Source organism: Streptomyces sp. RKAG337 (assembly GCF_023701715.1).
Classification (GTDB): domain Bacteria; phylum Actinomycetota; class Actinomycetes; order Streptomycetales; family Streptomycetaceae; genus Actinacidiphila.
The window spans coordinates 4,298,183-4,411,305 of record NZ_JAJOZA010000001.1; the positions used below are offsets into that span (position 1 = coordinate 4,298,183).

103 protein-coding genes, 3 tRNA genes and 5 pseudogenes (2 of these 111 running past the window's edge) are annotated in these 113,123 nt (G+C 71.4%); 63 read left to right on the plus strand and 48 right to left on the minus strand.

Annotated features, from left to right (window positions below):
- Together LNW73_RS19170 and LNW73_RS19175 are read left to right on the plus strand one after the other, a co-directional pair.
- Window positions 1–482, plus strand: the 3' portion of a protein-coding gene (locus LNW73_RS19170) for a PRC-barrel domain-containing protein (RefSeq protein ID WP_250990744.1). Its footprint begins 124 nt before the window's first position; the window shows 482 of its 606 coding nt (coding positions 125–606); the start codon falls outside the window, past its left edge; the stop codon is at window positions 480–482.
- On the plus strand, window positions 482–916 hold the full coding sequence (locus LNW73_RS19175) for a PRC-barrel domain-containing protein (protein WP_250990745.1): 435 nt from the start codon (window positions 482–484) through the stop codon (window positions 914–916). Before LNW73_RS19170 ends, LNW73_RS19175 begins: the two co-directional genes overlap by 1 nt.
- An 86-nt stretch (window positions 917–1,002) precedes the next feature.
- Here LNW73_RS19175 and LNW73_RS19180 read toward each other — a convergent pair.
- Window positions 1,003–1,075: transfer RNA gene (locus tag LNW73_RS19180), tRNA-Arg, on the minus strand.
- Between the two features lie 75 nt (window positions 1,076–1,150).
- On the minus strand, window positions 1,151–1,636 hold the full coding sequence (locus LNW73_RS19185; RefSeq protein ID WP_250990746.1) for a MarR family winged helix-turn-helix transcriptional regulator: 486 nt from the start codon (window positions 1,634–1,636) through the stop codon (window positions 1,151–1,153).
- A 106-nt stretch (window positions 1,637–1,742) separates the two neighbouring features.
- On the opposite strand from LNW73_RS19185, the gene LNW73_RS19190 reads away from it, so the two are divergent.
- Window positions 1,743–2,159, plus strand: a complete 417-nt coding sequence (locus LNW73_RS19190) for an organic hydroperoxide resistance protein (RefSeq protein WP_285391341.1) — start codon at window positions 1,743–1,745, stop codon at window positions 2,157–2,159.
- A 74-nt stretch (window positions 2,160–2,233) separates the two neighbouring features.
- On the opposite strand, the gene LNW73_RS19195 is transcribed toward LNW73_RS19190, so the two are convergent.
- Window positions 2,234–2,716, minus strand: coding sequence for a MarR family winged helix-turn-helix transcriptional regulator (locus LNW73_RS19195; RefSeq protein WP_250976307.1), 483 nt, complete (start codon window positions 2,714–2,716; stop codon window positions 2,234–2,236).
- A 215-nt stretch (window positions 2,717–2,931) separates the two neighbouring features.
- On the opposite strand from LNW73_RS19195, the gene LNW73_RS19200 reads away from it, so the two are divergent.
- Both LNW73_RS19200 and LNW73_RS19205 read left to right on the plus strand, forming a co-directional pair.
- Complete coding sequence (locus LNW73_RS19200) at window positions 2,932–3,576, plus strand: TetR family transcriptional regulator (RefSeq protein WP_164294368.1); 645 nt, start codon at window positions 2,932–2,934, stop codon at window positions 3,574–3,576.
- 57 nt (window positions 3,577–3,633) lie between these two features.
- Complete coding sequence (locus tag LNW73_RS19205; RefSeq protein WP_250976305.1) at window positions 3,634–5,160, plus strand: MFS transporter; 1,527 nt, start codon at window positions 3,634–3,636, stop codon at window positions 5,158–5,160.
- 159 nt (window positions 5,161–5,319) lie between these two features.
- Here LNW73_RS19205 and LNW73_RS19210 read toward each other — a convergent pair whose 3' ends face one another.
- Window positions 5,320–5,946, minus strand: a complete 627-nt coding sequence (locus LNW73_RS19210; protein ID WP_250990748.1) for a hypothetical protein — start codon at window positions 5,944–5,946, stop codon at window positions 5,320–5,322.
- A 229-nt stretch (window positions 5,947–6,175) separates the two neighbouring features.
- Window positions 6,176–7,291 (minus strand): annotated as a pseudogene (locus tag LNW73_RS19215) (questin oxidase family protein); the annotation flags it as partial.
- A 568-nt stretch (window positions 7,292–7,859) separates the two neighbouring features.
- On the opposite strand from LNW73_RS19215, the gene LNW73_RS19220 reads away from it, so the two are divergent.
- The 5 genes from LNW73_RS19220 (at window position 7,860) to LNW73_RS19240 (ending at window position 13,845) form a co-directional block, all read left to right on the plus strand.
- Complete coding sequence (locus LNW73_RS19220; RefSeq protein WP_138354754.1) at window positions 7,860–8,855, plus strand: sigma-70 family RNA polymerase sigma factor; 996 nt, start codon at window positions 7,860–7,862, stop codon at window positions 8,853–8,855.
- 274 nt (window positions 8,856–9,129) lie between these two features.
- Window positions 9,130–9,891, plus strand: coding sequence for a DeoR/GlpR family DNA-binding transcription regulator (locus LNW73_RS19225; RefSeq protein WP_250992969.1), 762 nt, complete (start codon window positions 9,130–9,132; stop codon window positions 9,889–9,891).
- The gene (pfkB, locus tag LNW73_RS19230) at window positions 9,888–10,832 is read left to right on the plus strand and encodes a 1-phosphofructokinase (protein WP_250990749.1); all 945 of its coding nucleotides are present in this window, start codon (window positions 9,888–9,890) and stop codon (window positions 10,830–10,832) included. Before LNW73_RS19225 ends, pfkB begins: the two co-directional genes overlap by 4 nt.
- 160 nt (window positions 10,833–10,992) lie before the next feature.
- Window positions 10,993–13,041 carry a PTS fructose transporter subunit IIABC gene (locus tag LNW73_RS19235; RefSeq protein ID WP_250990750.1) on the plus strand — a complete coding sequence of 683 codons (2,049 nt, stop codon included), beginning with the start codon at window positions 10,993–10,995 and terminating at the stop codon, window positions 13,039–13,041.
- 36 nt (window positions 13,042–13,077) lie between these two features.
- On the plus strand, window positions 13,078–13,845 hold the full coding sequence (locus LNW73_RS19240; protein WP_250990751.1) for a VIT1/CCC1 transporter family protein: 768 nt from the start codon (window positions 13,078–13,080) through the stop codon (window positions 13,843–13,845).
- Between the two features lie 38 nt (window positions 13,846–13,883).
- On the opposite strand, the gene LNW73_RS19245 is transcribed toward LNW73_RS19240, so the two are convergent.
- Entirely contained in the window at window positions 13,884–14,636 is a 753-nt protein-coding gene (locus LNW73_RS19245; protein ID WP_250990752.1) for a VC0807 family protein, read from the minus strand.
- A 138-nt stretch (window positions 14,637–14,774) separates the two neighbouring features.
- Window positions 14,775–15,950, minus strand: coding sequence for a low temperature requirement protein A (locus tag LNW73_RS19250; RefSeq protein WP_250990753.1), 1,176 nt, complete (start codon window positions 15,948–15,950; stop codon window positions 14,775–14,777).
- Between the two features lie 109 nt (window positions 15,951–16,059).
- On the opposite strand from LNW73_RS19250, the gene LNW73_RS19255 reads away from it, so the two are divergent.
- Complete coding sequence (locus LNW73_RS19255; protein WP_250990754.1) at window positions 16,060–16,515, plus strand: group III truncated hemoglobin; 456 nt, start codon at window positions 16,060–16,062, stop codon at window positions 16,513–16,515.
- 21 nt (window positions 16,516–16,536) lie between these two features.
- Here LNW73_RS19255 and LNW73_RS19260 read toward each other — a convergent pair whose 3' ends face one another.
- Window positions 16,537–17,694, minus strand: coding sequence for a PLP-dependent cysteine synthase family protein (locus tag LNW73_RS19260; RefSeq protein WP_250990755.1), 1,158 nt, complete (start codon window positions 17,692–17,694; stop codon window positions 16,537–16,539).
- A 327-nt stretch (window positions 17,695–18,021) separates the two neighbouring features.
- On the opposite strand from LNW73_RS19260, the gene LNW73_RS19265 reads away from it, so the two are divergent.
- Entirely contained in the window at window positions 18,022–18,378 is a 357-nt protein-coding gene (locus tag LNW73_RS19265; RefSeq protein ID WP_250990756.1) for a hypothetical protein, read from the plus strand.
- Window positions 18,379–18,456: 78 nt separating this feature from the next.
- Complete coding sequence (locus LNW73_RS19270) at window positions 18,457–18,669, plus strand: hypothetical protein (protein WP_250976297.1); 213 nt, start codon at window positions 18,457–18,459, stop codon at window positions 18,667–18,669.
- A gap of 10 nt (window positions 18,670–18,679) precedes the next feature.
- Here LNW73_RS19270 and mscL read toward each other — a convergent pair whose 3' ends face one another.
- The 6 genes from mscL to LNW73_RS19300 all read right to left on the minus strand — a co-directional run bounded on the left by mscL (window position 18,680) and on the right by LNW73_RS19300 (window position 24,427).
- Window positions 18,680–19,135, minus strand: coding sequence for a large conductance mechanosensitive channel protein MscL (gene mscL / locus LNW73_RS19275; protein ID WP_138354745.1), 456 nt, complete (start codon window positions 19,133–19,135; stop codon window positions 18,680–18,682).
- 102 nt (window positions 19,136–19,237) lie between these two features.
- The gene (locus LNW73_RS19280) at window positions 19,238–19,765 is read right to left on the minus strand and encodes a hypothetical protein (protein ID WP_250990757.1); all 528 of its coding nucleotides are present in this window, start codon (window positions 19,763–19,765) and stop codon (window positions 19,238–19,240) included.
- A gap of 256 nt (window positions 19,766–20,021) precedes the next feature.
- On the minus strand, window positions 20,022–20,870 hold the full coding sequence (locus tag LNW73_RS19285) for an S-methyl-5'-thioadenosine phosphorylase (RefSeq protein ID WP_250990758.1): 849 nt from the start codon (window positions 20,868–20,870) through the stop codon (window positions 20,022–20,024).
- Window positions 20,871–20,997: 127 nt separating this feature from the next.
- The gene (locus tag LNW73_RS19290) at window positions 20,998–21,312 is read right to left on the minus strand and encodes an FmdB family zinc ribbon protein (RefSeq protein ID WP_138354742.1); all 315 of its coding nucleotides are present in this window, start codon (window positions 21,310–21,312) and stop codon (window positions 20,998–21,000) included.
- 66 nt (window positions 21,313–21,378) lie between these two features.
- Entirely contained in the window at window positions 21,379–22,707 is a 1,329-nt protein-coding gene (locus LNW73_RS19295; RefSeq protein WP_285391349.1) for an MFS transporter, read from the minus strand.
- A gap of 262 nt (window positions 22,708–22,969) precedes the next feature.
- The gene (locus LNW73_RS19300) at window positions 22,970–24,427 is read right to left on the minus strand and encodes a potassium/proton antiporter (protein ID WP_250990760.1); all 1,458 of its coding nucleotides are present in this window, start codon (window positions 24,425–24,427) and stop codon (window positions 22,970–22,972) included.
- A 215-nt stretch (window positions 24,428–24,642) separates the two neighbouring features.
- On the opposite strand from LNW73_RS19300, the gene LNW73_RS19305 reads away from it, so the two are divergent.
- Window positions 24,643–27,336, plus strand: coding sequence for a penicillin acylase family protein (locus LNW73_RS19305; protein WP_250990761.1), 2,694 nt, complete (start codon window positions 24,643–24,645; stop codon window positions 27,334–27,336).
- Between the two features lie 27 nt (window positions 27,337–27,363).
- Here LNW73_RS19305 and LNW73_RS19310 read toward each other — a convergent pair.
- Window positions 27,364–27,936: pseudogene (locus tag LNW73_RS19310) on the minus strand (5-formyltetrahydrofolate cyclo-ligase); the annotation flags it as partial.
- A gap of 81 nt (window positions 27,937–28,017) precedes the next feature.
- Here LNW73_RS19310 and galU point away from each other — a divergent pair.
- The 7 genes and pseudogenes from galU (at window position 28,018) to LNW73_RS19345 (ending at window position 33,250) form a co-directional block, all read left to right on the plus strand.
- Window positions 28,018–28,926: a UTP--glucose-1-phosphate uridylyltransferase GalU gene (galU, locus tag LNW73_RS19315; protein WP_250976289.1), complete on the plus strand. Its 909-nt coding sequence runs from the start codon at window positions 28,018–28,020 to the stop codon at window positions 28,924–28,926.
- A gap of 5 nt (window positions 28,927–28,931) precedes the next feature.
- Window positions 28,932–30,215, plus strand: a complete 1,284-nt coding sequence (gene glp, locus LNW73_RS19320) for a molybdotransferase-like divisome protein Glp (RefSeq protein WP_250990762.1) — start codon at window positions 28,932–28,934, stop codon at window positions 30,213–30,215.
- 124 nt (window positions 30,216–30,339) lie between these two features.
- Window positions 30,340–30,822 carry a cyclic pyranopterin monophosphate synthase MoaC gene (gene moaC, locus LNW73_RS19325; RefSeq protein ID WP_250990763.1) on the plus strand — a complete coding sequence of 161 codons (483 nt, stop codon included), beginning with the start codon at window positions 30,340–30,342 and terminating at the stop codon, window positions 30,820–30,822.
- Complete coding sequence (locus tag LNW73_RS19330; protein WP_250976287.1) at window positions 30,819–31,325, plus strand: MogA/MoaB family molybdenum cofactor biosynthesis protein; 507 nt, start codon at window positions 30,819–30,821, stop codon at window positions 31,323–31,325. Before moaC ends, LNW73_RS19330 begins: the two co-directional genes overlap by 4 nt.
- On the plus strand, window positions 31,322–31,942 hold the full coding sequence (locus tag LNW73_RS19335; protein WP_250980197.1) for a GNAT family N-acetyltransferase: 621 nt from the start codon (window positions 31,322–31,324) through the stop codon (window positions 31,940–31,942). The genes LNW73_RS19330 and LNW73_RS19335 overlap by 4 nt, the downstream gene beginning before the upstream one ends.
- 413 nt (window positions 31,943–32,355) lie before the next feature.
- Window positions 32,356–33,105 (plus strand): annotated as a pseudogene (gene sepX, locus LNW73_RS19340) (divisome protein SepX/GlpR); the annotation flags it as partial.
- Window positions 33,106–33,176: 71 nt separating this feature from the next.
- Window positions 33,177–33,250: transfer RNA gene (locus tag LNW73_RS19345), tRNA-Ala, on the plus strand.
- A gap of 93 nt (window positions 33,251–33,343) precedes the next feature.
- On the opposite strand, the gene LNW73_RS19350 is transcribed toward LNW73_RS19345, so the two are convergent.
- Window positions 33,344–33,502, minus strand: a complete 159-nt coding sequence (locus LNW73_RS19350; RefSeq protein WP_250990764.1) for a hypothetical protein — start codon at window positions 33,500–33,502, stop codon at window positions 33,344–33,346.
- A 74-nt stretch (window positions 33,503–33,576) separates the two neighbouring features.
- Window positions 33,577–34,611 carry a LacI family DNA-binding transcriptional regulator gene (locus LNW73_RS19355; RefSeq protein WP_250976284.1) on the minus strand — a complete coding sequence of 345 codons (1,035 nt, stop codon included), beginning with the start codon at window positions 34,609–34,611 and terminating at the stop codon, window positions 33,577–33,579.
- A gap of 180 nt (window positions 34,612–34,791) precedes the next feature.
- Here LNW73_RS19355 and LNW73_RS19360 point away from each other — a divergent pair, with 180 nt between their 5' ends.
- The 3 genes from LNW73_RS19360 to LNW73_RS19370 all read left to right on the plus strand — a co-directional run bounded on the left by LNW73_RS19360 (window position 34,792) and on the right by LNW73_RS19370 (window position 38,659).
- Window positions 34,792–35,487 carry an alpha/beta fold hydrolase gene (locus LNW73_RS19360; RefSeq protein WP_250990765.1) on the plus strand — a complete coding sequence of 232 codons (696 nt, stop codon included), beginning with the start codon at window positions 34,792–34,794 and terminating at the stop codon, window positions 35,485–35,487.
- Between the two features lie 186 nt (window positions 35,488–35,673).
- Window positions 35,674–36,270, plus strand: coding sequence for a TetR/AcrR family transcriptional regulator (locus LNW73_RS19365; protein WP_250976282.1), 597 nt, complete (start codon window positions 35,674–35,676; stop codon window positions 36,268–36,270).
- Between the two features lie 133 nt (window positions 36,271–36,403).
- Window positions 36,404–38,659, plus strand: coding sequence for an MMPL family transporter (locus tag LNW73_RS19370; RefSeq protein WP_250990766.1), 2,256 nt, complete (start codon window positions 36,404–36,406; stop codon window positions 38,657–38,659).
- Window positions 38,660–38,851: 192 nt separating this feature from the next.
- Here LNW73_RS19370 and LNW73_RS19375 read toward each other — a convergent pair whose 3' ends face one another.
- Window positions 38,852–39,352 carry a methylated-DNA--[protein]-cysteine S-methyltransferase gene (locus tag LNW73_RS19375; RefSeq protein WP_250976280.1) on the minus strand — a complete coding sequence of 167 codons (501 nt, stop codon included), beginning with the start codon at window positions 39,350–39,352 and terminating at the stop codon, window positions 38,852–38,854.
- On the minus strand, window positions 39,352–40,833 hold the full coding sequence (locus tag LNW73_RS19380) for a DNA-3-methyladenine glycosylase 2 family protein (protein ID WP_250990767.1): 1,482 nt from the start codon (window positions 40,831–40,833) through the stop codon (window positions 39,352–39,354). The genes LNW73_RS19375 and LNW73_RS19380 overlap by 1 nt, the downstream gene beginning before the upstream one ends.
- Before the next feature lie 140 nt (window positions 40,834–40,973).
- Here LNW73_RS19380 and LNW73_RS19385 point away from each other — a divergent pair, with 140 nt between their 5' ends.
- The gene (locus LNW73_RS19385) at window positions 40,974–41,810 is read left to right on the plus strand and encodes an isocitrate lyase/PEP mutase family protein (protein WP_250990768.1); all 837 of its coding nucleotides are present in this window, start codon (window positions 40,974–40,976) and stop codon (window positions 41,808–41,810) included.
- Between the two features lie 41 nt (window positions 41,811–41,851).
- Here the strand turns inward: LNW73_RS19385 and LNW73_RS19390 are convergent, their stop codons facing one another.
- The 4 genes from LNW73_RS19390 to LNW73_RS19405 form a co-directional block, all read right to left on the minus strand.
- A complete protein-coding gene (locus LNW73_RS19390) occupies window positions 41,852–42,289 on the minus strand; it encodes a (4Fe-4S)-binding protein (RefSeq protein WP_250976277.1) in 438 nt (145 codons plus the stop codon).
- Window positions 42,286–42,552, minus strand: a complete 267-nt coding sequence (locus LNW73_RS19395; RefSeq protein WP_250976276.1) for a DUF2630 family protein — start codon at window positions 42,550–42,552, stop codon at window positions 42,286–42,288. Before LNW73_RS19395 ends, LNW73_RS19390 begins: the two co-directional genes overlap by 4 nt.
- Before the next feature lie 117 nt (window positions 42,553–42,669).
- A complete protein-coding gene (locus tag LNW73_RS19400) occupies window positions 42,670–44,718 on the minus strand; it encodes an MDR family MFS transporter (protein WP_285391354.1) in 2,049 nt (682 codons plus the stop codon).
- Window positions 44,719–44,813: 95 nt separating this feature from the next.
- Window positions 44,814–45,596 (minus strand): MerR family transcriptional regulator, encoded by a 783-nt coding sequence (locus tag LNW73_RS19405; protein WP_250992971.1) that lies wholly within the window; start codon window positions 45,594–45,596, stop codon window positions 44,814–44,816.
- A gap of 253 nt (window positions 45,597–45,849) precedes the next feature.
- Here LNW73_RS19405 and LNW73_RS19410 point away from each other — a divergent pair, with 253 nt between their 5' ends.
- The 4 genes from LNW73_RS19410 (at window position 45,850) to LNW73_RS19425 (ending at window position 49,506) form a co-directional block, all read left to right on the plus strand.
- The gene (locus tag LNW73_RS19410; RefSeq protein ID WP_250990769.1) at window positions 45,850–47,358 is read left to right on the plus strand and encodes a flavin-containing monooxygenase; all 1,509 of its coding nucleotides are present in this window, start codon (window positions 45,850–45,852) and stop codon (window positions 47,356–47,358) included.
- Window positions 47,355–48,317, plus strand: coding sequence for an alpha/beta fold hydrolase (locus LNW73_RS19415; RefSeq protein ID WP_250990770.1), 963 nt, complete (start codon window positions 47,355–47,357; stop codon window positions 48,315–48,317). The genes LNW73_RS19410 and LNW73_RS19415 overlap by 4 nt, the downstream gene beginning before the upstream one ends.
- On the plus strand, window positions 48,314–49,210 hold the full coding sequence (locus LNW73_RS19420) for an SDR family oxidoreductase (RefSeq protein WP_250990771.1): 897 nt from the start codon (window positions 48,314–48,316) through the stop codon (window positions 49,208–49,210). Before LNW73_RS19415 ends, LNW73_RS19420 begins: the two co-directional genes overlap by 4 nt.
- Window positions 49,211–49,314: 104 nt before the next feature.
- Window positions 49,315–49,506, plus strand: coding sequence for a hypothetical protein (locus tag LNW73_RS19425; RefSeq protein WP_250976272.1), 192 nt, complete (start codon window positions 49,315–49,317; stop codon window positions 49,504–49,506).
- 89 nt (window positions 49,507–49,595) lie between these two features.
- Here LNW73_RS19425 and LNW73_RS19430 read toward each other — a convergent pair whose 3' ends face one another.
- A complete protein-coding gene (locus LNW73_RS19430; RefSeq protein WP_250990772.1) occupies window positions 49,596–53,051 on the minus strand; it encodes a S41 family peptidase in 3,456 nt (1,151 codons plus the stop codon).
- 136 nt (window positions 53,052–53,187) lie between these two features.
- On the opposite strand from LNW73_RS19430, the gene LNW73_RS19435 reads away from it, so the two are divergent.
- From LNW73_RS19435 to LNW73_RS19460, 6 genes and pseudogenes are all read left to right on the plus strand, one after another.
- Window positions 53,188–54,288 (plus strand): energy-coupling factor ABC transporter permease, encoded by a 1,101-nt coding sequence (locus tag LNW73_RS19435; RefSeq protein WP_250976270.1) that lies wholly within the window; start codon window positions 53,188–53,190, stop codon window positions 54,286–54,288.
- Between the two features lie 2 nt (window positions 54,289–54,290).
- Entirely contained in the window at window positions 54,291–55,055 is a 765-nt protein-coding gene (cbiQ, locus tag LNW73_RS19440) for a cobalt ECF transporter T component CbiQ (protein WP_250976269.1), read from the plus strand.
- Entirely contained in the window at window positions 55,052–55,846 is a 795-nt protein-coding gene (locus LNW73_RS19445) for an energy-coupling factor ABC transporter ATP-binding protein (RefSeq protein ID WP_250976268.1), read from the plus strand. Before cbiQ ends, LNW73_RS19445 begins: the two co-directional genes overlap by 4 nt.
- Window positions 55,847–55,889: 43 nt before the next feature.
- Entirely contained in the window at window positions 55,890–57,545 is a 1,656-nt protein-coding gene (locus LNW73_RS19450) for an FAD-binding dehydrogenase (RefSeq protein WP_250990773.1), read from the plus strand.
- A gap of 217 nt (window positions 57,546–57,762) precedes the next feature.
- Window positions 57,763–59,562, plus strand: a complete 1,800-nt coding sequence (locus LNW73_RS19455) for a glycoside hydrolase family 6 protein (RefSeq protein ID WP_250990774.1) — start codon at window positions 57,763–57,765, stop codon at window positions 59,560–59,562.
- A gap of 200 nt (window positions 59,563–59,762) precedes the next feature.
- A pseudogene (locus LNW73_RS19460) lies at window positions 59,763–61,006 on the plus strand (serine hydrolase domain-containing protein).
- A 27-nt stretch (window positions 61,007–61,033) separates the two neighbouring features.
- Here the strand turns inward: LNW73_RS19460 and LNW73_RS19465 are convergent.
- The 4 genes from LNW73_RS19465 to LNW73_RS19480 form a co-directional block, all read right to left on the minus strand.
- Window positions 61,034–62,653 carry a penicillin-binding transpeptidase domain-containing protein gene (locus LNW73_RS19465; protein ID WP_250990775.1) on the minus strand — a complete coding sequence of 540 codons (1,620 nt, stop codon included), beginning with the start codon at window positions 62,651–62,653 and terminating at the stop codon, window positions 61,034–61,036.
- A 265-nt stretch (window positions 62,654–62,918) separates the two neighbouring features.
- Window positions 62,919–63,884: a nucleotidyl transferase AbiEii/AbiGii toxin family protein gene (locus LNW73_RS19470; RefSeq protein ID WP_250990776.1), complete on the minus strand. Its 966-nt coding sequence runs from the start codon at window positions 63,882–63,884 to the stop codon at window positions 62,919–62,921.
- A gap of 5 nt (window positions 63,885–63,889) precedes the next feature.
- On the minus strand, window positions 63,890–65,371 hold the full coding sequence (locus LNW73_RS19475) for a type IV toxin-antitoxin system AbiEi family antitoxin domain-containing protein (RefSeq protein WP_250990777.1): 1,482 nt from the start codon (window positions 65,369–65,371) through the stop codon (window positions 63,890–63,892).
- A gap of 276 nt (window positions 65,372–65,647) precedes the next feature.
- Window positions 65,648–67,456, minus strand: coding sequence for a dolichyl-phosphate-mannose--protein mannosyltransferase (locus tag LNW73_RS19480; RefSeq protein ID WP_285370434.1), 1,809 nt, complete (start codon window positions 67,454–67,456; stop codon window positions 65,648–65,650).
- 219 nt (window positions 67,457–67,675) lie between these two features.
- Between LNW73_RS19480 and rsmI the strand changes: the two genes are divergently transcribed.
- Window positions 67,676–68,578, plus strand: coding sequence for a 16S rRNA (cytidine(1402)-2'-O)-methyltransferase (gene rsmI, locus LNW73_RS19485; RefSeq protein ID WP_250990778.1), 903 nt, complete (start codon window positions 67,676–67,678; stop codon window positions 68,576–68,578).
- Window positions 68,579–68,604: 26 nt separating this feature from the next.
- Here the strand turns inward: rsmI and LNW73_RS19490 are convergent, their stop codons facing one another.
- Window positions 68,605–69,369 (minus strand): glucose 1-dehydrogenase, encoded by a 765-nt coding sequence (locus LNW73_RS19490; RefSeq protein ID WP_250990779.1) that lies wholly within the window; start codon window positions 69,367–69,369, stop codon window positions 68,605–68,607.
- Between the two features lie 2 nt (window positions 69,370–69,371).
- Window positions 69,372–70,166, minus strand: coding sequence for a TetR family transcriptional regulator (locus tag LNW73_RS19495; protein WP_250990780.1), 795 nt, complete (start codon window positions 70,164–70,166; stop codon window positions 69,372–69,374).
- Between the two features lie 215 nt (window positions 70,167–70,381).
- Between LNW73_RS19495 and LNW73_RS19500 the strand changes: the two genes are divergently transcribed.
- The 8 genes from LNW73_RS19500 (at window position 70,382) to LNW73_RS19535 (ending at window position 77,202) form a co-directional block, all read left to right on the plus strand.
- Window positions 70,382–70,732, plus strand: a complete 351-nt coding sequence (locus tag LNW73_RS19500) for a hypothetical protein (RefSeq protein ID WP_250976258.1) — start codon at window positions 70,382–70,384, stop codon at window positions 70,730–70,732.
- Between the two features lie 182 nt (window positions 70,733–70,914).
- Window positions 70,915–71,793, plus strand: a complete 879-nt coding sequence (locus LNW73_RS19505) for a TatD family hydrolase (protein ID WP_250976257.1) — start codon at window positions 70,915–70,917, stop codon at window positions 71,791–71,793.
- A gap of 174 nt (window positions 71,794–71,967) precedes the next feature.
- Complete coding sequence (locus LNW73_RS19510) at window positions 71,968–73,431, plus strand: ubiquitin-like domain-containing protein (RefSeq protein WP_250990781.1); 1,464 nt, start codon at window positions 71,968–71,970, stop codon at window positions 73,429–73,431.
- A gap of 95 nt (window positions 73,432–73,526) precedes the next feature.
- Window positions 73,527–74,414: a 16S rRNA (adenine(1518)-N(6)/adenine(1519)-N(6))-dimethyltransferase RsmA gene (gene rsmA, locus LNW73_RS19515; RefSeq protein WP_250990782.1), complete on the plus strand. Its 888-nt coding sequence runs from the start codon at window positions 73,527–73,529 to the stop codon at window positions 74,412–74,414.
- Entirely contained in the window at window positions 74,411–75,343 is a 933-nt protein-coding gene (locus tag LNW73_RS19520) for a 4-(cytidine 5'-diphospho)-2-C-methyl-D-erythritol kinase (RefSeq protein ID WP_250990783.1), read from the plus strand. Before rsmA ends, LNW73_RS19520 begins: the two co-directional genes overlap by 4 nt.
- 108 nt (window positions 75,344–75,451) lie before the next feature.
- Entirely contained in the window at window positions 75,452–76,030 is a 579-nt protein-coding gene (locus LNW73_RS19525) for an RNA polymerase sigma factor (RefSeq protein ID WP_250976253.1), read from the plus strand.
- Window positions 76,027–76,656 (plus strand): hypothetical protein, encoded by a 630-nt coding sequence (locus tag LNW73_RS19530; protein ID WP_250976252.1) that lies wholly within the window; start codon window positions 76,027–76,029, stop codon window positions 76,654–76,656. The genes LNW73_RS19525 and LNW73_RS19530 overlap by 4 nt, the downstream gene beginning before the upstream one ends.
- A 138-nt stretch (window positions 76,657–76,794) precedes the next feature.
- Entirely contained in the window at window positions 76,795–77,202 is a 408-nt protein-coding gene (locus LNW73_RS19535) for an STAS domain-containing protein (RefSeq protein WP_250990784.1), read from the plus strand.
- A 7-nt stretch (window positions 77,203–77,209) separates the two neighbouring features.
- Here the strand turns inward: LNW73_RS19535 and LNW73_RS19540 are convergent, their stop codons facing one another.
- The 3 genes from LNW73_RS19540 to LNW73_RS19550 are packed head-to-tail and all read right to left on the minus strand — an operon-like array spanning window position 77,210 to window position 78,257.
- Window positions 77,210–77,530, minus strand: coding sequence for a hypothetical protein (locus LNW73_RS19540; RefSeq protein WP_250990785.1), 321 nt, complete (start codon window positions 77,528–77,530; stop codon window positions 77,210–77,212).
- A 53-nt stretch (window positions 77,531–77,583) separates the two neighbouring features.
- On the minus strand, window positions 77,584–77,799 hold the full coding sequence (locus tag LNW73_RS19545; RefSeq protein ID WP_250990786.1) for a hypothetical protein: 216 nt from the start codon (window positions 77,797–77,799) through the stop codon (window positions 77,584–77,586).
- Window positions 77,799–78,257: an ATP-binding protein gene (locus LNW73_RS19550; RefSeq protein WP_250990787.1), complete on the minus strand. Its 459-nt coding sequence runs from the start codon at window positions 78,255–78,257 to the stop codon at window positions 77,799–77,801. The genes LNW73_RS19545 and LNW73_RS19550 overlap by 1 nt, the downstream gene beginning before the upstream one ends.
- 143 nt (window positions 78,258–78,400) lie before the next feature.
- Between LNW73_RS19550 and LNW73_RS19555 the strand changes: the two genes are divergently transcribed.
- Entirely contained in the window at window positions 78,401–79,252 is an 852-nt protein-coding gene (locus LNW73_RS19555; protein WP_250990788.1) for a helix-turn-helix domain-containing protein, read from the plus strand.
- Between the two features lie 21 nt (window positions 79,253–79,273).
- Window positions 79,274–79,486 (plus strand): DUF397 domain-containing protein, encoded by a 213-nt coding sequence (locus LNW73_RS19560; RefSeq protein WP_285393069.1) that lies wholly within the window; start codon window positions 79,274–79,276, stop codon window positions 79,484–79,486.
- Here LNW73_RS19560 and LNW73_RS19565 read toward each other — a convergent pair whose 3' ends face one another.
- The 4 genes and pseudogenes from LNW73_RS19565 to LNW73_RS19580 form a co-directional block, all read right to left on the minus strand.
- Entirely contained in the window at window positions 79,487–79,786 is a 300-nt protein-coding gene (locus LNW73_RS19565; protein WP_250990790.1) for a hypothetical protein, read from the minus strand.
- Between the two features lie 289 nt (window positions 79,787–80,075).
- Window positions 80,076–80,318: pseudogene (locus tag LNW73_RS36700) on the minus strand (methyltransferase domain-containing protein); the annotation flags it as partial.
- Between the two features lie 134 nt (window positions 80,319–80,452).
- On the minus strand, window positions 80,453–80,911 hold the full coding sequence (locus tag LNW73_RS19575) for a DUF6879 family protein (protein WP_308407690.1): 459 nt from the start codon (window positions 80,909–80,911) through the stop codon (window positions 80,453–80,455).
- 42 nt (window positions 80,912–80,953) lie between these two features.
- A complete protein-coding gene (locus LNW73_RS19580) occupies window positions 80,954–81,181 on the minus strand; it encodes a hypothetical protein (RefSeq protein WP_250976246.1) in 228 nt (75 codons plus the stop codon).
- A gap of 283 nt (window positions 81,182–81,464) precedes the next feature.
- Here LNW73_RS19580 and LNW73_RS19585 point away from each other — a divergent pair, with 283 nt between their 5' ends.
- The 7 genes from LNW73_RS19585 (at window position 81,465) to LNW73_RS19615 (ending at window position 90,886) form a co-directional block, all read left to right on the plus strand.
- Window positions 81,465–83,270: an ABC-F family ATP-binding cassette domain-containing protein gene (locus LNW73_RS19585; protein ID WP_250990791.1), complete on the plus strand. Its 1,806-nt coding sequence runs from the start codon at window positions 81,465–81,467 to the stop codon at window positions 83,268–83,270.
- A gap of 181 nt (window positions 83,271–83,451) precedes the next feature.
- Window positions 83,452–85,251, plus strand: a complete 1,800-nt coding sequence (locus LNW73_RS19590) for a hypothetical protein (protein WP_250990792.1) — start codon at window positions 83,452–83,454, stop codon at window positions 85,249–85,251.
- Window positions 85,252–85,577: 326 nt separating this feature from the next.
- Complete coding sequence (locus tag LNW73_RS19595) at window positions 85,578–86,273, plus strand: response regulator transcription factor (protein ID WP_250990793.1); 696 nt, start codon at window positions 85,578–85,580, stop codon at window positions 86,271–86,273.
- A gap of 201 nt (window positions 86,274–86,474) precedes the next feature.
- Window positions 86,475–87,518, plus strand: coding sequence for a galactose-1-phosphate uridylyltransferase (gene galT / locus LNW73_RS19600; protein ID WP_250990794.1), 1,044 nt, complete (start codon window positions 86,475–86,477; stop codon window positions 87,516–87,518).
- A gap of 8 nt (window positions 87,519–87,526) precedes the next feature.
- Window positions 87,527–88,513: a UDP-glucose 4-epimerase GalE gene (galE, locus tag LNW73_RS19605; RefSeq protein ID WP_164294450.1), complete on the plus strand. Its 987-nt coding sequence runs from the start codon at window positions 87,527–87,529 to the stop codon at window positions 88,511–88,513.
- The gene (galK, locus tag LNW73_RS19610) at window positions 88,510–89,652 is read left to right on the plus strand and encodes a galactokinase (RefSeq protein WP_250990795.1); all 1,143 of its coding nucleotides are present in this window, start codon (window positions 88,510–88,512) and stop codon (window positions 89,650–89,652) included. Before galE ends, galK begins: the two co-directional genes overlap by 4 nt.
- A 388-nt stretch (window positions 89,653–90,040) precedes the next feature.
- On the plus strand, window positions 90,041–90,886 hold the full coding sequence (locus tag LNW73_RS19615; protein ID WP_250976241.1) for a LuxR C-terminal-related transcriptional regulator: 846 nt from the start codon (window positions 90,041–90,043) through the stop codon (window positions 90,884–90,886).
- Here the strand turns inward: LNW73_RS19615 and LNW73_RS19620 are convergent.
- A complete protein-coding gene (locus LNW73_RS19620; protein WP_138354687.1) occupies window positions 90,845–91,342 on the minus strand; it encodes a MarR family winged helix-turn-helix transcriptional regulator in 498 nt (165 codons plus the stop codon). The two genes, LNW73_RS19615 and LNW73_RS19620, sit on opposite strands and share 42 nt — an antisense overlap.
- Before the next feature lie 112 nt (window positions 91,343–91,454).
- On the opposite strand from LNW73_RS19620, the gene LNW73_RS19625 reads away from it, so the two are divergent.
- Together LNW73_RS19625 and LNW73_RS19630 are read left to right on the plus strand one after the other, a co-directional pair.
- Window positions 91,455–92,279 (plus strand): trans-aconitate 2-methyltransferase, encoded by an 825-nt coding sequence (locus LNW73_RS19625; RefSeq protein ID WP_250990796.1) that lies wholly within the window; start codon window positions 91,455–91,457, stop codon window positions 92,277–92,279.
- Window positions 92,276–92,641 carry a VOC family protein gene (locus LNW73_RS19630; protein ID WP_250990797.1) on the plus strand — a complete coding sequence of 122 codons (366 nt, stop codon included), beginning with the start codon at window positions 92,276–92,278 and terminating at the stop codon, window positions 92,639–92,641. Before LNW73_RS19625 ends, LNW73_RS19630 begins: the two co-directional genes overlap by 4 nt.
- A 24-nt stretch (window positions 92,642–92,665) precedes the next feature.
- On the opposite strand, the gene LNW73_RS19635 is transcribed toward LNW73_RS19630, so the two are convergent.
- The 6 genes from LNW73_RS19635 to LNW73_RS19660 form a co-directional block, all read right to left on the minus strand.
- A complete protein-coding gene (locus LNW73_RS19635; protein ID WP_250990798.1) occupies window positions 92,666–93,160 on the minus strand; it encodes a hypothetical protein in 495 nt (164 codons plus the stop codon).
- Between the two features lie 62 nt (window positions 93,161–93,222).
- Window positions 93,223–93,822 carry an aminoacyl-tRNA hydrolase gene (gene pth, locus LNW73_RS19640; RefSeq protein ID WP_374118135.1) on the minus strand — a complete coding sequence of 200 codons (600 nt, stop codon included), beginning with the start codon at window positions 93,820–93,822 and terminating at the stop codon, window positions 93,223–93,225.
- An 85-nt stretch (window positions 93,823–93,907) separates the two neighbouring features.
- Window positions 93,908–94,501: a 50S ribosomal protein L25/general stress protein Ctc gene (locus tag LNW73_RS19645; RefSeq protein ID WP_250976236.1), complete on the minus strand. Its 594-nt coding sequence runs from the start codon at window positions 94,499–94,501 to the stop codon at window positions 93,908–93,910.
- A gap of 201 nt (window positions 94,502–94,702) precedes the next feature.
- Window positions 94,703–95,683: a ribose-phosphate diphosphokinase gene (locus LNW73_RS19650; RefSeq protein WP_250976235.1), complete on the minus strand. Its 981-nt coding sequence runs from the start codon at window positions 95,681–95,683 to the stop codon at window positions 94,703–94,705.
- Window positions 95,684–95,851: 168 nt separating this feature from the next.
- Entirely contained in the window at window positions 95,852–97,294 is a 1,443-nt protein-coding gene (glmU, locus tag LNW73_RS19655) for a bifunctional UDP-N-acetylglucosamine diphosphorylase/glucosamine-1-phosphate N-acetyltransferase GlmU (protein WP_250990800.1), read from the minus strand.
- 110 nt (window positions 97,295–97,404) lie between these two features.
- Window positions 97,405–97,476, minus strand: a tRNA-Gln gene (locus LNW73_RS19660).
- Window positions 97,477–97,676: 200 nt separating this feature from the next.
- Between LNW73_RS19660 and LNW73_RS19665 the strand changes: the two genes are divergently transcribed.
- Window positions 97,677–98,660 carry an acyl-CoA desaturase gene (locus LNW73_RS19665; RefSeq protein ID WP_250976233.1) on the plus strand — a complete coding sequence of 328 codons (984 nt, stop codon included), beginning with the start codon at window positions 97,677–97,679 and terminating at the stop codon, window positions 98,658–98,660.
- 88 nt (window positions 98,661–98,748) lie between these two features.
- Window positions 98,749–99,354 carry a TetR/AcrR family transcriptional regulator gene (locus LNW73_RS19670; RefSeq protein ID WP_138354766.1) on the plus strand — a complete coding sequence of 202 codons (606 nt, stop codon included), beginning with the start codon at window positions 98,749–98,751 and terminating at the stop codon, window positions 99,352–99,354.
- Window positions 99,355–99,408: 54 nt separating this feature from the next.
- Here the strand turns inward: LNW73_RS19670 and ppc are convergent, their stop codons facing one another.
- On the minus strand, window positions 99,409–102,138 hold the full coding sequence (gene ppc / locus LNW73_RS19675) for a phosphoenolpyruvate carboxylase (RefSeq protein ID WP_250990801.1): 2,730 nt from the start codon (window positions 102,136–102,138) through the stop codon (window positions 99,409–99,411).
- Window positions 102,139–102,364: 226 nt separating this feature from the next.
- Here ppc and LNW73_RS19680 point away from each other — a divergent pair, with 226 nt between their 5' ends.
- Window positions 102,365–103,765: a histidine kinase gene (locus LNW73_RS19680; RefSeq protein ID WP_250990802.1), complete on the plus strand. Its 1,401-nt coding sequence runs from the start codon at window positions 102,365–102,367 to the stop codon at window positions 103,763–103,765.
- A gap of 91 nt (window positions 103,766–103,856) precedes the next feature.
- Here LNW73_RS19680 and LNW73_RS19685 read toward each other — a convergent pair whose 3' ends face one another.
- Complete coding sequence (locus LNW73_RS19685) at window positions 103,857–104,348, minus strand: SUKH-3 domain-containing protein (RefSeq protein ID WP_250980193.1); 492 nt, start codon at window positions 104,346–104,348, stop codon at window positions 103,857–103,859.
- A 59-nt stretch (window positions 104,349–104,407) separates the two neighbouring features.
- A complete protein-coding gene (locus LNW73_RS19690) occupies window positions 104,408–104,908 on the minus strand; it encodes a YwqJ-related putative deaminase (RefSeq protein WP_250990803.1) in 501 nt (166 codons plus the stop codon).
- A gap of 253 nt (window positions 104,909–105,161) precedes the next feature.
- Here LNW73_RS19690 and LNW73_RS19695 point away from each other — a divergent pair, with 253 nt between their 5' ends.
- From LNW73_RS19695 to LNW73_RS19710, 4 genes are all read left to right on the plus strand, one after another.
- Entirely contained in the window at window positions 105,162–105,959 is a 798-nt protein-coding gene (locus tag LNW73_RS19695) for a sensor domain-containing protein (RefSeq protein ID WP_250990804.1), read from the plus strand.
- Window positions 105,960–106,038: 79 nt separating this feature from the next.
- Window positions 106,039–107,064: an SMI1/KNR4 family protein gene (locus tag LNW73_RS19700; RefSeq protein ID WP_250976228.1), complete on the plus strand. Its 1,026-nt coding sequence runs from the start codon at window positions 106,039–106,041 to the stop codon at window positions 107,062–107,064.
- A gap of 8 nt (window positions 107,065–107,072) precedes the next feature.
- On the plus strand, window positions 107,073–109,664 hold the full coding sequence (locus LNW73_RS19705) for an SUKH-4 family immunity protein (RefSeq protein WP_250990805.1): 2,592 nt from the start codon (window positions 107,073–107,075) through the stop codon (window positions 109,662–109,664).
- A gap of 185 nt (window positions 109,665–109,849) precedes the next feature.
- Window positions 109,850–110,770 carry a cellulose-binding protein gene (locus LNW73_RS19710; protein WP_250990806.1) on the plus strand — a complete coding sequence of 307 codons (921 nt, stop codon included), beginning with the start codon at window positions 109,850–109,852 and terminating at the stop codon, window positions 110,768–110,770.
- 27 nt (window positions 110,771–110,797) lie between these two features.
- On the opposite strand, the gene LNW73_RS19715 is transcribed toward LNW73_RS19710, so the two are convergent.
- The gene (locus tag LNW73_RS19715; protein WP_374118137.1) at window positions 110,798–112,339 is read right to left on the minus strand and encodes an MFS transporter; all 1,542 of its coding nucleotides are present in this window, start codon (window positions 112,337–112,339) and stop codon (window positions 110,798–110,800) included.
- Between the two features lie 363 nt (window positions 112,340–112,702).
- Between LNW73_RS19715 and LNW73_RS19720 the strand changes: the two genes are divergently transcribed.
- Window positions 112,703–113,123, plus strand: the 5' portion of a protein-coding gene (locus LNW73_RS19720) for an ABC transporter ATP-binding protein (RefSeq protein ID WP_138356083.1). 371 nt of this gene lie beyond the right edge of the window; only the first 421 of its 792 coding nucleotides appear in the window; it begins with the start codon at window positions 112,703–112,705; its stop codon lies off the right edge, out of view.

Sequence of the window (113,123 nt, forward strand, 5' to 3'; positions counted from 1 at the left end):
ACGGCACGGCCGGCCGGATCGCCGGCTTCACCCTGAGCGGCCGCGGCCTGCTCTCCGGACCGCTGCGGCACAGCCTGCCGTGGCCGGGGGTGCACGGGCTCGGCCACGACGCAGTGATGATCAAGGACGAGAGCGTCTTCGAGAGCAAGGCCGACGTCCTGGAACGCGGCTCCGCCGGCGGCGGCGACGTGCTCGGCTCGCGGGTGCTGACCGACGGCGGCACCGACCTGGGCAGGATCTCCGACGTCGTCGTCGAGGTCGTCGAGGGCACCACGGCCCACGTCGTGGGCTATGAGATCGCCTCCTCGGACGCCCTCGACCGGCAGGGCCGCAAGGTGTTCATCCCGCTCTCCGAGACCACCGCGGTCTCCGGCGAGGCACTGGTCATCCCGGCGGCCGCGGCCGAGTTCGTCGCCGACGACCTTCCCGGGTTCGCTGCGGCGGTCCAGGCGTACCGCGCCCGCCGCGGGACGGAGGTCTGATGCTCTTCTCGGAAACGGCCGGCCGCCAGGTGGTCAGCGCCACCGAGGCCCGCACGGTCGGCATCGTCGACGGTTTCGTCGTCGACCCGGCGACGGCCTCCGTCGTGGCCCTGCGGCTGAAGAAGACCGACGGCTCCGGCGACACCCTCGTCTGGGAGCACATCCACGCCATCGGACCCGACGCCGTGATCGTCCGCTCCGGCGCCACCCTCGGCACCCCCTCGGGCGAGCTGGCCCCCCTCGCCGACAAACACCGCTCCCTACCGGGCAAACGCGTCCTCGACGAACGCGGCGAGGCACTCGGCACCGTCTCCGACGTCGACTTCGACGCCGACTCCGGCGCCCTCCTCACCATCCGCACGACCACCGGCGACCACCCCGGCAACCGCGTCCTGGGCCTGGGCTCCTACGCCCTCATCCTCCGCGAACCCTGACGGACGAGCCGCCGAACCGGTCCGGCTCCGCCGCCTACGCGAAAGGCCCTCCCGTCAGTGCTGACGGGAGGGCCTTTCGGATGGCGTGCCCCAGGCAGGATTCGAACCTGCGACACCAGCTTTAGGAGAGCTGTGCTCTATCCCCTGAGCTACTGGGGCGGGGTGAGGACAGGTTAGCGGATTCGGGGTGCCCGGCGCTGGCGGGTCCCGTGGTCGCGGTGTCGGGCGGCCGGGTTACTCGGGGGTGGGGTCGGCCGTCGGGTCCGGGGTGGCCGCGTCGAGGGTGGCGGTCAGGTGGTGGAGGCGGGTGCGCAGGTCGGTCAGGTCGGTGAGGGTGAGGCCGGTGGCCGTCGCGATCTGTTCCGGGACCCGCTGGGCGCGCTCGCGCAGGGCGTCGCCCGCGGTGGTGAGGCGGACGGTGACCGAGCGCTCGTCGAGGGCGCTGCGCTCGCGCTGGACGAGGCCGGCGGTCTCCAGGCGCTTCAGGAGCGGGGAGAGCGTGCCGGAGTCGAGGCGCAGATGCTCGCCGATCTTCTTGACGGGGAGCTCGCCGTGTTCCCACAGGACCAGCATCACCAGGTACTGGGGGTAGGTCAGGGCGAGGTCGCGCAGCGCCGTCCGGTAGAGGCTGCCGAACGCTCTGGACGCCGCGTGCAGCGCGAAGCAGATCTGGTTGTCCAGTCGCAGGTATTCCGCGGGTGCCGTTTCGGTCGTCCTCATGTAACAAGCGTACCCTTTAGTTGTGCACAATTCAGTTGTGTGCTCTAGTAGTGCCGAGGGCGGCCCGGGGCAACCGGGCCGTGAAGTGTGGAGAGGGATGGTTCCGATGAGTGCGCTGTACACCGCTGTGGCCACGGCCAATGGACGCGACGGCCGGGCCGTGAGCTCGGACGGGCAGCTGGACCTGCAGCTGGCCATGCCGCCGGCGCTGGGCGGGAACGGCAAGGGCACCAACCCCGAGCAGCTCTTCGCGGCGGGCTACGCGGCGTGCTTCTCCAGTGCGCTCGGGCTGGTGGGGCGTGAGGCGAAGGTCGACACCAAGGACGTCTCGGTGACCGCCGAGGTCGGCATAGGCGCCGATGCAGCGAACGGCGGCTTCGAGCTCGCCGTCACGCTGCGCGTGGAGCTGCCCGCGGCGCTCGAGGGCGAGATCGGCCGGAAGCTCGTCGAGCAGGCGCACGGTGTGTGCCCGTACTCGAAGGCGACCCGCGGGAACATCACCGTCGAGATCGTCGTCGAGTAGTCAGCTGGTCGCGTGACCGAGCGGCTCCCATGGAGCCGCTCCTGGATTCCCCGAAGGCGCCGATCGGCCCTGGCTCACCGCAGCCAGGGCAGGTCGGCGCCTTCTGGTTGCAGGCCCTCGGCGATGATGCGGGAGATCTCGCCGAGCTGCTGGACCTGCTCCGGGGTGAGCCGGTCGAAGATCGCCGAGCGGACGGCCGTGACGTGTCCCGGCGCGGTCCGCACCAGAACCTCGTACCCTTCGTCGGTGAGCACGGCCATCTGACCGCGGCGGTCGGAGGGGCAGTCCTCGCGGGCGATCCAGCCGTTCTTCTCCAGCCGGGTGACGGCGTGCGAGAGCCGGGAGCGGGTGATCTTCGTCTGCTGCGCCAGTTCGGTCATCCGCATCCGGCGGGTGGGGGCGTCGGAGAGCGTGGTCAGCAGCGCGTAGTACATGTGCGGCATGCCGGCGTCGCGCTGCAGCTGCCGGTCGAGGTGGTCCTCCAGGAGCGTCGTGGCGTGCACGTACGCGCGCCAGGAGGCCTGCTCTTCTTCGGTCAGCCATTTCATGCTGTCCATCCTACGTCCACTTCTTGAAGATTCAATGAAAGGGTTCCACCGGGCTTGCGACCGGCCGTTCCGTGCCTGGTCGCGGACGTTGATCCGGAATGTGCCGCAGGTCACACGAGGGACCCGAAATATCCGGGGACCATCTCCCCGTTTAGTCTGGTGTCAGAGCGAAGCGGGGAGTGATTCCCCGCTTCAGATCCCACTTTCGCCAGAAGGAGTGTCCGGTGGTCGGCAGCGCCGTGAAATCGCGATCCCCCCGGTTGCGGGCAGATGCCTCGCGCAACCGGGAGCGGATCGTCGCCGCCGCGCGCGAAGCCTTCGTCGAGCACGGGGCCGAGGTCCCGCTGGACGAGGTCGCGCGTCGCGCCGGAGTCGGCAACGCCACGCTCTACCGGCACTTCGCGGACCGGGCCGAACTCGTCCGGGAGGTGGTCCTGTCGGTGATGGCGCGGATCACCGAGCGGACCGAGGCGGCGGTCGCCCAGGAGCCCGACGCCTTCGAGGCGCTGCGGCGCTTCGTCTTCGAATCGGCGGAGGACCGGGTCGGCGCCCTGTGTCCGATGCTCTCCGAGGCCTTCGACGGGAACGATCCGGCGATCTTCGCGGCTCGCGACCGGCTGAATCGCTCGATCGAGGACATAATGGACAGAGCGCGAACCTCTGGCCAACTCCGCACCGACATCGCCGTCGGTGACCTGATGGTCGCGATCACGCAGCTCACGCGACCGCTGCCCGGTAAGGCGTGCATGGACATGGACCGGTTCGTGCACCGTCACCTGCAGATCTTCCTCGATGGGCTGCGCGCCCCGGCACGATCGGCGCTACCGGGCGCCGCCGTGACGTTGGAGGACCTGCAGCAGCAGCGCTGACGAATTCCCACAAACGTCCCCATTTCCTGCCCCTCCGCACCCTTAGTGAGTACAGCTATGCCTGCTATGCCCGACAAGACACTGCAGCCGGATCCCCGGCGCTGGAAAGCACTCATATTCATCGCGATCGCTCAGCTGATGGTCGTGCTCGACGCGACCATCGTGAACATCGCCCTTCCCTCCGCCCAGACGGACCTCGGCATCTCCGACGCCAACAAGCAGTGGGTCATCACGGCCTACAGCCTCGCCTTCGGCGGACTGCTGCTCTTCGGTGGCCGGATCTCCGACCTGTTCGGCCGTAAGAACGCCTTCATCGTCGGTCTGCTCGGCTTCGCCGCCGCCTCCGCGATCGGTGGCGCGGCCGTCAACACCGGCATGCTGCTCGGCGCCCGCGCCCTGCAGGGTGCGTTCGGCGCACTGCTCGCGCCGGCCGCCCTGTCGCTGCTCGCGGTGCTGTTCACCGACGCCAAGGAACGTGCCAAGGCGTTCGGCGTCTACGGTGCCATCGCCGGTGCCGGTGCCGCTGTCGGCCTGATCCTCGGCGGTATCCTCACCGAGTTCCTGAACTGGCGCTGGACGCTCTTCGTCAACATCGCCTTCGCGGTCATCGCCGCCATCGGCGCCTACCTGGTGGTGCACGAGCCGGCCGGTTCGCGTAACCCGAACCGCCTCGACATCCCCGGCGTGATCCTTTCCACCCTGGGTCTGGTCTCCCTGGTCTACGGCTTCACGGTCGCGGCCGAGGACGGCTGGAGCTCCACCAAGACGATCTCCCTGCTGATCGCGTCCGTCGTGCTGCTCGCGGCGTTCGTGTTCTACGAGAGCCGGGCCAAGGCGCCACTGCTCCCGCTGCGCGTCATCTCCGACCGCAACCGTGGCGGCGTCTACCTGTCGCTCGGTATCGCGATCATCGGCATGTTCGGTCTGTTCCTGTTCCTGACGTTCTACCTGCAGAACATCCTGGGCTACTCGGCGATGAAGTCCGGGTTCGCGTTCCTGCCCATGGTCGCGGGCATGATCGTCGGCTCCACGCAGATCGGCGCCCGGCTCATGCTCCGTGTGCCGCCGCGCCTGCTGATGGCACCGGGCTTCCTGGTCGCCTCGGTCGGCATGCTGATCCTCACCCAGATCAAGCCCGAAGCGAACTACGTGGGCATCGTTCTGCCCGGCCTGGTCCTGATGGGTCTCGGCATGGGTTCCGCCTTCATGCCGGCCATGAGCCTGGCGACGCACGGCGTCCAGCCGCGCGACTCCGGAATCGCTTCCGCGATGGTCAACACCTCGCAGCAGGTCGGTGGCTCCATCGGCACCGCGCTGCTGAACACCATCGCGGCCAGCGCCACCACCACATGGATCGCGGCCAACGCGGCGACCGCCGGCAAGGTCGGCAAGGTGGAGTTCGGTCACCAGGCGGCCGTGCACGGCTTCTCCGTCGCGATCTGGTGGGCCTTCGGCGCGCTGGTGCTCGCGGCCCTCATCGCCGCGACGTTCATCAACACGGGCGTCCCCGGCAGCGAGGTCTCGGACCAGAGCCTCGAGGACGAGATGGCCGAGGGCCTGCCGATCCCGGTCATCGTTCACTGATCAGGATCCACGCGCTGTAGTAAGTCAGTAGTACGCAGCAAGTCAGTAAGCCAGTACGCAGTAAGTTCAGTACGCGGAACCAGGAAGGGCCCCGTCTCCGGAATCCGGAGGCGGGGCCCTTCCTGTGTCGGCCGTTCAGTTCGTTCGGTTCAGGTCAGTTCAGACGCCCGCGGGGAAGGCGTAGCTCGACGGCACCTCCGTGCCGGGCTTGCCGTAGACGATGGCGATCTCCGCGTGCGCGGTGAGCTTGATGGCGGCCGGATCGCCGCTCTGCTCCTTGCCGTTGACGTAGACGTGCAGCTCCTTGCCGCCGCCCGTCTTCAGGGGGCCGAGCCGGTCCTTGGTGAGCTGCACGTTCCACTCGGTCATGAACTGGCCGAGGGTGAAGTCCGCCTGCACCGGCGACTCGATGTGGACGATTCCGGTGGTGTCGTGCGTGTGCAGCGGGCTGATCTTCTGCTGCTCCAGGTCGATGCCGATGTCGGCGGGCACCACCAGAGACCGGCCGTTGACCAGGACGTCCACGTGGCTGTGGATGTGCAGCACCTGGCCCTCGGCGCCCAGCATCGGCAGTCCCGCCACCTTGGCGCGGGCGGAGGCGTCGGTGGGCGCGGGCCAGGGGGCGCCGCCGGTGGCGGGAACCGGAGCGGGAGCGGAGGCGCTGGTGGTGGCCGGGGCGGAGGCCGGAGAGGTGGGCTTCGTGCCGCCGCCCCCGGAACCGCAGGCGGCCAGGGTGACGGTGCCGGCCAGGACGGCCGATCCGATCAGGAGGCGGCGTACGAGCATGGTGGGTGGCTTCCGTTCAGCTGATCGGGCGCGAGCGCTTGGCGCCGTCGAGCGTAGACGAAGGAGGGGGCGCCCGGAGCGGACTCCGGACACCCCCGCCACGCCCCCGCTCCACGCCCGCGCTCCAGGTCCGGACACCGGTTCCGACACCCCCGCCATGCCCGCGCCCAGGCCCGGACACCGGTTCCGAGACCGGTTCCGACGTCCCTGCCGAACCCGCGCAGAGGGCGGGCTCGATCAGCTCGGTCGCTCGGACGGCCGCCACCAGGGCGTCCGTACTGCCGGTGGCCGCGGCCACGTCGACCGCGGTGTCGGCGAACTTCACCGTGTGCTCGTCACCGTGCCGGGCCGCCCGCGCGAAGAGCTCCTCGGAGGCCTCGGCCACGGATCCGGCCGGCGGTTTCGGCAGCTCGGCGGCGGGAGTGGGCGCGGTCGGCGAGTAGAGCGCGGTCACGGCCGCGCTCGCAGCCCACGCCGCGCCCAGACTCGGTACCCACAGCTCGGACGGCAGCGCGGGGAGGGTGCGCAGCACGGCGTTGGGCGCCGTCGCCGAGTGCACCAGCATGACCGGGCTCTGGTGGCCGTAGGCCGCGTAGCGGTACGTGGCCGCCCTGACCAGCTCGGCGAGCAGGTCCCGGGCCTCGTCCGGGGTGGCGGGCGCGCGGAGCGACGCGCTGGCCGCCGTCCAGCCCGGGGTGCCGGCCAGCAGGGCGATGCCGTCCCGGTACCCCGAGCCCTGGCCGGCTATCGGTGGGACGCCGTCCAGGGCCTCGGCCGGGCCGGCCGTGCCGGACAGCGGCGCGAGGCCGGGCGTCGGGAGGCTGCGGGCCGCCCAGTAGCCGAGCCCGTGGGCGAGTTCGGCGAGCCGGGGGCCGTCGGTCGCGATCGGGACCGGGCGCCCGGCCTTCCCCTCCACGCCGTCCGCCTCATCGGCGAGCAGGGTGCGGACGGCGTGGCCGACGCGGATCACCGGGTGGGTGGCGCCGGCGGCGATCCCGGGGAGCAGCCGCGGCCACCACTGCGCCAGCACGTCACGCCACGGGCGCTCGCCGGTCTCGCGGACGAAGTACTCCGTCCAGTCGGCGGTCCTGCGCGGATCGCCGAGCGCCTCCTGCCAGCCGCCGGCGGTGATCGGCACGGTGGGGCGCGGCGGATCCTCCAGTTTGGAGCGGTAGTAGTCCAGCCAGTGGTGGACGTCGGCGGCGTGGCCGCCCCGGACCAGGGCCTCGACGGCCATCGGGCCGTGGTTCGTCAGCCAGCCGTGGAATTCCGGGCCGGTGGAGTGCAGCCGCTGGAGGGCCTCGTCGAGTACGCCGGTCGTGTCGGTGGTGCGCCTGGGTTCCATGGGGCCGACCGTAGGCCGGGGGTGTGGTGGGGCGTAACGGGCTGGGGACCTAGGTCCCGGGGACGAGGGACGAGGGACGAGGGCCGTTCGGGGCTTCTTCGCCTGTTTGGGCAACCAATAAGCGGTACGGGCCGTCTTGTGGGTAGGAGAGCAGCCACGGGCGACGAAGCCCGGGGCGCGGGACCCGACAGCGGACAGCGACCGCGGACAGTGACAGCGGACGGTGACCGTGGATTCCGGTGCCGGATGCCGGTGACGGTGTCGGAGGCCGGTCACCTGTCACCGGCCGCGGATGTGAGCGGCGTCTCACGGGCACAGCGGCCGTGGAGGTCCCTGAGGGCCTCGGGTCGCCCCGCGACCGGCCCTGACCTGGGCTTCCCGGCCACCCGTACCGCTTCGCCTCCCCGTGTGGCGGCACAGGGTACTGCAAGATCGCGAAAATCAGTGATCGACATGGGAATTGTGTCCGGATTCCAGTCGTTATCCAGATCAGAGCGGGCAGCCGAAAGGCAGCATCAAGAGTCCTGCTCCAACCGACACCCGACCGAACCTTCGCAAGGGAGCACGCATGGCAACCCGTGCCGTCGCCCGTCGTTCCGCAGGCGGGAGCAGCAGCGTCCGCGCCGTTGGCGGGGAAGCCGCAGACCGCGACCTCGTCGGTATGTACCTCGACGAGATCGCACGTACTCCGCTGCTCGACGCTGCGCAGGAAGTCGAACTGTCCCGTGAGATCGAGGCCGGCGTCTACGCCGAGCGCATACTCTCCGGTGACTCCCAGCTCGTCGAAGGTGCCGGGGCCGGTGCCGATCGCGAGGAGCTGGAGGCGCTGGTCGCCATCGGCGACCGTGCCAAGGACGTCTTCATCCGCTCCAATCTGCGCCTCGTCGTAGCGGTCGCCCGCCGCTACCCGCGCAGCGGTCTCCCGCTGCTCGACCTCATCCAGGAGGGGAACGCGGGCCTGGTGCGCGCCGTCGAGAAGTTCGACTACGCCAAGGGCTTCAAGTTCTCCACGTACGCGACCTGGTGGATCCGCCAGGCCATCACGCGCTCCATCGCCGACCAGTCCCGCACCATCCGGCTCCCCGTCCACCTGGTGGAGGAGCTGGGCCGGATCCGGCGTGTGCAGCGGGAGTTCAACCGTGAGCACGGGCGCGACCCGGAGCACGAGGAGATCGCCGCCGAGCTGGACTCGACGCCGTCCCGCGTGCATGACGTGCTCGACTGGGCCCGTGACCCGGTCAGCCTGAACATGTCCGTGGACGCGGACGGCGAGACCGAGTTCGGGGATCTCGTGGAGGACGGCGCCGCCGCCTCTCCCGAGCAGTCCGTCCTCGTCATGCTGCGCCGCGAGGAGCTCGAAGAGCTCATCGGCCGACTCGACGAACGCACGGCTTCGATCATCCGGTCCCGGTACGGTATTGAGGACGGCCGCGAGCGGACGCTGACGGAGGTCGGCAAGCAGCACGGCCTGACGCGTGAGCGCATCCGGCAGATCGAGAAGCACGCCCTGGCAGACCTCAAGCGCATGGCCCGCGACACGGGCCTGGAGTACGAGGCCGCCTGACCCGCGGCGGGGTCCGTCCCCGCCGCCCCTGGACCCGAACCTCGGCGCAACCCCCCCCGCGCCGGGGTTCGGCCATGCCCGGACCCGGTCAGGTGCGGGATCCATCGGCCCTCTCCTGGCCATGACGTCCCCGTGTGTGGACGCCCCGTGGATGGATGCCCCGTGCATGTCCGAATAGATCTGCTGCATGCCTGTTTGTGTTTACTTTCTGTCGAACCGTGGGTACGGTGACGGCACAGCAACACACTCGGGCATGAGGCGGAGGCAAAACCACATGTACGCCCCGGAGCGGCAGCAAGAGATCCTGCGGCGGGCCCGCGAGCTCGGAAGCGTCGACGTGCCCTCGCTGGCCGAGGAGTTCGACGTCACGCCGGAGACGATCCGCCGCGACCTCAAGGCGCTCGACCGGGCCGGACTGATCCAGCGCGTGCACGGTGGGGCCATACCGGCCGGGCGCCTCGACTTCGAGCCCGACCTCGCCGAGCGCGAGGCGACGGCCGCCGACGAGAAGGACCGGATCGCCCGCGCCGCGCTGGCCGAACTGCCCGCCGAGGGCAGCGTCGTCATCGACGCGGGCAGCACCGCGGCCCGGCTCGCCGCCGTCCTTCCGCTCGACTCGCGGCTCACCGTCGTGACGCACGCCCTGCCCATCGCCGCACGCCTGTCGGAGTACCCGGAGCTCACCCTCCACCTCGTCGGCGGCCGGCTCCGGCACCGCACCCGCGCCGCGGTGGACGCGTGGGCGCTGCGCGCCTACAGCGAGATCCACGCCGACGTGCTCTTCCTCGCCGCGAACGGCTTCTCCGCCGACGGCGGCCTCACCACCCCCGACCTCGCCGAAGCCGCCGTGAAGCGGGCGATGATCGCCGCCGCGCGGCGCGTCGTGCTGCTCGCCGACTCCTCGAAGTACGGACAACGGAACTTCGCACGCTTCGGAGACCTCTCCCATGTCGACCTGCTCATCACCGACCAGGGACTCAGCCCCGAAGCAGCCCGCGCGATCGAGAGCGCGGGCACGGAAGTAGTACGCGCATGATCGTGACCGTCACGCCGAATCCGAGCCTGGACCGTACGTACGAGATCCCCGTGCTCGAACGCGGAGCCGTGCTGCGGGCCACCGCCGACCGGGTCGACCCCGGCGGCAAGGGCGTCAACGTGTCGCGCGCGGTGGCCGCCGCCGGGCGGCGCACCGTCGCCGTGCTGCCGATCGGCGGTCCCGAAGGTGCGCTGCTCGGCCGGCTGCTGGAGGAGCAGGGCATCGAGGTCGCGGGAGTCGGCATCGCCGGCTCGACCCGGGTCAACGTCTCGGTCGCCGAGCCGGACGGCACCCTGACCAAGCTCAACGCGGCCGGGCCCACGCTCACCACCGCCGAGTCCGAGGCACTGCTGGACGCGGTCGGCACCCGGTCCGCCGACGCCCGCTGGATCGCCTGCTGCGGCAGCCTCCCGCGCGGGCTGCCGCCCGAGTGGTACGCCGAACTCGTCGCCCGCGCGCACCGGGCCGGCGTCCGCGTCGCGCTCGACACCTCGGGCCCCTCGCTGCTCGCCGCGCTCGCGATGCGCCCCGACGTCGTCAAGCCCAACGCCGAGGAACTGGCCGCCGCCGTCGGCCGATCGCTCACGACGGTCGGGGACGTGGTGAAGGCGGCGGGAGAACTGCGCGCCCTGGGCGCGCGGGCGGTGCTCGCCAGCCTCGGCGCGGACGGCCAGCTGCTCGTCGACGACTCCGGCACGTACTTCGGGCAGGCGCGGGTCGCGGTGGTACGCAGCAACGTCGGGGCCGGGGACGCCTCGTTGGCGGGGTTCCTCGCCGCGGGCGGCGACGGGGAGGCGGCCCTCGCCTCGGCCGTCGCCCACGGGGCGGCCGCGGTGCAACTGCCGGGCAGCGTCATGCCGGCCCCGGCGGATCTCGACCCGTCGGCGGTCACCGTGACCGCGGACGTCCCCCTCTCCCGCCTGCTGCGGGAACCGGCATGAGGGGCGCGTGCGTGACGGGCGCCTGCATCACGGACGCCTGCATGACGGGCGTCCGTATGGCGGGCGCCGGGCAGCCGACCGGCCCGGTGGCCGCAGCACCCCGATCCACCCACAGTCCGTTCCGCCCGCCGGGCGGGGACGCGAGCAATGGAGCCGCGCGATGAGTGCCATGATCACCGCGGAGCTGGTCGATCTCGACCTGGCCGCCGACAGCAAGGAAGCGGCGGCACGTTCGCTCGCCGAGCGGATGGTGGCCGCCGGACGCGTCACCGATCTGGAGGGTTTCCTCGCGGATGTGGCCGCGCGCGAGGCCCAGATGCCGACCGGTCTCGACGGCGGCATCGGGATCCCGCACTGCCGCAGCGCGCATGTCGCCGAGCCGACCCTCGCGTTCGGCCGCAGCGCCACCGGTATCGACTTCGGCGCCCCGGACGGGCCCGCCGACCTCGTCTTCCTCATCGCGGCACCGGCCGGTGCCGACACCGACCACCTGACGATCCTGTCGGCCCTCGCCCGCCGCCTCATGGACCCGGAGTTCACCGCGGCCCTGCGCACGGCCGACGACCCGGCGACGTCCGCTGCCCTGATCGCGGGCGAGCCGGTGGCGGAGCCCGCGACCGTGGAACCGGAGCCGGAGCCGGAGCCTGCGACCGCGACCGTGGAGCCGGAGGTCATAGCACCGGCCGACCCGGCCGTACCCGAACCGGAGACCGCAGCCGAAGGTGTTCCGCAGGAGCGGACGTTCCGCGTCGTGGCGGTGACGTCGTGCCCGACGGGCATCGCGCACACGTACATGGCGGCGGAGTCCCTGGAGAACGCCGCCCGGGCCGCCGGTGTGGAGATCACCGTGGAGACCCAGGGCTCGGCCGGCTTCGAGAAGCTGCCGAAGGCGGCGATCGAGGCCGCGGACGCGGTGATCCTCGCCCATGACGTGGAGGTCCGCGACAAGGAGCGCTTCGCGGGGAAGCCGACGGTGGACGTCGGCGTGAAGGCGGGCATCAGCCGCGCGCCGGAGCTCATCGCCGAGGCGCGCGGCAAGGCGGAACGCGGCGAGGTGACGGCCGCGGCCCACCCGGCGGACCGGGCGACCGCCGACGAGTCCGGCGAAGGCTTCGGCACGCGGCTGCGCAAGTGGCTGATGACCGGGGTCAGTTACATGGTGCCGTTCGTCGCCGCCGGCGGGCTGCTGATCGCGCTCGCCTTCGCGATCGGCGGGTACGAGATCAACGCCGCGCCCTCCGTCACGGAGCACTTCATCTGGAGCGAGGGCGCGAGCTGGGCGGCGCTGCTCTTCCAGATCGGCGACACCGCGTTCACGTTCCTCGTACCGATCCTGGCCGGATACATCGCGTTCGGGATGGTGGACCGGCCGGGGCTGGTCCCCGGCATCGTCGGCGGTGCCATCGCACTGACGATCAACGCCGGCTTCCTCGGCGGCCTGGTGGCCGGTCTGCTCGCGGGCACCGTCGTCATGGCGATCCAGCGGATCGCGATCCCACCGGTGCTGCGCGGCATCATGCCGGTGGTGGTGATCCCGCTGATCTCCTCGGCGGTGGTGGGCTTCCTGATGTTCCTGGTGGTCGGCAAGCCGATCACCTGGCTGCAGAAGCAGCTCACCGACTGGCTGAACGGCCTGACGGGCTCGAACGCGATCATCCTCGGCGTCGTCCTCGGCCTGATGATGTGCTTCGACATGGGCGGTCCGCTGAACAAGGTCGCGTACGCCTTCGCCGTCGGCGGTCTCGCCGACCCGAACGACGGCAGCCTGAAGGTCATGGCGTGCGTGATGGCGGCGGGCATGGTGCCCCCGCTGGGCCTGGCGCTGGCGACGACCGTCCGGGGGCGGCTCTTCACCCGTACGGAACGCGAGAACGGCAAGGCGGCCTGGGTGCTGGGCGCTTCGTTCATCACCGAGGGCGCGATCCCGTTCGCCGCGGCCGACCCGCTGCGGGTCATCCCGTCGGCGATGGTCGGCGGCGCGGTCACCGGCGCCCTGTCGATGGCCTTCGGCTGCACCCTGCGCGCCCCGCACGGCGGCATCTTCGTGGTGCCGCTGATCGGCAACCCGTGGCTGTACCTGGTCGCCGTCGCGGCGGGCACGGTCGTCACCGCGGCCCTCGTCGTCCTGCTGAAGGGGCTGCGCAGGCCCGCCGCGCCCGAGGCGGCACTGCCGGTGCCGGACGACGCCAGGACACCGGTCGCGGCCTGACCGTCCTCGGGCGGTCAGGAATGAGACCCTCGCGGCATGAGCGACGGCGGACAGAGCGGTGGGCGGGACAGCGGTGGACAGAACGGCAACGGTGAACCGTCGGAGCACGGTGAACCGCACCACGAGGGCGGGCTCGCGAGCCGGCTGAACTGGCTGCGGGCAGGGGTGCTGGGCGCCAACGACGGAGTCGTGTCGACGGCCGGGATCGTCGTCGGCGTGGCCGGGGCCACCGACTCCCGTTCCGCGATCCTGACCGCCGGGCTGGCCGGACTGCTGGCCGGATCCCTGTCGATGGCGGCGGGGGAGTACGTCTCGGTCAGCACCCAGCGCGACTCCGAGCAGGCCGCCCTGGCCATGGAGCGCGAGGAGCTGGCCACCGAGCCGAAGGCGGAACTCGCCGAGCTCACCGGTCTGCTGGAGGACCGCGGACTGACCCGGGACCTCGCCCGCGAGGTCGCCGAGCAGCTCACCGAACGCGACGCGCTCGGCGCGCACGCCCGGGTCGAGCTCGGTATCAACCCCGACGAACTGACCAACCCGTGGCACGCGGCCGCCGCGAGCTTCGCCGCGTTCACCGCCGGGGCGCTGCTGCCGCTGCTGGCGATCGTGCTGCTGCCCCCGCCGCTGCGGCTGTCCGTCACGGTGGTGGCGGTGCTGATCGCGCTCGCGCTGTGCGGCTGGGAGAGCGCACGGCTGGGCAGTGCGCCGACCCGCCCCGCCGTCCTGCGGAACATGGCGGGCGGGGCGGCGGCGATGGCCGTCACGTACGCGGCCGGATCACTGCTCGGCGCCACGGGCCTCTGATGCGATTCTCTGATGCGAGGAGACCCGTGGCGGGGCCGTCAGGCTTCGGCCGGAGCTGCCGGAGCTGCCGGACCAACGGGGCCGGCCGGAGCCGCCGGGGCGTCGGCCGGCGCCGCTGCGGCCTCCGCTGCTTCCGCGGCCACCCGCCGGGCCTCGCCCTTCCTGCCGGTGCGGATCGTGTAGAAGACCAGCCCGGCGGTGAACACGAACGGCAGCACGCTGGAGACGCCCACCATCGTGTCGGTGGAGAGCACGTACGTCAGAGCGATGCGGATGCCGGACTCCACGAGGAAGGTGACGCCCCACACCACCGTGAGCATGCGCTGGGTGGCGCGGAAGCCCGCGTACTTGTCCCACAGGCCGTTCCAGGCCGTGACGCCCGCGTCCGTCCCGTCGGTCGCGAACTTGCGGCCGAAGTAGAAGATCAGCGGCCGCTTCGCGAACAGGCTGAACAGAAAGGCCAGTCCGAGCAGTCCGGTCAGCGCCGAGTCCTTGATGAACACCATCTTGGTGCTGTTGTAGGCCAGCGCGCTGACCGCGCTCAGCAGCAGCGTTCCGAGGATCATGATGCTGAACTCGTCCAGGCGGCGGTGGATCGCGAAGTACAGCATCATCTCCACCACCGGCCAGGCGGAGATGATCAGCAGTGCGGGGACCTGCGCGACACCGTGGTCCGTCAGCATCCCGTAGGTGACCCACGGCAGGATGATGCTGAACAGCACCGTCGGGCCCCAGCTCAGCAGCATCGCTCTGCCGCGGCCCGGCCCGCCCGCCGTCTCTGTCTTGATCATTTCCGGCTCCCCCTTGACGTGACACCGCGGCGCCGTGGCGCCCCGCCGCCGTAACGCCGTCATGCCTGGTCAGGCTGGTCGTCGGGGCAGATCGTACGGTCGCGGGGATGCGGTGGGAAGGACTTTGCCCATCCTTGATCAGACCTGAGGGGAGACGCCGCGCCGCGCCAGCACGACCCCGACCGTGACGGTCAGCGCCGACACCACCCCGGCCAGCAGCACCGCCGATTCCCCGCCGAACGTGCACGCCAGGACCAGCAACGAGGCGACCGGCAGGACGAGTTGCTGTGCGATACCCCTCTTGTAGTGCCGGGAGTGCAGCAGCCAGACGGTGAAGAACAGGACGGCGGTCGGCACGGTCACCGCGGCGGAGGCGGCCCGCACCGAGATCTCCGCCTTCCCGACGCTCTGCTCCACGGCCACTTCCAGGCCGGCGCCGATCGCCGCGGCGGAGACGAACACGATGTAGTGGCCGTAACCCCAGGGGATCGCCTCGCGGTTGGAGACCAGGTGCTCCTCGATGGGCACGGCGAAGTAGATCCACCAGGCCGCGAAGACGATCAGCAGCCCGCCGCCCGCGATGGGCAGCAGCTCGGCCACCGCCTCGTGCTCGTCGAGCGCGGACTGCACGGCGACGGTCGCCGCCGCGATCGATTCGCCGAGCACGATGATGGTGAACAGGCCGTACCGCTCCGCGATGTGCTGCGGGTGCCAGGACGTCTGGTGGCGGCGCTCGGCGAACAGCGGCACGGACAGCTCGACGACGATCAGGCCGAGGAACGCCCACACCTTCGCCCCGTCGGGCAGGAAGAGCAGCCCGATCCACCCGAACTGGCAGACGGTGACGCCGAACGCGTAACGGAGCGCGCAGCTGCGAGCGTCGCCGGTCTCGCCGTGCGCGGCCCGCAGCCACTGCGAGGCCAGCGCCAGCCGCATCACCGAATAGCCGATCACCGTGATCGTCCAGTCGTTGTCGTCGAAGGCGCGCGGCACGCCCGCGGCGAAGATGAGGACGCCGGTGATCTGCACCAGCGTGGTGATCCGGTACAGCACATCGTCCGTGTCGTAGGCGGAGGCGAACCAGGAGAAGTTCATCCAGGCCCACCAGATGCCGAAGAACACCAGCAGATAGCCGACGACCCCGTTGCCGGGATGGCCCGCGGCCAGCGCGTGCACCAGCCGGGCGCCCGCCTGGGCGACGGCGACCACGAAGCAGAGGTCGAAGAAGAGCTCGAGCGGGGTCGAGGCCCGGTGCGTCTCGTCACGGCTGCGGGCGGTCATACGGCGGAACGCGGCGCCGGCGGGGTTGCTCATGGAGGCCACCTTGCGCCAGAACCCGCGCGAGGAACACCATGGCACGCTGCCGTATCCGGGTCTTTCGGCCCTGGCGGCCGGTCCGCCCCACACGGACCCTGGAAGGACCATGGTCACTGCCAAGCCCGACATCGCCGACCGCGCCGACCTCGGCACCCTGCTGCGCCGCTTCTACGAGGCGGCGCTCGCCGACCGGCTGATCGGCCCGTACTTCACCGAGATCGCGGGCCTGGACCTCGAGGACCACCTCCCCAGGATCACCGACTTCTGGGAACGCGCCCTGCTCCGGACGGCCGAGTACGGCGGCAACGCCTTCGCCCCGCACGCGGCCCTGCACGACTCCCGGCCGATGACCGCCGAGCACTTCGGCCGCTGGGTCCAGCTGTGGCGTGCCTCCGTCGACGGGCTGTACGCGGGCCCCAACGCGGATCACGCCAAGGCGCAGGGCGAACGGATAGCGCTGTCGATGCTGCGCCGGCTGGCGGGAGCCGACGCCTCGACCGACGGGTCCGGCGGCCCCGGCTTCGTACCGCTCGCCGCCGTGCGACTCCGCACGGAGGCCTGACGGCGCCGGGTCCCCTGAGCGTCACACGGCAGCGGGCTCGCCGAAGGGCACGGCTCCGCTGACGGGCGTGGCGGTGCCGGGCACGGCCGTGCTGAGTTCGCCCGTCGTGAGGAAGTGCTCGATGCGCGCGGTGAACGGGGCGATGTCGATGCCCTGCGCGGCCAGCCACTCGTCCGAGTAGTACTTCTCCAGATACCGCTCGCCCGGGTCGCACAACAGGCCCACCACGCTGCCCTGTTCACCGGCCGCCCGCATGTCGGAGATGATCCGGAAGGCGGCCCACAGACCGGTGCCGGTGGAGGCGCCGGCCTTACGTCCCAGCAGTCGTTCCAGCACCCGGATACTGGCGACGGACGCGGCGTCCGGCACCCGCATCATGCGGTCGATCGCCCCGGGGACGAAGCTCGGCTCCACGCGCTGGCGCCCGATGCCCTCGATGCGGGAGCCGCGGTCGGTGACGACGTCCGGGTCGTCCGACTGCCAGCTGGGGAAGAACGCGGAGTTCTCCGGGTCGGCGACACAGACCCCGGTGTCCTGCTGGGTGTAGTGCACGAAGCGGGCGATGGTGGCGGACGTTCCGCCGGTGCCCGCGGTCGCGACGATCCAGGCCGGGACGGGGTGCCGCTCCAGCGCCAGCTGCCGGAAGATCGAGTCGGCGATGTTGTTGTTGCCGCGCCAGTCGGTGGCGCGCTCGGCGTACGTGAACTGGTCCATGTAGTGGCCGCCCGATTCGGCCGCGAGCCGCACCGCCACCTCGTAGACCTCGCAGGGGTCGTCGACGAGATGACACCGGCCGCCGTGGAACTCGATCAGGTCGATCTTGGAGCGCACGGTGCTCTTCGCCATGACGGCGATGAACGGCACTCCGATCAGCTTCGCGAAGTACGCCTCGGAGACCGCCGTCGAGCCGCTGGACGCCTCGATGACCGGCTTCCCGGGGCGGATCCAGCCGTTGCACAGCCCGTACAGGAACAGCGAGCGGGCCAGCCGGTGCTTGAGCGAGCCGGTCGGGTGCGTCGACTCGTCCTTCAGATACAGGTCGATGCCCCACTCGGCCGGCAGCGGCACCGACAGCAGATGGGTGTCGGCGGACCGGTTGGCGTCGGCCTGCACCTTGCCGACGGCGTCCTTGAGCCAGTTCCGGTACACCGGGTCGCGCCGGTCGATGTCGAGTTCCATGGCCCCAGGTATAGCCGCAGGGGTGTCCCAAACCGGCGCTTGGGGTTTCTCCCCGCTGACCCTTGGGGGGCCGTTGGACCGCCGCGGCCGGTGACCTTCGCGGAACGGTCGGGTGGCCAACGACCCCTGATTCGATCGTGCCGCGGGAGCAGCCTGCAACTGTCGCCTTCCACCCGGATACGTGCGAACACCGTCCGAGGTCCCAGGGAATCGCCATGAGCTCCGTTCTTCAGGACCGCCCCAGAAGCGCCGCGCCCCGGTCGCCGGCCGGCTCGGCTGCCCAGGCGCCAGGGCCAAGGGCGCCACCACTGAGGGAGGCCGACGCGTATGACGGACACCCCGCCGCCCTACCACCCCGGCAGCGACCAGCCGCGGCTGAACCGGCCGGTGCGCGAGCGCTACCCCCAGATCCGCCCGACCAGCGGCTACGGCGACCCCCGGGTGCGCCACACCGGTCCCGGCCCCGGCGCCGGCACCGACCAGGACCCGGAACGCTCCGCCAAGCTCTCCGCCCGGCTGGCGCTGGCGATCACGGTCGTCATCGGCCAGCTGTGGGCGCTGTCCGTCGCCGTCGACGAATGGATGCAGGGCGACACGTCCATCGCCTGGTGGTGCGCCGGCTTCCTCGGGGTGTCCTTCCTGGTGGTGCTCGCCATCTGGCTGCTGGACCCGAAGGACCGATGACGCGGTCCCGCGCGGGGCGGCCCGGTGCCCGTGCGGACGCGGAGCCGTCCCGCAGGCCCGCGGCCGTACCCTGGAGGCATGAGCACCGCTCCCGAACCCGAGTCCGACCCCCGGCCCGCAGCACGGCCCGGGAAGCCGCGCCGCGACCCCGCCGCCGCGCTGGTCTTCGACGACCCGCTCAGCCGGCAGTCGTCCGACGACACGGACGGGGGCTGGGGCGAGCGCCCGTCCGGCGGCGGGAGCGACGACCTCGCCCGCTTCCTCGACGAGAAGCCCCCGCACCACATCTGATCCCGGTGGCTCAGCTGCGCTGGGACACCATGACGTCGCGGATCTCGCGCAGCAGCGCCACCTCGGCGGCCTCCGCCTCCGCGTGCACCACGGCCTCCTGCCGGGCCCGCGCCGCCTTCTTCGCCAGGTAGCGGGACATCGGCAGCACCATCAGGAAATAGACCACGGCGGCGGTGATGACGAAGGTGAGGACCGCGCTGAGCACCGAGCCCCACAGGATCGGAATCCCGCTCACCGCGTCGCCCGCGTCGTTCACCACGCACGGGCCCTTGAGGCACGACCGGTAGTGCTCCAGATCCTTGGTGCCGAACGCACCGACCAGGGGATTGATGACGCCCTTGACCACGGAACTCACGACACTCGTGAACGCGGCACCGATGACGACGGCGACGGCCAGGTCGATCACATTCCCGCGCATCAGGAATTCCTTGAAGCCGCCCAGGACCCCGGTCTTCTCGTCGCTCATTGCATTCTCTCTTTCCCCGCGCACAGGTGATGGCACAGCAAGTCCCGCAACCTAAGGCATCACGGGAGTTAGGTGTCCAATCCGTACACACGAAAGAGTGAGTCAACACAGCGTCACCGCCAGGGGAGTTGACGCCGCCGCGCCGATGATCACGGCAGCCGTCCGGCGCGGCACCGCCAGCACGATCAGCGCGCCCTCACCGGTCCGGCCGGCCGCCTCGCCGCCGTCCGCCGGCACGGACACCACCGGCGCCGCCACGGCCACCACCCGGTCGGCGGCCAGCACGTCCACCCGGTCGCCGGGCCGCAGCAGCCGCACCGCCGCCGCGTCCGCGATCCGCACCGGCGCCCGCACCGTGTCCGGGGCGTCGCGCACGTCCTGAGCCGCCGTCGCATCGCGACCGGACGCCATGGCCCGCGCACCCCGGGCGTCCTGTGCGGCAGCCGCCGCCGGGGGTACCCGTGGTTCACCGCGCGGTGGTTGGGAGTCCGCGCGCGGGGCGGAGGCCGCCAGCGCGGCGGCGGCCATCGCCAGCCCCGCGGCCACGGCCCGCCGCCTGCGGTGCACCGGCGTCCACAGCCGGATCCGCCCGCGCCCGCCGCCGGCCCGGATCGGCTGGAAGGACGGCACGACGCAGCGCGGGAGCGCGTAGGACGGGGGAGCGGGGCTGGGAGAAGGGGAGGGAGAAGGAACGGGAGAAGGAGCGGGACTGGGAAATGCGGGCACGGCGACCACCGCCTCGTAAGGATCTCTGCGACTGAGATTCCTACGATCCCGCACTCCGCCGACGGCCCCCTCGGGCCTGTGGATTACTCACCGGTTGTGGAAAACTCCGTCACCCGCGCGAGTGAAAACACCGAACCCGCGGACCCGCGAGCCCACCCCCCTACGGCAGCGTGATCCCCGGGTCCTGCCCGCCCCACGGGTCCACGCACAGGCAGTCCCGCTCCGCGATCGGCGGCAGCCCGCCGACCACGTCGAACAGCACGGTCCGCATCCGGCCGACGTTCGCCGCGAAGACCTCCAGGACCTCCTCGTGGGAGACCCCCTCGCCCGTCTCGGCGCCCGCGTCCAGGTCCGTCACCAGCGTCAGGGACGTGTAGCAGAGCCCGAGTTCCCGCGCGAGGATCGCCTCGGGGTGCCCCGTCATGCCGACCACCGACCAGCCCTGCGCCGCATGCCACCGGGACTCGGCCCGGGTCGAGAACCGGGGCCCCTCGACGACGACGAGGGTCCCGCCGTCCACCGCCTCCCAGCCGCCCGCCCGCGCGGTGTCCACCGCGACCCGGCGGCCCACCGGGCAGTACGGGTCGGCCAGCGAGACGTGCACGACGTTCGGCTGCCCGCCGTCCGGCAGCACCTCACCGTCGAAGTACGTCTGGACGCGCGACTTCGTGCGGTCCACGAGCTGGTCGGGGACCAGCAGGGTGCCGGGGCCGAACTCCGCGCGCAGGCCGCCCACCGCGCACGGACCGAGCACCTGGCGCGCGCCGACCGAGCGCAGCGCCCACAGGTTGGCCCTGTAGTTGATTTTGTGCGGCGGCAAGTGGTGCTTGCGGCCGTGCCGCGGGAGGAACGCCACCCGCCGGCCGGCGACCTCGCCGAGGAAGAGCGAGTCGCTCGGTGGACCGTAGGGGGTCTCGACCGTGATCTCGGTCACATCCTCGAGGAACGAGTAGAAACCGGACCCGCCAATGACGCCGATATCGGCTCGCGCACCGCTCATCTCCACCATGCGGATCACCCTAACGGCGGCCGGATACGACGAGGACCCCGCCGACTGGATCGGCGGGGTCCGTCATCGACGCGTAAGCCTTGCGACCGCCTTGCGACTCGCTCGCGGGCTCACACGTGCACAGCGATCAGGCTGCGGAAGACCCGCTGGAAGAGCTGCTCGAACCGGATGAGGAGCTGCCGGACGATGCCGAGGACGGCGCGGACGTCGTCGAAGGCTTCGCATCCGAGCTGCTCTTGGCCGCGGGGGTGCTCGCCGAGGACGAGCCACGGCTGTCGGTCCGGTAGAAACCGGAACCCTTGAACACGACCCCGACCGCCGAGAAGATCTTGCGCAGGCGTCCGCTGCAGGTCGGGCAAACGGTCAGAGCGTCATCGCTGAACTTCTGCACCGCCTCGAGGCCCTCGCCGCACTCGGTGCACTGGTACTGGTACGTCGGCACTTGATCCTCCTGGCACTCTCACTCGATGAGTGCTAACGACATTCAATAGTGCAGCATTCCGCCGCGTCAGTCCACCGTGACCGGCACGCGGTGACTCATCCCACGTGTCGAAGCCTGGACGATCCGTCCCTCGGAGCGTGGTTTGAGCCGCTTGCGCAGCGCCACGAGGGTGGCCAGTGCCAGCGCCGTACCGGCCAGCGGCACCACGAAGGCGGCGCTCGCGCTGACCCGGTCGGCCAGCTGGCCCGCGGCCGTGACCGCGATGGCCTGGCCGAGCGCGACCGAGCCGGTCAGCCAGGTGAAGGCCTCGGTGCGGGAGGAGGCCGGCACCAGGGACTCGACCAGGGTGTAGCCGGTGATCAGGGCGGGAGCGATGCACAGCCCGATGAGCAGGCCGAGCGCGCCGAGCAGCGGCACCGAGTGCACGGCCCACAGCGCGGAACAGGCCAGCGCCAGCGCCGCGTACGCGATCAGCAGCCGGCCCTGCGGGCTGCGGCGCCAGGCGATGGCACCGCAGACGACTCCGGCCAGCATGTTGCCCGCCGCGAAGGTGCCGTACAGCAGTCCCGCGATGCCCTGGCGGCCGATCTCCTCGGTGAAGGACGTCAGGCCGACCTGCATGCCGCCGAAGACCGCGCCGATGCCGAGGAAGGCCACGGCCAGCGCCCTGACGCCCGGGATGGTCAGCGCCGAGATGTGCTTCGCACGGACGCCGTCGACGGTCCTGCTGGGTGCCGGGGCGGTGCTGCGCTGGGCGGCGAAGAACAGTCCGCCGACCAGGGTGAGGGTGGCCTCGGCGATCAGGCCGGCCGCCGGGTGCACTCCCGTGCACAGCGCGGTGGCCAGCACCGGGCCGATGACGAAGGTGAACTCGTCCGTCACGGACTCGAAGGCCGCGGCGGTCGACATCAGGGGCGAGCCGTCCAGCTTGGCCGCCCAGCGGGCCCGGACCATCGGTCCGATCTGCGGCACCGAGGCGCCGGCCGGCACGGCGGCCGCGAACAGCGCCCACATGGGGGCGTTCGACAGGGCCAGCGCGGTCAGCAGGACGACGGAGGCCGTGTGCACGAGGACACCCGGCAGCAGGACGGCGCTCTGCCCGAAACGGTCGGCGAGCTTGCCGTTCTGCGGGGCGAAGACCGCCATGGAGACACCGGTCACCGCGGCGACGGCGCCGGCCGTGCCGTACGAGCCGGTGGTGTTCTGGACGAGCAGCACGATGCCGATGGTGAGCATCGCGAAGGGCTGCCGGGCCGCGAACCCGGGCAGCAGGAACGTCCAGGCGCGGGGTGTGCGCAGGAGTTGTCCGTAACCGGGCCGCTTGGTGGCGGCGCTGTCCGGCTGGTTCACCGTGGATGCCACGGCTTGGTCCTTTGTGCTGTCTGGTAGCGGCATCCGTCACGGATGGCGCCGAGAGCTGTCCGCTCGCGCAAGACACGTGACGACTGTGGTCGTCCCGTCGCGCCAGCTCTGCGTCAGACAGAGGTCTGTGTACTCGACACGTACGTGGTCAAGACGTACCGGCCCAGCTTAGCGGCACTCAGTGCCATTCGCTCCGAGTGCCACCCGATTCCCCCTGAGACCTCGCTCACCCCGGCCCCCTCGCTCACCCCGGCCCCCTCGCTCACCCCGGCCCTCGCTCACCCCGGCCCCCTCGCTACCCCTCACCCAGCCAGTTCGCGAGCTTGCCGCCCTTCCCGATCGCGCGCAGCCGCCGCTCCGCCGCGTCCCGCACCGGGTCGGTGGCGACGACCAGCAGTTCGTCGCCGCGCCGCAGCACCGTGTTCGGCAGCGGTACGAAGCTGGCCCCGTCCCGTACGACGAGGGTGACGGCCGCCCCGGCAGGCAGCCGCAGCTCGCTGACCTCGACGCCGTGCATCCGGGACTCCTCGGGGATGGACACCGAGAGCAGATGGCCGCGCAGCCGTTCCAGCGGCGCCGACTCGATGCCGAGATCGGCCGCCCCGTCGCGGACGCCGAGGCGCAGCCGCCGGGCCAGCCACGGCAGTGTCGGGCCCTGCACCAGGGTGTAGACGATCACCAGGATGAAGACGATGTTGAATATCCGGCGGCTGTTGGGCACACCCGCGACCATCGGGATGGTGGCCAGCACGATGGGCACGGCGCCGCGCAGCCCGGCCCAGGACATCAACGCCTGCTCCCGCCAGGGGATGCGGAACGGCGCCAGGCTCGTGGTGACCGACAGCGGTCTGGCCACCGCGGTCAGGATCAGGCCGATGACCAGTGCGGGCAGGATGTCGTCGCCGAGTTCGTGCGGGGTGACGAGCAGTCCGAGCAGGACGAAGAGGCCGATCTGCGCGATCCAGCCGAGCCCTTCGGCGAAGCCCCGGGTGGCCGGCCGGTGCGGCAGTTTCGCGTTGCCCAGTATCAGGGAGGCGATGTAGACGGCGAGGAATCCGGAACCGTGCGCCGTCGCGCCGGCGGCGTAGGCGAAGACCGCGATGGCCATCACCGCGATCGGGTAGAGGCCGGAGGCGGGCAGGGCGATGTGCCGCAGCGCGTAGGCGCCGAGCCAGCCGACCGCCAGTCCGATCGCGGCGCCGATCGCCAGCTCCATGGCGATCTCCGCGACGAGCACGTACCAGTGGTCGACGGGGCCCGCCGTGGAGAAGGCGACCACGAGGATGACGACCGGGGCGTCGTTGAAGCCGGATTCCGCTTCGAGCACTCCGGTGATTCGTTTCGGCAGCGGCACGTTGCGCAGTACCGAGAAGACCGCCGCCGCGTCCGTGGACGAGACCACCGCTCCGATGATGAGCGCCTGCCGCCAGTCCAGCCCCACCAGATAGTGGGCCGCGCCCGCCGTGATGAAGACGCTCAGCATGAGGCCGAACGTCGAGAGCACCGCGGCGGCGGGCACCACCGGTTTGATCTCCTGCCACTTCGTGCCGAGTCCACCTTCGGCAAGAATCACCACAAGTGCCGCATATCCCAGGACCTGGGTCAGTTGGACGTCGTCGAAGGTAAAGCCGAACGGGCCGTCCTGGCCGATCGCGACGCCGATGCCGAGGTAGATGAGCAGAGTGGGCAAGCCGCTGCGCGACGCCAGTCGCACGGCGACCACCGCGATGAGCAGCACGAGGGCGCCGATCAACAGGAGTTCATTGAGACGGTGGACAGTCAGGGCGCGGTCCTTCCTCGAAGGCCAGGGAGAAGTTCATTGCCTTGCCTAACATTTTACCGGTACTTGAACTTCCGCGGTCAACGATGACTCCGCGTAGGGGTGCCCCGAGCGCTGCGCCTATGGTTGCTCCAGCACCAATCCAGCACCAAGAGCACCCGGTCCACCCTGCCCCTCGAAGGACAGAGATGCCCGCCAAGAAGAAGTCCCGCCGCCTTCGCCTCTTTGTGATCGCGTTCGTGGTCCTGCTGGTGGGGGGCATCGGATACGGGTCGTACTGGAGCGTCAGCACCGTGCGCGCCTCGTTCCCCGAGACCACCGGATCGCTGAAACTCAAAGGCCTGACCTCGCCGGTCGACGTGGAGCGTGACGGCAACGGCATCCCGCAGATCTACGCGGACACCTCCGAGGACCTGTTCCGGGCCCAGGGCTTCGTCCAGGCGCAGGACCGGTTCTACGAGATGGACGTCCGACGCCACCTCACCTCGGGCCGGCTGTCGGAGATGTTCGGCTCGGGGCAGGTCGAGACCGACGCGTTCCTGCGCACTCTCGGCTGGCGCGACATCGCGCAGAAGGAGTACGACACCAAGCTCGACGCGACCACCAAGAAGTACCTGCAGGCCTATTCGGACGGCGTCAACGCCTATCTGAAGGACCACAGCGGTGCGAGCCTGTCCGTCGAGTACGCGGCCCTGTCGTTCTCCAACGACTACAAGCCCGAGCAGTGGACCCCGGTCGACTCCGTCGCCTGGCTCAAGGCCATGGCGTGGGACCTGCGCGGCAACATGCAGGAGGAGATCGACCGGGCGCTGATGACGAGCCGGCTCGACAGCAGCCAGATCGAGCAGCTCTACCCGGGCTACCCGTACCAGCGGCACCAGCCGATCGTCGACGGCGGCAAGCTCGACCCGATCACCAAGAAGTACACGCCGGCCGGCGCCGGGGGCACCCCGATCGCCGCCAGCGCCCTGAACAGCCAGCTCTCCGAGATCATCGACCAGATGCCCAACCTGCTCGGCCCGTCCGGCAACGGCATCGGCTCCAACTCCTGGGTCGTCTCCGGCACGTACACGACCACCGGCAAGCCGATGCTGGCCAACGACCCGCACCTGGCACCGCAGATGCCGTCCCTCTGGTACCAGATGGGGCTGCACTGCCGCAGCGTCGGCACGGCCTGCCCGTTCGACGTGGCCGGCTACACGTTCTCCGGAATGCCCGGTGTCGTCATCGGCCACAACCAGAACATCGCCTGGGGGATGACCAACCTCGGCGCCGATGTGACCGACCTCTACCTGGAGAAGGTCACCGCGGGCAGCTACCTCTACGACGGCAGGCAGGTGCCGTTCGCCACGCACAAGGAGACCATCAAGGTCGCGGGCGGCGGCGACCGCGAGATCGTCGTGCGCAGCACCAACAACGGTCCGGTGATCTCCGACCGCGCCGACGAACTGCTCAGGGTCGGTGAGACCGCACCCGTCCAGGACGCCGCCCCGGACCGCAGCGGCGGTTACGCGGTCGCCCTGCGGTGGACGGCGCTGGACCTCGGCAAGAGCATGGACGCGGTCTTCGAGATCAACAGGGCGCAGGACTTCACCCAGTTCCGCGCCGCGGCGGCCGACTTCGCCGTCCCGTCGCAGAACCTGATCTATGCCGACAAACAGGGCAACATCGGCTACCAGGCGCCCGGCCAGATCCCGGTCCGCACCAAGGGCGACGGCCGCTACCCGGCGCCCGGCTGGGACTCGCGCTACCGCTGGAGCGACTACATCCCGTTCAAGTCCATGCCGTGGGAGTACAACCCCAAGCGCGGCTACATCGTCACCGCCAACCAGGCCGTGATCGACGAGGACAAGTACGGCCCGATGCTGACCAAGGACTGGGGCTACGGCGCCCGCAGCCAGCGCATCAACGACCTCATCGCGTCCAAGATCAAGGACGGCGGCAAGGTCTCCATGGACGACATGCAGTCCATGCAGTCCGACAGCAGCAGCGAGATCGCGAAGCTGCTGGTGCCGTATCTGCTCAAGGTCGACGTCAAGGACTCCTACGTCCGCGACGCCCAGCAGCTGCTGGAGGGCTGGGACTTCAACCAGGACGCCGACTCCGCGGCGGCCGCCTACTTCAACGCCGTCTGGCGCAACACCCTCAAGCTCGCCTTCGGCAACAAGCTGCCCAAGGAGCTGCGCCCCGAGGACCAGTGCCTGCGCGTCCCGGCCGTCGACCAGTCGGGGCCGGTCGACGATCTCAACGGCAAGAGCGAGACCGTCAACGAGTGCGGTGAGCGCGCCGCCGACCAGGCGCAGCCGGACGGCGGCGACCGCTGGTTCGAGGTGGTCCGCAAGATCCTTCCGGACGAGACGAACGCCTGGTGGACGATGTCGCCGACCGCGTTCTTCGACAAGACCTCCGCGCCGTCCGCGCACACCACGCGCGACCAGCTGCTCCGGCAGGCGATGCAGGACGCGCGGTACGAGCTGACCGCCAAGCTCGGCAAGGACATCGACACCTGGAGCTGGGGCCGGCTGCACAAGCTGGAGCTCAAGAACCAGACCCTGGGCACCGGCGGCCCCGCGGTGGTGAGGTGGCTGCTCAACCGCGGCCCGTGGCAGCTCGGCGGCGGCGAGGCGGCCGTCAACGCGACCGGCTGGAACGCGGCCGGCGGCTACGACGTCGTCTGGGTGCCGTCGATGCGCATGATCGTCAACCTCGACGACTTCGACAAGTCCCGCTGGATCAACCTCACCGGCGCCTCGGGGCACGCGTACAACGCGCACTACTCCGACCAGACGGCGCTGTGGGCGAAGGGCGAACTCCTGCCGTGGGTCTTCTCCAGACCCAAGGTGGACGGCGCGACGGACGACAAGATGGCGCTGACGCCGTAACCCCCTTTCAGGGGGTGAAGCGGTGGATCCCCCGGGGGTCACCGCGAGGTGCACGGGGTGGTCGTGCGGTTCCCTCGGGACCCGCGCGACCACCTCGTTCGCGTACAGCAGCACCATCAGGGACGGCCGCTCGCCCGCCCGCTCCAGCCGCGCCAGCACGCGGTCGTACGAGCCACCGCCGCGGCCCAGCCGCAGCCCGCGCCCGTCCACCGCGAGCCCCGGCAGCAGCACCACCCGGGCCCGCGTCACCGCGTCGGGTCCCAGGCGCGGGCCGGTCGGCTCGAACAGCCCCCGGTCCGTGCGCTCCAGCGCCCCCGATCCCTCGTACTCCGCCCAGTCCAGGTCGTTATCGGCCATCAGTACGGGAAGCAGTACGCGGGTGCCGGCGGCGCGCAGCGCGTCGATCAGGTCGCGGGTGCCGGGCTCCGTGCCCATCGACACATAGCCGGCGACGGTGCCCGCCGCCCGGACCTCGGGCAGGTCAGCCACCTGGTCGGCCAGCGAGCGGGCCGCCGTCGTACGCTCCTGCGGCGTCAGTCCGCGCCGCACGCGCAGCAACTCGGTGCGCAGCGCCGCCTTGGTGCCGTGGTCGTCGCTCATACCCCGCACTACCGCCGCCTATCAGCCGTTATCAACCGGATCTTCATCTTCACCTCACGCGCAGCGGTTATGGTGCACGGCATGACTCAAGCACGTACTCGGATCACCAAGGCCGTCATCCCGGCGGCGGGACTCGGCACCCGGTTTCTGCCGGCGACCAAGGCCACGCCCAAGGAGATGCTGCCGGTCGTCGACAAGCCGGCGATCCAGTACGTGGTGGAGGAGGCGCGGGCGGCGAACCTCAGCGATGTGCTGATGATCACAGGGCGGAACAAGCGCGCCCTGGAGGACCACTTCGACCGGAACTACGAGCTCGAAGAGGCGCTGACCCGCAAGGGCGACGAGTCGCGGCTGGCGCGGGTGCGGGAGTCCAGCGACCTGGCGACGATGCACTACGTGCGGCAGGGGGACCCGAAGGGTCTGGGGCACGCGGTGCTGTGCGCGGAGCCGCACGTGGGCGACCAGCCCTTCGCGGTACTGCTGGGCGATGACCTGATCGACCCGCGCGACCCGCTGCTGTCGCGCATGATCGACATCCAGGAGCGGTTCGGCGGCAGCGTCATCGCGCTGATGGAGGTCGACCCGGCCCAGATCCACCTCTACGGCTGCGCGGCGGTCGCGCCCACCGCCGAGGACGACGTGGTGCGGGTGACGGACCTGGTCGAGAAGCCCGCCGCCGGCGAGGCACCGTCCTCGTACGCGATCATCGGCCGGTACGTGCTGGACCCGGCGGTGTTCGACGCGATCAAGAAGACGCCGCCCGGCCGCGGCGGCGAGATCCAGCTCACCGACGCGCTGCGGGAGATGTCCCACCGCGACGACGACGGCGGCCCGGTCCACGGCGTGGTCTTCACCGGCCGCCGCTACGACACCGGCGACCGCGCCGACTATCTGCGCGCCATTGTCAGACTCGCGTGCGAACGTGAAGACCTGGGCCCGGACTTCCGGACCTGGCTCCGCTCGTACGTGACCGAGGAGATGCAAGATTGAGCACCGTGGCTGACCGAATCTGGTCTGTCTCCGAGCACCTCGACAACATCCTCGGGCAGTTGTCCCCGCTGGAATCGATCGAGCTGCAACTCCTCGACGCCCAGGGCTGCGTCCTCGTCGAGGACGTCACCGTCCCCGTCGCACTGCCGCCCTTCGACAACAGCTCGATGGACGGCTACGCGGTCCGCACCGCGGACACGGACGGGGCCACCGACGCGCACCCGGCGGTCCTCACCGTCATCGGCGATGTCGCGGCGGGCAGCGACCACCTGCCGACCGTCGGCCCCGGCCAGGCCGCCCGCATCATGACCGGCGCCCCGCTGCCGCCCGGCGCGGAGGCCGTCGTCCCCGTGGAGTGGACCGACGCCGGCACCGGCGGCGGACCGGCCACCACCATGCGGTCGCACAGCTCCGACCCGGCCGGCTCCGGCGGCGAGGTCCGGGTGCACCGTCCCGTCGAGGCGCGCCAGTACGTCCGGGCCCGCGGCAGCGACGTCGCGGCGGGGGAGCTGGCGCTCGCCGCCGGCACGATCCTCGGCCCGCCGCAGATCGGTCTGCTCGCCGCCATCGGCCGCGGCAGCGTCCGGGTGCGCCCGCGGCCCCGCGTCGTGGTGCTGTCGACCGGCAGCGAGCTCGTACAGCCCGGCGAGGAGCTCAGCCCCGGCCGGATCCATGACTCCAACAGCTTCGCGCTGACCGCCGCCGCGCGGGACGCGGGCGCCATCGCGTACCGGGTGGGCGCCGTCGCCGATGACGTCGAGACACTGCGTGCCACCATCGAGGACCAGCTCATCCGGGCCGACATCATCGTCACCAGTGGTGGGGTGAGCGTCGGCGCGTACGACGTCGTCAAGGAGGCGCTCGCCTCGATCGAGGACGACGAGAGCCGTGTCGACTTCCGCAAGCTCGCCATGCAGCCCGGCAAGCCCCAGGGCTTCGGCCGGATCGGCCCCGACCGCATCCCGCTGCTGGCCCTGCCCGGCAACCCGGTCAGCGCGTATGTCTCCTTCGAGCTCTTCGTACGCCCCGCGATCCGCACGCTGATGGGTGCCGGAGCCGTTCACCGCGAGGTCGTGCGCGCGCTCTGCGACACCGCGATCGAGTCGTCGCCCGAGGGCAAGCGCCAGTTCCTCCGCGGCAAGTACGCGAACGGCACGGTGACCCCCGTCGGCGGCTCCGCGTCCCACCTGGTCAGATCGCTCGCGCACGCCAACGCGCTGATCGTCGTCCCGGAGGACACCACCTCCGTGGACAAGGGCACGGAGGTCGACGTGATCCGGCTGGATTAGACCCGTGCGGTGCCGACCGAAGTCCGGTGCGGTGCTGACCGGGCCCTCCCGATGCAGGCCCTGCGGCCCTTTTGATCCGCCCTCCCGGTACGGTGGCTGCCCAGAGGACCGGACCGGGAGAACGATGAGCAGCGCGCAAGAGCACCTCACCCACATCGACGAGGCCGGTGCGGCCCGGATGGTGGACGTCTCCGGCAAGGACGTCACCGCCCGTACGGCCCGTGCCACCGGCCGGGTACTCGTCGCCCCGCGCGTGATCGAGCTGCTGCGCGGTGAGGGCGTTCCCAAGGGCGACGCCCTCGCCACCGCGCGCATCGCGGGCATCATGGGCGCCAAGCGGACGCCGGACCTGATCCCGCTCTGCCATCCGCTCGCGCTGTCCGGGGTGACGCTCGACCTCGCCGTCACCGACGAGGCCGTGGAGATCGCCGCGATCGTGCGGACCACCGACCGCACCGGGGTCGAGATGGAGGCGCTGACCGCCGTCACCGTCGCGGCCCTGACCGTCATCGACATGGTCAAGGCCGTGGACAAGGCCGCCGTCATCACCGACGTCCGGGTCGAGACGAAGACCGGCGGCAAGTCCGGCGACTGGCAGCGGCCATGAGGGCGCTGGCGGTCACCGCGTCGAACCGCGCCGCCGCGGGCGTCTACGAGGACCGCGGCGGACCGCTGATCGTCGCGGCGCTGCGGGCCCTCGGCTTCGAGACCGACGGCCCGCGGGTGGTCCCGGACGGGGAGCCCGTCGGACAGGCCCTGCGCGACGCCGTGGCGGCCTCCTACGACGTGGTCGTGACCACCGGTGGGACCGGGATCTCGCCCACCGACCGCACGCCCGAGGTCACCCGCGACGTGCTGGACTATGAGATCCCCGGCATCGCCGAGGCGATCCGGGCCGCCGGCCGGGAGAAGGTGCCCACCGCGGTGCTCTCCCGCGGTATCGCGGGCGTCGCCGGCGGCACCCTGGTGGTGAACCTTCCGGGCTCGACCGGTGGCGTCAAGGACGGCCTGGACGTGCTCGCCCCGCTCCTCGTCCACGCCGTCGACCAGATCCGCGGCGGCGACCACCCGCAATCCGGGCCCACCGGCCAGAAAAGAGGGGCGAGCTGAACGCGTCCTGGCCGGCCGAGCTGGTGGACGGTGACATCACCCTCCGCCCGATCCGGATGCGCGACCAGCGCTCCTGGCGCGAGGTCAACCGCCGCAACCGCGACTGGCTGCGGCCCTGGGAGGCCACCGTGCCGCCCGCGCCGCCCGGCCATGTCGTCCAGCGCCCCACGTACCGTCAGATGGTGCGCCACCTGCGCTCGGAGGCGAACGCGGGCCGCATGCTGCCCTTCGTCATCGAGTACCAGGGGCGGCTGGCCGGTCAGTTGACCGTCGCCGGCATCACCTGGGGCTCGATGTGCTCCGCCCATGTCGGCTACTGGGTCGACCAGTCGGTCGCCGGACGCGGTGTCATGCCGACCTCCGTCGCGCTCGCCGTCGACCACTGTTTCCGCCATGTCGGGCTGCACCGCGTCGAGGTGTGCATCCGGCCGGAGAACACCCCCAGCCGACGGGTGGTGGAAAAACTCGGATTTCGCGAAGAGGGTCCGCGCCCGCGCTATCTCCACATCGACGGTGCGTGGCGTGACCACTTGGTGTTCGCGTTGACGGCCGAGGAAGTGCCGGAGGGGCTGCTCAACCGATGGCGCCAGGCCAGGCCGGGAACGCCGCAGAAATAAGATAAACGTTCGAAAATGAACCCAATCACAAAAAAATCTCGGCATATCAGCCAGATCGTGCGACACACCGTGCGGAATTGCGTATGGCGTGTCTCTGCGGCACCTACCGTGTAATCCGTGAGCAGTAGCGGCCTCATCTACGCAGTCATCGTCGGGGCCTGGGCTGCCTACTTGGTGCCGATGTGGCTCCGTAGGCAGGATGAGCTCAACGAAGCGCGTCCGACGGAACGCTTCAGCACCGCCATCCGGCTGTTGTCCGGAAGGGCGGGGATGGAGCGTCGCGTCGCGAAAGCGCGCGATGAGAGCGATCAGCCCGCCGATGCACCGGACTCCGCGCACGACGTGGTGGACGTCCGGGGTCTCGCCGTGCCCGCGACCGAGATCAAACCCGCCCCGGCGGCCGTTCCGGCGCAGCAGTCCGCCCCGGCGCACCACCCCGCCCCGGCGCACCAGAAGGCGCAGCGTCCCGGCCCGGTGCACAACCCCGGGCCAAGGTCCTCGCGCGCCGCCGCCGCACCACCACGCTCCTCTTCCTGGCCTTCACCGTCGGCGCGATCGTCGCCGCCGTGGGCGGCCTCGCGTTCCTGTGGGCGCCGGCGGCGCCCGCCGCGCTGCTGACCCTCTACATCGGCCACCTGCGCCGCCAGGAGCGCCGCCGCTTCGAGGTCAAGATCGACCAGCGCCGGGCCGCCGACGCCGCGGTGCGGCTGCGCGACCGCCCGCGCCCCCAGGCCGCCGACGAGCCGGACCTCGACGACGAGCCCGAGCCCGCCACCTCGCCGCGCACCGCGGACCGGCGGGCCCTGGTCGAGCAGACCGATCACGCGGAGTGGGTGGACCAGCAGCAGCGCGAGCAGCACGCCGTCCCTGACGACGGCTGGGACCCCGTACCGGTTCCGCTGCCCACGTACGTCACGGCGCCGGTCGCGCCCCGCACCCCGGGCGGCATCGACTTCACCGCCCCGGGCAACTGGAGCTCGGCCCGCTCCGGCACCACACCGGGCCACCAGCCGGCCACCCCGGCCCCGGCGCCGGCCCCGGAGCCCGAGCCCCAGCGCGAGCTCCCCCGCCCCACCTCCGGCCGCCGCTCCCGCGACCGTTCCCGCACCCCCCTGTTCGACCAGTACGCCGACCCGGACCGGCCGCGCGCCGCCAACGAGTGAGCGATCGGTGACCAGCGAGGATCTCGTTAACAACCACCCCCGAGAGGGTGCTATCGTTTTCCTCGTTGCAAGGGCCTGTGGCGCAGTCTGGTAGCGCACCTCGTTCGCATCGAGGGGGTCTGGGGTTCAAATCCCCACAGGTCCACCGCAGCTCGAAGCCCCTGGCGGGGAAACCCGCCAGGGGCTTTTTGGTTCCGGGGCGGCTGCCGTCCGCCGGAGCCCGCTCCGGGGGCCGCGGTCAGCTCTTCCGGAGCCGCCACTTCCGCCGCAGCCAGCCCGTGCTCAGGGCGACGACGGTGACCACGAGCAGGACGGCGGAGCCCAGGACCGCGGTCACTCCTCCGACCCATGCCAGCATGACCGCGATGGTTTCCCAGGCCGGTGGATCGTCCTGCATGCGTACCCCCTTGATCCTTGTCCAGGACGCCGGGGGGCGGGCGGCGGTTCCGCTGGCGGGCCGCGCGGCGGGCGTCAGCCGGAGTCGCGGGCCGCTACGACGACACGGGTCAACTGGTGGGTCTCCGGGGCCGTTTCCGGTTCGCGGATGGCGCGGTCGACCAGCCCGACGATGCGGGCGGTGGGGATGGTGTCGAAGTGGACGCTGGTGAGGCGGGGGCGCAGCAGGCGGGCCAGGAGGAGGTCGTCGGCGCCGACGATCGCGAGGTCGCCGGGGATGGTGAGGCCGGCGTCCTGGAAGGCGCGCATCACGAGCATCGCGTACTCGTCGTTGTAGGCGAAGAGGGAGTCGAGGCCGAGCCGGGGCCAGCGGGCGGCGAGTTCGGCCGCCGATTCCTCGGTGCAGTCGAGCGTGAGCGGCTCGACGTGGGTGCCGGTCTCGAGGGTGGCGGCCGCCCGGACGCCGGCGAGGCGGGGAACGCTGAAGAGGTCGAGGCCGGACTCGGTCGGCATGACGACGCCGATCCGGCGGCGGCCGCGCTCCAGCAGATGGGTGCCGGCGCGGGCGCCGAGCATCTCCTGGTCGAGGAGCAGGGCGTGCGCGCCCGCCACCGGCCGCATGCCGAGGGTGAGGACGGCGCGGGTGCCCGAGCGCTTGAGCAGCTCGACGGCGGACGGGGTCAGACCGGTGCCCGGCAGGGCGAGGACGGCGGCCGGGCGCAGTTCCGCCCAGGCGCGCGCGGCCTGCTCGCCGGCGCCCGCGACGGGGCCGTGCCAGACGCTGGTGTAGCCGAGCTGGTGCAGGGCGCCCTGCAGCTCCATCAGGAAGTCGCCGAAGAGCGCGCCGATCCGGGGGATCGGGGTGGCCGGGGTGGTCAGCAGGACGAGGCCGGAGTGCCCGGCCCGCAGGGTGCGGGCGGCGGCGTGCGGCACATAGCCGAGCTCTTCCGCGGCGGCGCGCACCCGGTCCTGGGTCCGTGTGCTGACGCGGCCGGCGGCCTGGGCGTTCAGGACGTACGAGACGGTGGCGCGGGACACGCCGGCGAGGCGCGCGACATCGGTGCTGGTCGGCGTGGCCGGGGGGCTCGTGGGCTCGGGTGACTGTGTCATTCCGCTCGGCATCTTTTCAGAGATCCGGTCTGGCCGAGAGTTCGGGGTGGATGCTACACATATAGTTACACGTGTCATGCGACAGGTGTCACCGCCCGCGCCCGAAGATGGGACCGAACCCTCCGTCGGAGCCCCCCGGCAGCCCGGCAGCACCCCAACAGCAGGAGAGGCATCAACACCATGAAGCTCAACACCCGCGAGTGGGGCACCGGCGACCGGATCGCGCTCCTGGTCCACGGCATCATGTCCGACCACCGCACCTGGCGCCGGGTCGGTCCCGCGCTCGCGGACCGGGGCTACCGCGTCATCGCCGTGGACCTGCGCGGTCACGGCGAGAGCCCGCGCGGCGAGTACAGCCCCGAGCTGTTCGCCGAGGACCTCGTCGAGACGCTGCCGGGCGGCGCGGAGCTGGCGGTCGGGCATTCGCTGGGCGGGCTGGCGCTGTCGCTCGCCGCCGAGCGCCTCGCGCCCGCGCGCGCCATCTACTCCGATCCGGCCTGGGCCTCGGCGGATCCCGTGCAGCAGGTCGACCCGGCGATCTTCGTCCACTTCGCCCGGGCCACCCGGGAGCAGATCGCCGGGCTGAACCCGCGCTGGGAGGAGGCGGACATCGAGGTGGAGCTCGCCACCCTGGCGCTGTGGGACACCGACTCCGCCGCCTTCCTGGGCGGCCGGCCGCTGACCGGCTATCTGCCGCAGAAGCCCGCCGTCCCGTCGCTCGTGCAGCTCGCCGAGAACAGCTTCCTGATCGGCCCGGACGACGCCGGACTGCTCAGCGAGCGCGGCTTCGGGATCCGTACGGTCGTGGGCGCCGGCCACACCATCCACCGCGATGACTTCGACGGGTTCTTCCGTTCGCTGGACGGCTGGATCTGAGCCGTTCGAAGTCCCTCCGGTCTTTGCGCGGCGGGCGGCAAACCGGGCGTATGGGGCGATCCGCCGGCCGTAAAGACGGACAACGTGACCCACACCACCCATCGAAACGTTTCCGTTTCGATGAGTGGTGTTCTACTCTCTAGGAGTCAGCTGTACGAAACCGTTTCGTTTGGATGGAGGCCGAGGATGTCGACGGATGCCCCGGCACGCCGCACCAGGCTCACGCCCGAACGCGAGCAGGAGCTCTACGCCGCGGTGGTCGAGATGCTGCGGGAAGTGGGCTACGAGGCGCTCACCATGGACGCGATCGCCTCGCGCACCCGCTCCAGCAAGGCCACGCTCTACCGTCAGTGGAAGGGCAAGCCCGAGCTGGTGGCGACCGCGCTGCGGCACACCAAGCCGGTGCGGATCGAGGACATCGACACCGGATCGGTGCGGGGCGACCTGCGCGAGCTGGTGCGGTGCCACGACGCGACGGGCGACTCGAAGCGGGACAACGAACTGATGCGGGCGCTCGGACAGGCCGCACATCAGAATCCGGACCTCTTCCAGGCACTGCGGCAACTGCTCATCGAACCGGAAATGGCCGCCTTCGACGGCATGTTGCAACGTGCCGTGGAACGGGGCGAACTGGCGGCCGACGTGCCGGCCAGGAAATTCGTACCGCACATGCTGATCGGCGCCGCGATGGGGCGGCCGCTGATCGAGGGCGTCGATCCCGACCCCGAATTCGCCTTCCGATACATCGACGCGGTGGTACTCCCCGCCCTGCGTCTGACCTGATCCGACCGGCCGGATCAACCGCCTGATCCCACGCCGGAACCACGGAACAAGGCCCCACCTGACACGCCGCTCTCGTCGTCGGGCAGGCACCGTACGCCCTTTTTTCCTCGACCTGACGGGAGCGCCGCGACTCGTGGCCACTTTCCTTTACAAACTCGGCCGGTTCGCCTTCAGGCGACGCCGGTACGTCGCCCTCGCATGGGTGGCTCTGCTGGTACTCGCCGGAGTCGGCGCCGCGTCGGCCTCCACTTCCACGTCGAGCAGTTTCTCGATACCCGGCACGGAGGCCCAGAAGGCCTTCGACCTGATGGAGCAGCGCTTCCCGGACGCCAGCGCCAACGGCGCGTCCGCGCGGGTGGTGTTCACGGCCCCCGGCGGGCAGAAGGTGGACGTCGGCGCGCAGAAGGCCGCCGTCGAGAACGTCGTCAAGGAGCTGAAGACCGGCAAGCAGGTCAGCTCCGTCGCCGACCCCTTCGAGTCGAAGGCCGTCAGCAAGGACGGCGGCACCGCCTACGCGTCCGTGAAGTACAAGCTCACCTCGATGGAGCTGACCGACGCGGACCGCGAGGCGCTCAAGGACGCCGCGCAGCACGGCCGGGACGCCGGGCTCACCGTCGAGATCGGCGGTGACGCGCTGCAGGCGATGCCCGAGACCGGCGCCACCGAGATCATCGGCATCGGTATCTCCGCCGTCGTTCTGCTCGTCACCTTCGGGTCGCTGGTCGCCGCGGGACTGCCGCTGCTGACCGCGCTCATCGGCGTGGGCATCGGCGTCTCGTCGATCACCGCGCTCGCCAACGTCCTGGACCTGGGCAGCTCCACGTCCACCCTCGCGATGATGATCGGCCTCGCGGTCGGCATCGACTACGCGCTCTTCATCGTCTCGCGCTTCCGGCACGAACTCACCGAGGGCCGGGAACCGGAGGACGCGGCCGGACGGGCCGTGGGCACCGCCGGATCCGCGGTGGTCTTCGCGGGCCTCACGGTCCTCATCGCCCTCGCGGGCCTCGCCGTCGTCAACATCCCGATGCTCACCAAGATGGGCCTCGCGGCGGCCGGCACGGTCGCCATCGCGGTCCTCATCGCGCTCACCCTGATCCCGGCGCTGCTCGGCTTCGCCAAGCACCGGGTGCTCGGCCGCAAGGTGCGCAGCGGCCTCAAGGGGATCAAGGACGACGCCGCCGACGGCGGCACGGGTGGGGCCGGTTCCGCCGCCGCGAAGAAGCCCAACATGGGCACCCGCTGGGCGCGGTTCGTGCTGCGCCGCCCGATCTGGGTGCTGGTGGTGGGTGTGCTCGGCCTGGGCGCGATCGCCATCCCGGCGGCCAGCCTGGAGCTCGGTCTGCCGGACGACGGTTCGCAGCCCGTCAGTACCACTCAGCGCAAGGCGTACGACCTGCTGTCGGACGGCTTCGGCCCCGGCTTCAACGGCCCGCTGATGATCGCCGTGGACGCCGCGCACAGCGACGACCCGAAGGCGGCCCTCGACAAGATCTCCAAGACCATCTCCGGGATGGGAGACGTCGAGAAGGTCACCGAGCCCGCGTTCAACAAGGCCGGCGACACCGCGATGCTGACGGTCGTCCCGAAGTCCAAGCCCAGCGGCCTGGAGACCGAGGACCTGGTCCACAACATCCGCGGCCAGGCGGCCGGGCTGAAGTCCGAGACCGGCGCCGTGACGCTGGTCACCGGCACGACGGCCATGAACATCGATGTGTCGCAGAAGCTCAACGACGCGCTGCTGCCGTACCTGGCGCTCGTCGTCGGCCTGGCGTTCCTGCTGCTGATGGTGGTCTTCCGATCGGTGCTGGTGCCGCTGAAGGCGGCCCTGGGCTTCCTGCTCTCGGTGGTCGCGGCCCTCGGCGCCGTCGTCGCGGTCTTCCAGTGGGGCTGGCTCGCGAGCCTGCTCGGTGTCGAGCAGACCGGGCCGATCATGAGCATGATGCCGATCTTCATGATCGGTGTGGTGTTCGGTCTCGCGATGGACTACGAGGTCTTCCTCGTCACCCGGATGCGTGAGGCGTACGTGCACGGCGAGCGGCCGGGACAGGCGATCGTCACCGGCTTCACGCACGGCGCCCGGGTGGTCGCCGCGGCCGCGGTCATCATGATCAGCGTCTTCGCGGGCTTCATCGGCTCGTCGGAATCGATGATCAAGATGATGGGCTTCGGTCTGGCCATCGCTGTCGCGTTCGACGCGTTCGTGGTGCGCATGGCCGTCGTCCCGGCGGTCCTCGCCCTCCTCGGCAAGGCCGCCTGGTGGCTGCCGCGCTGGCTCGACCGGCTGCTGCCCAACGTCGACGTCGAGGGCGAACAGCTCCAGAAGAACCTGGCGGCACAGGCCGCCGGTTCCGCGCCCGAGCGGGCACCGGAGCCGAGCCGCGTCTGACGCGGCACACCAGCTGGGGCCGCCGGTTGGCGGAGAGCTCGACGGCGGCCCCATGACGCGCCTGCCCCGTGGGGACGGGGGGATGGCGCGCAGGACAGGGCCCGGCGAATCGCCGGGCCCTGTGTCGTACCCGCGGAGCCCCGTGTCCCCCGGGCACGGGGCCGGCCGGCGGGCCCTGTGCCGGCCGGCGGGTCAGAACAGCGCCGCCGGTTCGTGGGTGCCGTTCTCGAAGGCGAGGAGGTAGCGCTTGCGGTCGAGGCCGCCTCCGTAGCCGGTCAGGGAGCCGTCGGCGCCGACGACGCGGTGGCAGGGGACGATGATGCCGATGGGATTCTTGCCGTTGGCGAGCCCGACCGCGCGGGAGGCGCCGGCGTTGCCGAGGAGGTCGGCGAGCTGTCCGTAGGAGCGGGTCTCGCCGTACGGGATGTCCTGGAGGGCGGACCAGACGCGCTGCTGGAACGGGGTGCCCAGCAGCGTCAAGGGGACGCCGAAGTCGGTCAGCTCGCCGGCGAAGTAGGCGGTGAGCTGCTCCTCGACGGCGCCGAACGCGGAGTCGTCGCGGTCGCCGAAGGTCTCCTCGGCGGGCAGGTGCCGCTGCTGCGTCATGTACAGGCCGCAGAGCGTTCCGTCGAGGGCGACGAGGGTCAGCGGGCCGCAGGGGGAATCGGTCACGGTGTGGGTGCGGGTGGGCATCACGCGGCTCCGTTCACGGGGAGGGTGTTGATGGCGTGGTCGCCGGTCGCCCACAGGTACTGGACGGCGTAGGCGCGCCACGGCGCCCAGGCGGCGGCATGGCGGGTGAGGGCGGCGGGGGTGGTGGGCAGGCCCAACTCCTTCGCGGCGAAGCGGATTCCGAGGTCGCTCGCCAGGAACGCGTCCGGGTCGCCGAGCGCGCGCATCGCGATCGACTCGACGGTCCACGGGCCGAACCCCGGCAGCGCGGACAGCTGCGCGCGGGCGCGCTGCCAGTCGCTGCCGACGTCGAGGTCGAGTTCGCCGCCGACCAGGGCGGTGACCAGGGTGGTGAGGGTGGTGCGGCGGGTCTGCGGCATGGCGAGCGCCGCCGGGTCGAGGGCGGCCAGCGCCGCCGGATCGGGGAACAGATGGGTCAGCCCGCCCGCCGGATCCTCGACGCGCTCGCCGTACGCCGTCACCAGCCGTCCGGCGTGCGTCCGCGCGGCGGCCGTCGAGATCTGCTGTCCGAGCACGGCGCGCACCGCGAACTCGGGCCCGTCCGCGACCCGCGGCACCCGGCGGCCGGGCGCCTTGGCGACGAGCGGCGCCAGTACCGGGTCCTTGCCCAGCTGCGCGTCGACCGCGACCGGGTCCGCGTCGAGGTCCAGCAGCCACCGGCAGCGGCTGATGGCGTGCGCCAGATCGCGCAGGTCCGTCAGCCGCAGCCGGCACGCGATGTGATCGGGCCGCGGGCGCAGGCTGACGATGCCGGGGCCGTGCGGCAGCCGCAGGGTGCGGCGGTAGGCGCCGTCGCGCCACTCCTCGACGCCCGGCACCGCCGTCGCCGCCAGATGTCCGAAGAGGTTGTCCGGGCACATCGGGGCCCGGAAGGGCAGCCGCAGCGACAGCTCGCCCGGGGTGGCGGCGGGGCGGCCCTTGGCGACACGGGCGCGCAGTTCGGTGGGGGAGAGGGCGAAGACCTCGCGGACGGTGTCGTTGAAGGTGCGGATGCTGGAGAAGCCGGCCGCGAAGGCGGATTCCCCCATCGGCAGCGTCGTCGTCTCGATCAGCAGCCGGGCGGTCTGCGCGCGCTGTGCCCGCGCCAATGCCAGTGGCCCGGCGCCCAGTTCGGCGAGCAGCTGGCGCTCCACCTGCCGGGTGCTGTAGCCCAGCCGGGCGGCGAGCCCGGGGACTCCGTCCCGGTCGACGACGCCGTCCGCGATCAGCCGCATGGCCCGCGCCACCAGGTCCGCCCGCTCGTTCCATTGCGGCGAACCCGGGCTCGCGTCCGGCCGGCAGCGCTTGCAGGCCCGGAAGCCGGCCTGTTGCGCCGCCGCCGCGCTCGGGTAGAAACTCATGTTCCTGACCTTGGGCGGCACCACGGGGCAGCTGGGCCGGCAGTAGATCCTGGTCGTCAGCACCGCGGTGAAGAACCATCCGTCGAACCGGGCGTCCTTGGACTGCACGGCTCGTACGCAACGCTCGAAGTCGGTGTGCATATCTCCAGCATCGCCCCGGGTCACGGCGCCGGTCTAGCGAGAATCCGACATGTAGGTCGTGGGTGGACCGGCCCCCGCACCGCGACGTCCAGGTCGCGGAATTGCCGGACGATGTCACAGGGCGGTGATGGACTGTCCCCATGACTACGTCGAACCTCCGTGACAAGGCCCAGCTCCTCCACTCCCTGCACACCGCCGACAAGCCGCTCGCCCTCGCCAACGCCTGGGACGTCGCCAGCGCGCGGATCATCGAGGAGGCGGGGGCGGCCGCCGTCGCCACCACCAGTTGCGGCGTCGCCTGGAGCCTCGGCTACGCCGACGGCGACCGGCTGCCCCGCGAGCTGGCGCTCGCGCTCATCGGCCGGGTCGCGGGCGGGGTCGGGGTGCCGGTGTCCGCCGACATCGAGGCGGGCTTCGCGGACGACGCGGCCGGTGTCGCCGGGACCGTGCGCGGGGTCCTCGCCGCCGGGGCCGTCGGCATCAACATCGAGGACGCGCTCGTGACCGGGCCCGAGCCGCTGCGCAGCCTCGCGGAGCAGGTGGAACGGATCGCCGCCGCCCGCAAGGCGGCCGACGAGGCGGGCGTCCCGCTGTTCATCAACGCCCGCACCGATGTCTACCTCGGTGCCGTCGGCGCGCCGGAGACGCGGCTGGGTGTGGCGCTCGACCGTGCCGCCGCCTTCATCGAGGCGGGCGCGGACGGGATCTTCGTCCCCGGGGTGACCGATCTCGCGGTCGTCGCCGAACTGGCGAAGGGCATCGCCGCCCCGCTCAACATCCTCACCGGACCGGGCGGTCCGTCCGTCGCCGAACTCGGCGGCGCCGGAGCGGCGCGCGTCAGCATCGGCGGCCGGATGGCCGAGGCCGCGTACGGCATGATGCGGCAGGAGGCCCGTGAGTTCCTGACGGAGGGCACCTGCACCCCGGTCGTGGAGGGGCCCGGATACGGCGAGATGCAGGCGCTGTTCACGTCCTGAGCATGGCCGGACCGGCCCTCGGGCCCGTGGGGAACGGACCGTCAGCGGGTCGCCGTTCCGCACGGGCCGGTGTGGTCGCAGTACGGCGCGTGATGCGTGGCGCCGCAGCCGCACAGGACGGCGCGGGTCTCGGTCCTGGCCGCGCCGTCCGTGTGGATGACGAGGTCGCCGCGGATGGTGATGCCTCCGGAGGAGGAGCGGCTGATCTCGGTCGGGTGGGTCGGCTCCTCGGGGTGCCCGCCGTCGAGCCGGTACTGCAGCGCGCCCGAGGGGCAGCGCCGGACGACCTGGGCGACGAGGTCGGCGGGAGCGCCGTCGGGCCGGATCCACGGGCGCTCGGCGGTGTCGAAGACCTGGGGGAGACCGCGCACGCATTCGGCGGCGTGCAGACAGCGGCCGGCCTCGAAGGTGACCGTGATGCCGTCCCCCGGGTAGGCCTTCGCCCCCTCGGGAATCGGCACTTCGGCGCTTCCCGTCATGAGGTGTAGCCCTCCACGGTGAATTCCGACCGGACGCTGGCCTGGCCCGGGTCCTCGCCGGCCGCGCCCTTGGCGCGGCGCTGGCGCAGCAGGTCCCAGCACTGGTCGAGTTCGCGTTCCAGGGCGCCGAGCCGGGCGTGTTCGGTGACCGCGTCGATACTGCCGTCGGTCAGCTGCTCACGCAGGGCCTTCTCGTCCGCGACCATGGCCTTGATCCTGGAGAGGATCGCCTGTTCTGCCTTGGTGTCGTCGGGCTGGTCCATGGGGTGCCTCCTCAATGCGGCGATGCGGTCGTCCGGACGGTGCGCTGATCGAGCCGGTGCGGTGACCCGGGCGGTGCGGGGCCGCGGTGCCCGCGGCTCCTTCTCCACCTTCGCAGTTCACAGCGCGGTGCGCTCGAGATGCGCCTCCTCCTCGTCCAGGAGGCGGCGGGCGATGCCGTCGATGGCCCGGTCGAGGCGCGCGCGGTCCGCCGGATCCGACACGTCCCAGTCGTCCAGCCGCTCGTCGAGCCAGCGGCGCCACGCCCCGGCGAGCAGGTCGATCTGCGCCCGGCCGGAGTCGGTGATGGCGAGCTGCTCGCCGTCGAAATCGGCGTAGCCGGCCTGGGCGATCCTGGAGAAGGCCGGTTCGAGGACCTCCCCGGGCATCCGGTGGGCCTTGGCGACGGTGCTGAGCCGGGCTCCGCCCTGGAGTTTGCCGCGCCAGTGGATCTGCCCGAGGGCCCAGGCCTGGCCGGGGGTGAGGTGGCTGCCGGAGTCGGCGAGGATCCGCAGCGAGACCGGCTCCTCGGCCTTGGCCCGGCGCATCACGCGGGCGATGGAGCGCTCCAGCTGCCGGTCGGCGTCCGCGGAGTTGGGGGCGGCGAAGGCGTCGCCCATGTCGGAGGCGCCAGCCCTGGCGCTGTCGCGCAGCGGCACCTCCTTGAGGAACCAGGCGACGACGAAGCCGACGAGGGCGACCGGTACGACCCACTGGAAGACGTAGTTCACGGTGTCGGCGTAGGCATCGACGATATGGGTGATCCGGTCGGCGGGCAGCGCGTGCAGGGCGGCCGGGCTCTGTACGGCGGCAGGGCTGACGCCGGGCGACTGTGCGAAGGCCTTCTCGAGGTTGGGGCCGAGCTGGTTGCTGTAGAGCGTGCCGAAGATGGCGGTGCCGAAGGCGCTGCCCAGGGTGCGGAAGAACGTGACGCCCGAGGTCGCGGAGCCCAGCTCGTGGTAGGGCACGGTGTTCTGCACGGCGATGGTGAGCACCTGCATGGCCAGGCCGATACCGAGGCCGAGCACGAGCATGTACAGCGATTCCAGCCAGACGCCGGTGGACGGGCCCATGGTGGACATCAGGTACAGGCCGATCGCCATGACGCCGGTGCCGACGATCGGGAAGATCCGGTACCGGCCGGTGCGGCTGACGACGATGCCGGACAGCATCGAGGTGCCGAGCAGCCCGACGACCATGGGGAGGGTGCGGACGCCCGACATCGTCGCGGAGACCCCGTCCACGTACTGCAGGTACGTCGGCAGGTAGGTCAGCGCGCCGAGCATCGCGAAGCCGACGATGAAGCTGAGCACCGAGCAGATCGTGAAGACCCGGCTGCGGAACAGGTGCATGGGGAGCATCGGTTCCTTGGCGCGCAGTTCCACGAGGACGAACGCGGTGAGTGCCAGGACGGAGCCGACGAACAGGCCGATGATGGTCGCCGAGCCCCAGGCGTACTCGTTCCCGCCCCACTCCAGGGCCAGCACGAGTCCGGAGGCGCCGAGCGCCACCAGCACGATGCCCAGGTAGTCGATGGTGGGGCGGGTGGCGGCCTTGACCGACGGGATCGTCCGCGCGGCCATCACGACCATGACGACGGCGACGGGCACGTTGACGTAGAAGCACCAGCGCCAGGTGGCGTGGTCGGTGAAGAGACCGCCGAGCGTCGGGCCGACGACGGTGGTGACGCCGAAGACCGCGCCGAGCGCGCCCTGGTACTTGCCGCGTTCGCGCAGCGGGATGACGTCGGCGATCAGGGCCATCGCGGTGACCATCAGACCACCGCCGCCGATGCCCTGGATCGCGCGGGCGAGGATCAGCATGCCCATGCCGTTGGCGGCGCCCGCGAGGACGGAACCGCCGACGAAGACGATCGCGCTGACCTGGAAGACGATCTTTCGGCCGAACAGGTCACCGAACTTGCCGACCAGGACGGTGGAGACGGTCTCGGCGAGGAGGTACGCGGTCACCACCCAGGCCATGTGCCCGGCGCCGCCGAGGTCCGCGACGATGGTCGGCAGGGCGGTGGAGACGATGGTCTGGTCGAGGGCCGCCAGCAGCATGCCGAGGACGATCGTCACGAAGACGACGTTGGTCTGGCGGCGGCTGAGCGAGGACGGGCCCGTGGGCGGTCCCGTCGCGGGTCCGGCCTCGGCGAGCGTGGTCATCGGGCCGGTACCTCCTGCGCAGGGGGCGGGTCCCCCTCAGGATTGGACGCGGTGCCGCGTTCCGCCACCGCTGGTACGTCCGCCGGGGCCGCTCCTCACGCGGCGGGGGTGGCCGGCGGGTCCTCCGGAGGGGTGGGGCCGGGACCGGGTGCGGCTCCGGGTGCCGCGTGGTCCTGCAGCCAGCTCTCCAGCTCGGTCCTGACACGCCGGTCCATGGCCAGCGACAGCTCCGCGTCGACCACGTTCTTGGCCAGCGGATGCAGCCGTTCCAGGGCCTCGGCGAGCCGGGTCACCTCGCCCGGCGGCAGGTGGTCGACGGTGGCGGCGTCCACCACATGCTTGCGGATGAGCACCGTGAACAGATCGGCGAGCGCGTCCACCTGGATCCGTACGGCGCGGCCTGTCTCCAGCACGGCGGCGAGCGGGACGCCCTCGCGGACCAGGGCGGCGGACGCGTCGAGCAGCCGGCGGCTGGTGTGGACGACGTTCTCGCCGTCGACGGCGATGTAGCCGATGTCGAGGGCCGTCGTCAGGTTCTCCGGGGTGACGTCCTCGCCGAAGTAGTCGGCGAGGGCCTCGGGGGTGAGCCTGACCGGGGTCTCCTCCGACCAGGGCGTGATCAACGCGCCTTCCAGGCCCAGGAGTTCGGCGACGCCGTCGAGGGTCCGGCCGTTCTCCCACGCACCGATCAGCTCGGCGATGCCACCGAGGGTGTGGCCCCGCTCCAGGAGGGCGGCGATCGTGTGCAGACGGGCGAGATGGGCCTCGTTGTACCAGGCGATACGGCCTTCGCGGCGCGGTGGCGGGATGAGCTTGCGCTCGCGGTAGAAGCGAACGGTGCGCACGGGGATGCCGGCCGCCTCGGCCAGCGCCTCCATCCGGTATTCCTGCCCGGGCTTCCGCTCCTCGGGCTGCTCCCTGGTCTCCTGCACGTCCTCGGCCACCTCGTCAGCCTATGCGTTCCCCGGAGCGTGCCGGGGCCGGTGCGGGGGTGCCGGGCGGGTGCGCACTCCGGCCGGGGGTCCGTTTCGTCTTGGGTGGCCCTGACCCCTACCGCCGGTAACCGCAGTGGTCTACCGTACCAATCGTGCCAGTGATTGCTGGCGTGATTGAGGGCAGGGAGGCGGCGCCATGGCTGAGCACGTGCGGGTGGCGGTGATCGGATCAGGGTTCGGCGGGCTCGGCGCGGCCGTCCGGCTGCGCCGGGAGGGCATCACGGACTTCGTGATCCTCGAACGCGCCGGCTCGGTCGGCGGGACCTGGCGCGACAACAGCTACCCGGGATGCGCCTGCGACGTCCCCTCCCACCTGTACTCGTTCTCCTTCGCGCCGAACGCGGACTGGCCCCGAACCTTCTCCGGACAGCCGCACATCCGCGCCTATCTGGAGCGGGTCACCGACACCTTCGGGCTGCGGCAGCATTTGCGGTTCGACTCCGAGGTGCTGCAGGCGAGCTGGGACGACGAGGCCAAGCACTGGCGGATACGGACCACGCAGGGCGAGCTGACCGCCGATGTCGTCGTCTCCGCCACCGGCCCGCTGTCCGACCCCAAGCTGCCGGACATCCCCGGGCTCGACACGTTCCCCGGCGCGGTCTTCCACTCCTCGCGCTGGGACCACGACTTCGACATCAAGGACAAGCGCGTCGCGATGGTCGGCACCGGCGCCTCCGCGATCCAGATCGTGCCGTCCATCCAGCCGCAGGTGAAGTCGCTGACCGTGCTGCAACGCACTCCGCCGTGGGTGATGCCGCGGATGGACCGCGGCATCAACAAGGCCGAGCGGTGGCTGCACGGCACGGTGCCCGGCACCGCGAAGGCGCGGCGCGGACTGCTCTGGCTGATCAGGGAGTTCCAGGTCGGCGCGTTCGTCAAGCGCCCGCAGCTGATGAAGGCGACCGAGCAGATCGCGAAGAACCACATGCGGCGCGCGATCAAGGACCCGGCGATGCGGGCGAAGCTGACGCCGGACTACACCATCGGCTGCAAGCGCATCCTGCTCTCCAACGACTACTATCCGGCGCTCGCCCAGCCCAACACCGAGGTGGTCACCTCGGCGCTCAAGGAGGTGCGCGGCTCGACGATCGTCACGTCGGACGGCACCGAGCGCGAGGTCGACGCGATCGTCTTCGGCACCGGCTTCCATGTGACGGACATGCCGATCGGCGACCGGATCACCGGCGTCGGCGGCCGTTCGCTGGCCGAGCACTGGAAGGGCGGGATGGCCGCGCTGCGCGGCAGCACGATCGACGGCTTCCCGAACCTGCTGCTGATCGTCGGCCCCAACACCGGTCTCGGGAACAGCTCGATGATCCTGATGATCGAGTCGTCCATCAACTACGTCGCCGACTACCTGCGCACCCTGGAGCGGACCGGGGCGGCCGCGCTGGACGCCAAGCCCGCGGCGGTCAGGGCGTGGAACGCCGAGATGCAGCGGCGCACCGCGCGGACGGTGTGGAACACCGGCGGCTGCAAGAGCTGGTACCTGGACTCCGAGGGCCGCAACACGACGGCCTGGCCCGGCACGACGGCCGAGTTCCGGCGGGCCACCCGCGAACTGAAACCGGCGGAGTACGACCTGGTGCCGGCGCCCGTGCGCACGGCGGAGCCGGTGGAGCCCGTGGAGGTGCCCGCGTCATGAGCAGGATCACCGCAAAGGGCGCAGCGGCGGCGGACAACCCGTTCACCCTCCCCACCCCCCGCCGGGAGCTCGTCGTGAACTCGGCGGACGGCACCCGGATCCACGTCGAGGAGCACGGGCCGGCCGGCCGGCCGACCGTCGTCCTGATCCACGGCTGGACCTGTTCCACGCTCTTCTGGGCGCCGCTGATCCGGGACCTGACGGCCGACTTCCGGGTGATCGCCTACGACCAGCGCGGACACGGCCGCAGTGGCACCCCGCACCGCACCGGCTACAGCACGCGGGTACTGGCCGACGATCTGTCGGCGGTGCTGCAGGCCGTCGTTCCCGAGGGGGAACGGGCGGTGCTGGTCGGCCACTCGATGGGCGGGATGACGCTGATGGCCGCCTCCGGCCGCGCCGCCGTACGCTCCCGCACGGCCGCCACGCTGCTGGCCAGCACCGGCAGCGGACGGCTGCTCGCCGAGACCCAGGTGCTGCCGCAGCGGTTCCGCTCCCAGAAGGTCCGTGACCGCTTCCACCGGCTGCTGCTCAGCTCGCGCGCCCCGCTCGGGCCGGTCAGCGGGATGTCGCGCGCCGCGCTCAAGTACGGCGTGATGGCGGCGGGTTCGACCCCGGAACAGGTCGCCGCGACCGCGCGTATCGTGCATGCCTGCGGGACCCGGCCGCGCTCCGCGTGGGGACGGGTGCTGGCGGGACTCGACCTGGACGCGGCGCTCCGCGGGATCACCGCGCCGACCGCCGTCCTGGTCGGCACGGCGGACAAGCTGACCCCGCCGGTGCACGCGCGCGGCATGGCCGCCGCGCTGCCCGTCTGCGTGGGTCTGACCGAACTCGAAGGCCTCGGCCATATGACACCCATCGAAGGCACGGCCGCGGTCGCGGGCGTCGTCCGCGGTCTGGTCAGGGACCACCTGCCGGTCCAGGAGAACCTTTCCGTGAAGGAGCAGACGGTATGAGCCAGTCGTTGAACGGACAGGTCGTGGTGGTCACGGGCGCCGCCCGCGGGGTGGGCGAGATGCTCGCGCGCAAACTCGCGCGGCGCGGCGCCAAGCTGGCGCTGGTCGGCCTGGAGCCGGACCAGCTCAAGCTGGTGGCGGAGGGGCTCGGTGGCGGCGCGGCGCACTGGGTCGCCGATGTCACCGACCTCGCGGCGATGGAGCGGGCCGCCGCCGAGATCCTGGAGCACTTCGGGCGGATCGACGTCGTGGTCGCCAACGCGGGTGTGGCGACCGGGGGTCCGTTCCTGGACTCCGACCCCGTCGCGTTCGAGCGGGTCATCAACGTCAACCTGCTGGGCAGCGTCACCACCGCCCGCGCCTTCCTGCCCGCGCTCCTCACCTCGCGCGGCTATCTGCTGCAGATCGCCTCACTGGCGGCGATCACCCCGGCCCCGATGATGACCGCGTACTGCGCGAGCAAGGCGGGCGTCGAGGCGTTCGCGCACAGCCTGCGCGCCGAGGTCGGCCACAAGGGCGTCAAGGTCGGCGTCGGGTATCTGAGCTGGACCGACACCGACATGGTGCGCGGCGCCGACGAGGACGAGCTCATGCGCCACATGCGCGCCAAGCTGCCCTGGCCGGCGAACCGCACGTACCCGCTGGAGCCGGCCGTCGAGCGGATCGCCGCCGGGATCGAGCGGCGCTCGCCGCATGTGTACGCGCAGTGGTGGCTGCGCGGCATGCAGTCGGTGCGCGGCTATCTGCCGTCGGTCATCGGCGGTGCGCTCGGGCAGCGGGAGATGCGCCGGGCCGAGCCGCGGTTCGCCGCCACGGCGGGCACCCGGCGGGGGCTCGTCGGACGGGGCGGAGAGGCGGACGAGGCAGCGCAGTCGTCACGCTCCGTAGGGTGACAAAAGGGCAGCTGACCTGCGGTTTTTCTCCCGACATGCGAGCTATGTCCGCCCGTGTCAGTCTGGTCGAGGCCCCAACCCGACAAACTCCAGGAGGAGTGATCATGGGCGGTTTCGACCAGTTCAAGGACAAGGCCGGCAACCTCTCGAACAAGGCCAAGGAGGCCATGGGCGAGAAGCGGGACAAGTCTGCGGAGATGGAAGACGAGAACCGCGACAAGGCTGCCGACATGCGCGACCAGGGCAAGGACAAGGCCCAGGACGCGGCCGAGGACGCCCAGGACAACTGGAGCTAGTCCGCCTGCGCGGCGCGAACGGTGAAGGGGCGCACCCGTCGAGGGTGCGCCCCTTCCTGCTGCGCCGACCCCTTTCGCCCCGGACCGGATCAGCGCGGCGGCAGCGGCGGGCGGCGGCGGTCCGGGCGCCGGGAGAGGTCCGGCGGGGTGACGGCGGGATGTTCGGCCAGCAGCGCGAGGGCCGTGTCGACGGCCACGTCCAGTTGGGCGTGCCGCCCCTCCGCCCAGTCCAACGGGGTGCGCAGCGACTCGACATCGGGGTCGACGCCGTAGTTCTCGACGCCCCACCCGTACGCGTCGAACCAGCCCGCGTTCATCGGCACCGTGATCACCGTGCCGTCCCCCAGCTTGTGCCGGCCGGTCATCCCGACCACGCCGCCCCACGTCCGCAGCCCCACCACCGGGCCGAGGCCCAGCAGTTTGAACGCGGCGGTGATCATGTCGCCGTCGGACGAGGTCGCCTCGTCGGCGAGCGCGACGACCGGACCGCGCGGCGCTTGGCTCGCGTACGAGACGGGCTGCGCGTTGCGGGTCAGGTCCCAGCCGAGGATGGTGCGGGTGAGCTTCTCGACGACGAGTTCGCTGATGTGCCCGCCGGCGTTGCCCCGGACGTCCACGATGAGCGCCTCGTAGGCGACCTCCATCCGCAGATCGCGGTTGAACTGCGCCCAGCCGGAGCCGCCCATGTCGGGGATGTGCAGATAGCCGCACCGGCCGCCGCTCAGATTCCGTACGACGGCCCGCCGTTTGGCGACCCAGTCCTGGTAGCGCAGCGGCCGTTCGTCGACCAGCGGGACGACGGCGACCCGGCGCGGATGCCCCTCGCCGGGCGGGGTGAAGGTCAGCTCCACGGTCGTGCCGCCCGCGCCCGCAAGCAGCGGATACGGTCCCGCGCACGGGTCGACGGGGCGCCCGTCGACATGGGTGAGCACCGCGCCCTCGCGGATCCCGGTGCCGGCCAGTGGCGAGCGGGCCTTGGAGTCCGAGGACTCACCGGGCAGGATCCGCGCCACCGTCCACGTACCGTCCTTGTTGTGCTGGAAGTTGGCGCCGAGCAGTCCGATCGGCCGCTGGTAGTGCGCCGGGCCCTCGTTGCGGCGGGCGGGGCTGACGTAGGCGTGCGAGGTGCCCAGCTCGCCGAGGAGCTCGCGCAGCAGATCGGCGAACTCGTCGGGGGTGGCGACCCGTTCGACCAGCGGCCGGTACTGGTCGAGGATCGCGGGCCAGTCGATGCCGCACATGTCGGGGGCCCAGAAGTAGTCCCGGATGAGCCGGCCGGCCTCGGCGTAGGACTGCTGCCATTCCGAGGGCGGGTCGACCTCGTGCAGGATCCGCCGCATGTCGACGAAGACCGTCGAGTCGTCGTCGCCGCGCTCGGTGGCCGGGAGCACGGCCAGTTCGCCCTCGTCGAAGACCGCCAGCCGCTTGCCGTCCCCGCTGACCGCGTACCAGTCCATGTGATGGACGAGCTCGGTCCGCTTGGACTTGCCCAGGTTGAAGTACTCCAGGGTCGGGCGCGCGGAGGGGTCCGTCGGGTTGGTGAACGTCTCGCCGAGCGCGCCGGAGATCGGCCAGCGCAGCCACACCAGGCCGTCGTGCACCGGCTCCAGCGCCGAGTACTTGGACGCCGGGACCGGGAACGGCGTGACCCGGCTCGCCAGTCCCTCCGTCTCGACCACCACCGGACCGTCCCCGCCGCTCTCCGCCGGGTCGAGACCGCCGCCGATCGGGCGGCCGTCGACGGGCAGCGCGAACGGTGACGGCGTCGCGGAGTTCAGCGGTACGAGGTAAGGGCGGCAGCCGAGCGGGAACGACAGGTCGCCGGTGTGCACGTCGTAGACCGGGTCGAAGCCGCGCCAGGACAGGAACGCCAGATAGCGGCCGTCGAGGGTGAAGACCGGCTGCTCGTCCTCGAAGCGGCCGTTCGTCACGTCGATGATCGTGCGGTCCGCGAGCTTGGCGATCTTCACCGAGCGCAGCGACCGGCCGATCCCGGGGTGGGACCAGGTCAGCCAGGCCGAGTCGGGGGAGAACGCGAGGTCGCGCACGGGTCCGTTCGTGGACCTGATCAGCTCGGCCACGGTCCCGGACGAGCTGCTCGCGTGGTCCGGATCGGTCACGAAGCCGTCGCCGTCGTCGTCCCCCTCGCCGTTTCCGCCCGCATCGCCCCCTTCGCCGGTGGCGACGAGCAGCAGCCGCCCGTCGTTCGCGGCGACGGCCAGGGTCCGGCCGTCGGGGGACGAGACCAGCTCCAGTACGCGGCCCAGCTCGCCGACGCCGAGCCGGGGCCCGGTGCCGGTGACGGCGGCGCGGCCGGCGGTGCCGGTGGAGATCGCGGGGGTGTTCAGGGGAGTGGCGGTCTCCTCATCGTCCTCGTCCAGGGCGTTGCCGTTGCCTTCGTCGTCCTCGTCGAGGCCCTCCAGCGCCGCGCGGACCGCCGGACGGCTGGCCCGGCCCGGCAGATGGGCGATCTCGATGCCGTCCTCGCCCTCCGCGTCCGTGACGAAGGCGATCCGGCCGGTGTCCCCGAGCATCTCGGGCAGCCGGACGCGCGCGCCCGGCTCGTCGGCGATGGTGCGGGCCGGTCCGTCGCGGTGGGTCAGCCAGTACAGGCTGCCGCGGACGCAGACCGCGCTGGCGCGGCCGGTCCGGTCGCAGGCCAGGCCGTCCAGGTTCGACGCGGCGGGCACCTGGTAGGGCCGCCGGCCGGCGCGCGGGCCGCCCAGCCGGACGTCCAGCTTGCGGGGCCGGGCGCCGGGGGAGAGGTCGTCGACGATCCACAGCTCGCCCGCGCACTGGTAGACGACCCGCTCCCCGTCGGTCGAGGCGCTGCGGGCGTAGAAGTCCGCGTGGTCGGTGTGGCGGCGCAGGTCCGTACCGTCCGGCGCGCACGAGTAGAGATTGCCGACGCCCTCGTGGTCGGAGAGGAAGCAAATACGGTCGCCCACGAACATCGGTGAGTTCAGATGCCCGTCGATCGTCGGCACCAGCCGCTCGCCGTGCAGCCACAGCCGCCCCGTCGCACCGCCCCGGTACCGCTTCCAGGCGTGCGGCTCGTGCGGCGGGGTGCCGCTCAGCAGCAGAGTGTGGCGCTCCCCGGCGACGTCGCTCACCGCGATGTCCGAGACCGGGCCCCACGGCAGCCGGCCGCCGGGACCACCGTCGGTCGGCACGCTGTGGGCCCAGGAGAAGTACGAGAACGGCTGGCCGTGCGAGGAGACCGCGAGGATCTGCCCGTCGGGCGTCCAGGAGCACACCCGGGTGTCGAAGCTGCCCCAGTACGTCAGCCGGCGGGCCGGGCCGCCGTCCACCGGGGCGAGATGGATCTCCGGGTCCAGACTGCGCCACGAGGTGAAGGCGATGGCGGAGCCGTCCGGCGAGAAGCGCGGCGAGCCGACCCTCGTGCGGTCGGCCGTGACCCGCCAGGCCCGGCCGGGAACGCCGCCCGGCCGCCCCAGGGGTGCGACCCAGACGTCGTCCTCGGCGACGAAGCACAGCAGTTCGCCGTGAATGTGCGGATACCGGAGATACGCGCCATCGCTCACCTACCCCATGGTTCTGGGCATGGGGGGCGCGGGCAACTCGTACGCGCTCCCGATGCACCTGAACCGCTCTTGCACATCAGTTGCAGGTAGCCACTATCATCGAACGGTTGACCAGGCAGTACTTGAGGGGACCCCCATGCACGTACCCGACGGATTCATCGACACCCCGGTGTCGGCGGCGACCGGTGTCGTGGCCGTCGCGGCCGTCGCGATCAGCCTGCGCGGCGCCCGCCGCGAGCTGGACGAGCGCACCGCGCCGCTCGCGGGCCTGGTGGCCGCCTTCATCTTCGCCGTGCAGATGCTGAACTTCCCGGTGGCCGCCGGCACCAGCGGCCATCTGCTGGGCGGCGCGCTCGCGGCGATTCTCGTCGGCCCCTACACAGGGGTCCTGTGCGTGTCCGTGGTCCTGCTGATGCAGGGCGTCCTGTTCGCGGACGGCGGGCTCACCGCGCTCGGCACCAACATCACCGACATGGCGATCGTGACGACCGTCGTCGCCTACGCGATCTTCCGCGGCCTCGTGAAGGTGCTGCCGCGCAGCCGCGCCTCCATCACCGTCGCCTCGTTCGCCGCCGCGGTCGTCTCGGTGCCGGCCGCCGCCGTCGCCTTCACCACGATCTACTGGCTCGGCGGCACCACCGACGTGCCGATCGGCAAGGTCGCCACCGCGATGGTCGGCGTCCATGTGCTGATCGGCATCGGCGAGGCCGCGATCACCGCCGCCACCGTCGGCGCGGTCGTCGCCGTCCGCCCCGACCTGGTCTACGGCGCCAGGGGGCTGAGCAAGCCGCTGGAGCTGCGCACCACGCCGACCGGCGCCCCGCTGGTGCCGGGCGAGGCCCGTCCGGCCGCCGTGACCGTGGCCACCCCGGCGCCCGCCGCCGTCGTGACCTCCCCGGCCCCCGCCGGCCGTTCCAACCGGCCGGTCTGGATCGCGGGCCTGATCGCGGCGCTGGCCCTCGCGGGCGGCGTCAGCTACTACGCCTCCGCCAGCCCCGACGGCCTGGAGAAGGTCGCGCACGACAAGGGCATCGACGAGAAGGCCAAGCCGCACGCGACCGACGACTCCCCGCTCGCGGGCTACAGCGTCAAGGACGTCGGCGACGCCCGGCTGTCGGGCGGCCTCGCCGGGGTCATCGGCGTCGGCGCGACCCTGACCGTCGGCTCCGGCGTCTTCATCGTCGTACGGCGCCGCCGCACGCACACCGTCCACCCGATCCAGGGCCAGGGGGCCTGACCATGGGCGCGGGACACGCACACCGGCTCTACCGGCACGGGCACTCGCCCGTGCACGGGATGCCCCCGCACTGCAAGATCGCGGCCGTCTTCGGCTTCGTCCTCGTCGTGGTCTCCACCCCGCGCGAGGCGATGTGGGCCTTCGGCCTGTACGCGGTCCTGCTCGTGGCCGTCGCGTTCCGCGCCCGCGTCCCGATCGCGTTCCTGCTCCGCAGGCTCGTCATCGAGGTGCCGTTCGTGGCCTTCGCCGTCCTGCTGCCGTTCGTCGCGACCGGCCCGCAGGTCCACGTCCTCGGCATGTCGCTGAGCGAGAGCGGCCTGTGGGGCGCCTGGAACGTGCTGGCCAAGGGCACCCTCGGGGTCGCCGCGTCCGTCCTGCTCGCCGCCACCACCGAACTGCGCGAGCTGCTGCTGGGCCTCCAGCGGCTGCGGATGCCGCCGCTCCTCGTCCAGATCGCGTCCTTCATGATCCGCTACGGCGATGTCATCACCGACGAGATGCGGCGGATGCGGATCGCCCGGGAATCGCGCGGCTTCCAGGCCCGCGGCATCCGGCACTGGCCGGTCCTCGCGAAGTCCGCGGGCGCGCTGTTCATCCGCTCCTACGAACGCGGTGAACGCGTCCACCTGGCGATGGTCAGCCGCGGCTACACCGGCACGATGCCCGTCATCGACGACGTCACCGCCACCCGCACCCAGTGGTCGCACGCCGCCGTGCTCCCCGTACTGGCCCTGGCCGTCTGCCTGACAGGATGGACGCTGAGATGACCACCGAACTGACCCGTGACCCGACCGCCGGCACGATGCCTCCCTCGCTGGACGTGCGCGGCCTCGCCTTCGCCTACCCCGACGGTCACCAGGCCCTCTTCGGCGTCGACCTGAGCGTCGCCCGCGGTGAGCGGGTGGCGCTGCTCGGCCCCAACGGCGCGGGCAAGACCACCCTCGTCCTGCACCTCAACGGGATCCTGACCGGCGGCGCCGGGACGGTCACCGTCGGCGGTCTGCCCGTCGGCAAGAAGCACCTCGCCGAGATCCGCCGCCGGGTCGGCATCGTCTTCCAGGACCCCGACGACCAGCTCTTCATGCCGACCGTCCGCGAGGACGTCGCCTTCGGCCCCGCCGCCGGGGGCCTGCGCGGCCCGGAGCTGGAGGCGCGCGTCATGACCGCCCTCGACCAGGTCGGGATGGCCGACTTCGCGGCCCGCCCGCCGCACCACCTGTCCTTCGGACAGCGCCGCCGGGTCGCGGTGGCCACCGTGCTCGCGATGCGCCCGGAGATCCTGGTCCTGGACGAGCCCTCGTCCAATCTCGACCCCGCGTCCCGCCGCGAGCTGGCCGACATCCTCCGCTCGCTGGACGTCACCGTCCTGATGGTCACCCACGACCTCCCGTACGCCCTGGAGCTCTGCCCCCGCGCGGTCGTCCTCAGCGACGGCGTCATCACCGCCGACGGCCGCACCCAGGAACTCCTCTGCGACGAGGACCTGATGCGGGCGCACCGGCTCGAACTGCCCTTCGGCTTCAACCCCCGCTCGGTGACGGCCCCTACCGCGAGGTAACGTGCCCCCGAGCATCCGACCACCGCACCCGGAGGGCACCGCCATGGCAATGGACGCGGACGTCATCGTCGTAGGAGCAGGGCTCTCCGGGCTGGTGGCGACAGCAGAGCTGGCCGCGGCGGGCCGCAAGGTGATCCTGGTGGACCAGGAACCCGAGGCGTCGTTCGGCGGGCAGGCGTTCTGGTCGTTCGGCGGGCTGTTCCTGGTCGACTCGCCCGAGCAGCGCCGGATGCGCATCAAGGACAGCCCGGAGCTGGCCCTCCAGGACTGGATGGGCACCGCCGGCTTCGACCGTCCGGAGGACCACTGGCCGCGCAAGTGGGCCGAGGCGTATGTGGACTTCGCCGCGGGCGAGAAGCGCGCCTGGCTGCACGAGCGCGGCGTGCGCTTCTTCCCGGTGGTCGGCTGGGCCGAACGCGGCGGCTTCCTGGCGACCGGCCCCGGCAACTCGGTGCCGCGCTTCCACATCACCTGGGGCACCGGCCCCGGCATCATCGAGCCGTTCGTCCGCCAGGTGCGCGAAGCGGTCGCGCGGGGCCGCGTCGAACTGCGGTTCCGGCACCGGGTGACCGGGCTGAACACCACCGACGGCACGGTCGACGGCGTGACCGGCGAGATCCTGGTCGCCGACGGCGCGCAGCGCGGTGAGGCCAGTTCGCGCGAGGTGCTCGAGGCGTTCACCCTGACGGCGCAGGCCGTGATCGTCACCTCCGGAGGCATCGGCGGCAACCACGACCTCGTGCGGAAGAGCTGGCCCGCCCGGCTGGGCACGCCCCCCGAGAAGCTGCTGTCCGGCGTCCCGGCGCACGTCGACGGCCTGATGCTCGGCACGGCCGGTGCCGCCGGCGCGAACCTGATCAACGGCGACCGGATGTGGCACTACACCGAGGGCATCGAGAACTGGGACCCGATCTGGGCGCGGCACGGCATCCGGATCCTGCCGGGCCCGTCGTCGCTGTGGCTGAACGCGCGCGGCGAGCGGCTGCCGGTGCCGCTGTTCCCGGGGTTCGACACGCTGGGGACGCTGGAGCACATCATGACGACGGGCTACGACTACACGTGGTTCGTCCTCACCCAGAAGATCATCGAGAAGGAGTTCGCGCTCTCGGGCTCCGAGCAGAACCCGGACCTGACGGGCAAGAGCGTGCGCGAGGTGCTCAAGCGCGCGCTGCCGGGCGCGACCGGACCCGTCGAGGCCTTCAAGAAGCACGGCCCCGACTTCGTGGTCGAGAAGGACCTGCCGGCGCTGGTCCGGGGGATGAACGCGATCACCAAGGACGCGCTGATCGACGAGACCGCGCTGCGCCGTGAGATCGAGGCGCGGGACCGGGAGATCGCGAACACGTTCACCAAGGACCTCCAGGTCATGGCGATGCGCGGAGCGCGCAACTACCTCGGCGACAAGCTGATCCGCACGGCGTCGCCGCACCGGATCCTGGACCCGAAGGCGGGCCCGCTGATCGCCGTCCGGCTGAACATCCTGACCCGCAAGTCGCTCGGCGGACTGGAGACCGACCTCGACGGACGGGTGCTGCGCGCGGGCGGGGAACCGTTCGGCGGGCTGTACGCGGCGGGCGAGGCGGCCGGGTTCGGCGGCGGGGGCATGCACGGCTACCGCTCGCTGGAGGGCACGTTCCTCGGCGGCTGCATCTTCTCCGGGCGTACGGCGGGGCGGGCGGCGGCAGCGGCGACGGCGTAGGGCTACCGCGTAAACGGCTACCGCGTAAACGGCGATCGCGTAGGGGCGGGCCGGGTTTCCGGCCGGCGGCGGTTCTGTTCGAAGCGTTGACAGGACTTGGCCAACGCCCAACTATGGGAGCGCTCCCACGTTAAGAGCGTGTAACCGCACCAGGCATCAACGCACCACCTCCCCCGACGACTTGAAAGCTCACCCCCACCCCGGAGGTAGTCCGCACATGAGAGCCGCAGCGCAACAGCCACGCCAGCTACCACCGCCACGACACCGCCGTACGGCCGTGCTGGCCGCAGGTCTCCTCATCGCCACCGCGGGCGGGACCGCGGCCGCGTTCACCGCCACCGACGCCTCGGCCGCCACGGACGCGGTCGCCGGATGCACGGTCGCGTATACGGTGCAGAACCAGTGGGACACCGGCTTCACCACCCAGGTGACCGTCACCAACACCGGCCCCGCGGTCACTTCTTGGACGCTGGGCTGGTCGTTCGCCGGCAACCAGAAGGTCACCCAGGGCTGGAACGCGGACATCGCGCAGAGCGCCGCCGCCGTCACCGCCAAGAACCTGTCGTACAACGGGACCCTGGCGACCGGCGGTTCCACGAACTTCGGCTTCAACGGCTCCTACAGCGGCACGAACACGAGCCCCACCGCCTTCACGCTCAACGGCGTCGCCTGCAACGGCGGCACGCCGACCACACCCCCCACGACGCCACCGACCACCCCGCCGACCACTCCGCCCACGACGCCGCCCACCACCCCGCCGCCCGGCACCCGGGTCGACAACCCGTACGCGGGCGCCAAGAGTTACGTCAATCCCGAGTGGTCCGCGAAGGCCGCGGCCGAGGCCGGCGGCAGCCGTATCGCCAACCAGCCGACCGCCGTATGGCTCGACCGCATCGCCGCGATCAACGGCGTGGGCGGCGGCATGGGCCTGCGCGCCCATCTGAACAAGGCGGTCACCCAGGCCGCGGGACAGCCGCTCACCATCCAGCTGGTCATCTACGACCTGCCGGGCCGTGACTGCGCCGCCCTCGCCTCCAACGGCGAACTCGGGCCGAACGACCTCCCGCGCTACCAGAGCGAGTTCATCGACCCGATCGCCGCGATCCTCGCCGACCCGGCGTACGCGAACCTGCGCATCGTGCCGATCATCGAGATCGACTCGCTGCCGAACCTGGTCACCAACACCAGCGGCCGCCCGACCGCCACCGCCGCCTGCGACACGATGAAGGCGAACGGCAACTACGTCAACGGCGTCAGCTACGCGCTCAGGAAGCTCGGCGCGATCCCCAACGTCTACAACTACATCGACGCCGGCCACCACGGCTGGCTCGGCTGGGACGACAACTTCGGCGCCTCCGCTGACCTCTTCGCCCAGGTCGCCAAGGCCAACGGCGGAACCGTCGACAACGTCACCGGCTTCATCACCAACACCGCCAACTACGGCATCCTGCACGAGCCGTACTACACCATCGACGACTCGGTGAACGGCACCTCCGTGCGCCAGTCCAAGTGGGTCGACTGGAACCGCTACGTCGACGAGCTGTCGTACGCGCAGGGGTTCCGCAACCGGCTGATCCAGGCCGGCTTCAACGCGAACATCGGGATGCTGATCGACACCTCCCGCAACGGCTGGGGCGGCACGGCCCGGCCCACCGGACCGGGGGCGACGACCAGCGTGGACACGTACGTCAACGGCGGCAAGCTCGACCGCCGCATCCACCTCGGCAACTGGTGCAACCAGTCCGGCGCCGGCCTCGGCGAGCGTCCCACCGCGGCTCCGGCCGCCGGCATCGACGCGTACGTCTGGGTCAAGCCTCCGGGTGAGTCGGACGGCTCCAGCACCGCGATCGCGAACGACGAGGGCAAGGGCTTCGACCGGATGTGCGACCCGACCTACGGTGGCAACGCCCGCAACGGCAACAACCTCTCGGGCGCCCTCCCGAACGCGCCGCTCTCCGGCCACTGGTTCTCCGCCCAGTTCCAGGAGCTCATGAAGAACGCCTACCCGGCGCTGTAACCGCTCCCGGGCCAGGCCTGCTCCCGGGCCCTGCTCCCGGTCCCGCGTCCGGTCCTGCCGCCGGTCCCGGCCGCGCCCCGCTCGGATTCCACGAGCGGGGCGCGGCTCATGCCCGTTCCCGAAGGTCCCGGAAGGTATCGGAAGGTCCCGGAAGGTATCGGGGAAGGCCGGGGTTGGGATGTGGGGGTGCGCCGTGCACCATGGGGGTGCGGATTCATGTCGGGCGCGGAGCGGGAGCGACAACGGTGGTGGACGTCCATGGGACGGTGACGGACGGCTTCGAGCCGGTCCGCGAGGCGTTCGCACGCAACTTCGAGCAGCGCGGTGACCGCGGCGCGGCCTTCGCCCTCTACCGCGACGGCCGCAAGGTCGTCGACCTGTGGGCGGGCACGGCCGCCCCGACGGCGACGAGCCCTGGCAGGAGGACACCGCGCAGGTCGTCCGGTCCGCCACCAAGGGCCCGGCGGCGGCCTGCCTGCTCCTGCTCCACCAGCGCGGCCAACTCGACCTGGACGCGCCGGTCGGTACGTACTGGCCCGCCTTCAAGGCCGCGGGCAAGGACCGGGTGACCGTACGGGACGTCCTCGCGCACCGCGCCGGCGTTCCCGCGCTCGATGTGCCCCTCACCCCGGAACAGGCCCTCGACGGGGTGTCCGGCCCCCGCGCCGTCGCCGCGCAGGCCCCGCTCTTCGCGCCGGGCACCACCCACGGCTACCACGCCCAGACCTACAGCTGGCTGCTCGGCGAGATCGTCCAGCGGGCGTCGGGGCGCAGCCTCGGCCGGTACATCGCCGAGGAGATCACCCGGCCGCTCGGGCTGGACCTGTGGGTGGGCCTGCCGCCCGGCGAGGCCCACCGCGTCGGGCGGATCGCCGACGTCCCGCCGCCGCCCGCGCCCGCCGCGAGCGGGCTGCGCGCCCGCCCCAAGCAGTCCGTCCACGACGCCTACGCGAACCCGGAATCCCTCACCCGCCGGGCCTTCGCCGCAATCACCCCGCTCCCGGACGAGAACGACCCGGCCTACCGGGCCGGCGAGCTGGCGGCCTCCAACGGCATCGCCACCGCCCGCTCACTGGCCCGCTTCTACGCGGCCCTGATAGGCAACGTGGACGGGTACCTGGCGAGCGACGCCGAGAGCAGGATGCTCTTCGCGCCGGCCACCGTCACCGGCGCCCGCACCGTCGAGTCCGAGGGGCCGGACCAGGTGCTGGTCGTCAACACCCGGTTCGGCCTCGGCTACATGCTGCACGGGCCGGCCTCCCCGTTCCTCGGCCCGGCCTCGTTCGGCCACCCCGGCCGCGGCGGCCCGCTGGCCTTCGCGGACCCGGACGCCGGCATCGGCTTCGGCTACATCACCAACGGCATGCAGAAGAACGTCACCTCCGACCCCCGCGCCCAGGCCCTGCTCCGGGCGGTACGGGACTGCCTGGCGGCGCTGCGGTAGCGGGGGCTTCCGCCGGTTGCGCGCGGGTTACGAGGCCTTGAGGACGGCCGCGACGATGGGTCCTGCGGAGTCCCCGCCGTGGCCGCCGTTGAGGACGACGGCCGCCACCGACACGTCGCCGCAGTAGCCGAGGAACCAGCCGTTGGGCTGGGTGGCGCCGGCCTCCGCCGAACCGGTCTTGGCGCCGCAACCGCTGCTCTGCAGACCGCTCATCGCCTGGGCGGCGGTTCCGCTGACGGCCGTGGTGTGCATCATCGACCGCAGGTCGCTGGTGACGCCGGACGGGAGCCCGCCGGCCTTCGCGACCGGTGCGCCGATCACGTCCAGCGGCACCATCCTCGGCTGGTGGAAGCTGCCGGTGGAGGCGGTGGCCCCGATCGAGGCGACGGTGAGCGGGTTCATCTGGAGCTGGCCCTGGCCGATCATCTCCGAGGTCTTCTCGTCACCGGTACCGCCGGGCACCTTGCCCTCGAGGCACTGCACACCGCAGTTCCACGCGGGACCGATGCCGAAACTGTCACGGGCGACGGACGGCAGGGTGTCGGGCTTGATCTCGTCCGAGAGTCTGACGAAGCCGGTGTTGCAGGAGTTCGCGAAGTCCCAGCGGAAGTCCGCCTTCGGGTTCGAGCTCTTCTCCACGTTCGTGTACGGCTTGCCCTGCGGAGCGGCGTACTGCACCGCGCAGGACACCGGGTCGCCGGGCTTGACGCCCGCCTTCAACAGGGCCGCCGCGGTGAGGACCTTGAACGTGGATCCGGGCGCGATCTGCGCGCCGAAGGCCAGGTTCTGCCCGGTCGCCGGGTTGTTGGCGACGGCCAGGATCCCACCGTTGTGCGAGTCCAGCGCGGTCACGGCGGAGCCGGACCGCTTCAGGACGGCCTTCTCGGCGGCCGCCTGGATGTCCGCGTCCAGCGTGGTCGGGAACTTGCTGCCGGTGCCCTTGGCGATGACGTGCAGCGTCTCGGTCACGGTGCCGTCCGCGCCGTCGATCCAGGTCTCCACACCGGGGGTGCCACCCGACGCCTTGGATCCGTACTTGGTCCGCAGCTGGGTGAAGAACCGGCCCAGGGACGGGTACTTGACCGCGTCGAGGACCTTGCCGTTCCGGTCGGTGAAGTCCAGCGTGGCCTGTTTGGCGGTGCCGGTCTCCAGGCTCGCGCCCTCCGCCAGCTTCGGGTGCACGACCGCGGCCTTCCACTGCACGACCGGCTTGCCGCTCGCGCCCCGGATCACGGTGAGGGCGGAGTCGTACGCCCACGGCGAGGTCTTGCCCTGGAACGAGAGCGTGGCGGCCACGTTGAACGGCACCTTGGCGCCGACGGCGGTGCCCGGGGTGAGCGTGACGGCCGAGACGTGCGCCTTGTCCTTGTACCCGCTCAGCGCGGTGGTGGCGGTCTGCACGGAGTCCGTGAGGCCCGCGGCCTTCGCGGTGTCCCCCGCGGCCCAGGCGGCCAGGAAGTCGGCCGCCGTCTCGGTGATCTCCTTGGCGTCCGGAGGCGCCGTGCTCTTCGCCGAACCGGCCTTGCTCGTCGACGACGTGCTGTCGCTGTTGAGCGCGTCCAGCACGTTGTAGACCCCGTACCCGGCGACCCCGAGCATCCCGGCGACCACCCCGCCGACTATGCCGAGCTTGGCACCCCGTTGCATTTCCCGTCCCCCCTCGTGAACTGAACGCGTTCAAAGAAAGCGCTCTTCACCGCACTTTACGGGACGGCAGTGACACAGGGGGTCTCATTCCGGGCACGCGTCGATATCAGGTTCGGACCAAGGGTCCAGGACCAGCCACTCCGTTCAACCCGCCCTGAGGGGCCCTCAGGTGTCAGATCCAGGAGTCGAACCACATCCGGGCACGCCAGGCGTCCATCGAGATCGGCATCCCTGTGTAGATGGGGAAGAAGTGCCTTGCAGTGGGTTAGCCCGGGCTCCAGGTGCCCTGTTCTGGGCACCATGTGCCGGTGAAGGCCGGCCCGAGGAGGGGCGCGAGGAAGGCTTCAGCGGCGGGGAGGGCGGTATCCCATGTATCGCAGCTTCGGAGGCCCGCGACATCCGCAGCCGCCCTCCTGTAGCCGGCGGGCCAGCCGTCGTGCGGCGTCACGAAGCGGTCGGGCAGGCGGAGTTCGGGACCGTTGCTGGCGCGGCGGAGCGATGCCTCCGTGTGAAGAGCATGGTGGGTTGCTGCAGCGTCGAGGGCTTCGTTTTGGCTGATGAGGAGGATGTCAGCCAGGTCACGGAAGCGGCCGGAGGGGACGGTGCCATGCCATTCGTGCATGGCGCAGATCTTGTCGGCCAGGTGATCGACAAGGGGGTAGAGCTTGATCGTGGGCCAATCTGTCGGCCAGGGCAGGTCTGGTCGGGGGTAGAGCTGGGCGGATTGAGGAGTGGCGGTGATGTTGCGCCGGGCGACGAGGTCGACGTGGATGGTGTCGACTTTTCTGTTGCCGATAAGGACTTGGAACGACTGCTTGACCCCTCCATTCTCGTTGCCGTGGCGGTCGATCCTTCCTGGGATGTAGCGGAGAAAGTCGTTGAGGTCGAGGGAGGCCGCGTTGAGGAGTGCGTCCAGGGCCTCGTTCATGCTGCTGTCGTTGGTGAGGCGTTGGAGGTCAATATCCTTACTCAAGCGCGCCGCTGCTGGGTAACGCACCAGGAGCGCTTGGCCCCCCTTGAGAAGCCATCCATCCGGGTCGGATTGGAAGACACGGGCGGTAAGTCGCTGGAAATAGAACCCGCGCATCACCGCGTCCACAGTGCCGCTCTTTTGGTTCCTGACGATGTCCCTGGCGTACTGTTTGAGGGCCGTTTCGAACGCCAGAGGGGTTTTGTATGTCTTGATCGCATACTCCGCAGGGCCGTTGGTCTTGGACCAGCTGATTGGCATGTCGTCTAGTCGCCCTCAGCGGCGGCAGATTCGGAGGCGTCGAAGTCATCGACTGTCTCCTCGTCAGGTTCGCCTCCGACGGGTTCGGCTGTCGGAAGGGCCCTGCGCGTGCTCAATGCCCCCTGGGCTGAGAAGTTGTGCGTGCCGAGGGACCGCATGGCCTCCTGGAGTGCCTGCAGCCCCGGGCCGCCCATCGCCAGGTTGCGCAAAGACTCCTGGACTGAGGGAGGCAGTACCGTCAGCCCTCGTGTTGCCTCCTGAAGTGCCTGCAGTATGGAACGGCTCAACGCTTGATTATGCAGCGCCTCTTGGTTTAGTGAAATAGCCTTCATCGCCTCCTGAATGCCTTGCATGGCTGGGGCACCCGAGACTATTTTGTTGACTGATTCCATAAAGGCGGGGTTCAGCGTGATGGTCTGCGCCGCTTCCTGCAGTGCTCGGGCAGTAGACGTCGGAATCGCGATTTCATGCAGGAGCGTTTGGTAGGCCAGGGCTGAGGCAACCGCTCCTTGGCGGCTTGCTGTGGCGAGTTGCTGATCCCGGAGAAGGAAGCCGGCCTGTTCTGCAAGGGTTTCCAGAAGATCAGTTCCTGTGGCATTACGAGGCAGTCCGTAGAAGTGGGTGTAAGACCGGACCCGGGCGGCGAGGGTTCGGGTATCGATGAGGTCTTGCTGGTCCGCTTCGGCAAGAATTCGGCCAACGTGCCCCGCGTCAGCGCGTGATTTGAGAAGGTCGCAGATCGTGCGTTCGACGGTGGTGACCGGCAGGCCGTCAACCATTGTGATGTCTTCTACGGGAACGGCTACCTGGTGGAGGACAACGGCTGGCTCTCGGGTAGTGCGGCGTCGGGGGACGGATATCTGCACCGCATCGGCTGGAATGTCCCCCAGGTCGTGAAGCTGACAAGCTGATGCGTGAGAAACGACTCCAGAGTGCTCGTCACCAAGATCACGTTGCCAGGCGGGGATAGCCGGGTTTAGTCGTAGCCAGGCAACTTTGATGGCCAGGTGAGCGGTGGGTGTGGCGCCTGAGACCTGGTAGACGCTGCGCCCGGCGCGGTGCAACAGGTCGACGCTTGCCAAGCGGGCCAGGTTCACGCGGGAGACGCCAGCGACCTCGGCTTGGGCTGTCGTCACCAGACCCCACTGGTCAGCGGCGATCTCGTTGAGCGTCTTCAGGGCCTCATGCCGATCCATACAGCAATAGTAACAAGGAGTTGCAAGTAGCGCAGCGTTTGCTTCTCTCAGGATGATGCAAACGCTGCGATCAAGTGGAGGCCACGGAACCTCGTCGAGGACAACGGTCACCTCGGGGGCCTGATCGTCCAGCCGCGCTCGGGCGGCATCCAGCGCGACGGCCTCTGAGACGGTGAGGGCGGTGTGCGCGACGCCCAGCGCCCTACGGGTGAGGATCGGCTGCCAAGCAACCGCCAAGAGGGCGAGCGCCGTGGCGACAGCGGAGACCGCTGTCCAAACTGTGTCCCACATGGGTGCTGATTGTTGACCCTCCACTACCGGTGAGCGCCATTCCGGCTACACACCATCTTGGCGATACCGCGTCGTAATGGCTCGGGGGCCCTGGCGGGCTCGGCGGAGCACGCGCCTACAGGTCAGGCGAAGACCCGGCCGGGCCTACCAGCGAGCCTGAGGGAGGCACGCCGTCGGGCTGTGGGCCGTCCGGGGACGGCCCAGCATGACCGGCAACGACCGATGCCGACCGGGAAGCGGTGAGCTTCGGCGGTCGGCATCGGGGTGTTGTGGCAGCTAGATCCAGGAGTCGAACCACATCCGGGCACGCCAGGCGTCCATCGAGATCGGCATCCCCGTATAGATGGGGAAGAAGTAGATGAAGTTCCAGACAATCAGCAGGACGAGTGTGCCCGCGCCGACCGCGCCCCACATTCGGCGGCGTTCGTCGGAGCCCGGGGGGCCGAGGATCGAGCCGATCATCATCGCTACCGCGAGACAGAGGTAGGGGACGAAGGCGACCGCGTAGAAGAGGAAGATCGTGCGGTCCTGGTACATCATCCAGGGCAGCCAGCCGGCGAACGCGGCGCACAGGATGGCGCCGGCCCGCCAGTCGCGGCGGAAGCCCCAGCGGTAGACCAGGTACAGCAGCGCGAAGCACGCCGACCACCACAGCAGGGGGGTGCCGATGGCGAGAATCTCGCGGGCGCAGCCCTTGGCCGCGGTGCAGCCGGCCTCGCCGTTCTTCGGCGACTCGTAGAAGTAGGAGACGGGCCGGCCCAGGACCATCCAGCTCCACGGGTTCGACTGGTACATGTGCGGCGTGGAGAGGCCGATGTTGAACTGGTAGACCTGGAACTCGTAGTGCCACAGGCTGCGCAGCGCGTCCGGCATCCACGTCATGTCGAACTGGTGCAGGTCGATCCGGCCGATCAGCGGCAGCTTGATGTGGTCGGGGGACAGGCCCTTGCGGTGGGCCGCCCAGTCGCGGCCGTAGCCGCCCTTCGTCACGAACCAGCCGGTCCAGGAGACCAGGTACGTGCCGATGGCGACGACCACGACGGACAGGAACGCCCAGCCGGTGTCCTTGCGCAGCACCGACACGTACGGGCGCCGGGCGCCCGCGACCCGGCGCGAACCGGCGTCCCACAGGATCGTCATCAGCCCGAACGCCGCCAGGAAGTACAGACCGTTCCACTTGCTCGCGCACGCCAGACCCAGGAACAGCCCGGCCGCCAGCCGCCACGGCCGCCAGCCCATGCCGCCGCGGTCCCCGACCCGGCGGTCCGGGCCCGCCACACCGTCCTCACCGACCGGCAGCGCAGCCGCCAGCCGGGCCCGCGACCAGTCGCGGTCCACGACCAGACAGCCGAACGCGGCCAGCGCGAAGAACATGATGACCAGGTCGAGCAGGGCCGTACGGCTCATCACGTAGTGCAGGCCGTCCACCGACAGCAGCAGTCCGGCCAGACAGCCGAGCGCGGTGGAACGGAACAGCCGGCGGCCGATCCGGCACACCATCAGCACCGACAGCGTGCCGAGCAGCGCGACCATGAACCGCCAGCCGAACGGGTTCAGGCCGAACAGCTGCTCACCGACCGCGATGACCCACTTGCCGACCGGCGGGTGCACCACATAGCCCGGATCGGGCGACAGCGGGATGATCTGGGGATCGGCCAGGATCTGCGGATTGGAGATCTTGCCGTCGGTCCAGGTGCCTTCGTAGCCGTACTGGAGCAGCGACCACGCGTCCTTCGCGTAATACGTCTCGTCGAATATCACCGCGTGCGGGGTGCCCAGGTGCCAGAAGCGGATGAGGCCCGCCATCAGCGCCACCAGCAGCGGACCGCCCCATCCGGTCAGCCGCGCCACCCTCGACGCGGCCGCCTGGCCGAGGCCCAGCGAGCCCCACAGCCGGGTCCCCGGCTCCGGGAACGGCACCACGAGGCGCTCGCGGACGTCCACATGCGGCCGCTCGGTATAGCCGAAGCGGCGCAGCCGCCGCTGCCATGGGCTGGGCTGCGGCTCCGGGAGGAGGAGGCCCTCGTCCCGCTCGGCCTGAGTCGCGGTGTCACTGGTCACCGGGCCATCGTAGGGATGTCGCATGCCGGTTCGGGTCCCGGGCATGCGGATTCCACCCCCGAACCCACCCACTGCTGACGAGAAGCCGTCCTTTTCCCCCTTCCTGTCAGTTTCCTGTCAGCAGTTCAGCGCCCCCGGGGGCACCTCCCAGCGGTAGCCGGGGGATCTGCGGCCAACCGCACCCCCACCCCCAGGCCGCCCGCCGATTGAGGGCAAAGGGCGGGTGGGTGGGAAGCTGGACCCGTGACTAGCTCAGCGGCAGGCGTAGGCGTACTGGTTCTGGCGGGGACCCCCATCGGCGACATCCAGGACGCGCCACCGCGCCTCGCCGCCGAACTGCTCGCGGCGGAAGTGATCGCCGCGGAGGACACCCGGCGGCTGCGCCGGCTGACGCAGGGCCTCGGCGTGCACACGACCGGCCGGGTCGTCTCGTACTTCGAGGGCAACGAGAGCGCCCGTACCCCCGAGCTGGTCGAGGCGCTGGAGAACGGCGCCCGCGTCCTGCTCGTCACCGACGCGGGCATGCCGTCCGTCTCCGACCCCGGCTACCGGCTGGTGGCGGCGGCCGTGGAGAAGGGCATCAGGGTCACGGCGGTGCCGGGCCCGTCGGCGGTGCTGACGGCGCTGGCGCTCTCCGGGCTGCCCGTCGACCGGTTCTGCTTCGAGGGCTTCCTGCCGCGCAAGGCGGGGGAGCGGCTGGCGCGGCTGCGCGAGGTGGCCGACGACCGCCGCACGCTGGTGTATTTCGAGGCGCCGCACCGGATCGACGACACGCTGGCCGCGATGGCGGAGGCGTTCGGTCCCGACCGCCGCGCGGCGGTGTGCCGTGAGCTGACCAAGACGTACGAGGAGATCAAGCGCGGCCCGCTCAAGGAACTGGCCGCCTGGGCGGCGGAGGGCGTGCGCGGCGAGATCACCGTCGTCGTGGAGGGCGCCCCGGAGCGCGGGCCGTCGGACCTCGGCCCGGCCGAACTGGTGCGCCGGGTGATGGTGCGCGAGGAGGCGGGGGAGCGCCGCAAGGAGGCGATCGTGGCTGTCGCGGCGGAGCTCGGTCTGCCGAAGCGCGATGTGTTCGACGCGGTGGTGGCGGCGAAGAACGCGGCCAAGGCGGCGGAGAAGGCGCCCGGAGCGCCTGCGGGGGCCTGAGAACCGGGCCCCCGCGCCTCCCCTGGCTACTGACCCATGACGTACTTGACCGTCGGACCGGCCGTCCAGCCGCCGTCCACGGCGAGCTCGGCGCCCGTCACGTACGAGGCGGAGTCCGAGAGCAGGAAGGTCACGGCGCTCGCGATCTCGTCGGCCTCGCCGACCCGGCCCATCGGGGTGTTCGGGAAGTTGCCCTCGCCGCGCTGGATGCCGACGGACGCCGTCATGTCCGTGTACGTCATACCGGGGTGGACGGAGTTCACGCGGATGCGGGCGGTGCCCAGCTCCACCGCGCCGATCTTGGTGAGGCCGCGTACGCCCCACTTGGACGCGCCGTAGCCCGCGGTGAGGGCGAGGCCCATGAGGCCGGCGGCGGACGAGATGTTGACGATCGAGCCCGCGCCGCGCGCCTTCATGGCGGGGATGACGGTCTTCATGCCGATGAAGACGCCGGTGAGGTTGATGTCGAGGACCTTGCGGAAGTATGCGACGGAGGCGTCCTCGAGGAACTTGCCCTCGGCTATCCCGGCGTTGTTGACGAGGCCGTCGATGCCGCCGAACTCGCTGACCGCGAAGTCCGCGACCGCCGCCCAGCCCTCCTCGGACGTGACGTCGTGGCGCAGGAAGCGGGCCCGGTCGCCGAGCGCGGCGGCGGTGGCCCTGCCGTCCTCGTCCAGTACGTCGGTCAGGACGACACTGGCGCCTGCCGCGACCGCCTGACGGGCGGTCTCGGCCCCCAGGCCGCGGGCCGCGCCGGTGATGATGACGGTCTTGCCGGTCAGGTCGTTCATTTTCAAGCTCCCTGTGGAATCGGGGTCGGGGTCGGAGTCGGACTCGGAGTCGGAGTCGGACTCGGAGTCGGGGTTGTCGTTGGAGGAGGGGCGCCGGTCCCGGGCGCGGGCGCGCGCAGCATGGCGGTGGTCATGCCGACGAGGTCGGCGAGGAACAGCGGCTCGTCGGTGAGGGTCCGCGTGCCGTCGAGGTACTGGCGGGCCCGGTCGCCCAGGGCCGCGCCGATCAGGGTGAGCGCGAGGTCGAGGCGTTCCAGGCGTACGGGCTCCGGCAGCCCGTCGAGGCGGTCCTCGATGAGGAGGATGAGCCGCCAGTAGCCGGTGCCGGCCAGCGTCGGATGCGGGGTGCGGGTGCGTACCCCGCTCTCGTGGCTGAGCTGTGCGGAGATCAGCAGGCAGTGCCGTCCGCCGTCGGTGGCGAGCTCGGTCGCCTCGGCGGTGACGAGCGCGGCGAGCAGCGCACGCAGGTCGGGCCCAGGGCCCTCAGGCAGGCCCGGCCCCAGCCCCGACCCCGGCCCCGGCCCCGGTCGCGGTCCCGGCCCCGGTTCCGCGTCCGCGAGCAGCTCGGTGAGCCGCGGTGCGAGCGCCGCTTCCGTCCGGTCCTGCCGGCCGGCCATGACGGCGTCGAGCAGGCCCTGCCGCGATCCGAAGTGGTACTGGACGGCGGAGGGGTTGGACTGACCCGCGAGACGGGTGATGTCGCGGGTCAGCGCGCCGTCGACGCCCTTGACGGCGAAGAGTTCCTCGGCCGCGCGGAGCAGTTTGCGGCGGGTCTCGGGTCCGGATGTTCTCGCCATGCGAGCATTCTAATGCACAGCATTATTAAGTGTCGTGACGCACGTCACGTGCCTAAACTCGGACGAGGGCAAAGCAAAGTCGCGCACTACCCACTTACAGCCCAAAAGTGCCCCAAGAGTCGTATACCCCTGCTGCGGTATCGGCCGGAAAGGCGTTCGCTGGTAGTGGGAAGACCCGCTCCGGACGCCTCGTCCGGAGGGCAACAGGAGCTGCCATGAGCGAGATCGTCGGATCCGACACCACCGTCTCCGAGGCGTACGCCTTCGCGTGCCTCAGCTGCGGTCACGGCTGGGAGCAGTCGTACGACATCGAGCACCATGTCGACGCGAAGGGTCAGCCCTTCGTCACCTACACCACCGCCGGCGAGAAGGTGCCGTCCCCGCTCACCCGCCCCACCTGCCTGAACTGCGGGGGGCACAAAGTGCGGATCATGCGGTCGGGTCAGGTCTCCGACGTGATGTCGCTGTGGAACACCCCCACGGGCGAGCGCGCCGTGCACCGAACGCACCACTGGTCTCTCCTGCACCGGCTGCATCGCAAGCACGGAGACACCGGCACGGCCTGACGACCGGCACGGCCTGACGACCGGCACAGCTTGACGACCGGCACGGCCTGACGCCGGGCCCGTCCGATCCCCGGCCGGGCCGACCCTGGACCGGAAGGACCGCCCCCACGCATGACCCCCGGCGGTCCGCCTCCGCCCGGCCTCCGTGCCGCCCGCTCCCCGGGTCTCCATAGGATCGGGGCATGTCCCCGAAGAACGAGAAGTCCGCGGCCCCGCCGGTGCCCGAGCCGCTGCGGGTCCCGGTCGCCGACTCGCACACCCACCTCGACATGCAGGAGGGAACGGTCGAGGAAGCTCTGGCCAAGGCCGCCTCCGTCGGGGTCACCACCCTCATCCAGGTCGGCTGCGACCTGAAGGGCTCGCAGTGGGCGGCCGACACCGCCGCCCAGCACCCGAACGTGTGGGCCACCGTCGCCCTGCACCCCAACGAAGCCCCCCGGATCGTCCACGGCGATCCGGACGGCTGGTCCCGCCAGGGCGCCCGCACCCCCGGCGGCGACAAGGCCCTGCAGGACGCCCTCGACCGGATCGCCGCGCTCGCCGCGCTTCCCCAGGTCCGCGGCGTCGGCGAGACCGGCCTCGACTACTTCCGCACCGGCCCCGAAGGCGTCGAGGCCCAGCAGTACTCCTTCCGCCGGCACATCGACATCGCGAAGGCCGTCGGCAAGGCGCTCGTCATCCACGACCGCGAGGCACACGCCGACGTGCTGCGCATCCTCGACGAGGAGGGCGCGCCCGACACCGTCGTCTTCCACTGCTACTCGGGCGACGCCGCCATGGCCCGGATCTGCGCCGACAAGGGCTACTACATGTCCTTCGCCGGCAACGTCACCTACAAGTCCGCCCAGGACCTGCGGGACGCCGTCGCCGTGGCCCCGCTCGAGCTCCTGCTGGTGGAGACGGACGCGCCTTTCCTGACCCCGGTGCCGTACCGCGGTCGGCCTAACGCGCCGTACCTCGTTCCGGTCACCCTGCGGGCGATGGCCGCGGCCAAGCAGGTTCCTGAGGACGAGCTGGCGTCCGCCATCGGGGCGAACACGGCGCGGGCCTTCGGCTACTGACGACCGCCGCCCCGCCGCTCTCTCCCCTCCGCCCTCCCCCGCCGCCCCGGCCGACCGGACGGCATCCCAGGACGCGCGATCACGACACAGCGTGCCCGGATGGTTTTGGAGAGTGACGGAAGGTGGGCTAGGGTCCCGGTCCTGATCGGGGACCGTCGGACCTGTGGAGTCGTCGTGAGCAATGCGCAGGGCACCCACCGAGCAGCACGCGGTGCGGCGACCCCCGTACCGGGGGCCGCGACGGAGGCCGGGGGCACCCGGCTGCCGCACCAGTCCGACTGGGACGCCGTACCGAACTCGTCGTGGGCCGACGAGGCGGCGGCCACCGGCTGCCTCCCGGTGATTCCGGTGATTCCGGTGATTCCGGAACAGGAACCGGCGCCCACGGCGGCGCCGGTCGGCGCCAGGACCGCCGCGCGCCGGGCCGCCAGGAGCGGCGGCCGGGCGGAACCGGCGTCCACGCCCTCCCCTGCGGGAGGTTCCCGGCGCGATCCCCGGCGCGATCCCCGGCGCGATTCCCGGCGCGACCTCCGCCCCGACCTCCGGCCCGACTCCCTGCGCAAGCTGCTGCCGCAGGCGCTCGTCGTCGCGTTCCTGGCGGGCGGGACCGTCGCGTTCCTCGCCGGCGACAAGGACGTACAGCTCACCGTCGACGGCGAACCGCGCACCCTCCACACCTTCGCCGACGACGTCGGGGAGGTGCTGGCGCAGCAGGGCGTGACCGTGGGCGAGCACGACCTCGTCGCGCCCGGCCCGCAGGCCGAACTGCACGACGGCGACCAGGTCGAGGTCCGGTTCGGCCGTCCCGTCACGCTCACCCTCGACGGTCACCGGCGCCTGCTGTGGACCACGGCTGACACCGTCGACGAGGCCCTGCGCGAGCTCGGCGTCCGCGCCGAGGGCGCGCATCTGTCCGCGTCGCGCGGCTCGTCCATCGGGCGGCACGGCCTCGACCTGGACGTACGCACCGAGCGGACCGTCACGCTGCTCGCCGACGGCCGCGAGCGGACGGTACGCACCAACGCCGCCACCGTCCGCGAGGTCGTCGCCCAGTCCGGGATCACCCTGCGGAACCAGGACGCGACGTCCGTCGACCCGGAGAGCTTCCCCCGGGAGGGCCAGACCATCTCGGTGCTGCGGATCTCCGGCACCGAGGAGGTGCGCGAGGAGCCGGTGCGGTTCCGCACGGAGAAGCACAAGGACGCCCAGCTGTTCCACGGCACCGAGGCCGTCGACACCCCGGGGAAGGCGGGCGTCCGCCGGGTCACGTACGCCTTCCGGACGGTCAACGGGGTGAAGCAGCGGCCCAGGATCATCCGCTCCGAGATCGTCAGGGAGCCCGTCACCCAGGTCGTCCGCATCGGCACCAAGCCGCTGCCGACCTCGGTCGCCGGGGCCGACGGCCTGAACTGGCAGGGCCTCGCGCACTGCGAGGCCGGCGGCCGCCCGCACGCGGTCGACCCGTCCGGCACCTACGGCGGCCTCTACCAGTTCGACACCCAGACCTGGCACAGCCTCGGCGGCAGCGGCCGCCCCCAGGACGCCCCAGCGGGCGAACAGACCTTCCGTGCCAAACGGCTCTACATCCAGCGCGGCTCCAGCCCCTGGCCGGTCTGCGGCCGCAAACTCGGCGGCTGAGGACCTCGGCGCGGTGGTCAGGCCGGGGCCCGGCCGCTGGTCCGCCCGGCCGGGGCCCGGCTTGAGGGCGGCTGCCGGGCCCGTACGCTGAGTACGTGAGCACCACTGAGCCCGACGCCCTCCTCGGTCCCGCCGACATCCGCGAACTGGCCGCCGCGCTGGGCGTACGCCCCACCAAGCAGCGGGGCCAGAACTTCGTCATCGACGCGAACACGGTGCGGCGCATCGTGCGGACGGCCGGTGTACTGCCGGACGACACCGTCCTCGAGGTCGGGCCCGGCCTCGGATCCCTGACGCTGGCGCTGCTGGAAGCGGCCGGCCGCGTCACGGCGATCGAGATCGACGACGTGCTCGCGGGCGCGCTCACCCCCACCATCGTGGCCCGGATGCCCTCCCGCGCCGACCGCTTCGCGCTGGTGCACAACGACGCGATGCAGGTCACGGAGCTGCCGGGGCCGCCGCCGACCGCGCTGGTCGCGAATCTGCCGTACAACGTGGCGGTGCCGGTGCTGCTGCACATGCTCGCGACGTTCCCGACGATCGAACGCACCCTCGTCATGGTCCAGGCCGAGGTCGCGGACCGGCTGGCCGCCAAGCCCGGCAACAAGGTCTACGGCGTGCCCTCGGTGAAGGCGAACTGGTACGCGGACGTGAAGCGCGCCGGGTCCATCGGCCGCAACGTCTTCTGGCCCGCGCCGAACGTCGACTCCGGTCTCGTCGCCCTGGTGCGCCACGAGCCGCCGACGACCACGGCCACCCGGCGTGAGGTCTTCGCGGTCGTCGACGCGGCCTTCGCCCAGCGCCGCAAGACCCTGCGGGCCGCGCTCGCCGGCTGGGCCGGCTCGGCTCCGGCGGCCGAGGCCGCGCTCGTCGCGGCGGGCATCTCGCCGCAGGCGCGCGGTGAGGCGCTGACGGTCGAGGAGTTCGCGGCCATCGCCGAGCACAAGCCGGCCGTGGCGGTCCCGTCGGAGGACGCGAAGTGACCCTCCCGGCCTCCGTCACCGTCCGGATTCCCGCCAAGGTCAACGCGCAGCTCGCCGTCGGCGGTCTGCGGCCCGACGGGTTCCACGACCTGGCCAACGTGTTCCTCGCCGTGGGCCTGTTCGACGAGGTCACCGTCACCCCCGCCGACAGCCTGCGGATCACGGCGTCCGGCCCGGACGCCGCCGAGATCCCCCTCGACGGCACGAACCTGGCCGCCCGCGCCGCCGTCGCACTCGCCGCGCGGCACGGCATCGAGCCCGCCGTCCACATCCACATCGCCAAGGACATCCCCGTCGCGGGCGGCATGGCGGGCGGCAGCGCGGACGGGGCGGGCGCGCTGCTCGGCTGCGACGCCCTGTGGGGGCTGCACACCCCGCAGGCCGAACTCCTGGACATCTGCGCCGAGTTGGGCAGCGACGTTCCGTTCAACCTGATCGGCGGCGCCGCACTCGGACGCGGGCGGGGCGAGCTCCTCACCCCGCTCGACGTGCGGGGACCGTTCCACTGGGTCTTCGCCGTCGCGGACGGCGGGCTGTCGACGCCGGCCGTCTACCGCGAGTGCGACCGGCTGCGCGAGGCGTCCGGCACGGGCGCCGCCACGGCCGACATCGCCGACCCGGAACCGGCCCCGGCCCTGCTCGCAGCCCTCGCCTCCGGCGACCCGGCCGCGCTGGCGGCCGCCCTGAGCAACGACCTCCAGCCCGCCGCCCTCTCCCTGCGCCCCGCCCTCGCCGACACCCTCCGCGCGGGCACCGGGGCCGGTGCCCTGGCCGCCCTGGTCTCCGGCTCGGGCCCGACGTGCGCCTTCCTGGCGGCCACCTCCGAAGAAGCCGAGAAGATCGCCGAGGCCGTTCTCGCTTCCGGCACCTGCCGCGCGACCCGGGTCACGACGTCCCCCGCTCCGGGGGCGACGATCCTGCCTGCCTGACGCCGCCAGGCGTGGGGCGGCTGGTGGTGGAGGGGGGCGTGTAACGCTTTCGGGCGGCCGAGCCAAGTAGAGATGTAAGGCATTGCTCGTCCGTTCAAGGAGTCGTCCGTGAAAGCGGAGCATTCAACAGCGCCACCGGTGCGTGATCCGGTCGGGTTCGCCGCGTTCTACCAGCAGCAGTTCGACACTGTGCTCGGTTTCGTCACCCGGCGCACCGACAGCCCGCACCTGGCCGCGGACCTGACGGCCGACATCTTCCTGACCGCGCTCGAACAGGCACACACCTACGACGCCCGGCGCGGCGCACCGGTCGCCTGGCTCTACGGCATCTCCCGCAACGTCCTGGCCGCCCACTTCCGGGGCAGTGCCCGTGAGCGGCAGGCCACCGCCCAGCTCGCCGGCCGGCGGCTGCTGGACGACGAGGACGTCAGCGCGATCGAGCGCCGGATCGACGCGGCCCGCGACGCCCGGCAGCTGGCCGAGCGGCACGCCGCCCTCTCCGAGCCGCTGCGCGCGGTGCTGGACCTGGTGGCCCTGGACGGACTGACCACCCGAGAGGCCGCACAGGCCCTGGGCATCAGCTCGGCCGCCGCCCGGGTGCGCCTGCACCGCGCCCGCATGGCCCTGCAGCGCGCCGACACCCAGACCACCACATCCCTGCACGCCGTCTCGGAGGCCCACTCATGACCAGCCCCGTGCACTTCCAGCAGCAGCTCGCCGAGGAGCTCACCGCCCGCGCCGCGGCCCTGCCGCCCACCACTGCGGTGCCGGTGCGGCCGCGCCACACCCGGCGGATCGCGGTCACCGCGCTGGGACTGGCCGCGGCCGCCACCGCGGTGGTGCTGATCCCGCACTCGGCCGACACCACCGACACCCCGCAAGCAGGAACAGGTCAGAGCACCGCCCACGTCCCCGGCAGCGGTGCGCCGGTCCTGAGCAACGCCTCGTACACGGTCGCTCCGCGCAAGGACGGGACCGTCAGCATCCAGGTGTCGGGCGCGGAGGTGTCCGGACTCCAGGCGGCGCTGCGCAGCCTGGGCGTGCCGGCCGTGGTCCTGCGGGCCTCGGACTCCTGCCCCGACAAGGTCCGCACCAACCCCAACCTCGAGTCGGTCGAGTCGCAGGACCCGAAGGACGGACGCGTGATGCTGATCCGTCCCAGCGCCATCCCGCACGGGGACTTCCTGGTACTGGTGCAGGCCGACCTCAAGGGCGCCCTGCACCCGGACAAAATGGGCTCCATGGACGTCATGCTGACCCACGGCGAGCCCACCTGCTTCCCCACCTCCCAGTCCGGCATCGGCGAGGGCTAGAGCCTGTCCCGCCCCCTCCGGACCCGGTCGTACCGGGTCCGGAGGGGGCGCGCACCGAACAAGAGCCGAACAAGAGGGGCCGCGCCTCCATCCCCCGCACCTGAGCACCGACAGAGGATCACCGCCATCACAGCCACCATGCGAACAGGATCCGACCCGGGCCATGGCACGGCGACCGGACACCTCCGGCACCCCGCGGTCCGCACCATCGGCCAGGACGTGCGGGGCAGGACCGTCGTCGAGTTCCACGGCGAGATCGACATAGCCACCACCCGCCAGAGCGACCAGCACCTGGACGCGGCCACCGCCCGCAGCACTCCGTCGGTGCTCGTCGACCTGCGCGGGGTGACGTTCATCGACAGCGCCGGGCTCGGCCCGATCTGCAGGGCCTGGCGCCGGGCCGTGGACCGTGGCGGCGACCTCACCCTGCTCTGCACCGACACCAGGATGCTCACCATCCTGCGGCTGACGGGCGTGACCCCCGCCATCGCCGTCACCGGCTCCTACCCTCGGATGGCCAACCGGCCGGGGTACCAGGCGAGCTGATGGAACCTCAGCCGTACATCCCCGCCACCCATGCCCACACCGTGAACTGCGCTCCCATCGCGATCGCCCAAAGTGCCGGCCGCCACGGCCGGCGGGACATCGCGCCGTAGCTGCCCACGGCCGCCGCCGCCAGCGCGACGACCATCGGCCCGAGGGACAGCACGGCCTTGCCCCAGCCGTTGCAGAGGGCGTGGTCGCCCGGATCGCACTCGGTCGCAACGGACAGGCCCATCAGGGACACGGCGGTCAGCCCGACGAGGGAGCACAGACAGACGACCGCCACACCCAGCACCCGTACACCCTGCTCGACGATCTCTCTGCGCGTCACGAGCGGCACGGTAGCGGTACGCCCTGACGTCACGCCACGCGTTCGGACCGGCGTCAGGTCTCAGCCGCATCGTCGAGGTTGCGCCGCAGCGCGATGAACACCCGCCACCGGTGCAGGAAGAACTCCAGCGGTTCGGCGCTGTCCGTCCGTTCCGCCTCCCGCCGCGCGGCGCCCAGTTCCCGGTCGAACCGTTCGGCCGCCGCCAGATCCAGCCCGCTGACGGTCACCCGCAGGGCCGCCTCGACGAGCGGATCGCCGGGTTCCGCCATCAGGCGGCCAACTCGAACCACAGCAACTTCCCGCACATCCCGAACACTTCCTCGCCGAGCGCGTACCCACCCCACCGGTCCGCGCACTCCCGCACGAGCAACAGTCCGCGCCCCCGCTCGGCGCACTCGGGCGGCCCGGGCGGGTGCGGACCGCCGCGAAACGGCGGCGGAATCGTCGGGTTGGTGTCCCACACACCCACCCGTACGTGCGTCGTGCGCGGATTGCTCAGCCGGATCCACGACGGCCCGTCGGAGTACAGCAGCGAGTTGGTCACCAACTCGCTCGCCAGCAGCTCGGCCACGTCGCTGACCTGCGCCATCCCGTATGTCTGCAGCACGGCTCGCACCGTTGACCGCGCGACGCGGACGGCTCTGCCGTCGTGCGGGAGTTGGAGGGTGTACGTCCAGAACTCGCCGGGGTGCGGCGTGTTCGCCGCTACGTTGTTGTCGTTGTGCATGGGGGAGCCGCCTTCATCGAGTGGTCTGCGTCACACCGTAGAGTGCGGCGGCAAAGGTATTTAGCGGTACGGGCTAAAGACCTTTGGATTTAGCCCGTGTGAGTGACTGCTCCGCGCTGCGCGCGGCTACGGAGGGACGGCGGATGCCGGTCAGGAACGCGCCCACAGCGCGCCAACTGCGACTCGGGGCCGAGCTGCGCAAACTGCGGGAGCGTGCGGGTCTGACGTCAACCGAGGCGGGGCGTCTGCTCGGCACCAACCAGGCGCAGATCAGCAACATCGAGGCGAGCCGTTTCGGCGTGAGCGCCGACCGCGTTCGCACGCTGGCGCGGAACTATGACTGTTCCGACGCGGCTCTCGTCGATGCGCTGGTGGGCATGACGGGAGAGCGGAAGCGCGGCTGGTGGGAGGAGTACCGCGACATTCTGCCCATCGGGCTGCTCGACCTTGCGGAGATGGAGCACCACGCGACGGCGATGCGGGTGGCCGTGGTGATCCATATGCCGGGACTGCTCCAGACGCTGGATCATGCTCGCGCGGGGCTTCAGGAGGCAGTCCCGCCGCTCCGGCCGCACATCGTCGAACACCACATCTCGTACCGGATGAAGCGGCAGGCGATCCTGTACGGCGACCGGCCGACGCACTACGCCACGATCGTGCACGAGGCCGCGCTGCGGATGGGAGTGGGTGGCCGGGACGTTGCGCGGCGGCAGTTGGAGCACCTCATCGAGATGAGCGAGCACGAGAACGTGGTCGTGCGAGTGATCCCGTTCGGCGAATGGGCCTTTGTCTCCACCGGCCAGTCCATCACCTATGCCTCGGGCCCCATGCCGCTGCTGGACACCGTCGAACTGGACACCGCTCACGGTTGCGAGTTCCTGGACGCGGAGACGCAGCTCGCCAAGTATCGAGTGGTGCTCGACCGAATGAGCAGCGGGGCTCTCACTCCGGAGAAATCACGGGATCTGATCCACAGCATCGCCCAGAGCCTCTGAAAGGCGGCGAACGTGTCCACAATGTCCTGGCAGAAGTCCTCTTACAGTCCCGAGGAATCAAACTGCCTCTACATAGCCCGCACCCCCGACGGAACCGTCCGCCTCCGCGAAAGCGACGATCCCGACGTGACCGTCCGCACCACCCCCGCCGCGCTCCGCGCGTTCCTGCACGGAGTGAGGGCCGGAGCGCTCGATCACCTCGCAGGCGGCCCCGGCGGCGCCCCGGGGATGTAGTCAGCGGACGGTGGGGACCGGCACTTCCGGCGTGCGTAGCCAGACCTGCTGGCCGCCGGCCTCCGTCACGGTGAGGCCGAATGCGTCGCGCTCGGGCCGACCGTGCTCCGACCACCAGGCGTAGGCGGTTCGGACCTCGTCCCAGAGGTGGCGGGGGCCGTACTGGTCCACCTCGAACGACGTTGCACCCGGGACGTAGTCGACGGGGGCCCACGATCGCCGGTCGTCGGCCAGCAGCCACAAGGTCGACTCGTCGCTGCCGTCGTCGGCGGCGCACAGCATCGACCACAGGCCGGACACCCTGGACGGCGACGGCGAAGCGGGCGTCCGTGTCGTTCCGGGCGGACTCCGGGTGCACCGTCGTTCCGCTCTTGGTGCCCTCGTTCTCGTGGTGGAGGTAGTCCACGAGGTATCCGTAGCCGGGACGCTGCTGTCGAGCCCACCTGAAGGCCGGATATCCGGAGAACCGGCCGGTGGCCACTCCGTGCGAGACGTCGAGGACCGCGAAGGAGGCGGAGAAGCAGCCGTTTCCCCAAGGGGTGACGATCCGGCCTTCAGGGGTCTGTTCGACCCAGGCCCCCGGGATCTCCTGGACGCAGCAGGTGGAGATCAGCCGGTCGAAGGGGGCGTGGGCCGGCACCCCGGCGAGCCCGTCCCCGAGGATCAGCCGGGGAGCCAGGCCCGCCCGGCGGAGGTTCTTCCGTGCTTCCGCCGCCACGCCCTCGTCCATTTCGACCGAGGTCACCAGCCGGCCGCCGAGCCGATGAGTGAGCCATGCGGCGTTGTAGCCCGTGCCGGTGCCCACCTCCAGTGCGCGACGCCTTCGACTCACTCCAACCGGCGCGGGCGGCGAGCGCCCGCGCCGTCAGGCCGGTCGGTCTGCGGATCTCTCGAAGGCGTCGCCCGAGAGCCCTCCGGGCATCGAGGACGGCTGAGGAAGGAGAAGTCACCACGGGAGCGTTCGGATCAGATGATCCGGTACTCCTCGTGCGGGATTGCCCGTTCCCACACCGCCTCGAACGAGCTTTCGCAGAGGTTGAGGATCGTCGGGTCGGTCGTCAGTTCCATCCAGTCCTCCGGGCTCTCACCGTCGCCGGTGAAGTGCAGGACGAGGACCAGCTCGTTGTCGAACACCCAGAAGTCGTTGCCGGGGAAGGCGATGTCCGTCGCTTGCCGGCGGGGGAGCCAGCGAATCTGTTCGCCGGCCTTCACGTTCGCGTCCGAGACATGGTGCTCGAACTTGATGTAGTCCGACTCCGGGACGGAGAAGACCCGTGCTCGGCGGTTCACCACGCCGCGATCCGTTGCTTCCCGCACCCACGTGAGCCAGTCCCGGAACTCGGGATCGTTGTCCTGATCCGCGTTGCGAACCCTGCTCTGCCAGGCGATATAGGCCGGGTCCGACGTCATGTAGCCGTCGCGCATCCCAGATGCACGGCCGAGTGACGTGCCGAGGCGAGCAGTTCCTCAAACGTTGGGGGCTTCGTCACTCTTCACCTCCAGGAAGAACTGGACCATCCGCCGCGGGATCTCGACGACGGTCTCGTGGGCGGGGAGGTCCAGTTCCGACAGCCGTTCCCGGTCCAGCACCTTCCACCCCTGGACCAGGTAGTTGTCGGTCTCGTCATCGAGATACACGGTGGGAGAGCCGCCGGACTTGCTCTCCGGGTCCTTGCCGAGCAGGTGTAACGCCATGGTGTCCTCCGCTGTCGAGCCGGATGAGGGTCCGCTGCCAACGAGCTTGCACCGCGCCCACCCGCGCGCGACACGAACTTGCGCGACCTTGCTCGATCGACTTCGGTGCCGCGGCTGGGAACGGGGGCCGGGCGGTGGCCCGCTCCCGCCTGCGGATTGCCACACCGGGTGACCGCGAACGCACGCTGTGTGGCGCCACCGGCAAGGGATGCGGGCGGAGGGGGTGGTCGGTGGTGGCGACTACCCTGGGAGATCGATCGTTCCGCACCAGCATGGAGTAAAAGTGGCCGTCAACCTCGTCAACGTCGAGGCCGTAGGAAAGGTCTACGGCACCCGGGCGCTGCTCGACGGTGTTTCCCTCGGCGTTTCGGAGGGCGACCGTATCGGGGTCGTCGGCCGTAATGGTGACGGGAAGACGACCCTGATCCGGATGCTCGCGCAGCTGGAGGAGCCGGACACCGGGCGGGTCACGCATGTGGGCGGGCTGCGGCTCGGGGTGCTGACGCAGCACGACAGCCTGGATCCGAAGGCGACCGTCCGGCACGAGGTGGTCGGGGACAAGGCGGACCACGAGTGGCTCGGGGACGCGAAGATCCGCGATGTGCTGACCGGGCTGTTCGGCGGGCTGGACCTGCCGGGGTTCCCGCAAGGGCTGGACACGGTGATCGGGCCGCTGTCCGGTGGCGAGCGGCGCAGGATCGCGCTGGCGAAGCTGCTGATCGACGAGCAGGACCTGGTCGTGCTCGACGAGCCGACCAACCACCTCGACGTCGAGGGCATCGCCTGGCTGGCCCAGCACCTCCAGACCCGGCGCTCCGCGCTGGTCTGCGTCACTCACGACCGGTGGTTCCTGGACCAGGTCTGCACCCGGATGTGGGACGTGCAGCGCGGTGATGTGCACGAGTACGAGGGCGGCTACAGCGACTACGTCTTCGCGCGGGCCGAGCGCGACCGGCGGGCGGCCACCGAGGAGGGCAAGCGGCAGAACCTCATGCGCAAGGAGCTGGCGTGGCTGCGCCGCGGCGCCCCGGCGCGGACGAGCAAGCCGCGCTACCGCATCGAGGCCGCGAACGAGCTGATCGCGGACGTGCCGCCGCCGCGCGACAGCGCCGAGCTGATGAAGTTCGCCAACTCGCGGCTCGGCAAGACCGTCTTCGAGCTGGAGGACGTGACGATCCAGGGCGGCGACAAGGTGCTGCTCAAGCACCTGACGTGGCAGCTGGGTCCGGGCGACCGGATCGGTCTGGTCGGGGTGAACGGCGCGGGCAAGACGTCGCTGCTGCGGGCGCTGGCGCAGGCCGCGTACTCGCACGGCGACGACCAGCCGCCGGCCGGGAAGATCGTCGTCGGCAAGACGGTGAAGCTCGCGTACCTGTCGCAGGAGGTCAGCGAGGTCGACCCGACGTGGCGGGTGCTGCAGGCCGTGGAGAGCGTGCGGCAGCGCGTGGACCTCGGCAAGGGCAAGGAGATGACGGCGGGCCAGCTGTGCGAGCAGTTCGGCTTCTCGAAGGAGAAGCAGTGGACGCCGGTCGGTGACCTGTCGGGTGGTGAGCGGCGCCGGCTGCAGATCCTGCGGCTGCTGATGGACGAGCCGAACGTGCTCTTCCTCGACGAACCGACCAACGACCTCGACATCGAGACGCTGACGCAGCTGGAGGACGTCCTCGACGGATGGCCCGGCTCGATGGTGGTCATCAGCCACGACCGGTTCTTCCTGGAGCGCACCACCGACAACGTCTGGGCGCTGCTCGGCGACTCGACGCTGCGGATGCTGCCGCGCGGGGTCGACGAGTACCTGGAGCGCCGCCGCCGTATCGCGGCGGACTCGGCGCCCGCGCCGGTCGCGGCGAAGGGCAAGGCGGCGGGAGCCGCCGGGTCCCGGGACGAGCGGGCGGCGAAGAAGGAGCTGCAGAAGGTCGAGCGCCGGCTCGACCGCATCGGCCAGGAAGAGGCCAAGGCGCACTCGCAGATCGCGGACAACTCGACGGACTTCGACCTCGTCGCCAAGCTGGACACGCAACTGCGCGCGCTGCGCGACGAGCGCGACGAGCTGGAAATGCGCTGGCTGGAGCTGGCGGACGACGAATAGGACGGCACAAATAGGACGGCGCGAGCCGTCGACGCCGGGGCGTGCGCGCCCCGGCGTGTGGGGCTTGTAGCGGGCGCGTAACGGTCGAGGACCGGCGCGTGGGGCGGCCGGGACGCAGTGATAGAAAGAGAACTCCCGCTTACCTGACCCTTACTGGTATTGCCTGAATGAGGACCTGCTGATGACGCAGCCGCCCCCGCCGCCCGGCAACCCGCCCAACTTCGGGAAGTCCGAGGGCGCTGTGCCTCCGCCTCCCCAGCAGGCTCCGCCGCCGCAGGAGCCGCAGTACGGCTATCCGCAGACGGCCGTGAGCCCGCAGGCGCCGCCGCCCGGCCAGCCGCCGCAGTACGGCTATCCGCAGAACCCGCCTCCGGGCCAGGTTCCGGACAATCCGTACGCGCAGCCGGTCCCGCCGGGGCAGAACCCGTACGCGCAGCCGGCGCCGCAGCAGCCGCAGCAGCCCCAGTACGGCTACCCGTCGCAGGGTCAGCCGCCCGGGCAGCCGCCGCAGTACGGCTACCCGCAGAACCCGCAAGGTCCGCCCCAAGGTCCGCCCCAGGGGCCGCCGATGGGCCCGCCGCAGACCGTGTACACGCCGCAGGGCGGCGGTCAGGGCGGCGGCAACAGCAAGATCGTCATGATCGTCGCCGCGGTGGTCGCCGCGGTGCTGGTCATCGGTGGTGGCGTGTACTTCCTGACCAAGGGCGACGACGGCGACAAGAAGCCGATCGCGGACAAGACGTCGGCCGGTGCCACCGGCGGCGCCACCGGCGGTAACGACGGCAAGCAGCAGGGCGTCATCAACGCCAAGGTGGGTTGGAGCAAGACCGCTACGCGGCCGCCGGTGGACGAGATCCAGGCCCGGGTCCCGAACACCTGGTTCAGCGGCGACACCGTCGTCAAGACGCTGCCGGACTCCGTGAAGGGGTACGCGCTCAGCGGCGGCGCGGAGAAGTGGTCGATCCCGATCACCGGCAAGTCCTGCCCCGCGTCGGACGACGTCTCCGACAACCGGGTCGCGATCCAGTTCGGCGCCAACTGCGAGATGCTGATGGCCGTCGACATCTCCAAGGGCACCAAGCTCTGGGAGGTGCCGCTGCCCATCGCGCCGGGTTCGAGCAGCTCCACCTTCCTCTACTCGACGGTCGCGGTCAGCGGCGATGTCGCGGCGGTCTCCTGGCTGCACGGCTACGCCGGGTACAAGCTCAGCACCCATGCGCAGATCTGGGCGCCCAACCCGTCGTCCAACTGCCAGGACAAGAGCTACGCGGGCGGCAAGCAGCTCGTCGTCTCGGTCGAGTGCGGCAAGGACGTCTTCGTCCGCGGTGTCGACACCACGACCTACAAGACCACCTGGTCCTGGCAGGTCTCGGCGGGCACCGAGCTCTCCAGCATCGTGTCCACCGACCCGGTGGTCATCGGCATCGGCGCCACCAACAGCCTGATGTCCGACCTCATGTACCTGGAGGGCGGCAAGCTCGTCGGCCACACCTCGCTGGGCAACGGCGGCTACCAGGGCAACTACGGGATCCACTGCCGGATCGCCGGTGAGGGCCCCTGCTTCAACTTCGCCATCCAGGGCACGACGCTCTACACCCCGACGAAGTCGCACAAGGCGGACGGTGCCGCCTACGGCCAGACCAACGAGATCGCGGCCGTGGACCTGAAGACCGGCAAGCCGCTGTGGACCGTCAAGCCGGCCGTCTCCGGCGAGTCGACCGTGGTCGGCATCGAGAACGGCAAGGTCATCGCGTACCAGGAGTCGGGGTACGACAAGCCCGGCGGGCTCTATGCGATGGACCCGACGACGCAGAAGAACACGCCGTACATGGTGTTCAGCGCCGACACGAAGAAGACCGAGAACGACTTCCTGGACACGTACCGCTACACGTGGCTGCACAACGGGCACTTCTTCCTCACCGGTGTCACCGTCTCCGCCCGGGACTCGCTGTCCGCGCTGGTGATCGCGGACTTCAGCTGAGCCACCGGCCGGGGTAAAACCCCAGTACCGCACTGACGGGCCCATAACGAGACACCAGTCCCGTTATGGGCCCGTCCTGTGCACGATGAGACGCCCCGGGCGTGAACCGGCCATCAATGACGGGTATTTCGGAATTGAGGGGTGCTTCTTACCGGTAAGGGGCGCGCCGCGTCGAACAAACGTGTAGCTTCCGGGGCTAGACCCGGGCCCGCCGTGGGTCACCGCCGGGACAACGGGCGGGCCGTGCGCTACGTACAAGTGGGGGCAGGACGTGGAGCCGCCGGGACCGGTCCCGATCGGTCCTCAGGGGGATAGGGGAGCGCGACATGGGCGTACGTCTTGTCGTCATCGACGACCACCGGCTGCTCGCGGAGGCGCTCGCCTCGGCACTGAAACTGCGCGGACACCGGGTGCTCGCCGCGGCCTCGCCGGTGGCGGGGGCGGCGGATCTCGTACTGAGCAGGTCGCCGGAGGTGTGTCTGATCGGCACGTCGTCGCCGGCCGATCCCGGGGTGTTCGAGACCGTCTCGCGGGTCAAGCGCGAGCGGCCGGCGGTGGCCGTGGTCGTTCTCGGGCCGGTGCCGAGCCCGCGCGGCATCGCGGCGGCGTTCGCGGCCGGCGCCTCGGGCTATGTGCGGCAGGACGAGCGCATCGAGGGCGTCGAGCGGGCGATGGTGAAGGCCAGGGCCGGTGAGGTCGCGGTCTCTCCGCAGCTGCTGCAGAGCGCGTTCGCGGAACTGCTGAACCCGGTGGAGGAGCCCGACGACGAGGGCAGCCGGCTGCTGCAGATGCTCACCCCGCGCGAGATAGAGGTCCTGATGCGGGTCGCCGAGGGCGAGGACACCCGGCTGATCGCCGCCGGGATGAGCATCGCCCCCAGCACCGCGCGCACCCATGTGCAGCGGGTGCTCATGAAACTCGGCGTCGGCTCCCGGCTGGAGGCCGCCGCGCTCGCGGCCCGTACCGGGCTGCTGGACCGGGTCGCGGCCGGGAGCTTCCCCTCCGGAGGCCCCGCAAGCTGACCGGGCCGCCGGGGCCCGAGCCCCCCGCGTTCCGATGCTCCACACGCCGATGCCCCCGCGCCCTGTGCGGGGGCATCGGCATGTCGTCGTGCCCCTCACCCACCGATCTCGCCAGGTCCTGGCCGGTGCATTGACGTCACTGTTGTTTTGTGGTTCATTGTGCGCGGTTATGTTGAGTAGGTTTGATGAGGGGTCTCCGGAGTGAAGAAGACGACGACCCGCCTGGCGGACGGCCGTGAGCTGCTCTACTACGACTCCCGTGACGACGTGGTGCGCGACGCCGTGGACCGGCGCCTGCTGGACGCCGTCGCCACCTCGGCCGAGCTGCGCCGCGATCCGCTGCTGGGCGACACCGTCGCCGTCGCCTCCCACCGGCAGGGCCGGATCTACCACCCGCCCGCCGACGAGTGCCCGCTGTGCCCGTCGCGCGACGGCCGGCTCAGCGAGATCCCGGCCGCCGACTACGACGTCGCCGTCTTCGAGAACCGCTTCCCCTCCCTCGCGGGCGACGCCGGCCGCTGCGAGGTCGTCTGCTTCACCTCCGACCACGACGCCTCGTTCGCCGACCTCACCCCCGAGCAGGCCGGACTGGTGCTCGACGCCTGGACCGACCGCACCGCCGAGCTGTCCCAACTCCCCGGCGTCGAACAGGTCTTCTGCTTCGAGAACCGCGGCAAGGAGATCGGCGTCACCCTCGGCCACCCGCACGGCCAGATCTACGCGTACCCGTTCGTCACCCCGCGCACCGAGCTGATGCTGCGCTCGCTGGCCGAGCACCGGGAGCGCACCGGCGGCAACCTCTTCGACGACGTCCTCGCGGACGAGCGCGCCGACGGCCGCCGTGTCGTGCTGGAGGGCGAGCACTGGACGGCGTTCGTCCCGTACGCGGCGCACTGGCCCTACGAGGTGCACCTCTACCCGAACCGCCGGGTGCCGGACCTGCTGCAGCTCGACGAGGACGCCCGCACAGAGTTCCCACATGTCTATCTGGAACTCTTGAAGCGCTTCGACCGGATCTTCGGGGAGGGCGAACCGCGCACGCCGTACATCGCGGGCTGGCACCAGGCGCCCTTCGGGGCGGCCGACCGGTGTGACTTCGCGTTGCACCTTGAGCTTTTCACCGTCCGCCGCACTTCCGGCAAGCTGAAGTTTCTCGCGGGTTCCGAATCCGGCATGAGTGTGTTCATCAACGACGTGCCCCCGGAAACCGCGGCACAGCGACTGCGAGAGGTAGCGAGCCAGTGAGCACCCCCATGAAGGTCCTGGTGACCGGCGGCGCCGGTTACATCGGCAGCGTCGTCACCGCGCACCTGCTGGAAGCCGGCCACCGGGTCACCGTCCTGGACGACCTGTCGACGGGCTTCCGCGAGGGCGTGCCGGCGGGCGCGGACTTCGTCGAGGGGCGGATCCAGGACGCGGGCAAGGTGCTCGACTCCTCCTACGACGCCGTGCTGCACTTCGCCGCCTCCTCGCAGGTCGGCGAGTCCGTCGCCGACCCGGGCAAGTACTGGCGGAACAACGTGGCGGGCACCATGGAACTGCTCGCCGCGATGCGCGAGTGCGGGGTCCGCCGGCTGGTCTTCTCCTCCACGGCCGCGACCTACGGCGAGCCGGCGTCCGTCCCGATCACCGAGGACGACGCGACCGCGCCGACCAATCCGTACGGCGCCACCAAGCTGGCCGTCGATCACATGATCACCGGCGAGACCGCCGCGCACGGGCTGTCCGCCGTCTCGCTGCGGTACTTCAACGTGGCCGGGGCGTACCGCTCGCTCTCCGGGGAGATGATCGGCGAGCGGCACGACCCCGAGTCGCACCTGATCCCGCTGGTCCTCCAGGTCGCGCAGGGCCGCCGCGAGGCGATCTCCGTCTACGGCGACGACTATCCGACGCCCGACGGGACCTGCGTCCGCGACTACATCCACGTCGCCGACCTCGCGCAGGCGCACCTGCTGGCGCTGGCCGCCGGCGCCGAGGGCGAGCACCTGATCTGCAACCTCGGCAACGGTGAGGGCTTCTCCGTCCGCCAGGTCGTCGAGACCGTCCGACAGGTCACCGGTCACCCGGTCCCCGAGGTCACCGTCCCGCGCCGCGGCGGCGATCCGGCCGTGCTCGTCGCCTCCGCCGACCGGGCCCGCCGGGTCCTCGGCTGGCGTCCGTCCCGGCCGGATCTCGCCGAAATCGTCCGGGACGCGTGGGCGTTCGCCCAGCGCGGGGAGAACCAGGAGACCGCCAAGTGACCGTGTTCGAGAAGGTGTTCGGCAGCGCGCCGGAGGGTGTGTGGGCGGCCCCCGGCCGGGTGAACCTGATCGGTGAGCACACCGACTACAACGACGGCTTCGTGATGCCGTTCGCGCTGCCGCACACCACCGTGGCCACCGTCGCCCGCCGCGACGACGGCCTGCTGCGGCTGCACTCCGCCGACATGCCCGGCGGCATCGTCGAACTGCGGCTCGACGAGCTGACGCCCGGCAGGGACGACGGCTGGGCCTCGTACCCGGCGGGCGTGGTGTGGGCGCTGCGCGAGGCGGGCCACCGGCTCACCGGCGCCGACATCCACTACGAGAGCACGGTCCCCACCGGCGCCGGCCTGTCCTCGTCGGCCGCGCTGGAGGTCGTCACCGCTCTCGCCCTCGACGACCTGCACGAACTCGGCCTGGAGCGGCCCGCGATGGCCCTGCTGTGCCAGCGTGCCGAGAACGTCTACGTCGGCGCGCCCACCGGCATCATGGACCAGACGGCGTCCGCCTGCTGCACCGCGGGCCACGCCCTGTTCGTGGACACCCGCGACGGCTCGCAGCGCCAGGTGCCGTTCGACCTCGCCGCGGAGGGGATGCGGCTGCTCGTCGTGGACACCCGCGTCAAGCACGCGCACAGCGACGGTTCGTACGCCGAGCGCCGGGCCGGGTGCGAGGCCGGCGCCGCCGCCCTCGGGGTCCCCGCGCTGCGCGACATCCCCTACGACGGCCTGGCCGCGGCCCTCGACCGGCTGCGCGCGGGCGGTCAGGACGACATGATCCTCGGTCTCGTCCGCCACATCGTCACCGAGAACCACCGCGTCGAGCAGGTCATCGAGCTGCTGGACGCGGGCCGTACCCGGGACATCGGGGCGGTGCTGACGGCGGGCCACGTCTCGCTGCGCGACGACTTCCGCATCTCCTGCGCGGAGTTGGACCTCGTCGTGGACACCGCCAACACCTCGGGTGCGCTGGGCGCACGGATGACGGGCGGCGGATTCGGCGGCTCGGCCATCGTCCTCGCGGAGAGCGACGCCGCGGAGAAGATCACCGAGGCGGTCGTCTCGGCCTTCGCCGCCGCCGGTTACCGGGAGCCGCGGGTCTTCACTGCGGTCCCGTCGGCGGGCGCCCGCCGCCTGTAGCCCGCCACGTGCCGTCCGGCCGGCTGTCCGGGCGTCAGGGCGTCCGGGCGTCCCAAACCCCGGCCGGCCGGAAAGAGTCCGGGACCCGAAGCACCAACGTTCCCGCGCGCCCCATCGGTTGGCCGAATGCATCCGCTGCTACCGGCCGACTTCTGCCAATCGGGCGCTATTGGCGTCCCCGGCCCCTACGCTTCTGACACAGCGCCGGTGGGGGCCGGCGCCATCAGGGGGCGAGACGCAAGGATTCGGCACCCGGAACGGGCACCTCAGGCGCGGCACGACGGCGGTCGTGCGGTACCGCGGTGGATGATCCTGTTTTCCGGGCGCCGGATCCCATGCGATCGCAACCCCAACCGTGGGGGAGTGCAACATGCCGGGAGTGGGGCCCGTGGGACGCATTCGTGTTCTCGTCGTCGACGACCACCGGATCTTCGCCGAATCACTGGCGGCCGCACTCGCGGCGGAGCCGGACGTCGATGTGTCGGCGGCCGGCAGCGGCCCTGCCGCGCAGCGCTGTCTGGAGCGCGCGGTGGCCGACAACCGAAGGTACGACGTGCTGTTGGTGGACGCCGACCTCGGTGCGGTGTTCCGCCCGCCGGGAGGCTCGGTGGGCGCGGGAACGCTGGCCGCGGTACCCCGCATCGTGCCGGAGCCGCGTCAGGCGGACCACCCGGGCGGCCCGGCCGCACCGGCGATCCCGGACCATCTGATCGACGGGATCGGCCTGGTGGAACGGGTCCGTGCCGAGCATCCCTCGACGCGCACCGTGGTGCTGGCCGAGCGGGACGACGCCCGGCGCGCGGCCCGCGCGCTGCAGGCGGGAGCCTCCGGCTGGGTCGCCAAGGACTGTTCCCTGTCACGGCTGCTGGCCGTGATGCGCGGAGTGCTGCGCGACGAGACGCATCTGCCGCCCGCGCTGCTCACGGGCGTGCTGCGGGAGCTGACCGCGGCCCGCCGGCACCGCACCGAGAGCGAACGGCTGGTGGAGTCGCTGACGCCGCGCGAGCAGGAAGTGCTGCGCTGCATGGTCGCGGGGCTCGGCCGCAAGGCGGTCGCCGAGCGGCTGTTCCTGTCCCCGCACACCGTCCGCACCCATATGCAGAACGTGCTGGGGAAGCTGGGCGTGCACTCGACGCTGGCGGCGGTCGCGCTGGCGCGCCGGGCGGGCGTCGGACCGGTGGAACTGGTCCCGTCAGCCGGGGATGTTGTCGAACGGAGCGGTCAGCTGTCGTAGCAGCGCCGCGAGGTCGCCGCGCTGGCGGTCCGTCAGTTCACCGAGGATGGACCGCTCCTGGGCGAGCAGCCCGGCCAGTGCCTGGTCGGCGCGCTCGCGCCCCTCGGGGGTGAGCCGGACGAGCACCCCGCGCCGGTCCGAGGGATCCGGCAGCCGTTCCACCAGGCCCTTCTTGGCGAGCCTGTCGATCCGGTTGGTCATCGTGCCGGAGGTGACCAGCGTCTGCGTGAGCAGTTGGCCGGGGGAGAGCTGGTACGGGTCGCCGGTGCGGCGCAGCGAGGTGAGCACGTCGAACTCCCACGGCTCCAGGCTGTGCTCGGAGAAGGCGAGCCGCCGGGCCCGGTCCAGGTGCCGGGCCAGCCTGCTGACGCGGCTGAGCACCTCGAGTGGTTCCACGTCGAGGTCGGGGCGCTCTCGGCGCCATGCAGCGACCAGCCGGTCGACCTCGTCCTCCATGACGATCAGTGTAGTGGTTCTGTCGATATGAAGTCTCTTGACGTCAAGATAAAAATTGAGGCACGGTAGAGGACATCAGCAGACCCACCGGATCCATCAGGGAGGCAGAAACGTGCCGGCAGCAGCACCCGCCTGGGACCCCCAGCAGTACCTGCACCACACCGACCACCGCACCCGCCCCTTCCATGAGCTGCTCGCCCGGGTGCCCGCCCTCCCGGGGCAGGCACCGCGCATCGCGGACATCGGCTGCGGTCCCGGCAATGTCACCATGCTGCTGAGCGGCCGCTGGCTGGCCGCCCGCGTCACCGGCTTCGACAACTCGCCCGAGATGCTGGACGCGGCCCGCGTCTACGCCGGCCCGACCCCCGGCGGCGGCCGGCTGGACTTCCGGCCGGCCGACGCCGCGCACTGGGCCCCCGACGAGACCTACGACCTCATCATCGCCAACGCCGCCCTGCAGTGGGTCGAGGGCCACGCGGAGCGCTTCCCCGACTGGCTCGACCACCTGGCCCCCGGCGGCACCCTCGCGTTCCAGGTCCCCGGCAACTACAACGCCCCGAGCCACGTCCTGCTCGCCGAGCTGTGCGCGTCCCCGAGGTGGCGGGCCCGGCTGGGCGGCAGCGCCGACCGCCGGGTCCTGATCCTCGAACCCGAGGAGTACTTCCAGCGCCTGAGCTCCCTCGGCTGCGAGACCGACGTCTGGGAGACCACGTACCTGCACCATCTGCAGGGTCCCGACCCGGTGCTCGAATGGACCAAGGGCACCGCGCTGCGCCCGGTGCTGACCGCGCTCGGGAACGACGCCGCCGCCCGCGAGGAGTTCCTCGCCGAGTACGGCGAGCTGCTGCGCACGGCGTACCCCGCCGGTTCGCACGGCACCGTCTTCCCGTTCCGGCGGATCTTCGTCGTCGCGCGCAAGGCGGGGGTGTCCGCATGATCAGCGCTCTCGACCACGTACAGCTCGCGGCGCCGCCCGGCAGCGAGGACGCGCTGCGCGCCTTCTACGGGGACGTCCTCGGCATGACCGAACTCCCCAAGCCGCCGGTGCTCGCCGCCCGGGGCGGCTGCTGGTTCGGCTCCGGCGCGGCCCAGCTCCACATCGGGGTCGAGGAGGGCTTCCGCCCGGCCAGGAAGGCGCATCCGGGCATCAGGGTCGTCGGCATCACGGCGTACGCCCGGCGGCTGGAGGAGCGCGGCGCGACCGTCGTGTGGGACGGCGACCTGCCGGGGCACCGGCGCTTCTACTCCGACGACCCGTTCGGCAACCGCCTGGAGTTCCTGGAGCCCGACCCCTCCTGACGAGCGGTGCCTTGAGCGGCCGCGCTACAGCAGGACGAAGGCGGCGACCATCAGGGCCCCGCCCGCCAGGCCGGCCGTCCAGGCGCTGCGGGGCATCCGCAGGCCCCCCGCGAGCACCAGGGCGGCCAGCAGGAGGGCGCCGCCGAGCGGGACCCAGGCGTACAGCACGCCGGACCAGCCGGTGCGGACGACGTCGTCGGTGCCGGGTTCCACGGCGACCTTGAGCTTCTCGCCGGTGCGGTGGGTGACCGACCGGGTGATGGTGACCCGGGGCCGCGCCGTGGCGGGCCCGGTGGGGACGAAGGGGCCGGTGCAGGTCTTGTCGCCGCAGGCCGCCACCGTCATGGTGCCGCGCTCGCGGCCCTTGGAGAGCATCACGTGCTGGGCCGTCCCCCAGGACACCCACACACCCGAGGCGAGCAGCAGGGCGACCACCGCCGACAGGATCACGGCCTTGCCGACGAGCAGCACGCCCCAGGCACTCTCCGCCATCCGGCGGGACCGGCTCCGTTTGACCATGCGGGCGATCTTTGGCCATGACACGCCGTGGAGTCAACCGCCGCGGCCGACGGCGGGCGGAGTCAGCTGTTGTACGTACTCTGGGCCCGCTCCAGGCCGTCGGAGATCAGTGCCTCGACCGCGTCGGCGGAGCGGTCGACGAACCAGTCCAGCTCCTTGCGCTCGGCCGAGGAGAAGTCCTTCAGCACGAAGGCCGCCACATCCATCCGGCCCGGCGGCCGTCCGATGCCGCAGCGCACCCGCAGATAGTCGGGACCCAGCGACTTGGTGATCGACTTCAGGCCGTTGTGACCGTTGTCGCCGCCGCCCAGTTTCAGCCGCAGCGTCGGGTAGTCGATGTCCAGTTCGTCATGGACGGCGATGATCTGCCCGGTCGGCACCTTGTAGAAGTCGCGCAGCGCCGTGACGGGCCCGCCGGAGAGGTTCATGAACGTCATCGGCTTGGCCAGCACGACCCGCTGTCCGCCGATCCGGCCCTCGACCACCTGGGCGCGGCTCTTGTGGGTCTTGAACTTGCTGCGGATCCGCTCCGCGAGCAGATCGGCCACCATGAAGCCGATGTTGTGCCGGTTGCCGGCGTACTCGGGGCCGGGGTTGCCGAGCCCGGCCACCAGCCAGGGCCCCTCGGGGGCGGGTGAACTGCTCATGCTCATGCCGTCCATTCAAGTCCACTGACGTCGCAACCCGAACCGCCGCCCCGCTCCGGAGGGAGCGGGACGGCGGTACGGGACAGCGGAGGCGGGAGGATCAGGCCTCGGTGGTCTCGCCGGCCGGGGTGGCGGTCTCGTCCGCCGGCTCCTCGGCCTGCGGGGCGACGACCTGGATGACGACGGTGTCGCCGTCGATCGTCAGCACGGTGCCTTCCGGCAGCGTGATGTCCTTCGCGAGGATGGCGGCGCCGGCCTCCAGGCCCTCGATGGAGACGGAGACGGAGGTCGGGATGTGGGTGGCCTCGGCCTCGACCGGGAGGGCGTTGAGGACGTGCTCCAGCAGGCCGCCGCCCGGGGCCAGCTCACCAGTGGTGTGCACGGCCACGTCGACGCTGACCTTCTCGCCGCGCTTCACGGTGAGCAGGTCGACGTGCTTGAGGAAGCCCTTGATGGCGTCGCGCTGGACGGCCTTGGGGAGCACGAAGGTGGTCTCACCCTCGACCTCGAGGCTGATCAGGACGTTCTTGGTGCGGAGCGCGAGCTGCAGCGCGTGACCCGGAAGGTTCACGTGCACCGGGGTGGCGCCGTGGCCGTAGACGACACCGGGGACCAGGTTGGCGCGGCGCGCACGACGGGCGGCACCCTTGCCGAATTCGCTGCGGACCTCGGCGCTGAGCTTGACCTCGGACATGAGAATCACTCCTCGTAAAGAGACGACTGGCTGGGACACATGTCGCCCGGCCCACGACGGGGGCCGATCCACTTACGAGGAGCGCGCCGATAACGGAGACGAAAAAGCCTCCCTCGCCGAGCAAACTCCAGGAGTCTACCCGGCGGGGAGGCCTTGACGAAATCGATCAACGCACGCTCAGCGCGTGCGGTCGATCAGCGGTCAGTGCGAGGCGCCGTCGAAGAGGCTGGTGACCGAGCCGTCCTCGAAGACCTCGCGGATCGCGGAGGCGAGCGTCGGGGCGATCGACAGCACCGTGATCTTGTCCAGCTCCAGCTCGCCCGGGGTCGGCAGCGAGTTGGTGAAGATGAACTCGCTCACCTGCGAGTTCTTCAGCCGGTCGGCGGCCGGGCCGGAGAGCACACCGTGCGTCGACGCCACGATGACGTCCTCGGCGCCGTTCGCGAACAGGGCGTCCGCGGCCGCGCAGATGGTGCCACCGGTGTCGATCATGTCGTCGACGAGCACGCAGATGCGGCCCTTGACGTCACCGACGACCTCGTGGACCGTCACCTGGTTCGCGATGTTGGGGTCGCGGCGCTTGTGGACGATCGCCAGCGGGGCACCGAGCCGGTCGCACCAGTTGTCGGCCACGCGGACGCGGCCGGCGTCCGGGGAGACGATGGTGAGCTTGGAGCGGTCGACCTTGGCGCCCACGTAGTCCGCCAGCATCGGCAGCGCGATGAGGTGGTCCACCGGGCCGTCGAAGAAGCCCTGGATCTGCGAGGCGTGCAGGTCCACGGCGAGCAGCCGGTCGGCACCCGCGGTCTTGAACAGGTCCGCCATCAGCCGGGCCGAGATCGGCTCGCGGCCACGGTGCTTCTTGTCCTGGCGGGCGTAGCCGTAGAACGGCAGGATCACGGTGATGCGCTTGGCGGAGGCCCGCTTCAGCGCATCGATCATGATCAGCTGTTCCATGATCCACTTGTTGATCGGAGCGGTGTGGCTCTGGATCACGAACGCGTCGCTGCCGCGCGCGGACTCCTCGAAGCGGACGTAGATCTCGCCGTTCGCGAAGTCGAACGCCTTGGTCGGGACGAGGTCGACACCGAGCTGGTGGGCCACCTCCTCCGCGAGTTCCGGATGAGCGCGTCCGGAGAAGAGCATCAGCTTCTTCTCACCGGTCGTCTTGAGCCCGGTCACACCGTCTCCTTGGTTGTACGGGTCTACGGGGGTTTCGGGGGCAACCCCCGTGAAGACTCAGTTAAGACTCAGTTCGCGGGTTCGTCCTGTGGACGTCGACCTGCGGCATTCTGTGCATCTCTTACGGTACGCCCCGCCGGGCCGGGTCGTGACCCGGCGGGAGTGCCGTTACTCACCCTGAGCGGCTCGTTCGGCGGCCTCCGCGGCGGCGCTCCCGGGGCGCTTGCGGGCGACCCAGCCCTCGATGTTCCGTTGCTGGCCACGGGCTACGGCCAGCGAACCGGCCGGTACGTCCTTGGTGATCACGGAGCCCGCGGCGGTGTAGGCGCCGTCCCCGACTGTGACCGGCGCCACGAACATGTTGTCGGAGCCGGTCTTGCAGTAGCTGCCGATCGTGGTGTGGTGCTTGACCTCGCCGTCGTAGTTCACGAAGACGCTCGCGGCGCCGATGTTCGTGTACTCGCCGATCGTCGCGTCGCCCACGTACGACAGGTGCGGGACCTTGGTGCCCTCGCCGATCGTCGCGTTCTTCATCTCGACGTACGTGCCGGCCTTCGCCTTCGCGCCGAGCCGGGTGCCGGGGCGCAGGAAGGCGAACGGGCCGACGGTGGCGTGCTCGCCGATCTCGGCGCTCTGCGCGACCGTGTTGCTCACCTGGGCGCCCGCGCCCACGGTGGTGTCGGTCAGCGTGCAGTTCGGGCCGACCTCGGCGCCCGTGGCCAGGCTGGTGGACCCGTACAGCTGGGTGTTGGGGAGCACCAGGGTGTCGGGCGCGAACTCGACGGCCACGTCGACCCAGGTCGAGGCCGGGTCGACGATGGTGGCGCCGGCCAGCATCGCCTCGTTGAGCAGCCGGTCGTTGAGGGTGCGGCGGGCCTCGGCGAGCTGCACCCGGTTGTTGATCCCGGCGATCTCGCGGTGGTCCGCGGCGACCGCGGCGCCCACCCGGTGGCCGGCCTCGCGCAGGATGCCGAGGGTGTCCGTGAGGTACTCCTCGCCCTGCGCGTTGTCCGTCGTGACCTTGCCGAGCGCGTCGGCGAGCAGCTGCGCGTCGAAGGCGAAGACCCCGGAGTTGATCTCGGCGATGGCCAGTTGGGCCTCGTTGGCGTCCTTGGTCTCGACGATCCCGGACACCGAGCCGTCGGCGGCCCGCACGATCCGGCCGTAGCCGGCCGGGTCCGGCACCGCGGCGGACAGCACGGTGACGGCGTTGCCGTCGCCCTCGTGCGTCGCGACCAGCGACCGCAGGGTCCCGGCGGTGAGCAGCGGGGTGTCGCCGCAGGTGATCACGACCGTGCCGGCGAGGACGACGCCCTGCGCCGACAGCGCCTCCAGGGCCATCCGGACCGCGTGCCCGGTGCCGAGCTGCTGGTCCTGCACGGCGGTGCGGGCGGCGGGGTCGATCTCGGCGAGATGGGCGCTCACCTGCTCGCGGGCATGGCCGACGACCACGACGAGGTGTTCCGGGTCGAGCGCGCGCGAGGCGGCCACGACATGGCCGACCAGGGTGCGCCCGCAGATGGCGTGCAGAACCTTGGGGAGGGCCGACTTCATGCGGGTGCCCTCACCCGCGGCGAGGACGACGACAGCAGCCGGGCGGTTGGGGCTCACGGAAGGGGCTCCTCGGCTTTGGGTGACGGACACCCGCAGGATACCGGGGGGTATGGGCGGGGAAACACGGGCGGGTCCCGACCATGAAGACCGGGACCCGCTACCACAAGCTCCGCCGCCAGGACTCGAACCCGGACAAAGGGCACCAAAAGCCCCGGTGCTGCCAATTACACCACGGCGGACCGACGCGCCTGAGCGCGCCTGCGCGTCCCTACTATGCCGCAAGCGACCACGTGAACGCGACGAGGTTCCGGGGTACACCTAGCCACGGGGCGTCAGCCCTCCGGGCCTATTGCCTGTCGACGCGACGCTGACATACTTACGTCGCCGTAGGTTACGGTTCCGTAGTAAATCCCCCATACACCCCCGGTGAGGGACCCTCATGACCGCACAGGCCGACGTGATCACCGAGCCCCGAGACCCCGGGCCCGGCCAATTCGTAACCCTCGCCACCCTCGGTGGCGACAACAAGGGGATGACCGAGCGCATCACCCTCGGCGCCTTCATCGGCGTCCCCTTCGTGGCGCTGGTCGCCGCGATCCCGCTGGCCTGGGGCTGGGGGATGAGCTGGCTGGACCTCGGTCTGATGGTCGGCATGTACTACATCGGCTGCCACGGCATCACCATCGGATTCCACCGGTACTTCACGCACGGCGCCTTCAAGGCCAAGCGCCCGCTGCGGATCGCGCTCGCGGTCGCCGGTTCGCTGGCCGTCGAGGGCCCGGTCGTGCGCTGGGTCGCGGACCACCGCAAGCACCACAAGTACTCCGACGCCGACGGCGACCCGCACTCGCCGTGGCGCTACGGCGAGACCGTGCCGGCCCTCATGAAGGGCCTGTGGTGGGCCCACATCGGCTGGATGTTCGACACCGAGCGGACCCCGCAGGAGAAGTACGCGCCGGACCTGATGAAGGACCCGGCGATCAGGATGATCTCCCGGCAGTTCCTGCTCTTCACCCTCGTCTCGCTCGCGATCCCGCCGCTCGTCGGCGGACTGGTGACGATGAGCTGGACCGGCGCGTTCACCGCGTTCTTCTGGGGATCGCTCATCCGGGTCGGCCTGCTCCACCACGTCACCTGGTCGATCAACTCCATCTGCCACGCCGTCGGCGACCGCCCGTTCAAGTCCCGTGACCGGTCCGGCAACGTGTGGTGGCTGGCCGTGCTGTCCTGCGGCGAGTCCTGGCACAACCTGCACCACGCCGAGCCCACCTCGGCCCGGCACGGCGTGCTGCGCGGCCAGCTCGACTCCAGCGCCCGCATCATCCGCTGGTGCGAACAGCTCGGCTGGGCGAGTGACGTCCGGTGGCCCAGCAAGGAGCGGATCGCCGCCCGGCGTAAGGAGAGCGTCAGTGAAGCGGCATGATTGACGCGTGAGCGACGGCAGCAGTACGAGCGGCGAGGGCCCGAACGGAACGACGGGTACGAACGCTCGGCGCGCGCGCCGGGTACGGATGACGGGCAAGGAGCGCCGCGAGCAACTGCTCGACATCGGCCGCACGCTCTTCGCCGAACGCGGCTTCGAAGGCACCTCGGTCGAGGAGATCGCCCATAAGGCCGGGGTGTCCAAACCGGTGGTCTACGAGCACTTCGGCGGCAAGGAAGGGCTCTACGCCGTCGTCGTCGACCGTGAGATGCGCCGGCTCCTGGACATGGTCACCAGCGCTCTCACCGGCGGCCATCCGAGGGAACTCCTGGAACAGGCGGCGTTCGCGCTGCTCGACTACATCGAGCAGTACACCGACGGGTTCCGGATCCTCGTCCGGGATTCGCCCGTCGCCCAGTCCACCGGCACCTTCGCGTCCCTGATCAGCGACATCGCCACCCAGGTCGAGGACATCCTCGGCATGGAGTTCAAGAACCGCGGCTTCGAACCCAAGCTCGCGCCGATGTACGCCCAGGCGCTCGTCGGCATGGTGGCCCTGACCGGCCAGTGGTGGCTCGACGCACCGCAGCGGCCCGAGAAGGCCGAGGTCGCCGCCCACCTGGTGAACCTGTCCTGGAACGGGCTGTCGGGCATCGAGCCCAAGCCGCGGCTGATCGGGCACCGCAAGAGCTGAACGGCGAAGGCCCCCGGACCGCGGTCCGGGGGCCTTCGTACGTTCCGGGCCGGGTCAGCCGGTGTTGCGGAGACCCGCCGCCACGCCGTTGACGGTCAGCAGCAGGGCCCGCGACAGCAGCGGGTCCGGCTCCTCGCCCCGGGCCGCCGCCTCGCGCTGGCGCGAGAGCAGGGCGACCTGGAGGTACGAGATCGGGTCGAGGTACTGGTCGCGGATGTGGAACGTCTGCGCCAGCGCCGGATCGCCGGCCAGCAGCTCCTTCTCACCGGTGATCCGCAGCACCTCCTGGACGGTGAGCGCGTGCTCGGCCTCGATGGTGTCGAAGACGTGCTTCAGCTCGTCGGGCACCAGGCTGTCCACGTAGTGCCGGGCGATCCGCAGATCCGTCTTGGCCAGCGTCATCTCGACGTTGGACAGGAAGTTGCGGAAGAAGTGCCAGTTGGCGTGCGCCTCGTCGATGACCGAGCCGAGACCGGCGTCCCGCGCGGCCTTGAGCCCGGAGCCGACGCCGAACCAGCCCGGGACGATCTGCCGGGACTGCGTCCAGCCGAACACCCACGGGATGGCCCGCAGCCCGTCCAGGCCCGCGCCGGAGTCCGGGCGGCGGGACGGACGGGAGCCCAGGTGCAGCTCGGCGAGCTGGTCCACCGGGGTGGAGGCGAAGAAGTACGACGGCAGGTCCGGGTCCTCGACGAGGTGCCGGTACGCGTTGTGCGCCGCGTCCGAGATGGTGTCCATCGCCGCGTCCCAGCGGGCCAGCGCCTCGTCGGACTGGCGCGGCGAGGTGTGCAGCGCGGAGGCCTGCAGCGTCGCCGCGACGGTCAGTTCGAGGTTCTCGCGGGCCAGCGACGGGATCAGGTACTTGTCGGAGATGACCTCGCCCTGCTCGGTCACCTTGATCTCGCCCTCCAGCGTGCCCCACGGCTGCGCGAGGATCGCGGTGTGCGAGGGACCGCCGCCACGGCCGACGGTGCCGCCGCGGCCGTGGAACAGCCGCAGCCGTACGCCGTAGCGGTGCGCGACATCGCGCAGCCGGCGCTGGGCACGGTGGATCTCCCACTGCGAGGTGGTGATGCCGCCGAACTTGGAGGAGTCGGAGTACCCGAGCATGACCTCCTGCACATCGCCGCGCAGCGAGACCAGCCGGCGGTACGACGGGTCGGCGAGCATCTCGTCGAGGATCCGGTCCGCCTCCTTCAGCTCGTCCGTCGTCTCCAGCAGCGGGACGATGCCGATCTGGGCGACGCCGCCGTGCAGATCGATCAGACCGGCCTCACGGGCCAGCACCGCCGCGGCGAAGACGTCGTCCGCGCCCTGGCACATCGAGATGATGTACGACTCGACGACCTCAGGGCCGAAGCGCCCGAACGCCTCGCGGATGGTGTGGAAGACACCGAGGGTCTTCGCGCCGGCCGCGTCCAGCGGGGCCGGGGTGCCGGCCAGCGGACGGCGGGAGCGCAGCTCCTTCGCGAGCAGCTTGCGCCGGTAGTCGCGCGGCATGTCCGCGTACCGCCAGGACTCCTCGCCGAGCCGGTCGAAGAGCTGGCCGAGCGCGTGGTGGTGGGCGTCCGCGTGCTCGCGCACGTCCATCGTGGCCAGCTGCAGCCCGAACGCGGCGAGCGTGCGGATGGTGCGTTCCATCCGGCCGTCCGCCATCAGCTCACCGCGGTTGGCGCGCAGCGAGGTCTGGATGAGCGCGAGGTCCTGCAGCAGCTCCGCGCTGCCCAGGTAGTCGCGGCCCGGGACGTGCGTGCTGCCCGCGGCGAGCCGCTCGCGGGTGTTGACGAGCTTCTGCCGGACGCAGGTGGCCTTGAGGCGGTACGGCTCCTCGGCGTTCAGCCGCTTGTAGCGCGGGCTGATCTCCGGAAGCGCCGCCAGGTCGGCGTCGAGCGAGGTGAGCAGCTCCGGGGTCGCGCCGCAGTTGCGGATCGAGTTGGAGAGCGCGCCGCGCAGGGAGTCGACCAGTTCCAGGGCGTCGGTGATGCCGTGCTCGTGCTGCAGGATCAGGACGTCCCAGGTGACCTCGGGGGTCACGTTCGGGTTGCCGTCGCGGTCGCCGCCGATCCAGGTGCCGAAGGTCAGCGGGCGGGTCTCGGGCGGCAGCGGCACACCGACCCGCTCCAGCTCGGCCGACAGGTCCTCCAGGACGTCGCCGACGGCCCCCGCGTGCAGCTCGTCGAGGTAGTAGATCGCGTTGCGCGCCTCGTCCGCGGGCTCCGGGCGCACCACGCGCAGCTCGTCGGTCTGCCACAGCAGGTCGATGTTCTCGGCCAGCCGCAGGTCGGCGCGGCGGCGGTCACCGGTGCCGTCCTGGTGCGCGTCGAGCAGCTCGGCGATGCGGCGCAGCTTGTTCAGCACGCTGCGGCGGGCCGCCTCGGTGGGGTGCGCGGTGAACACCGGCCGCACATTGAGGTGCTTGACGGTCTCGCGGATGTGGTCCGGGTCGGCGTCCTTCATCAGGTCCGCCGTCTGGCTGAGCAGACCGCCCTCGGAGGCGCGGCGGGCCCGCAGCTCACGGCCGCGGTGCACCTGCTCGGTGACGTTCGCCAGGTTGAAATAGGTGGAGAAGGCCCGCACCAGCTTCGCGGCGGTCTGCAGGTCCGTCTTCCCGAGGAGGGCGGCGGCGGCCTCGCCGTCGGAGCGGGTCAGGGCCCGCACCTTCTCGACGAGGTCGAGTAGCTCCTGGCCCTCCTGGCGGACCAGCGTTCCGCCGAGGAGTTCGCCCAGCCGGCGGATGTCGGCGCGCAGGGCTGGGCTGTCCGTTGCGTTGTCGGCGCTGCTCACAGGTGCGGCTCCTAGTGCAGGGGATGGGCGACGGCTGATCTCCCCGCCGGTGGATGGGCGGAGTGGGGCGGACCGCGCTGTCCGACCCGACCAGGATAGGTCGGGTCACCGCCGGCCACGGCCCCCGCCCATCTGGCGGACACCCCTATGCGCCGACGGCCGCCCCCCTGGCCGCCCCAGGACACCGGACCCCTGCCCGGACGGCACACGGCCTAGGCTGGACCGTATGAGTACGACGGGGGCGCACGTACCGGATGACAGGGGCGGGGGCCGGGCACGGCCCGGCCCGTGGTGGTGGCCGAGGCGGCGCAGCCTCGTGCTCGACGCGACGCTGGCCGCTGTGTCGGCGCTCGAATGCTTCGTCGAAGGCGCGTCCTTCGCGGAGAAGACCGGGATCGAACCCGGCATCGGCGCCGTCTTCGGGCTGCTCGTCGGCGCGTCGCTGCTGTTCCGCCGCCGCTGGCCGATCGCGATCGTCCTGATCGCCATCGCGGTGACACCCGCGCAGCTCGGCTTCCTGCTCGGCATCGTCGGCCTCTACACGCTGGCGGCCTCCGAGGTCCCGCGCCGCATCACCGCGACCCTGGCCGGGATGACCGGGGTCGGCACGATGATCGTCGCGTTCATCCAGATGCGCGACAGCCTGCGGCAGGACAGCAACACCCCGATGCCGGTCATCGTGATCACCTCGGTCCTGATGGCCCTCGGGCTGACCGCGCCGCCGGTGCTGCTCGGGCTGTACGTCCGGGCCCGGCGCCGGCTGGTGGAGAGCCTGCGGGAACGTGCCGACGGTCTGGAGCGGGAGCTGACGCTGCTCGCCGAGAAGGCGACGGAGCGGGCGGAACGGGCCCGTTCCGACGAGCGGACCCGGATCGCCCGGGAGATGCACGACGTGGTCGCGCACCGGGTGAGCCTGATGGTGGTGCACGCGGCGGCGCTCAAGGCCGTCGCCCTGAAGGACCCGGAGAAGGCGTCCGCGAGCGCGGAGCTGCTGGGGGACATGGGGCGGCAGGCGCTCAACGAGCTGCGCCAGATGCTGGGCGTCCTGCGGACGGCCCAGGTGGTGAACGGGGCGGGCACCGGAAGCACCCTCGCCTTCACGGAGCTGGGCAGCGGTAACGCTTCCGGGGCGGCGCGTACCGCCGTCGGACCGTCCGACGGGGCGGGCACCGGGCACCGGGCCGACGGGCCGCAGCCGGACGGTCCGTGCCTCGCCCGGCTGGAGGCGCTCGTCGAGGAGTCCCGGGCGGCGGGGATGCGGGTCGAGCTGACCGTCGAGGGCGAGGTCCGGTCGTGCGAGGACCAGGTCGAGCGGACCGCGTACCGCGTCGTCCAGGAGGCCCTGACCAACGTGCACAAGCACGCGCCGGGCGCCAGTACCGAGGTCCGGCTCGCCTACCGGGACGCCGAGGTCGCCGTCCGCGTCCAGAACGGCCCGTCCGACGGCTCACCCGCCGCGGCCCTGCCCAGCGGCGGCCACGGCCTCGTCGGGATGAAGGAGCGCGTCACCGCGCTCGGCGGCGGCTTCGTGGCGGGTCACACCGAGGCCGGCGGCTTCCGGGTCTCCGCCATGATCCCGGCGCTGCCCGTCGTCGCGGTGCCCACCGGACCGCCGGCCGCCGGCTGAGCGGACGGGCCCGGCGGCCGACCAAGGCCCGACCAAGGCCCGACCAAGGCCCGGGCGGGCGGGCGTGTCGGGAGGGCGTGCCGGGCGGGCGTCAGGCGGTGGTCAGCCGGTCCGGCCGGCCGCCGCCGACCAGGGTCGTCAGGGCGCTGTCGATGTCGGCGCCGAGGTACCAGTCCCCGGTGTGGTCGATGGCGTAGACATGGCCGTTCGCGTCGATCGCGAGCAGCGAGCCCGAGCCCATCTCCTCGCCGAGCGGGGACACCTCGGTCTCCAGCGCCCGGCCGAGGTCGGCGAGGGTCCTGGCGAGATGGAGCCCGCGCAGCGGGTTGACCAGGACCGGCGTCGGGGCGATCTGCCGGCCGGGGCCGGTGGTGGCGGGTATGGCGAGGCCGCCGAACTCCGCCCAGGCCTCCACGGCCGCCGGGGAGACGGCGTGGGTGTGCCCGGCGGGGGAGGAGTGCGCGCGCAGCGCGTCCGCCCACACCTCGGCCTGCTTGATGTCCCAGCGGCCGGGCTGCCAGCCGGCCGACCGCAGAGCGGCGTCCACACCGACCGGGAACCGGGTGCTCGGGGAGCTCGGCATACCGGCGGCGTGGTTCACCCCGTTCACGCTGTTCGGGTCCCGCAGGGCGTTCGGGTCGCTCACGCCGCCTCCGCCGACGGATCGACCGGCCGCACGCCGAAATGCGCCAGCAGCGGCGCGCAGGAGCGGCAGGGCGGGGCGTACGAGCCGTGCTCGGGGTCACCGTCCTCGCGTATACGGCGGGCGGTGAGCCGCGCGCCACGCAATGCCTTACGGGCCTCACTCTGCGTGAGCGGCTTGCGGGCCGCGCGCTTGCTGCGCGAGGCGTCCACGGCGGAGAGGAACCGGGAGAGCAGCACGGGCTCCGGACAGCGTCCGGTGAAGCGCTCGCGCTGGGCGACCGGCAGGGTGTCGAGGAAGTCCTGGACGATCGGATGCAGCGCCGGCGCCTGCTCGGCCTTGCTCCCGGTGCAGGTCAGCACCTCGTCGCGGATCGACAGCGCGGCGGCGACGGCCGGCAGGATGCCGTCCCGCCGGTGCCGCAGAACAGGGGGCCCCGCGGTGTCGGCGCCCATGGCACTCCAGGTGAGCCGCGGGTCCGCGGCATCCGTTGTCTGCATGGTGGTGCGTCCTCCTGTCCGCCCGCCGGAGCGGGCGATCCCCCGTTTACAAGACTCAGAGTGCCAAAGGTGTCAGGAGGTGGGGAAGTCGGGTGCGGTGTGCGGAACATCCTGTGTGTCCCATGTCACCGTGGTGTGACGGATCGTCGGCGGAGTGGAAACGGCTTGGACGGGGCAGCAGATGGGCCGGAAGGATGGGCCGCAGCTCGCATTCGCGGGCGGAACGTTCCGTCCACGAGGGAGAGTTGCCCGCATGCGCACTCGGTCCCGCACCACCACTCGCACCAATGTCCGTATCCGCCAAGCCGTCACGGCCGCCGCCGTGCTGCCCGTCCTCGCACTGGCCGGGGCCTGCTCCGGCGATGACGGCGGGAGCGGCGACGGGAAGGGCAAGGACGGCGCCACGACGGCTCCCGCGACGTCCGCGGCCGGGTCCTCGACGGGGGCCGCCAAGGCACCGCTGAACGCGGCACAGTTGAGGGCGGCGCTGGTCAAGGACACCGAAGTGCCCGGCTACAAGATCGAAGCGTCGAAGAACGAGGCGATGAGCCCCGACGACGTGATGACGACGGACAAGCCCGAGTGCCAGCCGCTCGCCGATCCGCCCAGCACCCGGCCGAAGTACGCGCGCAAGGCGTTCGTCGGCGCCTCGGTCGGCAAGATCGACCCGGGCAACCTGCCGGCCGGCGTCGAGCTGACCCAGCTGCTGCTCGCCAGCCACGCCCCCGGTGAGGCCGGGAAGATGGTGGCCGACATCCGGCAGGCGCTGGACAAGTGCACCGGTTTCACGGCCACCGACGGCACCGGCAAGAAGATCCCGTTCACGATCCGGAAGGGCCCCGCGGTCACCGTCGGCGACGAGGCCGTGGCGTACGTGATGTCGGACACCAGCGACAAGGAGGGCGGCACGGCACTGGTCACCGTCGTGCGCACCGGCGACGCCAGCGTCACGTATCTGTCGGTGAAGGGGACCGGCCAGGCGGGCGACGCGCCCCTCGTCATCGCCCGCAAGCAGGACGCGAACCTGAAGGCCGCGGAGGCCGCCGGCTGACCCGGACGGGGGCGGAAGCCGAACTTGCCACACCCCATAGGCTGTGCTCATCAGCCAGACGCAGCAGGGGGCAACCGCCATGACGACAGGTCGGCCAGGGCTGGGGGCACCTCCCAGCCCCCGGACCGGGGGACGGACCGTGCCACCGAACGCGGCCTACGCCGGTCAGGTCGTGCACTTCCCGGACCCGGTGCGCGCCGCCCGGCACCCCCAGGGTGTCTGGGTCGACGACGACGGCTACCCGGACTTCTCCGCGTTCGCGAGGGCGGCGGCGGAGATCGCGGAGCCGCCCGAGGGCTTCGGCGTGGACGAGCTCCGGCTGACCGACTATGTGTCGGCCAACGCCGCGATGCACGCCGCGGGACACGAGCTGTGGGGCAGCCTGCCGCCCGTCGCGACCCCGCACGGCTGGACCTGGCACCACGTTGCGGGCACCCGGCGGCTGGAGCTGATCCCCGTCGAGGTCAAGGCCCTGCTGCGGCACCACGGCGGCCTCGCCGTCTCGACCGCCGACCACTCCAAGCGCGGCACGCGCCCGCTCCAGGAGACCCGTCCGGTGCACTTCGGGCTGCCCAAGGCGACGCCCCACCACAGCGGTGTGGCGATCACCGAGCAGCAGGTCCTGGACGTCGAGGAGGAGCTGGGCTACCGGCTCCCCGGCGCCTACCGCACGTTCCTGAAGGCGGCCGGCGGCTGCGCCCCGGCCGGGGTCGCGCTCGACCCGGACCTGGGACTGCTGCTGGACCAGCCGTTCTTCACGGTGCGTGACGAGGCCGCGGTCAACGACCTCGTGTACGTCAACAAATGTCTGCGCGACCACTTCACCAAGGACTACCTGGCCATCGGGTACGTCCAGGGCGGGGTGCTCGCGGTGAAGGTCAAGGGCGACGGCACCGGTTCGGTCTGGTTCTGCGCCTACGACGACGCGCGGGACGGCGACCACTGGTCGTCCCCGCAGGAGCGGGTCGCGGAGCTGCTGCTGCCGTGCGGTGACTCGCTCGACGCGTTCCTGCTGCGGCTGGCGGGAAATCCGCCGGAGCTGGAGACAGTGGCGAACCTGATGGTGGACGGTGGCTTCGCCAGTGCCGTCCCGGTGGAGGGGTGAAGCAGGGAATGGTCACTTTCGCGCAGGCGCAGGAGCGCGCCGAGCGGTGGATCAACGGTGACGTCCCGGCGTACCAGGCCCGCGAGGTGCGGGTGCGGGAGTTCGACCTGGGCTTCGTCGCCTGGTCCGAGCCCCGCGAGGACGGTCCGTCGAGCGATGACGGACAGGTGCGGCTGGTCATCGCGCGGGACAGCGGAGAGGCCACGCTGTGGCCGGGTCTGCCGGTCGGCGAGGTCATCCGCCGCTACGAGGAGGAGTACGGCGCGGTGCCCAACGACGCCCCGCCGACACCGCCCCAGCGGCTCGATCTGGAGGCGACGTCCTTCCTGATCAGCCCACCGCAGTGGCTGCAGGACGCGGCGGACAAGATGGGCATCCCGGACCGTCGCCCCGGCGCGGCTCCGGCCGCGGCCGGAGCCCCCGACGCACCGGTCGTGCCGGCCCCCGCGCCGGTGCCGTCCCCGGCGTCCGCCGAGATCTCCTCCGGCGCCTGGTCCGGCCGCACCACCAGCGCCGGGGACGACTCCGTCTCCGTCCCCATCCCCGCCACGGTCTTCGCCCCGCCGATCTCCGACTCCGACGAGGCGCACACCCCGCCGCCGATGGCCGGCGCCGAGGCCAAGACCGAACTGATGCCGCAGGGCAGCTCGCTGCCCGCGACGATCATCGCCCCGCCGGAAGGCGCCGCCGGCTTCCCGATCGCACCCGCGACGCCCGGCGCCGGCGGGCCCGGCCGCCCCCCGGGCCCCGGCTATGCCGGTCCCGGTCTGCCGCCGCCGTCAGGCCCCGGCGTGGCGCTGCCGCCGCCCGCGGGTCTCGCGACCCCGGGCGGACCCGGCGGCCCCGGCACGTCCGGGAGCGCGGCCGCGGACATCGCCGACGCGGAGACCGCGAAGGCGGTGCGCGGCAGCGTGCCGTCCGCGGGACCCGTACGGCGCAGCCCGGACGCACCGCCGCCGCCCAGCGCGCCGAACGCGCCCGGAACTCCGGGTACGCCCGGCGCTCCGGGCGGCGGGGGATACCTGCCGACGCAACTGGTGCCGGCGCGCGGCCCGAACGACCCCGGCCCGGCCGCTCCCGGAGCGCCCGGTGCCCCCGGAACTCCGGGCAGCCCGCCGTCGTCCGGCGGTGTGAACTACGCGGCGACGATGCTGGCCGGTCCTGGCGTCGGTGGTCCGGGTGCTCCCGGCGGTCCTGGTGGTTCCGGCGGTCCGCCGCCGCCTCCCGGGGTGATCGGTGGTGGCCGTGGCGCTCCGCCTCCCGCTCCGCCCGCTCAGGGCTCCTCCGGCGGCGTCAACTACGCGGCGACGATGCTCGCGGGTCCTGGCGTCGGTGGTCCCGGCGCTCCCAACGGTCCTGGTGGTCCGCCGCCTCCCGGTGTGATCGGTGGTTCGGGCCCTGGTGGTCCGCCGCCTCCGCCCGGTGTGCCCGGTGGTGGCCGCGGCGCTCCGCCGGCTCCGCCCGGCCCCGGCGGTGCCCACTACGCCGCGACGATGCTGGCCGGCCCGAACCCCGGCGGCCCCGGTGGCCCCGGCATGCCGCCACCGCCGCCGCCCGGCGCCGCGGCCCCGCCGCCCCCCGGCGGTTACGGGTACCCGCAGCCGCCGGCCGGTGTGCCGACGGTCGGTCCCGGCTACATGGCCGTCCTGAGCTACCGCGCGCACGACGGTTCGCAGCAGCAGCTCATCCGGCGCTCGGCGCCGGGCACTCCACACCCGGAGTGGCAGATCCTGCACGAGCTGCGCGCGCTCAACGTGCCGCCGCAGCAGGTGCTGGAGCTGCACACGGAGCTGGAGGCGTGCGATCTGCCGGGCGGCTACTGCGCCCGGATGATCCGCGAGACCTGGCCCCAGGTGCGGATCAGCCACACCGCCCCGTACGGCCGCGAGCACGCCTCGCGCCAGCAGGGCGTCCAGCATCTGCTGACGCACCAGGGCGAACTTCACCAGGTCGCGTCGGCGCCGGCGCGGCCGCAGCCGCAGCGGGTGCCGATGCCGGACCCGAACCAGGTCCAGCGGGTACCGCCGATTCCGCTCGAGGGGATCGGCCACGAGCTGGCGCAGGCGTTCGGGCCGCAGGGCCTGTTCCGGTTCGACCAGCGTGCGGTCTCCCGCCAGGGCGTGCCGGACATCGTCGCGCAGACCCTGATGTGGGCCGGGCTGCCGGTCGACTTCGGGCCGTTCTTCTGGGCGCAGGCCCAGCCGGGCCGCCCGGTGCCGACGCTCGCCGAACTGGCGCAGGAGCGCGGGGTGCAGCCGGCCTCGGACGCGGGCTCGTACCTGGTCATGGGCAATGACTTCGGGCGCCAGCTGTGCGTGCAGTACGGGACCGCGCACATCGTCGCCGTGCCGCTCGAAGCGGGCCCCGGCGGGCAGCCGGTGCCGCCGCAGTTCGTGAACTCCAGCCTGCCGGAGTTCGCCCGCTGCCTCGCCCTGCTCGGGCGGATGTGGCGGCTGCGGATCGGGCTCACGCCCGACCAGGCCGGCCGCTGGACGGTCGACTTCCAGGCGCAGCTCGCGGCGCAGGACCCGGCCGCGATCGCCTCGCCGGACAACTGGTGGGCCGTACTGATCGAGCAGATGTGGGACGGCCTGCTCTGACGCTCCCCGCTGTGTCCTGATCCCCGGGCGGCCCGGGTCCGGATTATCCGGACCCGGGCCGCCGCGCTATGTACGGGCGATGGGTTGGGTAGGGGTACGTCGGAGTGTCGCGGTATACACAATTCGGACATATCGACAAAAATGGATTACAGAGTACGGTTCGGAAGGACGGCGAGGGGCAGCGCATGAGCAGCACGGCAACACCTCACGGCTTCGACACCGTTCGCGGGCGCGGCTACCGGGTGGAACAGGTCGAACGCTTCCTCGAGGAACTGTCCGAGGACCGCGACGCGGCCTGGGAGCGGGCCGCCCGGCTCACTGTTCTCGCGAACGAGATGGACACCGAGGCCAAGGCGCTGCGGGAATCCGTCGACGCGCTCGGACCGGCGAGTTACGAGACGCTGAGCGCGAGCGCGCAGGAACTGCTGCGCCTCGTCCAGGAAGAGGCCGCGGCGGTCAGGGAGCGCGCCGAGAACGAGATCCAGTACGCCAGGGACGCCGCGGAGACCGCCCGCCGCGCCCTCCAGGACGAGGCCAGGGCCGCCGCCGCCGAGCGGCGCGCCGTCGCGGAGGACCAGGCCGGCCGGGTGCTCGACCTGGCCCGCGGCCGCGCCGGCGAGATCCTCACGGAAGCGCAGGCCGAGGCCGGACCGGTCCGCAGCGAGGCCGAACAGGCCCTGGAGGCCACCCGGCAGGACACCACGCGCACCCTCACCGAGCTCGAGAAGGAGCAGCGCGAGCGGCTGGACGCCTTCGAGCACGAGATGGCCGAGCGCGAGGCCGGCGTCGACAGCCGGATCGGCGAGCTGACCGGCTACGCGGAGCGCCGCTTCGAGGACGCCAGGACGGCGCGCGCGGAGGCCGAGGAGTTCGCGCGGCACGGGCAGGAGGACGCCGAGGCCCGTGCGGCCGCCCTGCTCGCGGAGGCCCGGATGCGGGAGGAGCGCATCCGGCGGGAGAGCGAGCGGGAGCTGCGCGAGCACGAGGAGCGCGGCGAGGAGATCCGCGCCCACCTCGCCCACGTCCGCAGCAGCCTCGCGGCCCTCACCGGCCGACCGCTGCCCGACGATCCCTCGGTCCCGGAACCGGGCCCGGCCCCGGAGTAGGCCCTGTCCGGCCGAACGGACGGGTTGTCAGTCCCCGTCCGTCAGGACGGGGAAGCGGCGCGGGGCGACGAACAGCAGCACCAGCACGGCCGCCCCGGCCGCCGCCGCGGCGCCCACGTAGACGTGGTCGACCGCGGCCGCCACCGCCCGGCGCACCGGCTCGGCCGCTCCGCCCGGCGGCGTCAGTGAAGCCGGCGCCGCGCCCAGCCGGGCGACCAGCGTGTGGTTGGCGACGGCGCCGAAGACCGCCGCGCCCACGCTCTGGCCGACCTGGCGGCAGAAGAGCACCGACGAGGTCGTCGTGGCCCGCTCCGCCCACCCGACGGTGGACTGCACACCGACGATCAGCGGCAGTTGGAAGAGCCCGAGCGCGCCGCCGAGCAGCAGCATCATGAGCGCGGGCTGCCAGGCCGGCCCGCCGTACGGCAGCAGCGGGAACGCGGCGAGGATCGCGGTGGCGCAGCTCATGCCGATGACGGCGCTGTTGCGGAAGCCGATCCGCAGATAGACGCGACTGCTCAGGGCGGCCGACAGCGGCCAGCTCAGCGTCATGACGGACAGCACGAACCCGGCGGCGACCGGCCCCAGCCCCAGGACCGTCTGGGCATAGGTCGGCAGGAAGACCGTCGGCGCGATCATGAGCAGCCCGAGCGCGCCGAGCGCCAGGTTCACCGAGACGATGACCCGCCGCCGCCAGACCCAGCCCGGGATGATCGGCTCGGCGGCGCGCCGTTCGATCACCACCGTGCCGGCGATGCAGACGGCGCTGGCGCCGAACAGAGTGAGGGACTGCCAGGACAGCCAGTCCCACGCGATGCCGCCCTGGACGAGGGCGAGGAGCAGCAGCCCGCCGGCGAGGAACAGCGCGACCGCGCCGGGCCAGTCGATGCGGTGGCGGGTGCGGGTGATGTTCTCGTGCAGGTGGCGGAGGATGAGGACGAGGGCGGCCGCGCCGACCGGCAGGTTGATCAGGAAGATCCAGCGCCAGTCGCCGTACCCGGCGAGGAAGCCGCCGGCCAGCGGTCCCGCGATGGCGGAGACCGCCCACACGGTGGAGAGCGCCGCCTGTATGCGGCCGCGTTCCTTCAGCCCGTACAGATCGGCGGCCACGGTCTGCACGGTGCCCTGGATCGCGCCGCCGCCCAGCCCCTGGACGATCCGGAAGGCGATCAGGCTCGCCATGTTCCAGGCGCCCGCGCACAGCAGTGAGCCGAGCAGGAAGAGCGCGATGCCCGCCAGCAGCACCGGCTTGCGGCCGAAGGTGTCGGCGAGCTTGCCGTACACCGGCAGCGTCACCGTCACGGCCAGCAGATAGCCGGAGAAGAGCCAGGAGAACACCGAGAGGCCGCCGAGGTCCCCGACGATCTGCGGGACGGCCGTCGAGATGATCGTCGAGTCCATCGCGGCGAGCGCCATGGCGAGCATCAGCGCGGCCACGATCCGGCCGCGCCGGGGTGGGCGCGCGGGCTCCGCCGCGGCCGATGACCGGGCCGTACGTTCCACAGGACCGCTCACGGCGGCTCCCTCCCCTGGCGTGCACCGCAGTGTGTGTACACCGCACCATTCCATGCGGGACCAGGGTCGCGACAGCCCGTTCCGGAGGCATCGCCGCAGGTGGAAGAAGGTTCTTGCACCTCACGTGGGGTGCGGGCAGATCATCGACCCCGAGGTCGCGGACGGTTGGATGTCGGCGACCCTTAGGGGAAAGTACTCACTTCCGCCTACTCGATGTTCGTACTGGCGGAGGACGTTCGGGGGGCCTGGTGCTCCTTAGGGTCATCAGTGGGACGTGGTGGGGCTAACCCCACCGGCAAGAGGGAGACCTGCCCCATCGCCGCGACCCCAGGCCGACCAGCACTCTGATAACGCGGGACAGGGACCACCAGGTTCCGCTGGAGCCCGACGAATCACACGAGATTTCAGGAGATAGCAGTGACAACGGCTGTAACGATTCCCAAGTCCGGGGGCAGCGGAGAGCGTTCGGCTGTTGCCGCCCGTGCACGTCAGGTCACCAAGTCGTACGGCACCACCGAGGACACGCGCGTGGTCGCGCTGGACGCGGTGGACGTGGACATCGCCCGCAGCGGTTTCACCGCGATCATGGGCCCGTCCGGTTCCGGCAAGTCGACCCTGATGCACTGCCTGGCGGGTCTGGACTCGGTCACCAGCGGACAGATCTGGGTCGGTGACACCGAGATCACCAAGCTGAAGGACAAGAAGCTCACCCAGCTCCGCCGGGACCAGATCGGCTTCATCTTCCAGGCGTTCAACCTGCTCCCGACGCTCAACGCGCTGGAGAACATCACCCTGCCGATGGACATCGCGGGCCGTAAGCCCGACCGCGAGTGGCTGG

Coding starts and splice junctions, on each gene's coding strand:
- LNW73_RS19270 (WP_250976297.1), top strand. CDS start 18,457: ATGAGCACCGCTCCCGAACCCGAGTCCGACCCCCGGCCCGCAGCACGG.
- LNW73_RS19210 (WP_250990748.1), bottom strand. CDS start 5,946: ATGCTCGTACGCCGCCTCCTGATCGGATCGGCCGTCCTGGCCGGCACC.
- LNW73_RS19415 (WP_250990770.1), top strand. CDS start 47,355: ATGAGCAGGATCACCGCAAAGGGCGCAGCGGCGGCGGACAACCCGTTC.
- LNW73_RS19505 (WP_250976257.1), top strand. CDS start 70,915: ATGTCCCCGAAGAACGAGAAGTCCGCGGCCCCGCCGGTGCCCGAGCCG.
- LNW73_RS19350 (WP_250990764.1), bottom strand. CDS start 33,502: ATGCAGGACGATCCACCGGCCTGGGAAACCATCGCGGTCATGCTGGCA.
- LNW73_RS19245 (WP_250990752.1), bottom strand. CDS start 14,636: ATGATCAAGACAGAGACGGCGGGCGGGCCGGGCCGCGGCAGAGCGATG.
- LNW73_RS19410 (WP_250990769.1), top strand. CDS start 45,850: ATGGCTGAGCACGTGCGGGTGGCGGTGATCGGATCAGGGTTCGGCGGG.
- LNW73_RS19560 (WP_285393069.1), top strand. CDS start 79,274: ATGTCCTGGCAGAAGTCCTCTTACAGTCCCGAGGAATCAAACTGCCTC.
- LNW73_RS19435 (WP_250976270.1), top strand. CDS start 53,188: ATGCACGTACCCGACGGATTCATCGACACCCCGGTGTCGGCGGCGACC.
- LNW73_RS19195 (WP_250976307.1), bottom strand. CDS start 2,716: ATGGACAGCATGAAATGGCTGACCGAAGAAGAGCAGGCCTCCTGGCGC.
- mscL (WP_138354745.1), bottom strand. CDS start 19,135: ATGAGCGACGAGAAGACCGGGGTCCTGGGCGGCTTCAAGGAATTCCTG.
- pth (WP_374118135.1), bottom strand. CDS start 93,822: ATGGACGGCATGAGCATGAGCAGTTCACCCGCCCCCGAGGGGCCCTGG.
- LNW73_RS19590 (WP_250990792.1), top strand. CDS start 83,452: ATGACGCAGCCGCCCCCGCCGCCCGGCAACCCGCCCAACTTCGGGAAG.
- LNW73_RS19385 (WP_250990768.1), top strand. CDS start 40,974: ATGACTACGTCGAACCTCCGTGACAAGGCCCAGCTCCTCCACTCCCTG.
- LNW73_RS19175 (WP_250990745.1), top strand. CDS start 482: ATGCTCTTCTCGGAAACGGCCGGCCGCCAGGTGGTCAGCGCCACCGAG.
- LNW73_RS19690 (WP_250990803.1), bottom strand. CDS start 104,908: ATGCAGACAACGGATGCCGCGGACCCGCGGCTCACCTGGAGTGCCATG.
- LNW73_RS19620 (WP_138354687.1), bottom strand. CDS start 91,342: ATGGAGGACGAGGTCGACCGGCTGGTCGCTGCATGGCGCCGAGAGCGC.
- LNW73_RS19580 (WP_250976246.1), bottom strand. CDS start 81,181: ATGGCGTTACACCTGCTCGGCAAGGACCCGGAGAGCAAGTCCGGCGGC.
- LNW73_RS19575 (WP_308407690.1), bottom strand. CDS start 80,911: ATGCGCGACGGCTACATGACGTCGGACCCGGCCTATATCGCCTGGCAG.
- LNW73_RS19355 (WP_250976284.1), bottom strand. CDS start 34,611: ATGACACAGTCACCCGAGCCCACGAGCCCCCCGGCCACGCCGACCAGC.
- LNW73_RS19285 (WP_250990758.1), bottom strand. CDS start 20,870: ATGGTGGAGATGAGCGGTGCGCGAGCCGATATCGGCGTCATTGGCGGG.
- LNW73_RS19295 (WP_285391349.1), bottom strand. CDS start 22,707: ATGCCGCTACCAGACAGCACAAAGGACCAAGCCGTGGCATCCACGGTG.
- LNW73_RS19190 (WP_285391341.1), top strand. CDS start 1,743: ATGAGTGCGCTGTACACCGCTGTGGCCACGGCCAATGGACGCGACGGC.
- LNW73_RS19375 (WP_250976280.1), bottom strand. CDS start 39,352: ATGCCCACCCGCACCCACACCGTGACCGATTCCCCCTGCGGCCCGCTG.
- LNW73_RS19555 (WP_250990788.1), top strand. CDS start 78,401: ATGCCGGTCAGGAACGCGCCCACAGCGCGCCAACTGCGACTCGGGGCC.
- LNW73_RS19700 (WP_250976228.1), top strand. CDS start 106,039: ATGACGACAGGTCGGCCAGGGCTGGGGGCACCTCCCAGCCCCCGGACC.
- LNW73_RS19635 (WP_250990798.1), bottom strand. CDS start 93,160: ATGGTCAAACGGAGCCGGTCCCGCCGGATGGCGGAGAGTGCCTGGGGC.
- LNW73_RS19500 (WP_250976258.1), top strand. CDS start 70,382: ATGAGCGAGATCGTCGGATCCGACACCACCGTCTCCGAGGCGTACGCC.
- LNW73_RS19330 (WP_250976287.1), top strand. CDS start 30,819: ATGAGGGCGCTGGCGGTCACCGCGTCGAACCGCGCCGCCGCGGGCGTC.
- LNW73_RS19390 (WP_250976277.1), bottom strand. CDS start 42,289: ATGACGGGAAGCGCCGAAGTGCCGATTCCCGAGGGGGCGAAGGCCTAC.
- LNW73_RS19400 (WP_285391354.1), bottom strand. CDS start 44,718: ATGACCACGCTCGCCGAGGCCGGACCCGCGACGGGACCGCCCACGGGC.
- LNW73_RS19220 (WP_138354754.1), top strand. CDS start 7,860: ATGGCAACCCGTGCCGTCGCCCGTCGTTCCGCAGGCGGGAGCAGCAGC.
- LNW73_RS19260 (WP_250990755.1), bottom strand. CDS start 17,694: ATGGAACTCGACATCGACCGGCGCGACCCGGTGTACCGGAACTGGCTC.
- LNW73_RS19710 (WP_250990806.1), top strand. CDS start 109,850: ATGAGCAGCACGGCAACACCTCACGGCTTCGACACCGTTCGCGGGCGC.
- LNW73_RS19445 (WP_250976268.1), top strand. CDS start 55,052: ATGACCACCGAACTGACCCGTGACCCGACCGCCGGCACGATGCCTCCC.
- pfkB (WP_250990749.1), top strand. CDS start 9,888: ATGATCGTGACCGTCACGCCGAATCCGAGCCTGGACCGTACGTACGAG.
- LNW73_RS19305 (WP_250990761.1), top strand. CDS start 24,643: ATGCCCGCCAAGAAGAAGTCCCGCCGCCTTCGCCTCTTTGTGATCGCG.
- LNW73_RS19425 (WP_250976272.1), top strand. CDS start 49,315: ATGGGCGGTTTCGACCAGTTCAAGGACAAGGCCGGCAACCTCTCGAAC.
- LNW73_RS19240 (WP_250990751.1), top strand. CDS start 13,078: ATGAGCGACGGCGGACAGAGCGGTGGGCGGGACAGCGGTGGACAGAAC.
- LNW73_RS19455 (WP_250990774.1), top strand. CDS start 57,763: ATGAGAGCCGCAGCGCAACAGCCACGCCAGCTACCACCGCCACGACAC.
- LNW73_RS19235 (WP_250990750.1), top strand. CDS start 10,993: ATGAGTGCCATGATCACCGCGGAGCTGGTCGATCTCGACCTGGCCGCC.
- galU (WP_250976289.1), top strand. CDS start 28,018: ATGACTCAAGCACGTACTCGGATCACCAAGGCCGTCATCCCGGCGGCG.
- LNW73_RS19545 (WP_250990786.1), bottom strand. CDS start 77,799: ATGGCGGAACCCGGCGATCCGCTCGTCGAGGCGGCCCTGCGGGTGACC.
- LNW73_RS19365 (WP_250976282.1), top strand. CDS start 35,674: ATGTCGACGGATGCCCCGGCACGCCGCACCAGGCTCACGCCCGAACGC.
- LNW73_RS19380 (WP_250990767.1), bottom strand. CDS start 40,833: ATGCACACCGACTTCGAGCGTTGCGTACGAGCCGTGCAGTCCAAGGAC.
- LNW73_RS19595 (WP_250990793.1), top strand. CDS start 85,578: ATGGGCGTACGTCTTGTCGTCATCGACGACCACCGGCTGCTCGCGGAG.
- LNW73_RS19490 (WP_250990779.1), bottom strand. CDS start 69,369: ATGAACGACCTGACCGGCAAGACCGTCATCATCACCGGCGCGGCCCGC.
- LNW73_RS19185 (WP_250990746.1), bottom strand. CDS start 1,636: ATGAGGACGACCGAAACGGCACCCGCGGAATACCTGCGACTGGACAAC.
- LNW73_RS19695 (WP_250990804.1), top strand. CDS start 105,162: ATGCGCACTCGGTCCCGCACCACCACTCGCACCAATGTCCGTATCCGC.
- LNW73_RS19665 (WP_250976233.1), top strand. CDS start 97,677: ATGACCGCACAGGCCGACGTGATCACCGAGCCCCGAGACCCCGGGCCC.
- LNW73_RS19550 (WP_250990787.1), bottom strand. CDS start 78,257: ATGCACAACGACAACAACGTAGCGGCGAACACGCCGCACCCCGGCGAG.
- LNW73_RS19405 (WP_250992971.1), bottom strand. CDS start 45,596: ATGGAGGCGCTGGCCGAGGCGGCCGGCATCCCCGTGCGCACCGTTCGC.
- LNW73_RS19480 (WP_285370434.1), bottom strand. CDS start 67,456: ATGCGACATCCCTACGATGGCCCGGTGACCAGTGACACCGCGACTCAG.
- LNW73_RS19450 (WP_250990773.1), top strand. CDS start 55,890: ATGGCAATGGACGCGGACGTCATCGTCGTAGGAGCAGGGCTCTCCGGG.
- LNW73_RS19495 (WP_250990780.1), bottom strand. CDS start 70,166: ATGGCGAGAACATCCGGACCCGAGACCCGCCGCAAACTGCTCCGCGCG.
- LNW73_RS19530 (WP_250976252.1), top strand. CDS start 76,027: ATGACCAGCCCCGTGCACTTCCAGCAGCAGCTCGCCGAGGAGCTCACC.
- LNW73_RS19680 (WP_250990802.1), top strand. CDS start 102,365: ATGAGTACGACGGGGGCGCACGTACCGGATGACAGGGGCGGGGGCCGG.
- LNW73_RS19685 (WP_250980193.1), bottom strand. CDS start 104,348: ATGCCGAGCTCCCCGAGCACCCGGTTCCCGGTCGGTGTGGACGCCGCT.
- LNW73_RS19465 (WP_250990775.1), bottom strand. CDS start 62,653: ATGCAACGGGGTGCCAAGCTCGGCATAGTCGGCGGGGTGGTCGCCGGG.
- moaC (WP_250990763.1), top strand. CDS start 30,340: ATGAGCAGCGCGCAAGAGCACCTCACCCACATCGACGAGGCCGGTGCG.
- LNW73_RS19630 (WP_250990797.1), top strand. CDS start 92,276: ATGATCAGCGCTCTCGACCACGTACAGCTCGCGGCGCCGCCCGGCAGC.
- LNW73_RS19705 (WP_250990805.1), top strand. CDS start 107,073: ATGGTCACTTTCGCGCAGGCGCAGGAGCGCGCCGAGCGGTGGATCAAC.
- LNW73_RS19265 (WP_250990756.1), top strand. CDS start 18,022: ATGACGGACACCCCGCCGCCCTACCACCCCGGCAGCGACCAGCCGCGG.
- LNW73_RS19395 (WP_250976276.1), bottom strand. CDS start 42,552: ATGGACCAGCCCGACGACACCAAGGCAGAACAGGCGATCCTCTCCAGG.
- LNW73_RS19715 (WP_374118137.1), bottom strand. CDS start 112,339: ATGGAATGGTGCGGTGTACACACACTGCGGTGCACGCCAGGGGAGGGA.
- LNW73_RS19360 (WP_250990765.1), top strand. CDS start 34,792: ATGAAGCTCAACACCCGCGAGTGGGGCACCGGCGACCGGATCGCGCTC.
- LNW73_RS19255 (WP_250990754.1), top strand. CDS start 16,060: ATGGTCACTGCCAAGCCCGACATCGCCGACCGCGCCGACCTCGGCACC.
- LNW73_RS19475 (WP_250990777.1), bottom strand. CDS start 65,371: ATGTGGGACACAGTTTGGACAGCGGTCTCCGCTGTCGCCACGGCGCTC.
- galE (WP_164294450.1), top strand. CDS start 87,527: ATGAAGGTCCTGGTGACCGGCGGCGCCGGTTACATCGGCAGCGTCGTC.
- LNW73_RS19670 (WP_138354766.1), top strand. CDS start 98,749: ATGACGGGCAAGGAGCGCCGCGAGCAACTGCTCGACATCGGCCGCACG.
- LNW73_RS19250 (WP_250990753.1), bottom strand. CDS start 15,950: ATGAGCAACCCCGCCGGCGCCGCGTTCCGCCGTATGACCGCCCGCAGC.
- LNW73_RS19470 (WP_250990776.1), bottom strand. CDS start 63,884: ATGCCAATCAGCTGGTCCAAGACCAACGGCCCTGCGGAGTATGCGATC.
- LNW73_RS19645 (WP_250976236.1), bottom strand. CDS start 94,501: ATGTCCGAGGTCAAGCTCAGCGCCGAGGTCCGCAGCGAATTCGGCAAG.
- LNW73_RS19205 (WP_250976305.1), top strand. CDS start 3,634: ATGCCTGCTATGCCCGACAAGACACTGCAGCCGGATCCCCGGCGCTGG.
- LNW73_RS19535 (WP_250990784.1), top strand. CDS start 76,795: ATGCGAACAGGATCCGACCCGGGCCATGGCACGGCGACCGGACACCTC.
- LNW73_RS19225 (WP_250992969.1), top strand. CDS start 9,130: ATGTACGCCCCGGAGCGGCAGCAAGAGATCCTGCGGCGGGCCCGCGAG.
- LNW73_RS19420 (WP_250990771.1), top strand. CDS start 48,314: ATGAGCCAGTCGTTGAACGGACAGGTCGTGGTGGTCACGGGCGCCGCC.
- cbiQ (WP_250976269.1), top strand. CDS start 54,291: ATGGGCGCGGGACACGCACACCGGCTCTACCGGCACGGGCACTCGCCC.